We start from the raw sequence: 115,343 nt of genomic DNA on the forward strand, positions 1-115,343 counted from the left end.
GGGACATAAAAAGAAGAACCTTATCTGGACTTGATGAACGTCTATGCATAAGAAAAGGCACCCGTTTAGGGTGCACCCAAAGGAATCTATGTGGGGCATCTTTCTTTAGGAGCCATAATTCAGCCCAATACACAAACGGATCCGAATTTCATTGCTGATGCCTGGTTTGAAATGTATTCAAATAAGAATAAAGCGGGGGAGACATTTCCTATTGGCGTAACCTCGCGGCCATTTGGGGGTATTAATTTTCTAAATGCAGGACTGCTTTTCCGCTATACTTCCGTTCCATTAATTGATCCGCTACCCGTTTGATATCTGTCCATGGTGCTTCCACCTCAATTCTGGGAATCATTGTTCCTTCCGCGATCTGCTCAGTAAGATACCGCAAATCATCCGGTACGGAATAGCCCTTTAATTCTTCTAACAAATACAATCCATATAAAGTCGTCCGGCCCGTATGAATTAAGTTCCTTACGTCGATGGATGTAAATGGTGAGCAGGAATACCCCATCGTTACACCAACACCCTCAGGTGCCAGATGGGATAGCAGACTCGCAAGCGTATTCCCGCCAACTGTGTCTATGATCAGATCATAAGGTCCAAACTGCCCCGCTCTTTCGGAGAGTTCACCAACAATAATCTGATTTGCCCCGTCTTCACGAACCAGATTGGCCTTCTCTTCCGATCTGGCTGTTCCGACCACGAATGCTCCTGTCCGGGCAGCGAGCTGATGGGCATAAACGCCAACCCCGCCCGTAGATCCAGTTATCAACACCTTTTTCCCAAGAAGAAGCCCCCTTTTTTTAAGCGCATAGAGGGCGCTGAGCCCGGCGACTGGAATCGTTGATGCCTGTGCAAAAGAAACCGAATCTGGTATTTCAGACATCAAGGAAGTCCGGGCAGCAATTTGTTCTGCCCAAGCGCTGGAAGGGAGTAGTCCGACGACACGGCTCCCTTTTGCCGGCCCCGATCCGTCTGCAGCCTGATCGATCACGATGCCTGAATAATCCCATCCTAGCCGTTGCTCAATGACTCCGCTCAAGGAATCCCTGATTTCACCACGGTTTAGAGAAATGGCTTTTACTTGAACGATTGCCTCATTATATTGGGGGATCGGCGGTTCCACTTCCTTTATAATAAGCCGCTCTGTAACTAACGGGTCTGCTATGATTGCACGTACCATGATTGCTCCTCCTCGGCGTATATTGGATAACCCCCAAATTGACAGGGGATTTACCTAGGAGTATAATTCTCTAACATCTTTTGACCAAGAGTAAAAATACACCTCCCGGAAAGAGGAGATGAACCATGATTTATTCATCCAATGCTCATATGGAGACAAAAGTTCTTAAAGCGGTAATCGGTGAAATCGAAGCGGTCAGAAGCAAACGCCAACAGCGATACCGCGAACTCCAGTCCCACCCGGAACTGAAACGATTTACTCAGCAAGAGCTAAACGATGTAGCCTTTACTTCGTATAAAAACATATTATCCGGCCGCTCAAGACGCATTCCAAGCCGGACGGCTATCATGGATATTGCCGATTATCTGGAGTGTACATCAGCAGAACGAAATGATCTTCTGCTTGCCGCAGGCTATATCCCGGAACATTACGAATTGGCGGGAACAGCTCTTAAACTAGCCTTAGAACAAGCCAAGCTGATCCTGAGTGGTCTTCCTCTCCCCGCCTTCATTGCGACCCACAAGTTTGATATTACTGACATGAATCCCATGTTTCAGGGTTTGTATGGTGTGAGTTATGATACGCTTCACCATGGTCGTTTTAATATGATCCACAATCATTTCAGTCCCGATTTACCCATTCGTAAACGGTCCTCATTCAACGAGGAATCATTCCAGAAATGGGAATCTCATGCCATATACGGAATTCAGACCTTTAAGCTGAATAATATGTATTTTCGTCACGACGCTTGGTATCGTGACTTACTGCAAGATTTTAACCGATTTGAAGAATTTAGAACCTATTGGGATTATGAAGCGGAGTCACCTATAGACCCTATTTTCGAGCCAAAAATGCTCCTCGTTCGTAAAGGAGAAGATTCGGAATGGTTTCCCATTCGCGTGCGCCAGATCCACATAACCGTCAGCAGCTACATGTTTCCCCGAATTGAGGCTTTTTTGCCCGAAGACCTTCCGGCGAGACACATGTTTGAGTGGCTGGGTTGTCCTGTTGAATCTATGCTTGACCGTTATCAAGTGATAATCTAAACTTTGAACGGGCAATCCATTTGGCAAGAATAGAACGTAAATCGTTAAAACCAAAAAAAGCCGCAGCTATGCGGCTTTTCAGCATGTATGTTCTTGTCGTCTTACAGAAGATCAAATTAATCTTGCCACAGCTCATTCGATTCTCGTATGGCTGCTGCAGAGGTTTTTCCCACGCTATTAAAGGCAATGTCTCCGTGTCCCCTTCTCTTTTATCCCTTCGTTTATTCATATACTGTACGAGGTAGGCATCTTTTCAACAATTTTATTCGTAAACAATTCTTTTACATCGGTTTTGGCATCCGCTCTTGACCGGCTTTTCGGCTGCCAGAAAACAATCCGACAGCCAGCAGCAATGCCAGGGATATGATGAAGAATCCCGCCCAGACTATAACCTCTACAGACGCGCGATTAATCACCACTCCCCCAATGCCTGAAAGCGCTGCAGCTGAAAGCTTTTATTAAACTGTCCCCATCCTTGACCACCATATCCGACGATCTGACGAGTGGGCTTAAGCTGCCAAATGCCAGGTTTCGGTAGCTTCATTGAGGATGGTAAATGTGCATCTGCACCGTTAAAGGACCGAACAATGATGTAGGAATATCAAAAATAAACGGATTTATCTTCTCACCGGATTTTATATTAATGGCATCGACTTTAAATTCCCCGTCCAAATCAGCTTTACTTCCCCATAAGTGCCACAGCTTAATGAGGCCGCCGGATATTGCTGGCAGCCCCATACTTAGATTCACTATAGAATTAACTTCTTACGTTAGCGGAGCCGATAGCTAATGGTTTAATCTCATACGATCTCCGTTCATTATTTCCGACTACGTATTCTTTCCTCAAAATTCCGTACAGATCTGTAATGTGAATCCTTATCAACCACGGTTAACCATATATGTAGAACATTTAGTGTTATAACATAAAAAGCCGCTCCTACGCGGGTATTAAGCGTCTATGTTCCTGTCGCTTACAAAATAAACAGCACCCCCCTACTCTGCGTTATCCTGCCCGTTAGTTGAGGAAAAAGCAGCCAGCTCCAGCTTTCAGGTCGGCTACCCTCAGTTATCTTCATTGAGCTATCATTTCCCGTTAGCTTAAAGGACTTGGTTGCTACACTTCAGGTTGTACACCGTGAGGGTCTAAGCGAGAAATCCGTTGAAACGGCTTTGTCTTCCAGAATTCATACGGTACGAGCCCCTTACTCCGAATTGCATCTAATGATCGTGACTTCATATGAGGACGAGTAATGTACTGTTCTATGTTGCTCACCGTCAACCTTACAAACATAGCTTCCATTATCTCTTCTGGCTGAATTTTTAATTGGCCATCAATGATGTCTGCTCTAAATACCACCGATAATAGATTGCTTGTTTCCTTGTAATAAACACCCGTTACACCAATGGGACGTATCAGAATTCCAGTCTCTTCTAGGACTTCACGAGTAATTGCATCATCAAGTGATTCACCTTCTTCTACATTTCCACCAGGGAATTCCCACGTATCCGAGCGCCAATGAGTCTTTACTAACAGAACTTCACCTTTATTATTCTCAATGAGTGCCGACACTGAAATCTGATGTTTTGGCGGCAAATATGCATCTACCAAAGAAATCCCCCCATTCACGAGCATCCTCGATCACCACATAATATGAAATTAACTTCATTTTCCATAGTACAACCATATATTTGATGTCGTGATACTATACTGCCCGTTATTTTAAAAAAAGCATCCGGCCAAAAAGCCGGCTGCCTTTAAATGTCTTCATTCAGCTATCGTTCACAGTTAGTTTAACTTTTTAAAAAACTATTACTGTTCAAGTCCTACAAAATTGCATCGCCAATCAGAAACCCATGCGGGAAAATACCCTAATCGATGAGCTACTCTCTGTGAGGCAATGTTACTGGCGATTACATCATAACTTGGTAGCGCGCGCTTATTCGGATATCATGCGGTTCGTGAGGCTGCCCAACTTCTCGATGTTGATCGTGACGATGTCGCCGGCCTTTAAGTAGACCTGATTCTCTGGCGGTTTGCCGAGCACGACGCCTTCCGGCGTCCCCGTCAAAATAATGTCGCCGGGCACGAGCGTCATATGATGCGAAATGTAGCTGACGATCTCGTCGCAGCGGAAAATCATGTCCGACGTGTTGGAATGCTGTCGCACTTCGCCGTTTACTATGCACTTGATGTCTAATGCGTTCGGATCGCCGACCTCGTCCGCGGTAACGAGGTACGGCCCGAGCGGCGAAAATTTGTCGCACGACTTCCCGAGCAGCCACTGCTGAGTGCGCATCTGCAGGTCACGCGCGGACAAATCGTTAGCGGCGCAGTAGCCGAATACGTAGTCTAGCGCCTCTTCCTTGGCGACATATTTGGCCGTCTTGCCAATCACGATGACGAGCTCCGCTTCGTAGTCAACTTTCTGCGATGTGCGCGGCAGCAGCACGTCTTCGCCGTCAGCAGCCAACGTGTTGCTGAATTTACTGAACAGAATCGGATATTCCGGGATTGGCGCGTTTGTCTCCACGGCGTGTTTGCGGTAATTAAGGCCGACGCAAATGATTTTGTTCGGGTGTGTAACACACGGTCCGAGCTTGAGACCAGATTTTCCGAGCAGGACGTCGTTGCAAGACGCCAGTGTGCGGTTAACTGCTTGCTGCAGCGTCCGTATCGCTTCCTCCCCGCCTTCGATCACTTCGTGCACAGTGCGCGGTCCCGGACCGTCGCCAAGCGCCGCCGCAACGTCGACGATGCCTACCTCGGTAGCGACACCGAGGCGGTATGTATTGCCTTCAAGATAGGTTAACAGTTTCATAGGTTATGGTCCTCCCTAAGCATTTTTTCCGAAGACGAGGACGCCATCGATGTAGAGTGGCAAGCCCATCATGAACTTCGGTTCGTTGGAGCCGTGGAACAGCGCCTCATACTTTTCCTCCGGATCGGCATACGACTGGCGCAAATATTACTTGACAAACAGAGTCAAGAAGGATGTTGTACGTACGGTGCGTAGTCGACCTGCATCGACTTGGTCAGGGCGAGCCTCGTGAATCGCCCCGTCGCTGCTGATGTCGGCATGCTTGATGAGCGTGGTGCCTCCGACGTACGCCAGGGATCCGGCGAGGAACTTAAGAACTGAAACTAAAATACTGGTGTCTTTACTTTTTAAAGATCAGAATCAAGAAAACTGCCTGTAAGAGAAAAAGTCTTCGATTGAGCTATCGTTCCCGTTAGTTAATTCAGTTCACAAATAAAAGCAGCAACTGGTTTTGAAATGATCAATTCTCCACCACATGATTCAATTTTTTGTCTAGTTAGAGTAAGGAAAGTGTGTGAGATTGCTTCCCGTTGTTCACGGCTTAATGATATGTCATGATAAGGACCTTGATAGAGTTGAGTTGCCATATAGTATTTTAACACAGGCTCTGGATCTGTTACCTTGAATCCTGCCTCATAAGTTAATAATTCTACTCGATTAAAGTGCTCTAACAGTATGGCCTCTCCATTTTCTAAGGAAAAAGGAATCGGATCTTCTTTAATTTCAAATGGTATATGTAACTGATGCATTGTCTCCTGATGCAGTGCGAAGAATTCAGGCATCCCCCGGCTGCTATTAGTCGTAGCTAAAAATTGTCCTGTATTTCTTAAAACTCTGCAAATTTCCTTCAATCCTTTCCTCAAATCAGGTAGATGGTAAAGCATGTGATTAGCCATGACAACATCAAACTCATCAGAAAGAAACGGCAATTTCTCAGCGTCAGCAATCATGTGGAGGATAGGTAGCCCTTCCTGTTCTGCCTGAATACGTGCTGAATTCATAACTCCTTCTGTTAAGTCACAACAAACCATAAACCCACCATTATTCTTCAAAATTTTACTGGTGGGGATCGAGAACCTCCCATTCCCTGTTCCAATATCAAGAACGCGTTCACTGCCCAACAAGTTAAGCTTATCTATTGTCCAAGTTTCAAACATTTCTGTTGATATTCCGTATTTACACATGACCTCATACTTAGCACTAAGATTATTACCTGTGTTATAAATCAATTGTATGCTTTCTTTATTTTGTGAATTCTCGTAGTAGTTCCGGACTTGACTCATTTTCTTGCCCTCCTAACCGTACTTTAATTGTTCACAATTTTTAATATAAATTAAAATCTCGATAAAAGTTAGGGGGTGAATTTGTCGATATTCCTGCAGTCTAATTAGCACTATTTTGCCCTTTAGCTTAATAAAGCTGCCGATCAGCACCGGCAGCCTTCTCCCTGATCGTTTTCTTCAGCTAACGTTTCTCGTTAGGTCAATCGTCAATTCCATAAATAACTATGTCATTTCGCATAACTGAACAAATTTTAAAGAATAAGGGATCCTCTGACTGACGCTACAGCCGGAGAATCCCTATTAAAGTAACGTGCCCTTTAGGCGACTGAGTCAACCGCACAACTATGCTGGAACGTAGGTCAACCTGATCACCTTCTCGCCAATTCGATCGCTTGCCACAAGACGCAGCGGCGGCCGCGGACCGGCGAAGAACGGCTTGCCATGACCCAGCACGACTGGATGCAGGTAGAGTCTATACTCATCAACGAGACCGAGCTCCGTTAGACTGTGGGCCAGCTCCGGCCCGGCAACTTCAATCTCCCCTTCATGCTGAGTCTTCAGCCCACGTATGGCCGCTGCGAGGTCGCCCTCAATCAGAGAAGCGTTCGGACCGACGGTCTTTAACGTCCTCGACACCACCCACTTCGGTATGCTTTGCCACGCCGCTGCGTATTCCCGTTCCGGCGCATCCCATTCCAAATGGTCTTCGTCCCAATACCGCATGGTCTCGTACATGCGGCGCCCGTACAGGCAGCCCGCCAGGCCGCGCACGTCGTCGATGAAATGACGGAATAGCACGGGGTCGGGCTGAAATGCCGGGTGGTCGTGGTCGACGAATCCGTCCAGAGACTGGTTTAATGCGAAAACGATCTTTGCCATGCGACTGACTCTCCTCCCTGGTTTTCTCGCACATTCAACATCAAGATTACACGTTCCATATGCAGCCTCCTTTATGTCTACATTTTATCATCCAACAGAATGTCCGGTTTCTCATGGATTGCTAATGAGCACAGTCCTGGCCTAACTGAATGCAAATTTAATTTAACGAAGGATGTCTAACCAAGATAGGATGAATCATATCGAAGGATTGACCAATGTACTCACGCGCCGTTTGTTAACAAGCGTTCGAGTTTAGTCTCGGTAAAACAATCGGAACAACACTTCCGTAAATCGGATTTCGAACAAGATGCATTACTTTAGCCAAGCTATAAAGCGCGCGAGTATGGTGGACACTTCAGCCCGCGAGACAATACTGGCAGGGTCCAGAAGGTTCCCTGGCTTGCCGTTCAGGATTCCCACCTCCGTAGCCCAGCTCATAGCGTCCTTTGCCCAATCAGAAATCTCGCCGCTGTCCGCAAAGCTCTTGCCGATGCCGCCCACAGCAGGTTGCCCGCCGTACCGGTACAGGAGTGTGATCAGCTGCTCACGGGTAATGGCAGCCTCCGGAACGCTGCCGTCGCTGATCCCCGCAGCCACTGCCCAGTCCTGCGCCTTGCTGTACCAATACAAGCCCCCTTCGGTCTCGGCGCCGTCCAGCCGGGCCATCACGGTGAAGAGCATGGCGCGGCTCATAGATGCATTGGGGGCAAAATTCTCTTTATCTGTCCCTAGAAACAGTTCACGGCTAGCAGTAAAAGCAATCGACTCCGCAGCCCAATGGTGGTCAGGCACATCCTTAAATGTGATCTTGTTGTCTACCAGCTTCACCGTTACATCGCTCCTGACCAGGATACTCAATCCATTCTCCGTCATTACGGAGGTCCCGATGATTGTTCTGGAGCGGTCACCTCTGACTGTATAGGCTACAGTGGAGGCGGAGGCTTTCTTGACGGGAATTGTAATCCGTGCTTGTGCCACTCCTTCGGGCAGATGAACTTCGGCCGTTACTTCCCCTAGCGACTTCGTAATTGTCTCAACCTTCACACCCTGCGAATCGGTGACGACAGAACGGCTGCTTCCGTCCGGCTTGCTCACGGTCTCGCTTTTGCTGCCGTCTTGCTTCGTGACTACTTCGGTCAGAGTGCCACTGCGTTCCTTCGTGATGACTTTACGGTCGCCATTCGGCCAGACGGTGGTCTCCGTAACTGTTCCGGTATTCTGGTCTGTGACGATAGTCGTTGTGCTGCCGTCCCCATTCTTAGTGATCGGGGCAGACGTAGGCGGGGCAGTCGAACTGGCAGGCTCGTTGCCAGAATTGCTGCCGCCGCTGGTCGCATATACACCGACAGTCACAACGCAAGACGCTGTGTAACTGCCGTCTGCAGTGGTCGCCTTTATTACAGTCGTGCCGGAGGCGTGGGCACTCACAAGTCCGTGCTCATCCACAGTAGCTACAGCCGGGTTTGATGTGCTCCAAATCACGGTCTTATTAGATGCTTCAGCGGGTTCTACATGTGCGGTGAGCTGGACAGTGGAGCTCCCATAGTTGGTATACAATTGTGCAATAGTTGGGTCCAGGCTCACACCGGTGACAGGAATCGATTGATTAAAAGCCGTAATAGTGAACTCCACATAAGGACTTGCTTTATGTGTGTCCGTTTCGCGGTATCGAACCCAGTACGTTCCGGGCTGCAGATTGGCAAGTGTATCACCTTCTACATTTAACCAGGTGCCCCCATGATCTGAAGACCATTCCATGGAATCATTCACCCCGGTGATGCGTCCATCATTGGCGCCAGCCGCTGTTTCATCGACTTTCCCAAGACCCTCTGGAGCGGCCTTCGGTCCTCCTATGACCATAGCTTTGAAATCATCAAAGTCGATGGAGGCATTGGCGTACCCGTCGATCCCAAACAGTTGTCCGATCAGCTTGTCACCGCCTGTATGGCGGAAATTGTAATCCGTAGCTACCGGAACATCGTCGAGGTAGACGGTGTAGGTCTTGTTATCCCAGTTGGACACCATTTTGATTTTGTACCATGTATTGTAGGACACGTTTTGGACTGCTTTCTTGGATCCACCGTTCTGTACAATAAACTTACCGGTATCAAAAGCAGTGACCATCGAATAATTGCCGGTACCGCTGTCGTTTCTCATCATGGCGCCATTGGCGTACTGGAAGCTGCTGTTTAATCTGGCGCGATACTCGATGACGATGCGCTGATCCCCCTCCGCTTTTACCTCCCCTGTATATGGCAGGAACAGGTTTGCCTTGCCCGAGGTAGCGGTCGTGGTCAGTCGAAGAAATTTATTACCGTCCTCTTCCTTTACCGTTGCGGTAGCTCCATTGGTCAGATCTTCAATGGTGATACCGTAAGGGTATTTGCCTACCGTATCGCCGGAGAAATCCCGGTAAGCGTTATAGACAACGCCATCCTGCACGCTGTTAAGCGAACCTAACAGAGCCTCTTCCGCCTGAGCGAGATTATCCAGTACCCCGTCAAACTGCTCTTTGCTCAGATCCGGGTTGGAGGCCATCTCTTCTGCTTTATTCACCTCGGCCACAAAAGCGTCATACTTGGATTGGCTATAGTTGCCTAACCCAGTGCCCAACGGATAAGAGAAATTCGCCAGTCTATTGCGGTGCTGATTCACAATGTCATCAAGGCCCCATCCTGCAACAACTTCTACGGGTACAGTGGAAGGAATATCTCGGCCATCCACCTTCAGAATGACTGGCACCTGAACCGTACCAAGAGAGCTGAAGTCCATCCCCTCCGGCTTCCAGCTGACAACTTCCGCCGTCATCGACTCGCTATTGTATACAACATCCACAACGCTGGGCGGATCAGGAGTCACTCCCGAAGGAGTCTTCACTTCAGAAACCACCTGAACCGCATCAGAAGCGTCGATTACTGTCAATTGGATTGCCGTTTTGCTGCCGTTGTATTCGGCTGTAATAAGAGCTGTACCCGGTTTATCTGCGTATACCGAAGGGGTGACCGAGACAGTATCAATCCGGGCCACTCCGGGATCGCTGCTGGTATACTGAGCATCAGCTGTCACATTCTTCATTTCATAGTTGTTATAGCGAGCAGTTAACTGCAATGGGAGGCTTCGCTGTCCGCTGGTCAGGACGCTGTCCAATCCGCTCATGTCAAGAGACTGCACCGATCTGGGCTCTGCGATTACGGTTACCGCGGCCGTTGTTGTTTTCCCCTGATATGTCGCGGTAATTGTCGTACTGCCCGCCCCGACAGCTTTAATCTGATCCCCTTCATCAATAATGGCAACCTTCATGTCGGAAGAACTGAAGGTAGCTCCAGTATCGATAGCCGTATAGGTAGCGCCCGTTACCGTATACAGTGGCAACCTGCGGGTTTCGTTCAACCCCAGGGTAAATCCCGGGGATTCAAATAAAATTTCCGATGTATCCAGCTTAAATAGATCCATACTGTCGATTTCGGCCAGATTGCTCCCTTTCGAGAAGCGGATGATGTTGTCGCCTTCCTTAAGGAAGATTTTCGCCGTGGAGGTTCCCCAACGATTCGGACCAGAATAGACGATGTTCAATTTGGCACCGGAGCTGCCGTTGACCGACAATATATGGGAGGCATCCGCCGCATTGGGGGAGCCATTGGCATTGCGCACGGACAGGTTATAGAATCCCGCCTCCGGCACATTTACTGTAAACTGTGCATAATCATTGGTGTTCTTGATACCTGCGATTTTCATCCCGCCTGATGCGGTGCTTTCCCGCAGGACAGCCGGAGAAGTTTCTCCATTCGGATCCTTCACCAGCAACGCATTTTCCGCTTCATAGCGCTTCCGCATCAGCTCACCGGAAGGTATGGCAATCGGCATGTTCGGATCTACCGGCGCTCCCAGGTTCGGCGTATTGTCGTCATTCCAAGTGAATTTCTGTGCGTAGACTTTGCGGGTCCAGCCTGACCCCGGCCAGCGGGCAGCATGGTAAATGATCCAGTCCTCCGCACCATCAGGAGATGAGACGATACTATGGTGGCCAGGGCCGTAAACACCATTGGCACTAGAAAAGATCGGCTTATCCCGCTTTACCCAGGAGCCAGGGTTCATTAAATCGTCGCTAATCTTGGCCGTAATCAACCCGAGGGAGTAACTGTCTGTCCAGCTTCCGTTGGCCGAATAGATCAGATTGATGGTGTCGCCCTTTATAGTGACCTCGGGCCCTTCATTGATCCTCCCCGGGGAAGTTTCCCAGTCATATTCAGGCGTTGAAATCAGGACCCGTTCCGAACTGATGGTCCGCGGATCGCTCATCTTTGCGATATATAAATTTTGAAAGCTTCCGTCGGTTTCCTCCCAGCCGGACCAAATAAAATAGTGATCCTCATTTACAGTCAGCACAGTGCCGTCAATTGCCCAACGATCGGTGGAATCGGTAATCTTCCCTTTGAACTCCCAGGTTCCCGTCATCGGATTATCACTGGCGTTCTCCAGCACGTACATGCGATGGTTTGCATTGGTTCCGTCGTCGGCTGCGAAGTAGATATACCATTTGAATAGGCCATCGTTATCTCTGAGATAGTGCATTTCAGGCGCCCAAACATCGGAACTGTACATGGACCCTTTAACCGGTGTCCAGGCTAGGCTTCTCTCGCCCGCTTCAATGCCAGTAATCGTCTTCGCTCTGCGGATCATGATGCCGCTGGCATTGACAAACACATTGTAGTAGTAGCCGTCCGTATGCTTGTAAACCCAAGGGTCGGCCCCTGTCTGCATGATAACATTGTAGAAATCAGACACATCCTTTCCCTCCTGCCGGGATGCCAAATCCGCCTTATCCGGCGTTTGCTCTGCCGCCATAGCCGCTCCGTTCCATTGTGGCAGCATCAGCAGCACGGCGAGACAAAACAGCAAATACCTGAATCTTTTCCTATCCCATAAAACCGCTTTCAACTTCATCCATCCCCCTGTCATTGATTTTTTCAGCCATGTCCTCATTCTACTTTCAGAGAAAATTTAAAAAATGTACTATCTTAAATTGTTTTGGTAACCGTTTTAGAAAAAGTGTCTTGACCTTCGGATTATACTTAACCCTCTCAGCGTCTGATGGTTATCGCCGGAAATTCGAAGAAAAAAGGACACAATCCCCGATTAAGGGATGTGTCCTGAAGAAAAACAATTCATTGTAGTGTGTCCGGCTATCGACATAACCTTACTCTTCCGAAGGTTTGCCGTAGCTTAACAGCTTTGGAATCCTCACGGTCACGGTCGTCCCATGGCCGAACTGGCTATCTATGGCGATCCCGTAACCCTCTCCAAACAATAGCCGGAGCCTGTTATGGATATTGGAAAGTCCGATGCTTGCAGCCGGTTGGCCATCTGGTGCAGGTTCTGGGGATGCCATGCCCAGCTTAGCCTGAAGGGAAGCCAATTGCTCCGGGTCCATGCCCTTCCCGGTATCCGTGATTTGGAAGCACACGTCCCCGTGCGCATCTATGCTCCCGGTAACTTGAAGCCGGCCCCCTTGATCCATCCGCTCCAGCCCATGATAGACTGCATTCTCCACAATGGGTTGGAGAATCATCTTGGGGGTTTGCATCTCCAGGAGTCCCTCGTCCACATCGATCTCGATGATAAATTTATTTTCATACCGGATGGCGATAATGTTCATATAAGCCTGAATACAGTCCAGCTCTTCTCTTATCCGCACAAGATCATCTTTTCTTATACTGTACCGGAATATTTTGGACATGCAAGATGCAATTTGCGCGATCTCCCTGCTTCCGTATTCCAATCCGATGCTGCTGATGCAATTGAGCGTATTATAGAGAAAATGGGGGTTGATCTGGCTTTGCAGGGCAGCAAACTCCGCCTGTTTCTGACTCAGCTCAGATTCATATAATCTGGCCTGGGTATTGATCATATCGCTTGCCATCTGTTCCCTTTCATTGATTACCCGGTTAATGTCGTCGGCCAGCATGCCTACTTCATTGGTAGACCGGACTTTAATGCGGAAGCCCATATCCCGGCTCCCAACTCGCTTCATATCCAGAACAAGTCCCATCACCGGACGCATCAGATTGTTCATAAAAAAACTGCCCATGATGAGCATGCTTAGAATCATCCCAATCCCCACGATAATGCTGACTTTCCGTATAGGGTTCATGTCTGCAGTAAGCTCATGCACTGGAATCATACTCACAACCCGCCACCCGTCTGCCTGCTCCAAACCCTTAACCTGGACAAGAATATCTTCCCCATCGATCGTTGTTTTGACCCCGTTAAGCAGGATGCCCTTATCCATAGACAGAACTTCCCTGAATAACGCACCTCGGGCATTGGAATTGGTGGAAGCAATCACCTCATCCCGGCTATTCAGAATGTACAAGGTAGAGTTGGGCGTTAATTCCGTATTTTCTACAAGCCCCTGCATTTTGTCCATATTGACCAAAACGGTACAGTAACCCGTAATTTGGGAGAAATAGATTCCCCCGATGGCCTCCACAATCGGCGCTATATAAAAGAACTGTTCCGTTCCTGTTCTGTCGTCTTTTAGAATCGAGGTGAACATCCCCTTGTCCCGCAGCGAAGGATCTTCCTTATACTTCTGGATAAAGGTATCGTAACGATTGAGAAAAAAAATATCTCCGCTTGCTGATGCCAAACTGTACAGCCGTCTTCCCCGAATATCATTAATTACAATTCCGTCCACATACGAATTAAAGGATCTCATATATTCCATGAGATCCAATGCATTTGGACCGCTATTAAACGCCCTTTTGTAATCATCATCCACTACAGAAAATTCCTGAACCCGTCTGCTATTGACCGCAATGCTGGTGCTGACCCTGATATCACTAAATGCAGAATCAATTTTGCGGCGTGTTTGTTCTATCATTTGGTTACTGTAATGGGCGGCTCTCTTCTGGGTTAAATTAGAGAAACTATAATAATAATAAAATTCCATGACAGTAAAAATGATGATGGAGAAAAAAAAGATAAGCCATATCTGATGCTTCAATTTCAGTTTACTGATCTTCATGGCCCGCCGCTCCGTTCATATCAACTTTTTCTGAATTTGGCGGGGGTCATCCCGCAATGCTTCTTGAACACTTTATTGAAATAATAATAATCGACATACCCGGCCTGAATGGCCACTTCTTCAATGGATAGATCCGTTCGCTTCAGGAGCTCACGGGCTTTCTTGATTCTCAGCTCCGACACATATTCAGAGAAGGTTTTGCCCAGATTTTTTCTGAATAATTGGCAGCAATACACCTGGTTAATGAAGAACTGGGCAGATAGATCCTTCAAATACAATTTCTGCTCAAAATGATGGTTGATATAATGGATCATCCTGTTGAAGCAGGACTGGATGTCCCCTTCTTGCACTGAGCGGCTGTTTCCTATCCTAATGGAGTCGAGAACCTCATGTAAAAAGCTGCATAGCGACTCAAAGTGTTCAAATCGTTCCTTGATCTCGGAATAATTCAGGAATTCCAATTCCATATCCTTCAATTCCTCAGAATATGCTTTGATAAGGATCCCGACGGCTTGATTCCACAGGTAGACAACCTCAGACATGCCCAGATGATGATCCCTGAAATATGCCTGCAGCCCTTTAATGTACGCATCCACATCGTCAAATTGATTTCCCTGTAGGATGTGGTGGATTTCATCGATACATGGCTTCACCAGATGAAGCTTCGGCTCGTAGTGAACGACGCCCCCAGCTTCTTCAAGAAAAACCTGGGAAGCGGACAGGTCTGCTTCTTTAATGAGCTTGCTCATGTGCTTTAGTTGATTAGAGATGCTGCTGACGCCCATAACATGGATGCCCGTCTTATTCAGAACCCACTTATCCGACAGTCCTTCCAGACAAGCCCTATGCTCCGTCATCAGGACAACTAGCATTTTTCGGGCTCCGGCTTCAACTTCCACAACATGAACAGGCTTTCCCTCCAAAGAAAGCAGGTTCCTCATATTTTTATTTTCTCCCTCGAAATAGATGGACAACACCTGATAATAGTACACAGCTGCATCATCGGGAAGCGGTAGGAAGCTCTTTATCTCGCCCTCATTCGCCGAGGTCAGTGCATCCAGAAGGAGTTGGTTGCGTGCGGTGCTTCTTCGGGAGAAGTGCATGGCCAGCTTCGCAATGAAGGGGTCAGCCTTATCGATATCCAAAGGTTTCAGGAAATAATCCAGCGCGCCATAGCGCAGCGCTTCCTGGGCATATTCAAATTCCGCATATCCGCTTACGATGACAAACTCAATGTCCATCCCTTCTACTTTGGCCCTCTTCATCAGATCCAGTCCGGATATTTCAGGCATACGGATATCCGTAAATACCAAATCGGGTTCATTCGCTTTTATGGCATCCCATGCTGTGTAAGCGCTTTTAAATTGTCCGATAATTTCAAATCCATATTTATCCCAATCGAAGGCGTTGCGGATTCCTTTAATTGCCCACGGCTCATCATCTACAATCATGACCTTGTACATGGGTATCCTCCTGAACATATGGATTCTCCCGAATAATAGCAAAATTATTCGGGAACAGCAACGAAAAAAGGATAAACCACAGACTGGTTTATCCTTATGCCATGGATTACTTGCTCTGTGCTTTGACATCTCTATAATTCTTTATATTCTCATCCTGAACAGCCTGACCGCCGGCGTCCATGTATTCTGTCACGAGCTTGTCATACAAGGCGTCGAACTCTGCCGGCTTGGCAACGACCAGCCTGTCACTCATCTGCTTGTTCATGTCACCCAACGTTTTGCCGTACTTGATACTAGCTTCGTTCGAGACACCGTAATAGAAGCCTGTATAACCATCCGTCGTGTTGATCTTGTACGAATCGACAGCCAGTTTTTCATAGCTCTGATCTCCGGCTGCTAAGGCTGCTGCATACGTTCGGACATTCTTTTCGGTATCGCCCAGCTCTGCACCGTTTACAATTAGAGTATAATCCATATTCAGATTGCTCGTTTGCATATTTTCGCCGGTTTGCGCAATCCCTTGCGGGATGCCGTTTACAAGCTTATGGTTGACGCCTTCTTCACCAAACTGAAGGAAGTACATCACCTCCGGATCAGCCATCCAGTTCAGATACTTTATGGCCAGCTCCGCATTTTTGCTGCTTTTCGGGATGAAGGAGAAAATCCCGTTTTCATTGTACATCTCTTTCAGGTATTTCCCCTCATCGTTTTTGAAGGTATCTACAGCAACATAGTTGGCATCAGGTGCATTTTGCTTCAGGGGTTCACGAATTTTTTGTGAAAGTGGATAATCCCAGTTGGCAGCGTAGAAGCCTACTTTGCCATTGGTCACATCGGCATCCGCTTGTTTGGTTGTTTTATCCAGTGCAAAGTCGGGGCTGATCAGCTTTTCATTATACAGTTTGTTCAGCCATTTATAAGCATCCTTGGTGCCGGGCTTCAGCCAATTGGTGGTGGTAACGAATTCCTCCTCCGACATCGGACCCCAGAACGAAGGAATCAGGTTGCCAAAGGTGTAGTTCATGCCGGAAGCCGCTGTTGCCCACGGAATGACACCATCCACATTACCCGGGTTCTTGTCACGGAAAGCAACGAGGGTATTATATAGCTCATCCCGATTCGTTGGAACAGGCATTCCCAGCTTATCCAGCCAATCCTTGCGGATAAACATGCCGTTCCAAGCAATCAGAGTCCGCTTGCCTGGGATCGAGATTTGTTTGCCCTCATATTTCCCGTAGGAAAGAACTTTCTCGCCCAGATAAGACTTTAATTGCTGGCCATGCTTCTCCAACAATTCATCCAGTGTATAGAGGCCACCGCTTTTTGCGAAACGGGTTACGGTATTCCCGTCATAAGTGAAGGAAATATCAGGAGCCTCGTTGGCAGCCATCAACACATTCAGCTTGTCGACTTCTTGGGAACGGGGAACAGGAACAAATTTTACAATGGCGTTATTAGGCTTCCCGAATTTTTCATTGACATATTTGGTCCACGTGTTGTTGTTCAAGTCCGGTTGTCCCTGAATACCTCTGTCAAACACTTCCACTGTCAAGGTTACTGGGGAACCGGAGCCCGCTTCCGATGCGTTGGACCCTTTTGATACCGTCTCCCCATTGTTATTGCCTGCGCCACCACAGCCTGCCACTCCTACGGCTAGAAGCACTGTGCTAAATAGAATTGCTGCTTTCTTCTTTATGCCCTTATACACTTTAACCACCCTTTCGTTCTTATGATTGATTCTCTTAAATCATCCGCGAGGCCGGGATCCCCCCTTCATCATAATCTGTTTCCCTATCAACCCTTGATAGCCCCAGTCATCACACCATCCACGAAATACTTCTGCAGTTTAGGATAGATCAGCAAAATCGGAATCGTTGTAAACATGACACTGGCCGCTTTCAAAGACTCAGGGACAATATAGGAGCCGACACTTCCTTCTCCTCCTTGTTGGCTATCCAACTGCTGATTGGCCGAAATGATCTGGTATAGCTTCATCTGCATAGGGTACAGCTCTTTTTTCGTAATATAGAACAGCGCATCCTGGAATCCATTCCATCTGTCCACCGCATAGAAAAGGCTTAATGTGGCGATCGATGGCAACGAAAGGGGGAGCACAATCTTGATGAGAATGCCCAGATCCGAACACCCGTCAATGGCTGCTGATTCCTCAAGGCTCTCCGGAAGATTGCTGAAGAAGGTTTTCAGGATGATCAGATTAAACACGCTCATGGCACCCGGCAAAACCAGGCTCCAAACCGAATTCATCATTCCCAGGTTTTTAACCAGAATATAGGAGGGAATTAAACCGCCGCTGAAATACATAGTGAAGACCAACGCCGTCAAAATAAAGTTTCTTCCCTTCAGCCGCTTCTTCGTTAACGGATACGCTGCACATATGGTCAGGAACATGCATACCAAAGTGTAAAATATCGTAAGCACAATACTGTATCCAAGCGTATAAAGCATATCCATATCGCTCAATATGGTTTTGTACGTTTCTGCTGTGAAGTCTACTGGCCACAGTCCTACCTTTTGAGAAATAATCGCTTCGTTGGAACTGAAAGAAAGCGCAATCATGTACAGAAACGGTACGATACATGTGAAGGACAATGCCACGATAAATACAATGATGGCAATATCCGCTACAGTCATTTTTTTCATCTTGCCCCTATTGATCGCCACCCTCACCATATCCCATCCTCGCCTAATTTTTTCGCAACAAAGTTTGCAGATAACAGCAGGATCAGGCCGACCACGGATTGGAACAATCCTACCGCCGTTGCCTGGGAGAAATCACCCGAACTAATACCAACTCTATACACGAAAGTACTGATAACATCAGAGTAATCGCTAACCAGTGAATTCCCCATCACAAAGGGACGGTCAAATCCGATAGAAACCATTCTGCCTATTTGGAGAATCAACAAAATATTGATGGTTGACTTAATGCCAGGCAGTGTAATATGCCACATTTTTCGAAGCCTGCTGCAGCCATCAATATCGGAGGCCTCATACAACTCCCTATTGATTCCGGTAATGGCCGCCAAATAAATGATGGTGCCCCATCCGATATTTTGCCATACGCCAACGGCGATATAAGTAATCAACCAAGGTGTTTTCCGAGACAGAAACTCAATCTTCTCCAAACCAAAGCTCGACAGGAAATTGTTGATCATGCCGCCGTTAGAAAACATCAGATAGACCATACCGCCAATAATAACCCAGGACAAAAAGTGGGGCAGATACAACACGGTCTGGGTCATTTTCTTGAGTTTTGCTTGTCTTACTTCATTGAGCAAAATCGCCAGAAGAATGGGCGCTGGAAAACCCGCAATCAAGTCCAGAACATTCAGGACCAGCGTATTCTTCAATGCACGGTAGAAGCTGTCCTGCTCAAAAATAAACCGGAACACATCCAGTCCTACCCATTCGCTCCCTCTAATTCCTTCAAAAATGTTGTAATCTTGGAATGCCATCACAAGGCCATAGATGGGTGCATACTTGAAAATCAGGATATACGCCATCGGCAGCAGCAAAAGAAAATATAACAGACCGTCTCTTTTGATATAGTACAGAAAGTTATTTTTCCTTTTTGCTGCGCCGTACTTTCGGGAGCTGTCTAAAACCGCTTTCATTTTTCCCATCCCTCCGACTGTAATAACGAGCTCTCATGTTTATCATTTTACCTTCAGGATGAAATAAAAAAATGTACTCCCTTAAATCAATTTGGTAATAACTTAAAAAGGTAGTTGTATGTAGACTGAAGAGTGAGGAATTAGTCAGGTAAACAAAATAAAGAACCAGAGACCATTTGGTCCTGGTTCATTTAAATAGGTATCATGCCTTCAAAAATACATAAGATGAATTTTTAGTACATGCAACATTGTCGGCTTCCCCTTGCAACAAGAAACCCCACTTTAACTGTTTCGGAATCTAAAAAACAGTGAAAAGTGGAGTTGCCTCGGCAAACTATTGATTTATGGTTTATCTTTAAATTAAACCTCGAACATTGTAAAAAGAAGAGCCTGAAGGAACGCCTCTAATTGGTCGGTCTACCGTTATTTGTGCGCATAGTGGCAGGCAGCTCGAATCGGCTGTAGCCCTCCATCCGGAACAGCCGGGTCGGCGTCGCCCAAGGAAGCGGATATTCACTGTACAGTTGCCGCTTCGCTGCCGCGTCTCTCATCTTCTCGGACAAGCTGGGCAGCAAGCGCACCGTGGAATCTCCATCCTCCCGCTCGGTCACGAATCGGCCGGGAATGGCACGAACGGCGCGAGCCGACTCATAGGCGCCGTTGGATACCAGCACGAAGCCTCGGCTTGCCTTGAGCGGCGAGAAGAGTGGTTTCCCTGGGGTTTCAATCGCTTCCATCAGGTTCAGATACATGCTGCACATCAAATCGGTCGGACCAAACGCCAAATCCTCTTCGGCGTCCTGTGCGCGAATGGTCAGCTTGTTCTGGTAATTCCAATGCGCTTCACCTCGCGTTCCATACACGGCAATCGAAGGCACTTCGCTGACTTCGTGACAAAGCATGGCGTAAAAATGAACGCTCACACCGTTAGCCATAACGGCGCGAATACAGGAGACATCGTCCCCATCGATGTCATTGACGTGGTAAAGCTCGGCCTGCACCGATTCTGGGTACAAGTCTGCGGCGCCTCCTCCGGCCGCCAGCAAACTATGGTGCAGCAAGTGAGCGAACGGATTGTTGAACGTCCCGTCCAGCACATACTGGCCGTCGCTGACCAGTTTGCCAGCCCAGCGGGTTCGATCGTAGTAAGAGCGAAGCCGTTTCCACATGCCAATGCCGACCACATGCTCCACCTGCCCGAGCACACCGGAGCTGATCCTTTCCAGTAGCGTTCGGAATGCCTGGCCCGACGTATTCTGGAAGTTCACCTGGCACAAGCGCCCGGTCTCCCTCTGCACCGCAATCATCTCGTCCAAGTCCTGAATCGTTACCGCCGGGGGCTTCTCCACCAGCACGTGAAAGCCCATCCGCATCACCTGGATGCACATCGGCTTGTGGGAGGAGATCGGTGTGACGATGACGACGAAATCGATATCCGGATGCAGCGTGAGCATCTGCACGTAATCCATATAATGGACGGCCCCAAGTGCGGTCAGCTTGTCGTAAGACTCCTGATGAGCGTCGACATTCGGCTCCGCAAAAGCAGCAACCTGCAGGCTACCCTCTTCGACCAGCTTCTGCATGACTTTCACATGTTCAGCGCCGAATCCCCCGATCCCGATCAGCGCGGTGCGACAAATCTTCACATTCCTTCCCTCCAAAGCTATGCCTTGACGAGCCGGGAACGATTCTCCCGGCCCGCCAAAGCTGCAAATTTATAATTCATACATGCTGCAAATAACGTTCCTTGATGAGCGTCAGCGCCTCGTCTCCCGGCATATCCCATACCTGCCGGTTGAAGATTTCCACCTCGATCGCCCCCACGTAACCGGCCGCTTCAACGGCATGACGCATCCGGCGCAACTCGATAAAGCCGTCCCCCATCATCCCTCTGCCCATCAGCAGGTCGGGTACCGGCACGATCCAATCGGAGACGTGGAAACCCAGTATACGCCCCCTGGCCCGCTCAATTTGCACGTACAGCTCGGGGTCCCACCAGACGTGGAACGCATCAACGACGACGCCGACGTCTTGCTGGTCGTGCTGCTCCGCGAGCGTGTTGGCTTGCGCCAGCGTATTGATGACGGAGCGTTCAGCGGCGTACATCGGGTGCAAAGGCTCGATGCCGAGCTTGACTCCGTGCGAGCGGGCGAACGGCACAAGTTCCGCGATCGCTTCTTCGACCGTCTTTCGGGCGAAATCGATATCCCGGTCTGGCGCCGGTCCGCAAACGAGCACGAGCACATCGGTACCGAGCTCGGCCGCTTCCTCGACAGCGCGGCGATTGTCGTCCAACCGCTCTTTGCGCGCAGGCGCGGTGGCCGCCGGAAAATAACCCCCACGGCACAGGCTGGAGACGCGCAGGCCCGCGTCCCGCACAAGCCGCTTGCTCTCGGCCAGGCCGGTCTCGGCCACTTTATGCCGCCATAACGCGATCCAAGGCACTTCGGCGCGAACGCATGCTTCCACGGCCTCACGCATATTCAGCCGATCGGTCGTAATCTGGTTCAAGCTGAGTCTGTCTATGGAACGAAGCGGTTCCATACTGATCCCTCCCGGATTTCAAACATCTCTATAAATGATTACGGCCAAATACCCGCCAGCGCCAAGACAGGCTTCATCCGTTCGGTGGCAAGCTCCGGATCGGCCAATAGCCCGGCCCTGTCGGCAAGCACGAACAGCTCGGCCAAATGGACGATCGAGCGCGATCCCTCCGCTCCCCCGATCATGCGGAAATGCGGTTGGCGGCCGTTCAAGTAGGCCATGAACACAATTCCCGCCTTGTAGGCGTATGTCGGCTTCTGGAAAATATGACGCGACAAGGCAACGGTAGGCTCCATAATCGCTTCATAACTGACCAGATCGCCTGCGTCTAGCGCATGAAGCGCCTGGGCGGCGGCCGGCGCGATCGCGTCGAATATGCCGAGCAGCGCATGGCTGTAGCCCAGATCATCACCCTTGATCAGTTCCGGGTAGTTGAAGTCGTCCCCGGTGTACATCTTGACGCCTTCCGGCAGCAGCCGGCGCATCTTGATTTCTTTACCGGCATCGAGCAGCGAGATTTTAATCCCGTCGACCTTGTCCGCGTTTGCCCGAATGACGCGCAAACAAACGTCCATCGCCTCGTCCAGATCGTCCTTGCATCCCCAATAGCCGGCCAGAGCGGGATCGAACATGTCGCCAAGCCAATGCAGAATGACCGGCTGTTTCACCTGTCCCAAAATGCGCCCATACACCCGCTCGTAATCCTCGGGCCCTTTCGCGCAGGCGGCAAGCGCGCGGCTCGCCATCAGAATGACTTGACCGCCCTCGCCTTCGATGAAGCCGACTTGCTCTTCATAGGCGGCTTCCACGTCGGCGATCGTGACCGACGATTCCGGAAACAGATGGTCGGTTCCCGCGCCACAGGCGATTTTGCCACCGACCGAGCGCGCTTCCGCGATCGAAGCGCGGATAAGCTCCTTCGAGCGGTTCCAGTCGAGGCCCATGCCGCGCTGCGCGGTATCCATCGCTTCCGCCACGGCCAGACCAAGCGACCACAAATGGTGCCGGTAGGCGAGCGTCGAGTTCCAATCAATCTGCGAGTGATGCAGCGGATCTGCGTCCGCCAACGGATCGCAGACGACATGGGCTGCCGAGAAGGCGATGCGGCCCGTAAACGGCTTGGCTGGCACGGAGAACGAGCCTGCTTTGCCCGGAGTATATTCATACAACGCTCCCCCTGCGCGGGGGAGGAGCAGCGATTGGGTCATCTGTACTCCCCTCCTTAAGAGGTAATTAAAAAATCGGCTTTTGATCACGAAGTATAGCTATGAAGCTTACTCGTCGTCGAATCTTGAATTCAGCCGGGCCTTCCGTAACTCACGTAGGCTCACCTACGCTGCGTTGCTCAGTCCCTAGCTTCATCCAACCTTCTCGGTGCTGAAAAGCCGATTTTTTTAGTATTTATTTTTACAGACTCAGCTTCGGCACGTCGATCCAGCGGCGTTCCTGCCACGACTGCAAGCTGAGATCGGCAAGCTGGGTGCCTTTCGCGCCTTCGAGCAAATCCCACGGAAAGGGCGTGCCGATGACGACATGCTTCAAGAAGAGTTCCCATTGCACCTTGAACGCGTTGTCGTATGACGAGTTGTCCGGCACCTCCACCCATTGGTCACGGAACTGGAACGGGTTCGGAATGTCCGGATTCCATACCGGCTTCGGCGTATTGACCCGATGCTGCGTCTTGCAGTCCCGCAAACCTGCCACGGCGCTGCCTTCGGTGCCGTCGACCGTAACCGTGAGCAGATCGTCGCGGTCTACGCGCACCGCCCAGGACGAGTTGGCCTGCACGATAATGCCGCCTTCCAGCTCAAATATGGCGTACGCCGCATCGTCCGCCGTGCATTCGTACGGAACGCCCTGCTCATCCAGACGTTTCGGAATATGTGTAGCGGCAAGACAGGAAACAGCCTTCACTTCCCCGAACAAATTCTCGAGAACATAGCGCCAGTGTGCAAACATGTCGACAATAATACCGCCGCCGTCTTCCTTGCGGTAGTTCCACGATGGCCGCTGACCCTGCTGCCAGTCGCCCTCGAACACCCAATAGCCGAACTCCATCCGCACGGACAGGATACGCCCGAAGAAGCCAGAGTCGTTTAAGCGTTTCAGCTTGAGCAATCCTGGCAAAAACAGCTTGTCTTGCACAACGCCGTTTCTTACCCCGGACTCGGCGGCGATGCGGGCAAGTTCGAGCGCCCCTTCAATGTCGACGGCCGTCGGCTTCTCGCAATAAATATGCTTTCCTGCGGCGATCGCCTGCTTGATACTTTCGGCGCGGCGCACCGTCGTCTGGCTGTCGAAATAGATTTCATAGTACGGATCGGCGAGGCATGCTTCAAGATCGGTACTCCAACGTTCGACGCCGTGGGCGGCGGCCAGCGCCTGCAGCTTGCTCTCCTGCCGGCCGACCAGAATCGGGTCGGGCATGATGACGTCTCCGTCCGGCAGAGCGACGCCCCCTTGCTTGCGAATAGCAAGAATCGAACGGATCAAATGCTGGTTGGTTCCCATCCGTCCGGTAACGCCGTTCATAATAATGCCGATGTTGCGAACTGCCACATTCATCGCTCCCTTCGCTTCGTATAACCGTATTGTAGTCGATGCGAATCCGCTTTTCTTACGATTACGGGAACACGATTCTCAATTTTGGAAGCGAATTATTCGAGCGAAAAACAAAAACCCCGCCGGCGCTTATCCGATGGGGGAGGCAGGGGAAAATATGTTTCAAAAAGGCTCTCTGCCTAATCAGCTTGCTCGGGTGCGTTCAGCTCCCGGTACGTTTTTGGCGACAGCTTGGCGACCGCTTTGAACGACCGGTAAAATGTAGACACGGAATCGTAGCCGACCTCGAAGCAGATCGATATAATGTCCTTACCGGTTTCCACCAGCAGCTTCTGGGCGACGCGGATGCGTACCTCGGTCAAATATTGCATCGGTGTCATGTTATACCGTTCCTTGAAGATGTTGTTCACATGCCGCGTGCTGATGTCCAGCTTGGAGGCGATGTCCCCAGCGGTCAGCGGATCAAAATACTTCGAATCGATATAGCTGCGAATTTTCTCGGCACGCAGCTTGTTGGAGCTGGAGCCCGCTCCGGTGGCCTCCGTTCCGGCCGATCGAACCAGCAAGAGCAGCAACTGGGACAGCTGGACTTTGAGCGAAAGCCGGACGAGCGGCGACAGCTCCCTGGACTGCTCGAACAGCATTTTCCTCAGCAGCTGACGCAGTTCGCTCGCTGCAAACAATCCCGGCTTCATCAGACAGGAGTCCGGAAAATAGGCGTGGAGCAGCTGCGCCCTCATATCCGGATCGAGCACTGCCTCGTCAAACGCCAACACTAACAAGGTCAGCCTGAAGTCGGACATGACGGAGTGGACGGAATACGGAACGATCAGCGCCGTATCGTCGACCGCAAGCTTCCGTACTTCACCCCCTAGCCGGATCGTACCTTCCCCTTCCAGCACAAATAGCAGCTGGTACGTCTGGTGATAATGCTCGGACACGAGATGTCCGCCTGTATGCTTCTGCTCGTATAAATCTATCGCATTCCTGGACAAGTCGATCCATTTCATCGTCACGGCGAAGCCCCCGTTTTTTGAGCATTACATTTAAAGCCATTTTAGCGCGATCGGCGGCTTCGATACAACATTTTAGAATAAGTGAAGCTGACATGGACATTTATCGTTTGAATAAAAATAGCCGCAGGTACGCGGCTAATAAGCGTGTATGTTCTTGCGTCTTACATGACCAAATCAATCTGGCAGCATACCCCTTCATTGTTCTAATATTTATCATCTAACTCCAAGTTCTCTCCCCGCTTTATTCCATAGTGTTTGAGGGCTCGGATGCCACAGCTGCCGAGGACGTAAAATAGGCCTGCAGCCTCCGGTTCAACCATATGGAAGCCGCAATAAACAACGCTACTCCGATTAACTTGACGGGCTGGGCAATAAAATCGGACAGATGCATTCCGATATAGGAAACGCAGAATACCATGACACCTTTGCCTAGAGTTACGGCTGCCGCAAAGGAAACTGTCGGCATTCGCGTTAATCCCGCGGCCATGTTTATGACTACGAACGGTCCTATCGGGAGCATGCTTAAGAGAAAAACGAAGCTAAACCCGTTCCTCTGCGCCCATACCATGGCCATCCGTACTTTGGGCCTGACCGCCCAGCGTTGAATAAATGGTGTATCCGACGCTTTGCGAAAAAGCCAAAACGTAAGAAAACTGCCCGTTACAAGGCCGATCCACGAATATAAAAAACCCAGCCACAAACCATAGATGGCGGCATTGGCGCCGACAATCATGATAGTAGGCAGTGGCGGAACGAAAGACTTTAGAAAAGTTAGCAGAATGCCGGGCAGCGGCCCCAGCGAGCGGAAACGCTCCAAAAGGAGTTCGATGTTTTGCTCCGTAAAATACTCCATTATGCTGATCTCAGCGCCTAACATAGAATGTGTTTCCCCCTATAACTCCAAGTGATTTCATGATAACTCTATATGATGCTCTTATTTTCTAAGGTAGCAGAAGTTCTGTCCGCATCATTCTCCTATTCAAATTTTAACTGGAGCGAATCACAAATTGGCATATAGCCTATCTTTTGATAGATGCTATTAGATGTGGGATTTGCTAGGTCTGTATATAAGACGCACTTATTAAACCCTTTATCCAATGCAAGTTGGCTTATTTGCGCCACAATTGAAGTAGCGTAACCTTTCCTGCGCTCATATGGAGGGGTATATACAAATGCCACGCCAATAGCCGTCTGCATTTCCCTTGTATATCCTGCCATAGAAACGGGTATCCCGTTATCCTCTAAAATATAGAGCTTTTTTGATGCTATTCGGTAGAGATAAGGGTCTGCATTTTGCGGGATGGACATTTCTGTTTTGCCATAACTCCCCGCTGCATAAAATGCTTCAGCCCAGTATGGGAAAAAGTGAATATCCTTTTCATCTAGCAATCGAACGATACCAACCTTTTGAATGTCTGGGTTTACTGCCGTAAGTTCATAGATACGTTGGTTCATGGTTGTTTTAAAGGTTATTCCCTTGCGCAAGGTATATTCTTTGGCAAAATATTCTGCCAAGGTTTTTTCTGTTATCACACCTGGAATTTCACGGTCTTTCAGCCCATCTATCAGACAGTTTATCGCATCCGGGTTAATGATGTTGTCTGTTGCATAAAGCGTAATATCGTGTGGCGGTGTCATTATAGCGGTAAGTTGTATGCCCTTAGCATCCGAAATAGTTGCCATAAGCCAATTTACAGGGTCACGCCAGTCTGTTTTGTCTTTTCCTTCATGCCCAATGATGATATTGCCAAGAGGAATCACATTTTGTGCTTCATGACGCATCAGCACATCATAGGTGTCATTGTAAAACTCATGCACATCCGTATACAACCTGAATTGCATTGCAATATCACCCTTTCATCTGCTCAACTCCTGATCTTTAACCCAGCCTGTTAAACCACACCCATCCCTACCCAATGCTTCAGCATCATCAAATTCAAGTTGCCGTAATGTCAAACGTACTGTAACATCAATTTACTCATTCGATAACCCTCCAATTTAATTATTATTTTATGAAGACGCAAAAAAACCCCATCCCATTAGGGACGGAGTTGCTCCGCGTTACCACCCTGATTGACGTTTATAATAAACGCCCTCTTTAGCCATCGTCCAACAACGATGCTTCTTTGTAACGGTAGAATCCCGGGCCCATCTACTATAATTCGGAGGCCAGCTCTGAGGTGATTTTTGATTTGGATATCCGCTGCCTCGCACCAACCGGCAGTTCTCTGAACGGCGTTTCCTGATCTACTTGTCCTCTTCATCGCATTTGGTAATTATTAATTAAGTTCAATATAAGATAGGCGCAATATTCTGTCAATCTTTCAAACAACAACAGCTCGCATAAGTAAACAGTCCTGCCTGCTATCTTAATGCCTGAAGCCAGTTTAGTATTGTACTTAAATTTTTTTAAACATATACCCATGTCCCCATAATGTCCGAATCCATCCATTTCCTTCCGGGTAATAGGAGAATAGCTTATCACGCAGGCGTTTAATGTGAGTATCTACTGTACGACGGTCGTAAATCCCTCTGTGCGATGACTTCCAAACTTCAGTATGCAATACTTCACGAGAATAGACTTTTTCTTGGTGTGTGATCAGGAAATAGAGCAGATCATATTCTTTCGGAGTCAGATGGACCTCATTTTGTTTCACCATAACACGGCGTGCTGAAGGATAAAGCACAATTTCACCAATCTTGAAAGCGTTATTTAGCAAATCACCGGTTTCAGAAATATAGGGACCGGGAGAATAAACACGGGTTATCATGTTTTGGATACGTAGCACAATTTCCCTTGGGCTAAATGGCTTGATGACGTAATCGTCTGCTCCCGCTTCAAAACCTTCAAGGCGGTCCTTTTCTTCCGATCGCCCAGATAACAACAGAATCGGAATATCAGGTTGTGTCTGTTTCATACACTTGCAAATCTCAATCCCATTCATGTCAGGCAGTAACCAATCCAGCACGATCAAATCATAATTTGCGTGGTTCTCACCATATCTTTCGATGGCTTGTGTACCATTCGATGCTTCTTCGACTATGAATCCTTCGAACTCCAAATACATTCGTAGAATGTTGCGAATGCGTGTCTCGTCATCAACTAGTAAAACTCTTCTATGGTTTGTCATCATTTTCAATCGCCCTCCTACGTCCTGAGTGAATCGAACCAACCGATTAGCTTACAGGAGCTCAAGCGTTTTAAACTCCAGATTCACCAATCATCTGTAGTTCAATCTGTTTTAACTTATAAAAGTATCCCTTCTGTTCCATCAATTCCTTAAATGAGCCGATCTCCACAATTTCGCCCTGCTCCATGACGACAATCTGATCCATCTTCTCTAGACCGGTGAGGCGATGACAAATGAGAAGAAGTGTATCTCCGCCCGCTTGCTCGTACAATTGCTTTAGAACGCGTTGCTCGGTTACATAGTCCAGAGAAGACGTTGGTTCGTCCAGCAACCACAGATGTCTTTTGCGCAGCATGGCTCGTGCTAAGGCAAGACGCTGTTTTTCTCCATCGGATAAGTTTTCACCTTTCTCATAGACCACCTGGTTTAGCGAAACATTTGGTAATTGGGCTTTAGCAAGTACCTCCATTAGCTCCTCGTCAGAATGTTCATCTGCATTCTCCAACAGATTTTCACGAAGCGTCCCTTTGAAGAAATGGCTTTGTTGCAACACTACATTTGTCAATTCCCAGATGTTTTCCTCATCCAACTCGTTAATCAAGACTTTGTTTATGCGTATATTCCCCGATGTTGTTGTTCGCAGTTTGAGCAACAACTCGATTAATGTAGATTTTCCTGACCCGCTCGGCCCAACAATCGCTGTTTTAGAACCTGCAGCAAGATGTAGTGAGAAATTCAATAGTGCTGGCCTCCACTCCCCATCATATTGAAAAGTAGCATTGCTTATTTCAATGGATACAGGTAAATCGGTTGGCAAAGACTCAGACTTACTTAATTGCAATGTTGCAGCTTGAGATGGTATTGTTTCCATCAGCCGATTGGCTGCATGTTCGCTATCTTGCTTATATGCAGGTAATACGGCCAAAGCAGCTGCCTCTTCGAAAACAGTTTGCGTGGCCATGACCAGCATGGCAAGAAATACGCCAGCAAGTCTTCCGTCCAGAATCAAATAGGCACTGAGCGTCAGCACACCCCAAGCAACAAAAAATGTAACAAAAACATGCATGGATTGTCCCCGTAACAATTGGACAGCAGCTCGTTGCTGTTCAGCTGCCAATGAAGCTGAATAGCGCTGAAGCTGCTCCTCACGCTGTGCCAGCTGCCCATAAATCTTTAAATCCCGAAATCCATACAGTGTTTCTGTGATTTCCGTGGACAGTTTCGATCGCAGCTCGCGGACGCGCTCATGAATTTTTCGTTGTCCCAACAGAACGATTCCAGGCACGACCAGTGACGTCATCAACATTCCCAATACCAGCAAACCAGCTATCCAGAAGGAATAGGAAGCTGTAAAAAGCACCGTTGCCAAAAACACCATAATTACAATAAGCGGCGGATATGCAACGCGCAGAAAGTAGTGTTGTAAACTTTCTACATCTCCAACGATCCGTGCAAGTAAGTCCCCACTTCGATTTTTATTCAGTATTCCAGGTGTCAAAGGGATGAGCTTAGCAAAAAAGGAAGTTCGCAAACGGCTGAGGATGGAGAACGTCGCCCGGTGGGTATACAATCGTTCTCCATAACGGCTCACCGACCGGAGAAAACCAAGAAATTTCACAAGGGATGTAAGGATAATCAATGTATAGAGCGGTGGCGCAAATACCGTTTGAGAAATCAGATAGCCACTTGCGGAAAAGAGAGCTACACCGGCTATTCCAGCAATAAACCCTCCTATGATCGAAAAGATAATATCCTTCCGCTCTTGAAACATCGCTTTCGATAACATAGCCAGCTCACTCATGCTAATTCTCCTTTTTGTTGAACAGCGACCATTTCAGCATATGGGGGCAAGCGTTTCAGAAGTTCCTCGTGACACCCTGAATCCACGATCGATCCATGGTCTACAAACAAAATGTTGGTGGCGTGTTGAATCGTATATAAACGATGTGCCACAGTAATCATGGTAGACGTTTTCGACAATGTGGAAATGGAACGTTGCAGTATGCTTTCGGTGCGCAAATCGAGCCCTACTGTAGGCTCATCGAACAATATGATGGCAGGCCGCTTCAAAAATGCGCGTGCCAGGGCAAGACGTTGCTTTTCGCCACCCGATAGTCCACGTCCGCCTTCGCCAACGAATGTATCAAACCCCTTATCCAATTGTGCTGCAACCGCTGTAAGTCCGGCTTCCTCTGCCGCCTTCTCGATATCTGCCCTAGAAACGTCCCTACCTGCACCGATCGCAATATTTTCTGCGAATGTACCTGCAAAAATGTAAGGGTGCTGTGTGATGTAGCTGACATGTTTAAACCATACTTCTTCATGATCATGAGAGAGTGGGTTTCCATTAACCAGAATGATCCCCGAATCCGGTTTCAGCAAACCGGCAATAAGATGAAGCAGTGTCGTTTTACCGGCTCCACTCTTACCAACAATGGCAATGTTGTCCCCCGGGTTAATAAACACACTTCCCGAGTGGAATTCAAATGAATCAGGAGCATACTGAAATCGTACATTTTTTAATTCTATCGAAGGGGGTACCGGAAGTGTCTTTGCATGGGACAACTGAAAATTTGGCATCCGATCGTTACCATCGCTTACATGCGCTTCTACCGTATTCTTCTCAAGCATACTCTCAACCTTACGGATCGCTCCCATGCTTGTCCGCCCGCTATGGAAAGCGGTGCCTGTATTTTTTAAGAGATTATAAAATTCTGGAACGAGTAACAGAACGAGTAAAGCCGTGTGAAACGCCATTGATTTGAAAACAACCAACTGAATGGCCAACTCAAGGGCGACAATACCGATACTAAGCATCACAATGGATTCCAACACGAACGTATTCATGAATGCGATTTTCAAAATATCCATGGTTGTGTCACGATAGTTGAGACTACTGCGCTCTATCTCCTGTTGCTGACGCTGAGTTCGCCCGAATATTTTCAAAGTAACCAACCCTTGAAGGGAATCCAAAAACGTACCGGAAAAGTTGGCCAGCTGCGCATATTTTTCTTCCGATTTATTTTTCGTCTTTAGCCCCACCAGGATCATAAATATCGGAATAAACGGAGCCGTAAACATCATGATCCAACCTGAATTGGCATGTTGAGTAAATGTAACGATCAGGACTAAAATGGGAATGATCATGGCTTCCACCATTTTCGGGATGTACTGACTGAAATAACTATCCGCCTCATCTACTGCATCCAATGCGACGCTGACCCTCTCTCCCGTCTGTCCCTGAAGACTTAATCCCATGGAAACACGGGTCAAGTTTTGCAAAACAGATTCACGCATGTTGGTCTTTGCAGTGGCAGCCATATGGAGACCAATTCTCCCATTGACAAATGAAAACAATGTACGTAAAGCCATCATCGCCAAAAGCATGCCAAGGATCAGAGCCACGGATGAGAAAGAGGCTTTTTCCACGAAGATGCGCTGAATGGCTTCTGCAAGCAATGCAGCCTGACCAACAATGGCTGTACCAAGTGCAAAGGATATGATGCCAAGAAGAACAACATATTTTCGTTGTGCAGACATGTGTTGAGCAATGAGGTTTTTATTTCTCTTCACGTAAAAACTCTCCTCCTTCCGGAAAGTGGCCTTGAGGGAATATTCCCGTAAGAAACAATGTACTAGTCTATTTGTTTCCTTTCACATAATCCGCATCAAACAGAAAAAGCCTGAAGACCAAGATCAACGAAGGAACTAAGAGACACATACCACCGATAAACGCCACTACCAGTGCGAATCCCATAGACGAAGAGGTGACACTACTTTGAATGGTGATGTATGGATCAAGAATGTAAGGATATTGCCCAATGCCGTAAGCAAAAAAAGCACTGAAGAATTGCAGCATGATGCATATAAACGCCATCCCGTAACGGCCTCCTCGGTATAATAACCACATGGCAATCATGAAAAAGGCAACGGAGAGCGCGAGTAGCCACCATAAATCCATCATATTTTGGAAATGCCGCTCATTGTGCTGACCCAAAAAAATAAATGCTGTCAGTGCGATAACGATTGTAGGCGTGCTCCAAAAAAGCGCATAGGTTCGCATCAATTTCAATGCAGCATGATCTTCAGCACGCGAAGCGTAAAAAGCAAGAAAAGCAGCGCTAATGAATAAAACAGATACGATAGCCAGTCCAACGATGCTCCAAGACAGCGGACTGCTCAAGAGAGCCCAGTAATCCAACGAGGCCGTCTCTCCTTGTTTCAAGATAAAACCGCCTTCGGATAATGTCAGCGCCACTGACAAGGAAGCAGGAATAAGCACTCCGGTTGCTCCATACAGAAACAGATAAACCATATTATTTTTGGAGCCATAATTTTCAAATGCGTAGAATGAACCGCGTATAGCGAGCAAAATGACCGCAAGACTTCCTGGGACAAGCATGGCTGATCCATAATAATAGGAGGTTTCCGGGAAAAAGCCGATGATGCCAATGTAGAAAAAAACGAAAAATACATTCGTGATTTCCCAAACTGGTGATAAGTAGCGAGAAATCAGTTTGTTGATGACATGATCCTGTTTGGTTAAACGAGCATAAAAGGCAAAGAAACCTGCGCCAAAATCAATGGAAGCGATGATGATATATCCGTACAAAAACAACCAGAGCACTGAAATTCCAATCAATTCGTAATTCATCATGTGTGCTCACCCTTCAATGTTGATTTGTCGCTTGCACGCTGCGTCCACGTCTCCATCTCAACTTCCGCCGGATTATTATTGAAAATGCGACGAAGAACAAGAACACTAACGGTTCCCAATACGATGTATAGTAGAAGGAAAAAGAAAAAAAGGATCCTGACGCTTGGGGATGTCGTAGCCGCTTCCTCTACACGCATATATCCTCGGATAATCCAAGGTTGCCTGCCGAGTTCTGCGTAAAACCACCCCAGTTCAACTCCTAAAAATGCAAGCGGTGCTCCTAATGCAATCATTCGCAGTATCCACTTGTTGAGTTCGTTACGCTTTTTCCAAAATACAAATAGGAAATACAGAAAGGAAATGCCTAAGAATAAAAATCCAATGGTTGCCATTAAATCGAAAAAATAATGAACCACGAGTGATGGTTGTTCGTCGATAGGAAACTCATTAAGACCCGTTACTTCTGCATTGAAATCTCCAAAAGCCAAGAAACTCAGAAATTTGGGAAGGTGGAGTGCTCCTATAATTTCATGCTCAGCATTAAGCCACCCTAAAAATATCAAATCTGCGCCGCCTTCCGTTTCAAAATGCCATTCGGCAGCCGCAAGTTTTTCAGGTTGATGTTCGGCCAAAAACTTAGCGGATACGTCTCCGGCTAATGTGTTTACTAAACTGAACAACAAAACGACAGCCATCATCAGCTTTAAGGCTTTTTTGTGGTATGCTGAAACCCCTTTTCGAAGTATTGCGAATGCTGCAACACCTGCCAACAGAGCAGCCCCTGTTAAATAGGCCGAACTTAATACATGAAACACCTTGGAGAATGTTGCCGTACTCAGCATTGCTTGAACGGGGTCAACGGCTGTGAATTGTCCTCCTTCAAACGTAAATCCCCCTGGTTGATTCATAAATCCGTTAACCGTCGTGATAAATACTGCTGACATCCCTGCACCGATGACAACAGGAATCGTTAGTAACCAATGCATCATCGGATTTTTAAACCGTTCCCACGTGTACAGATAAATCCCTAGGAAAATGGCTTCAAAAAAGAAGGCGAACACTTCCATAAACAATGGAAGGGCAATAACATTTCCCGCAAGTTTCATGAAATTGGGCCATACCAAGGAGAGTTGTAACGAAATTGCTGTTCCTGTGACTACGCCTACTGCAACAGAGATAACGAACCCTCGTGACCACCTCTTTGCCATTAGAATATAATGAAGATCTTTCTTACGAATACCGATAAACTCGGCGAGTGAAATCATTAATGGAATACCCACGCCAAGTGTCGCGAAAATAGCGTGGAATCCTAGTGTCATTCCAGTCACGAGTTTACTCCATAGCACTGTATCGATTCCCATCTTAACTTCCTCCCTTCAACGCTGTTCCTGTACACAAAATGAAAAATAAAAACATCAGGTTTAGACGTTAAACTTTACGACCTTCGGGGATTAACATATGCTCTGCTCCTTCGTGAATAAAAAGAGAACTTTTTCACATAGTAAGTTGGCATTTCCCCAAATTTGTGAGAAATGCAGTTGAAATATTACAAAACCTGATATTTAAAATTTATTATATATTCGACGTTTAGCCTTGCAATGATGGTCACACCTTCTCCTCTAAACGTTCAAGTAAAGATCAATTCTTTCTTACAACTCCGTGAAAAATACAAAAACCACCCGTTTGGGCTATTGCATAAGACAGCTGCCCAGTTCCATTCCGGTGTGCCAGTACACCAGATTAACTGGTCTTTAAGCAGCATTGTTGCAAATAGGATGAGAAGATTTTTGTATTCATTAGCATGTGCTTGTTATCCCCATCCAACTTGCTGAGTAAAATCCCCCCTTCCAACAAGGAAAATGCAAATGATGCAAGCGCATCCACATCCAGATCCTCCCTAAACTCCCCAGCTTGAATTCCGTCACGGATAATACTTTTCATCATATCCAAGAAGGTATGCATCCCTTGCCTTGCTTGACCACAAAGCTCCAAATGAGTATCGTCACTTTCTACAGCTGTATTCTGCATGGGACATCCGCCAATAAATGGGGGATCGTTGACGACATTCTCATAGACACGAAAAAAAGCAACCAACTTTCCTGACGCAGACTGCTCTTGATCGACCGCTTCAGAAAATTTACAGGCGACCATACTGGCAGCATAATTGTAGGCTTCAAGCGCTATCTCGTCTTTACTGGCAAAATGTCGATAGATGCCCCCCTTCTTAATTCCTGTGTCGGCAATAATATCGTTTAGCGATGTACCGGCATATCCTCTCTGGTTAAAAATTTCAGCCGATTTCATAATGATGTGTTCCCTTGTTCTGTCCCCTTTTTTCATGAGCTCCTCCGTATGAACCGTATTTTATTTCATTTGTTTTAAACGAATTACCCAATTCGTCCTTGCAATTCACTAATATCATGCTAATATAAAAAATACCGATCGGTCTCTTTCCGCATTATACAGCAAGCCATTCTAGAATGAAATAGCGCTGGGTCATTTTTAATTCATTGCAGGCATTGGCTTGTTGGAAAAAATAAAACTTATAGGGGGATTTTTCAGTGACTGTAAAAGTTGGTATTAACGGTTTTGGACGAATCGGACGAATCGCTTTTCGCCGAATTCAAGATGTGGAAGGCGTCGAGGTTGTAGCGATTAACGACCTTACGAACGCTAAAATGTTAGCTCACCTGCTCAAATATGATACAACGCAAGGCACTTTTCACGGTGACATTGAAGTCCATGACGGAACCTTCAAAGTAAACGGCAAAGAGGTTAAGGTTTTGGCTAAGCGGAATCCTGAAGAGCTTCCTTGGGGAGAGCTTGGCGTTGATATTGTTCTCGAATGTACAGGCTTCTTCACCACGAAAGAAAAGGCCGAGCTTCACCTGAAAGGCGGAGCGAAGAAAGTCGTCATTTCCGCCCCTGCTACAGGCGACATGAAAACGATCGTATACAACGTGAACCATGACATACTGGACGGAACGGAAACCGTCATTTCTGGCGCTTCCTGCACAACCAACTGCCTGGCCCCTATGGCTAAAGCTCTGCACGACAAGTTTGGTATCCAATCCGGGCTGATGACGACCGTTCACGCTTACACGGGTAACCAAAACACGCTTGACGCTCCGGATCCAAAAGGCAATTTCCGAGCTGCTCGCGCCTCAGCGGAGAACATCGTTCCCTACTCCACCGGTGCCGCAAAAGCCATTGGCCTGGTTCTTCCGGAACTGAAGGGCAAACTGGATGGGGCATCTCAACGTGTACCTGTACCAACAGGTTCCGTGACTGAACTCGTTGCCGTTTTGAATACCAAGGTAACGGTTGAGCAAGTTAACGCTGCTATGAAAGAAGCTTCCGATCCAGAAACTTTCGGCTACACGGAAGACGAAATTGTATCTTCCGATATCAAAGGCATCACATTCGGTTCGCTCTTCGACGCCACTCAGACGAAAGTTCTGACAGTCGGTGACCAGCAATTGGTGAAAACCGTAGCTTGGTACGATAACGAAATGTCTTATACAGCCCAATTGGTTCGTACGCTGGAGCACTTCGCTAAGATCGCTAGATAAATAATCAAAAGATGGAGAGAAGGAAAACTCTATTAAGGATGCGCTCCACAATACGATGATCGATTGTTCGGCATTAGTCTGGTTTTGACGGGAGGCACGTCGGTTGACGCTGTACCATCAATCCGCGGCGGCGCCATGCTGTCTATCCTGAATTCCGAACCGAAAGGAAGATCACAATGAAAATTCTCGTCACGGGAGGCACCGGCTTGCTCGGCGGCCGCCTGATCCCGAAGCTCGTGGAGGATGGTCACCAGATATTCGCCCTCACACGCTCTGTATCATCTCACGCCAAACTCAAGGCCATGGGTGCGACGCCGGTCGATGCCGATCTCGAAAGCAGTACGCCAATCGTGTTACCGATGATCGATGCGGTTGTGCATGCTGCCGCCCTTTTCCGCTTTTCAGGGCCTCGCGCACCCTTCTTCCGTACCAACATCGATGGCACCGCAGCCTTGCTGAAGGCAGCCGAGTCTGCCTGTGCGAAGACATTCGTCTACATCAGCGCGGCGGGGATCCACATGGATAACGGCGGTACGATCATCCGCGACACCGATGAAAGCGCGCCGACTTTCCCGGACCACTTCTCCGCCTACCTGGCGAGCAAGGCACGGGCCGATTCATTGGTTCTGGCAGCCAACAAACCCGGCTTTCGCACGATCGCGCTTCGCCCACCGGCTATCTGGGGGCCTGGTGATCCGTTTAGCCGAGCGCTTCCCGAAGCAGTCGGATCCGGGCAGTTCGCGTTCATCGACCGCGGCGATTACCCTTTTTCAACCTGCCATGTGGACAATGTGATTGAAGCCATACAATGCGCTCTTGAACGCGGAGAAGGCGGCCATGCCTTCTTCATCAAAGACCAGGAAGGGCAGACTTTCCGTGAGTTCGTCGCCTCGCTTGCGAACTTGCAGGGCCTGTCCATTGATAAGCTGCGTTCGATACCCTACTGGCTCGCCTCTGCCATTGGTCGGCTGTTCGACATGATCTGGGCCGTCACGCGGAAAGACGGCGATCCGCCGATCTCACGCTCGATGATACGCATGATTGGGCGTGAGTTCACCGTCAACGATACCGCTGCACGTCGAGAGTTGGGCTATGTCGGAAGAACTTTGCGCGATGCTGGCTTGCAAAGCTATGAGGAACCATCTGCTCGACGATAGGGTTTTGGAGGGCAAACGACGGCAATTGATGGTAAGTTGTTCACTGGAATGGCTCTTTTGGCCAATTTGGTAGGCAGCGTCTGACGAAGATGAGCACTACAGGATCATCAAAAAGCCTTTTAGCGCAATAAAAAATGGAGCAGTCGCCGACGGCGATATGCTCCTCTATTGTTTAACTAAAGTCTCCGTTCCCCGCTCATCATTTTAGCATAACGCCACTATCTGCTTATCCTGATTACACACTCACCCTGAGCGGCGGGTATAATGGCTGTAAGCTTCATCCGATACAAGGTATCTCCCCATATCTCTCTCATGATTTCGTCCTCGAGTAAAATTTTTTCTACTGAGTACGCATACATTTCGCTGTCATATTGTATTTTTATCCTATTGTAATTTTTATCTTGAAGGATAATATTCCCGTTTTCTTGGGTTTGAGGAGGGTGAGGCGTTATTAAAATCTGTGTGATATCATCCGTCACTTGATTTAGAAGAAAATTGTCACTGATTTCAATATTCGGGGACAAACCACGATAGAAATGAACTGATCGTATCCAGCTTCTTATTCCGGCGAATTCGGGGTAGGCTCCCGCGAGATTCATGGATAAAGATGTAACTTTATCATTCAGGTTATACTCGACTTCATCGGCCCTAAATTGTCTTCCGTCCTGTTGCTGAACGCCATTTACCATAGGGAGATTGTGATATCCTGATTGCATCGCCCATAGGGTATAACGCTCCGAGAAAAACGATTTAGATGTATAGGTCAATAATCCGGGATCAATTATCATCGGGGAGCCATTACAATATACAATGAATTGTCCAATGTCATTGTGATTATGGCTTTCACCGTTATTCCCGCCCTTGGCAGCTAGGAATAGCCCTTTGGACGAGCCTTCCTGCTCTCGTGCCACCATGATTTGAATGCTGTCAAACCATGCATCTCGAATATAAGGAGATTTTCCGGAATATTGCTCTACTTCCGTATAATTAAATAAAGCCGGCAAAAGGCGAAACATGGATGAAAACTCTAAGCGGGTCCCTTCTTCCCGCTTCATTCTCTGGACCCTTGCTCCAAGCTCACACAACCTCGAATCTCCAATACGGCGTCCATATCGATATGTAAGTTCCGCGGGGATATGGACTTGTGCCTGGCTGTCAGCGAAGTTGACAAAATACGAGTCATCGATAAAAGCTTTGTAAATATAACATCCTATTTGCCTAATTTGAGGTTCTTGGTATACATCAATTTTACCGCCAGAAACACCGTGAAGCAGTTCCAGACTATCAAAAATCGTTCCTCCGGCATACATCCAATACTTCGGACCTTCCTCACAACCGCCGTCTGAAGGGAGTCTATGTAGATACATATCTAAGCTTCTCATCGCCTTGACCACCGCTGCTTCCCGTCGATTGGGGTCGTCTTCCAACAGCAAAAACGCCGCTAAGCAGTTTGAATTACACCATGAATTCCAATTGTTCAGCATCTTCTCCTGATTGAAACCCATCCACCAAAAATCATTCCGCTGTAAATAAGGATCAAGAATCCTCCTTTTCACCTCGTGCTGTATACGCTCGCTTACCATCATGCTTATTCCATCCAATTTGGTTTTCAGCAGATAATAAGTCCATGCAAGCAGCGCGGCCGTCTCGGCAGAGAATAATTCAATGATCTGATCCGAGATGTCTGGAAGTGGATCCTGCCTCTTCATCATATAACCGTGGCCAGGGATCCCCCAGAATGTTTCTTCACATATACACCATATTCCGTTTATGATATCATCCATAAAGCGTCCCTGATTTTCAAAACATTCGGCGATGACTAAAGAAGCCAGCACCTCTCTTCTTTTCCACGAAGCATTGTCAAAATCGACCCGATTACCCGTTCTGCTATAATCCATATATTGAGTGGCAGTTATAGTAGGCCATGCATAATGAAGCTTACTTGTGGCTTCTTTGATCCAAAAAGACCTAAGATTCAATGGTAGCTGTTTCCATTGATTTCGGTCTTCGATTGTAGGAAACGGTCGGTAATTATTCCGGTTAAGCAAACTCTTTCCAAGATTGTCATTAATAAATCGCTCTGCTAACATGAACGTCAACCTCTCCCCAATATATCAATGATGAAAGCCTTTTCCATTAGCCCAATAAAGATACTTGTTATACAACAACTTATAATATAATTAATCAACTGATCTTTTAACTAGTAGACAAATTAGTTGTGGACTGCATCCGTAAAATATCGGTAGTCGGAGGACACCCAAATAATCGGGCATATTCGCGACTGAATTGAGAAGGACTTTCGTAGCCGACATGAAATGCGACATCTGCGACGTTGTATTTATCAGTTATTAAAAGTCGCCGCCCTTCTTGTAATCGCAACTGTTTCTGATATTGAACGGGTGTCATCGCAGTGACTTGCTTGAAATGTCGATACAGAGATGAAGTACTCATATTGGCGATCTGCGCTAATTCATTAATGCGTAAAGGTTTGTCAAAGTTTGTTTTAATCCGTTCTACGACCTCTGCAATCGTTGCAAAATGACTCCCAGATGTAGCAATTTGCTTGAAAACATCCCCCTCCTTTTCAGTAAGTAACCTGTATATGATTTCCTTAATTATTAATGGTGCTAGCGCTAAAATATCTTTTGGAGTATCCAATAGTCTTACTAGCCGAATCACTGCATCAAGAAGATTCATGTTCATTTTACCAACAAATAAACTTTTCGGATAATGCTCTATGCTTTCTGGAAACAGATGGGTCTCCTTCATGATTTCAAAAATCTCTCCTGCATCAAGATCAAGCCTGATTGACAAAAAGGGAGCTTCCGGCGAAGGTTTGATCACCTGTCCCGATATGGGCACGTCTAAAGACACAGCTAAATAATCGCTAACCCCGTATTTGTAACTTTCATTGCCCAGAATGATTATTTTTTCACCTTGGGCAACAATGCATAAGGAGGGCTTTTGAATTCTACATATTGGGACCAATGCTTTGGAGTCTTGGATGAGATGGAGTGAAGGAATCAGGGTTTTATGGTCCCCATCTTTTCCGGTAAACTTTTTGATGAGTCCCGCTAACTCTTGTTGTTGCAAAGCGATTTCGGTCACACGGAACACCTCTGCTCTAATATGATGTCTCTCATGCTTTTAAATATAAAGTAAAGCATTGTATTTGTTAATAGTATGACAAGAATAGGCATAATGTTGAAAGTTTTCTTATACAGGTCAGAGCAGGTGCTGATACATAATAAACACATCTTAAATGAAAGGATGAGATATCATTGCTGGATCAAAAGGTATGGTATGTTACAGGGGCTTCGAAAGGTCTTGGACTTGCTCTTGTAAAAAAGTTGTTAAGTAACAATTACCGGGTCGCTGCTACATCAAGAAACTTAGAGGAGCTGAAACGAGCTGTTGGCCAGGTCCCAGAGGGTCGTTTTTTGCCACTGCAAGTGGATCTGAAAAGTTCCGAGTCTATTGATCAATCCGTGAAATTGGCATACGAATATTTCGGGCAAATCGATGTAGCGGTCAATAACGCCGGATACGGAATTGGAGGAGCAATAGAGGAGCTTTCCAAACAAGAGATCATGTCAAACTTCGAAGTTAATGTGTTTGGCAGTATTTACGTCATCCAAAGTGTTTTACCCTACATGAGGGCGAAACGCTATGGCCACATCATTAATATTGCATCCATCGCTGGAGTTGCTCCACACACGGGATGGAGTATTTATGCTGCCACAAAGTCGGCTATTATTGGGATGTCTGATGTGTTAGCCCAGGATGTTAGATCTATGGGCATTCATGTAACGGTTGTTGCGCCGGGGGGATTTAGAACTGAGTTTAACTCAGCCGAATCTCTTGTTGTCGCGGATTATAAAATTGCGGATTATCTTCCTCTCCACGAAGGTATTAAACAATTTGCAGCAAATCATGGCAAGCAACTTGGTGATCCAGAAAAGGCTGCTGACGTTTTTATCGAGCTGGTAGAATCCGACAATCCACCGACCTGCTTATTTCTAGGATCCGATGCATACCAGCGGGCAACCGAAAAATATAACAAGCTGCTTGATGATATGCAAACAAATAAGAAGATAAGTGAACGAACGGATAGTAACTAATCTTCGTTATCAATAACCGTTGTAGTCATTGATTGGTTGACGCTCATTTAATGAGCGTTTTTTTCTGCTTGCACATGTAGCTATTTGAAAAATAACCTTACTGTATTGTAGAAAAAACCAAGAATTAATACATATTCCTCTGATAATGTGTTATCAAAGATGACCACCCTATACGTTGGAAGGAGTTATCGCGATGGATGTACTGTTACCGCAAAGCAAAATTGATTTTTATCAGGAGAATGGTTTCGTTGAAATCGAGAATGCCCTAACGGAAGAAGAAATGAATGAATTATCCGAGTTTTTAGAGGAAGCCATGACACAGGAAAGTAATCATTCGGTAGCCACCTCTGTCAAAGGCGGAAGCTACTACAAGGTATTAAACCAGAAGGTAAACCTTTGGCGCGATCATGGCGGCATGAGCCGTTACACGTTTCACCCGAAGCTGGCTAAGATGGCAATGAAGCTAAGCGGAGCGACCGGCATTCGCGTCTTCCATGACCACGGATTGTGGAAAATGCCGCAGGATTCCAAGCCGACGGCCTGGCATCAGGATTTTCCGTATTGGCCGATGACCGCACCCGGCGCCTTGTCAGTCTGGATTCCAATGCATGATGTCGACGAACGAAATGGATGCATGATGTTTGTTCCTGGCTCCCATAAGGTGGGCACGCTGCGGGGGATTAACTTAGCAGACCCTCAGGACTTATATGATCAGATCAAAGGAACAGAGCTGGAGAAGACGAAGCCGGTGAAGGTCCCGTTGAAACGAGGCAGCTGCACGTTCCACCATGGTCTCACCTTCCACTTCGCTCACGCGAATCAAAGCGACGAACCAAGACGTGTATTGGCAATCATTTACATGCCGGACGGGACCATTTACAGCGGCAAAAGCCACCTAGTAACAGACCATGTAGGTCTTGAAGGAGGGCAACCGTTCGGCGGCGGTTTATTTCCTTTGGTCGCCAAACAGCCATAGGTACGAGAGCGGGCGGGTCATTCGATCCAGCCCGCCTTTTCTGTCTTACCCGTTTGCCTGCTAAGCGTTATAATTTAGTTATGATTAGTCCTATGTCAAATTTTGGAGATGATCACATGACACGAATGGACAGCGGAAAGTTCCTAGAAAGCCGTGATTTCCTGTTTCATGCCGCTCCCTACCGATTCAGCTCGGGGGAGATCGTTCCCTCCCATTCGCATGACTTCATCGAGCTTGCTTATGTCGCCCAAGGACAAGGAGAGCATTACTATAAGGGAGAGTACTACAATATTGCGGAAGGCGACGTTTTCATGATCGAGCCGGATGAAGAGCATGCTTATCGAGCGGGCAATGCGCATCTCCCGGTCGTCTATAACGTGCTCTTTCAACCCGAGTTGTTACGGCGCGAATTGGAACCGCTCGCCGATGTCGCCTCCTTCGTAGACTTCTTCTACCTGGAACCCTTTCTTCGAAAGACAGTACGTTTTCAAGGGCATCTCCGATTGAAGCCTTATGAACAGATCGAAATGGAATCCCTTCTCCATCGCTTGATTCTCGATTTCAAAGAGAAAAAGCTTGGATATCGTATTTTGACGAAGACGCGCCTGATTGAACTTTTTATTTTTTTGAGCCGCTGCCATCACGACCGGAAGCATTCCCCCCTGCAGGAATTATCGTCTGACGAGAAGGTCATCCTGCACATCAGCGAGTTTATTCGCAAGCATTACGCACAGCCGTTAACGCTTGCTCAGGTCAGCGAGATGTGCCGGATGAGTCAGACCGGATTCTCAACCAAATTTAAGCAATATATCGGCAAGACATTCACTGAATTCCGCAACGAAACACGCATTCGAGTGGCGAAGCAGCTGCTGGAGCAGTCCGATCGCAAAATTATGGAAGTTGCCCAGGATGTCGGCTACGAGGACTTAAGTTTCTTCAATAAAATGTTTAAGAATATGGTTGGATTCTCACCCAGCCAATACCGCAATGCAGCCACAACAGCTACACATGCTTCTAACTCTCCACCATCCTAAGCAGCGTCATCGATTGGCCGTATGGCATCGGGCAAGTTTTATTCTGCTTATAATATTCAATGGAATCAGCGACCAACGTGCCATTCGAAAACTTCTTGCACAGTGCCGCAGGGGTCGATTCTGGAAAGCACAGCCTGCAGCGCCTCATCCCGGCTCTTAACGGTCACCGTGGAAGCCTTTTGGATTTAAATTACAAACCGGGCTTGAATAGTTTTTTCAAAGCTTTTCTTGCGTAAACTCCTTCTCCCTCAGACCACTTATTCATGTTCCTGAAATCAGTGTTGTCTGTGATCTGGTCAATGTTACCAATCAAACGTTTTTTGGATAACTGCCGAATGTCTGTATCGACAATTTGATTTGCGATGAGGCAAGCAACATCTTCACCCCTCATGACTTTAAAAGGACGATCAAAAAAGTATGAAACTTCATCGGGAATCTTTTCAGTGATCTTTAGTCCGTTGTGCATATGTGATAGATGTTTGTAAGCATTATTCAAAGCACACTCGCGCTCTCTCCATGTAACTGCCGTTTGAGCAGTCCAAAGGTAAGGAAGTAATTGATCAGAACATTTCAAACGTTTAAATGCCGTACCAAACCATTTTGGATAAGGTGCATATTGACGCTCCATGAGAAAACAGAGATTTATAATGTCGCGGACAAGGCGAGAAGCAATAATAGCTGAGCCAAGTTCGTCCCCTATAAAACCCGAACGATGCATCAGATGTTCTTCTTGACCGATTCGCTGCCAACTGGATGCCATCAGGTATAACCAAATATCGTGAGGGTAATATTCGAATTGTTTGCGTAATGTGGAAAGTTGACCGTTATCGTCCCTATAAACTTCCCCCCGTGTTATTTCGAGAAGTGACTGCGAAGGAAAGGTTAGCCAATCTACAGGCTCTAACTCTTCAATATTGCTTACAGCAAGGTAACTTTCAATGAACCCCGGCACCGTGGTAATTACGCTCCTCCCTATATCTACGGGAAAGCCATAGAACCGTTCTGGAGCTCGTTCTTGCAGAGTTGATTGTATGAGTTCGGAATACCCGATATCTAGTTGGTTAAGAAAAAGATATACCCGGGGAACCCAATCGTGATCAGTCGACATTTCCGTATCATATCCGAGCACTTCGCTACCGGGACCAATTAGAGCCGATGAATAAGACAAGAACGAGTATTTGTCCTTCATTACAGGCTCAACGATTTCGATATGAAATCGACGGCATAATTCTATTCCTTTGATAAAAGACATTTCCCATTCCCCCAAGTCCATCAACCACAAATATCATATTTAAGCCCATTCACTCATTATTTCAGCATAATCTGGATGCAATGTATAGTTAAAAAAACATTATAGTAGAACTATCCTCCCCGTTAGCGTAATGAGCCTTTTTAAGAGCTAAACCGGCTGGATCTTGATGTCTTGACGATTATATAGTCAAACCATGCCTATGGAAAAAGCCAACTCATTCATCTGAGTTGGCTTTTTCCATAGTTCGAATCAAATAACTGACAACTAACCTTAAGTGATCCCGAGCATACCTGCCTATTCAATTTGAGTAGCATTAGGATAAACGTTCGTATGACCTCGGCCAATCGTTCCCGAGTATCCACTTGTTTTCCCCTTATCTTCTGTTCTTCTTGCGGCCTCACTTTACTGCCCAAAGTGACGGCGCTAGCTTGGCCAAATGAGGTGCAGTTTCTCTTATTTCCCTTAAACAAGACGTACAGATCAATCAGCCCTTGAAATTGCTTAATGCTTCGATGGATTCGCAAGATAAGCACCTTTCCTTATCGGCTGTACTTAAATATAAGGTAAACGAGCGAAATCGCCGCCATCTTTTGCACCTTTTTGTCGGTTAGGGCAGAAAGATACAGCTTCTACCAAATAGTCAGAACGGCTTCGGCGATAGAGTACCCCTGCTCCCGCCCTGCGGTCGCTGTTACGCTGCGGCGGGCCGGGTCGTACGGATTCGGGCCGATTGCTACAATGCTGCGTTCATCGGGCGTTATTAGATAAACGTCCGAGCTTGTACGCATGCTTGCCGCATCCTCCGCCGCTCCCGGGATGGAGCCATAACCATTTGGCATTGGGGAAAGAATCACGATCCGTTCGTAGCCTTCAGCCAGCCGTGAATTGGTCGTGGACACCATTCCTCCGTCGGTCCATAAGCGGTCACCGATCGATACAAGCGGCCAAATTCCCGGAACGGCTCCGCTGGCTGACACGGCATCGAGCAAAGAAACTCCCGATTGATGATCGAAAGTATGAAGTTGCCCGGTATCGGCATCGATGGCGGTCACCTTAAGATTCGCCGGCCATTTTCTGGTCACAAGGCGACTCTCGACTACGGCGCGCCGCTGTTCAGGCGACACGGGGGAGGGAGTATTTTTGGCGATAAGGCCAAATTCTGCCCCGACTTTTCGCGGATCGCTTCCTCCCGTGGCAAATGCCCTATACCACGCTTGCCTCAATTCATCGGAAGCGGCGACCGGTAACTCGGCCGCGTTCGCCTCCGACTGGGCGGCAAACAGATTATTCATGTCGTATCCACTGGCCAAGGCTGCTCCGACAAAGGCACCGGCGGACGTTCCGATGATCACGTCAGCTCGATGGAGGTCTACTCCAGATTCGAGGAGTCCCGCTAAGACGCCAACCTCCCATGCGATCCCCGTCACGCCACCGCCCCCCAAAACTACAGCTCTGGTCGGTGAATTCTTTTTCTGAGCGTTCATTCACAGCTCCTCCTTCTGATCGACTATTGTGCTAATAGGTTTGACAAGGTTCCATTAGACCTCTAAAGTATAAACTATAAAGTATACTTGAAGGTCAAGCCTTACGCGGGAGGAAGTATGAAAATTCATATGCTGGCGCAGAAGACCGGGTTAAATCCGCCGACCATTCGTTATTACGAGAAGGAAGGATTGCTGGATAGACGCCACGTTGAGCGCAGGGACAATAATTATCGTGAATATACCGAGGAAGCGGTCGAACACCTTTTACTGATTAAAAGGGTTCAGGCTGCGGGTTTTACAATAAGGGAAATCAAAGTTATTTTGAAGGAAGAAGACGAGAACAAACTTGAGCTCTCCCAGGCCATTGAATTTTTGCGGAAGAAGATGAAGGAAATGGACCATAGGAAAAGAGAATTGGAACAATCGCAGTCTCTTCTCGCCCGGATGCTAGACAACAAATTGGCGCTGCTGGAGAAGAAGGGAACATCAGAAAATAAACCGTTGCCGTAATGAAGGATAGACTTCTGTAAAAAATTAATGTGGTTTCTTTTCTTATCATTTAATTTTGAGGAGCACTCTGCCTCTGCCGTGCCGTTGCTCACACTTCGTATGCGCCTGGCGAACGAAATCCAGATCAAATACATTAGGGGCTTCGGTTTTTATCACCCCGTTAGCCATCAGATTGGCTAAGGCAATAAAATCTTCACGATGCGGAGCAATACATTTTCGAAAATCTGCTATATTAGGCGAGTCAGCATTTTTCGGTCATCAGTTGGCTGATTTGCGCCATTTCTGCCGGGGTTAACGGCCCGAATTTCATTGCCTCAGCATTCTCACTTACCTGCCGTATAGTGCGGAATCCTGGGATGGGAAGCGTCATTTCACTTCTTGCCCATAGCCACGCAAGGGCACCTTGGGTCAGCGTCCTGCCGTTTGAAGTCAAAATTTCCCGTATAGCTCGCAGCTGGTTCGTCATCGCCGAAGATGGAATGCCATCTTTAAAGTATTGTAGCCAATCCAAGTTGTTTCTTCGCCGAATATCTTTAGGATCCACCACGGAAACCACCTCCGAATATTTCCCGGTAAGCAGCCCCATGGCAAGAGGCCCCCGATTGATGCTCGACAAATGATGCCTTTCGCATAGCTTGAGCATATCCGTATTATCGTGAAACAGATTGAACTCGTGTTGAATAGCCGTACAATACTGACTTTGTGCAAATATTTCGGCGCGGCTGGGCATGTCGGTAGACCACCCGAAATAGCGGATTTTGCCTTCGCGAACAAGATCCTCAAGCGTTTCCTTTACTTCTTGAGCCAATTCATCCGGGTAATCCCCTATATGGAATTGATAAAGATCAATATAATCGGTCTTCAGTCTTCGCAGCGATGCTTCGCATGCAGATTTAATGTATTCGACGCTTGCATTTTGGCCTAAAGCTTCCCTGGTCTGCCCGTTTGTGACATAACCGAATTTTGTGGCAATAACTATTCGATCGCGCCTTCCCTGAAGAGCTTGTCCGATTACTTCTTCACTGTGTCCTGCCCCATAATTGTCAGACGTGTCGATGAAATTTATGCCATAATCTAACGCACAGTGAATGGCATCAATCGATTCCCGGTCGTCGACCTCGCCCCAACCGTAAGGTTCTCCGGTTAACTCATCATGCCAAGGCCCACCGATCGCCCAGCAACCTATTCCCAGAGCGCTAACATCTAGACCCGATCTCCCTAATTTTCTTTTCAACACCTGTCTCAGCCCCTTTGACCTTGAATTTATGTTCAGTATAGTTAGTTATACTGGTAATCCATAGAGCCAAAAATGAATCATTTTGAGGAGCCAATCAGAATGTGTTCCAGAGTGCGACCAAAGCCGCAGCTACGCGGCTATTAAGCATGTATGTTCTTATCGTCTTAAAGTATCCACCCAATAATTAGCGTTCTTTTATACGTCGTAAATCTCGCTAAAACGGCAGCGACGGGTCAGAGGATATTCAGCGCCTTTTCAAAGGGTTTTTTACATTTTTCATCGTCGAACTTTTACTTTTGATTTAATAATTTTGGTCTCTAAAATAGTTCTAAAAATTCTTTTGCTGCTTTTGATAAATAACTATGCTTCCTCCAAATTACTTTGGGTTCAGATATTAAGGTCTGATCCTTGAGCTGAATGACTCTCAATCCTCCCAATGAATGAAGGGATAATAACGAGAGCGGTAAGATCGTTGCACCAAACCCCGATGAAACGAGACCAAGTAACATAATTAAATCTTGACATTCGCAGAGTATATTTGGTTCTAAATCTAACCGTTGAAATTCATTGACAATTTGTCCATATGCACCTAAACCATAATTTGGTCGCAGAAGAATCAATGGCAAATCGATGATTTCCTCTAGCCTGCATTGTTCTAATCCGCTCCACGTCCATTTTTCAGGCAAAACAAGCACATATGGGTCACTCTCCAATTTCATTTGAGAGATACTTTTTTCTGTTATTGGACTATTTGTTATCGCAATCTCAATCTGACGTTTAGATAACATTTTTATGAGATGAATCGTTTCACCTTCCCATACTTTGAAAGTAAGACCAGGATTTTTCTCACGAATATCTACCACCTTAGAAAGAATTAAAGATGCACAATAAAGATTGGATCCAACTGATAAAATCCCACTGGCGCCTTTCCTCAATTCTTGAACTTCAACCATTGTTTCATCAAGTTTATTTAAAAGTTCTTTTGCACGAAGAAGTAATCTTTCCCCTTCCAAGGTTAAATGAAGACTTTTGTTATTTCGATCAAATAAAACAACGCCTAGCTCATCTTCCATTTGCTTGAGTTGTTTGCTTAAAGGGGGTTGAGCAATATTTAATTTCTTTGCTGCGGTCGTAATCTTACCTTCTTCTGCTATAGCGACAAAGTATTTTAATTGTCGAATATCCAAGATAAAACCTCCATCATACCCAAAAGATATAATAAAAAGATAAAACAGATATTTTAAGTATTGATAAATTGAGTATACACTAAGATGCAGTGTCATTCATAAGTTTGAAGGAGTGTGGACTTTGGTGTTCAAAAAAAATACCATACAATTTCCAAAGCTTTTATCCGTTGGGAATATATCAAATGGATTTGTGGCCTGGCTTTTTGGTTCAGCAGGACCATTACTAATTGTTTTGCAGGCTGCAGCAGAAGGTCATTTGACTGGTAGCACAACCAGCTCATGGATTTTCGCCATTTATGGAGTGGGGGGACTCCTAACGCTCATCGTCTCCTTATATTATGGGCAACCCATAGGCTATGCCTTTTCAATACCTGGAGCCATTCTTGTGGGCTCAAGCTTAACCCATTATTCTTTCAACCAAGTTGTTGGTGCCTATATAATAACCGGGATCCTTATTTTTCTTTTAGGAGTATCCGGCCTTGTTACAATATTAATGAAGGTTTTGCCTATGCCGGTTATGATGGGGATGGTGTCAGGCGTCTTGCTCCCTTTCGGAACGGGAATGATCGGCTCGGTTGTAAAAAATCCGTTACTCAACGGAATCCCGCTGCTTGTCTTTCTTGCGCTTTCTTTTTTCGTACGATTTTCAAAAAAGTTTCCGCCTATATTAGGAGCGATCATTGCAGCAATGATATGTCTTATATTTTTGCCGGATGTTTCTGCACAGCCTCTTCATATAGCAATGGGCATTCCCCATTTTATCATCCCATCATTTAGTTTTGCCGTTGTAGGGGAACTTGTCATCCCGTTACTTTTAACAGTTATTGCCATTCAAAATGCCCAAGGGATTGCTATACTAGAGACCCATGGCTATCGTCCACCGATCAATGCCATGACCAATTGGAGCGGAATCGGTACCATCATAAATGCCTTTTTTGGGGGCCACCCAGCCTGTATTGCTGGTCCCATGACGGGCTTACTTGTTAATAAAGAATCAGGCAAACTTGAGCATAGGTATGTCGCAGCTATTGTATTAGGAGTATTATCCTGTCTATTCGCTCTATTTTCTCCAGTAGCATCGCAAATTCCACATGTCATTCCTGCCTCATTAATTCAATTACTAGGTGGGATCGCCATGATTAGTGTACTGGTTGACTCTTTGAAAATGAGTTTCTCTGGTCCATTCAAATCAGGCGCTCTCTTTTCCTTTATAATCACAATCTCTGGGATCTCTATTCTCCATATCGGTGCGCCATTCTGGGGTCTGGTTGGAGGTATGTTAGCCACCGTTTTCTTGGATAAACAAGATTTTTATAAATCCGAATCAAGTGACCAAAACAATGAGACTAACTTGAGTGAAGCTCTTTGCAAGGATAAAATTTCCTAACACCGTTTCTTTAGACTTCGAATACATCTCATAATCGTAATGTATCTAAGTACAAAGTTCATTTTAACCACAAAAGATGTATCAGCATATAAAAACAAAGCCACTCCTAACAAGGGAGTGGTTTCGTTGGTTTCGTTGGTTTCGTTGGTTTCGTTGGTTTCGTTGTGTAGAACAACTTTTTTATCCAAACGTTTGTGTCATTGCATTAGCCAGACTCTACTGTTTTATTGTTGATCCGGCAGACTTAATGCATTTGCTGAAGTTTGTGCTTGATCTATAAATTCCTCTGCTTGGGTCAATTTCTGCCGGGCATTCTCCAAAGCTTTCGGATTTGTTGCCGCATTAGATTCATTCATCGAGCTTATCGCCTGATTTAAAGCCGTTTGTGCCTCAGAAACCGCGTTAGACGCATGCTTCTGCAGCATATTGCCGTTCGAGTTAAGTGTACGTTCTGCTGGTTTTCTTGCATTTTCAGTGGCTAAATCAATTTTGTTTTCATTAGGCACAGTGAGTCCTCCTCCTCCCTTGGGCAAGATCATTATTTACACAGAAGTAATTATGGGGTTGAGATTTTGTTATTATTCCTGCGAATGAATGGGAATATCCGGATCCCAATTTCCAGAAATCCATTTTAGTATAAGATCCGATGCGTTGGAAAATCTAACGTTGAACTGCATGATGCATTCAACTTACAATGAAGGGACGAGATATGGATCTCGCCCCTGTTGTTTCCTTGTGTCCATTCAATTTCGATTAATAAACTCAAACCACCGTATCGATATTCCAGAGTAGTTAGTCCGTAACAGGCAGTTTGATATCGACCGTGGTTCCTTGATTAACGGCGCTTCGAATGCTCAAGTTCCCTTTATGGTCATGAATAATTTTATAGCACATCATCAAACCAAGCCCTGTCCCCTGTTCCTTTGTCGTATAAAAGGGTTCCCCTAACCGATGAAGGTTGTCAGTAGGTATCCCAATACCTTCATCCTTAATACGGATAATGAGCTCATTCAATTGCTCAAAGGCGACGATATGAATTTTGCCACCATTGGGAGTTGCCTCGATTGCATTTTTTAATACATTGACGAACACTTGTTTAATATCCACTTCCGAACAACAAATTGGAGGAAGAACTCCGTGTATTTCTATGTAAACTTGAACCCCATTCATTGTAGCTTGGGCTTCTAATAAATTGATTACACTATACAAAAGGGTACCTATATCGTTCCTTTTTAAAACCTTCGGCTGCGGCTTGGAGAATATCAATAGCTCATTGATAATACTATTCATCCGGTCGACCTCAGATAGCATAATCTCACAGTGCTCAACTCTTCTCTTATCAGATTCCTTCATAAGCTGAAGAAAGCCCTTTAGTGATGTTAAAGGATTACGGATTTCGTGTGCTAGCCCTGCGGCCAATTGTCCAACAACATTTAATTTATCTGCTTTCCGGAAAAATTCTTCAGATTTTATTCGCTCTGAGATGTCCCGGGTAATGCCTGTCAATGCAATAATTTCGCCGTAGCCATTTTTAATTGGAGAAAGGGTTATAGAAACATGCACTAACTCTCCGGCTTTATTCTGCCGAACGGTCTCAAAAGTCTTTGCCAGCATATCACCTTGGATTTCTTGGGTAATGGATTTGTATTCATCTTCCATCTCCGGCGGGACAATGGGCAACTGCCTACCAACCAACTCATCTTCAGACCAACCATATAACATTTCAAATGAATGGTTTACACGTACTACGTTACCCCCCGTATCTATGATACAAATCCCATCTGCCGAGTCATCAATGATCGATTCCAGCAATTTCTTAGTTCTTTCCAGCTCTTTTTCCGCCTTTTTCCGTTCAGTAATATCCACACATGAGGCAATAACCTCAATGACCTTACCATTTCGTCGAATTGGCCTCAGCGATGCCAAATAATAGATGCCTTTCGATTCCCCTTCATATGTGACCCCTTCATTTCCTTCCCAGGCTTTAACATAGTGCCATTCCTTGGCTGCCGCTTTCCCAGCGGGGAGAAAGTCCTTAAGTTCTTTCCCAACGACGTCTGTTTCATCCAAACCCATTTTGGACATTAATTGTCCAGCGCAATAAGTATGAACAAACCGTCCCTCTTCATGAATAAATTTGAAGGTCATGCCTTGCTGCTCTCGTAATATTTCCTCAATATCTTGGAAGTACTTTTCTAGATCCTTGTCCGATAGTTTCCTAAGCATTGGTCTCCACACCTCTTCAGAAGGGCTCGAATAGGAACACATTCGACAAGCATTTTAGGAAGTCCTTCATATGTCATTCCTGTCTTAATCCAAATAAATTAGCCCTCGCTTGGTAGTCACCTTCGTATCGTAAGCCCGCTCCCTTTTACACATGCAACCTGCCATCTTACCGTAGATATTATTGTTCCAGCATTTTTCTTTCCAATGCTGTTAACATCCCCTTTTATGTGAATGCAAGTGAGGAAAACGACAGCGGGGGTAGAAATCGGCTCGTCTGCCGGCTGATTCGGGTTGGCTAACTCCTTTGCCCTTTTTGCTCAAGAAACTGAACGAAAACTTCATGAATGGAAGTTTTGTTCTTACTGGCAGTATCCATGATTATGCTGGCTCCTCGACTAATTTGCCTCATCGTATCACAGATTGTTTCCAGAGAAATAAAGGTATACTCATATATTGAGATTGGGGTTGACAGGATAAAGAGTGACCGCGTACAATTATTTTGTTTCATATGAAACATAAATTATATATAATTTTTATAACACCCTCTTTTATAAGTACCGAAAAAGGTTCAAACGAAATAATAATTAATGAAGGAGGTTCATACTTGCCTATGGAAATCGTGAATCCCAAGACATTGACGGATCAAGTTACATCTGTCATTTCCCATGTCGTGGTAACTACTGCCTCTAAACTGGCCTTCATCTCAGGTCAGGTTGCTGTAAATGAAACAGGCGCATTGGTCGGTTCAGGTGACTATTACGCGCAAGCGATTCAAGTGTTCACCAATCTTAAGTATGCACTGGAAGCCGCGCGAGCGGATCCATTGTACAATGCAAAAATGAATATTTTTGTGGTAAACCACCACCCGGAATTGATTTGATTATTTTTGACGCAGGATTTCATGTGTTTGGCCCTAACTGGCCGAAGACAGCAAGTACCTATATAGGTGTTCAAGCGCTAGCCGATCCTGAATGGCTTATCGAAATAGACGCTATAGTGATCTTCCCATAATGTTCAAGAAAAGAGGTTATTGATATGAAATATGAAGTCATCCTAATCGGTGGCGGACCTGTCGGCATGATGTTGGCTGGAGAATTGGCATTAGCCGGTGTGAAGGTCTGCGTCATTGAACGATTAAAAGAGACAACCCGATATTCACGTGCGCTTACCGTACATCCACGAACCCTTGAAATATTAGATATGCGTGGAGTGAAATCAAAATTAATCAGTAAAGGCCGCTTACTTTCTAGAGGACATTTTGCCGGATTAGAAACTCCTTTGGATTTCTCTGTGTTGGATTCTTCTTCCAATCACACTCTCTTTTTACCGCAGAGTGAGACGGAGAAGGTGCTGGAGGAATGGGCTCTTAGCCTTGGCGTAGAGGTCTGGAGAGGGTTTGAGGCTCTATCTGTGCATCAGGATGAGGATGGGGTCGACGTTAAGATCGCCGGACCTAATGGAGAAACAACGTTAAGATCGGCTTATGTGGTGGGTACAGACGGAGCCAGAAGTTTGGTTCGCAAACATGCAAATATATCCTTTGAAGGTACAGACGCGACCTTCACGGCTATTCTGGGAGATGCCGTTCTATCTGATTTGGCTCCTATGAGTGTCATATCCCGAATTACAGAAAAAGGTTTGGTCAGCATCATGCCGATCAATGATCGTATCTATCGGGTCTTAATTATCGACGTGAAAAGACGAAACATCTCTAAGGATGAGACCCTAACATTGGAAGAGTTTCGATCATCGCTCATCCGTACGACCGGAAGCGACCTGGGATTGAACGATGTGAAATGGATGTCCCGTTTCGGAAATGCTACGCGGCAGGCGGCACGCTATCGGAATGGTCGATTGTTTTTAGCGGGAGATTCGGCGCACATTCATTTTCCGGCTGGTGGACAGGGAATGAACGTCGGCTTACAAGAAGCGATGAACTTAGGCTGGAAGCTAGCAGGAGCAATCAAAGGCTGGGCTCCGGACTGGCTGTTGGACAGTTATCATACTGAACGTTTCCCATGGAATACAGCCTTGCTCCGGAATACCGAGGTCCAAACTCTGCTTCTGGACGTGACTCCTCCCATCACGGAACTGCGAAGCATGTTGGCTAATCTAATTCAAATACCAGAGGCTAATTATCAAATCGCTGCACAAATTTCCGCAATGGATGTACATTATGCTCCCGACACCGAAGCCCCTTCCCATCCTTTAAACGGGAAACGGTTCAAAGATCTCCGCTTAAAACTGAAAGACGGGCAATGGATTAACTCCTATCCGCTCCTACACAAAGGTACTTTTCTTCTGTTGCATTTCCATTCGAATGAACAGAATAGCGGCCAATGGGAAACGTATAGCAACCTTCAAGTGTTACATGCATCTTTGGCTGAAGCAGACGCGGATTGGAACGACGTCCACACGGCACTCATTCGTCCGGATGGACATATTGCCTGGGCGATTTCTCTATCTGATCCGAATCCAATGCAAAAAATAAATGAAGGTATCACTCGCTGGTGCGGAGACATTACGAATTAGCCATACAAACTTCATAAATCTGCCGATTGAGACGCTGTCCCCCACTTCGTTAGGATAAAGCCACTCAGAACGTTACGCAGGAGAAACCGCAGATATGAACGTTCCGTATCCTTCGTGGCTGTGCTTATAACCATACAGGTTTTTGTCTTTTTCGGCAGAATATATATGTTCTTGTCGTCGGGTTTTGACAAGAACATATATCGTTAAAACAAAAAAAGCCGCTTTTACGCGGCTTTTAATCGTTTATGTTCTTGTCGTCTTTCAACACTTCGCCTGATTTACTTTAATTAAATACCTTTTTAACAAAGTCAATAAGCCTGGACTTTAAGGCATCACCGTGCTCTCCCTTGTGGTACATATCTGTTCCGTGATAGCCACTCTCATCCACAATCAGCTCTTTATCCGTTGCTCCGGATGCTTGATATAATTTGCGCACTTCTTTTTCAATTGAGCCTCCATAATCGCCAGGTGAAAAAACAAACACGGATGGTGCTTTAATCTTCTCGACGCTTGGAATGGCATCAAGGGGCCCACATTGTGCAGGAGAAGAGAGAATAATCAGCCCCTCAATAGGCAGCGCTTGACGAACGCCTGCAATGATTGCTGTACTGCCGCCACATGATGCTCCTGCCAAAAACACTCTTTTTGCCCCCAATCGTTTGAGTTCACTTAAGGTAGCATCTGCATCACGATCTATGTTCTGATTATCCTCCGGAATATTCTGTGAGGCACCATGATTACGATATTCAGGAATAACAACCAGATATCCGCTGTCTGCCAGTTCAGTTCCCATGTCAAGAAAAGAGCAAATGTTATAGCCTTGCTCGTGTGCAAGCAAGACTCCCTTATCTCCGCTGCCAAGCACAAGTGCCGACAGATACACCCCATCACTGGTTGTTAACGTAGTTGCTTTATTGCGTAGCTCATCAGGAACACAACTATTCACAAGATGCCCATTAGAAGATTTCACTGAACGATCCGGCCAGGCAGGATCATAATCAATCGGTTTGTTTGTTGGCATGTTCTTCACTTCGGCATCTGGTGTTTCATTTACAGCATTTTCTATAGGTTTCGTATTTTGAGGTTGATTAGATAGAGATTGATTTTCATCTGGAGATATAGGCTTATTGGTGGTGCATCCTGTAATCGTTACTAACAAAATGAGCAATACAAATACCATTTTTGTTCCTTTAAAAAATACGTTCATAGATTTTCTACACCTCTAACTATTACTTGTTGAAGGAAACCCCTGGATGCTGCGGATCAGTATTAGGACTCAAATAAATTTAAATATACACAAAATGTATGTTCGATTAAAGGGAGCGATGTGCAGCCGACCAAAAAGCCAGCAGCCTCCAGATGTTTTCGTTGAGCTGGCGTTTCCCGTTAACTTAATGCGGATTCAGATATCCATACTCTTGCTCTCCTCAATAATCTTAAATGAATTACGTTAATCGTTTCCTGTTAGCTTAACGAAACATAGAGCAGTTGCAACTTGAAAACTGCTCTATCTGATTTGAATTTAATCAAAGAAAATGTGTTTAAACAACCAACCTAAGTTAATTTCCTAACTGCAAACCATAGCTCAACGAAACTAAGTCCGTCTTTAACTCCTGTAACTTCAAATTCCATCCCATCGACCTGCTCGTATCCAGCAGTAGGAAGCCATTCGGAGAAGAATCGTTTATATAATGTCTCAATGGTTTCATCAAATTTGTCCCAAGTGAACGGATCAGAGGGGAAAATAACCCATGTTTGAGCTGGTATTGTTATAGTTGTGTACCCATCCGTTTTACTTGAATCCCCTTTAAATGCGGACAGCATATAGGGAAAACTACCTTCTTCCGTTTTTTTGTAGCTACAAACAGCATGTACTTTATGATAGTACTGATTTAAAAAAGCTGGTAGATCACCTGCATTGTCCGTAAGTCTTTCAACCTCGCCGTTAGCATGGCTTTGCTTCCATAATTCTGCTGGAGTATCTACTCCGTTTAATTGAAACACTTTTTCGATTCCGAATACTTGAAAGGTTGCTTTTGTCTCGATACGATAGTTCATAGCCTTTTCTCCTTTATTGAAATAAGGAAGGAAAGACGTGGATAGGCTTTGAGGTCAGTCCCTTCTTCTCGAGCCATTGCTGGATTAACACCATGTAACAATTGAAAAGCTCTTGCGAATGAAACTGGAGATTCATAACCATACTTTATCGCAATGTCAACAACTCTCATATCACTATTCTGTAATTCAATTGCAGCAAGAGTGAGCCGTCTTCTCCTTATGTATTCCGCAAGAGACACATCTGTAATAAATGAGAACATTCTCTGGAACTGATATGAAGAACAACAAGCACATTGAGCAACTTCATTCAATTCGATCTTGCCGGTTAGATTCAATTCGATGTAATCCATCGCTCGATTCATCCTCGTGAGCCAATCCATCTGATCCCTCCTCTTATCAAAAGTATAGGTATGCTACGTTTTCATATCGCAACTATTTGTGCACAATTTAGTTTCCTTAGAGAATTCATGTCGTTTCTAATAATTAATTATATAGCGCAAAGATCTACGGATTAAATTAAGTTTTCTCGGAACGTTGAGATCTTGTTTTATAACTATCCTGCTGTTAGTTCAACAAAAACAACAGCCGTTTAGTAGCCGGCTGCTGCAGTGTTGTTTTAGATTGTTGTTTCCCCATTAGTTCAGATGGCTCGACGATTTATATTTGACTTCTTTCCCCATTTTGCTAACACATACTGCGCTAAATCAAACAACAGATTTCTCAAGAATCTCCTTATGAATATCTCCATAAGTTTTGCTTGATGAAGTGGGGGTAGCCTGGATAACTGTTATCATGTTTTGCTTAGGCAGAATATTTATCTCTTGACCGCCGAATCCCCTGCATGCATAGCCATTTTCCAGTATCCACCACAAATATCCGTATGAGCTGTTGTTGTCGTTTGGCCTAAGCATTTCCTTAATATAATGTTCAGAAACAATCCGTTGGCCTTCTACAATGCCGTTGTTTAGAACTAGAAATCCTATCTTCGCAAGATCTCTGGCAGATAAATTAGAATGTTCCTCTCCTTTCATCACGGTATACGATACACCACAAGGGCTTTCAGCCCATCTTCCACTCGATATTCCTAGAGGCTTATATAAAAGCTGCTCACACAGTTCATATGATGTATTTCCGAAAGCATTCCCAATAACAGCAGATAACAATAGCACATCCCATTCTTTATACACGTAGCTGCTTCCAGGATAGTCCTTCATCGCAACATCTGCGACATGTGCGATCCAATCCCTCGTCCGCTTCATTTGCTCGACCATCGGGCAATGATAATGAACGCCGCCGTTCCAGAAAATCCCTGATGACATGGTGAGAAGATGACGAATCGTTAGGGCCTTATGATAAGGATGGACACCGGTTTGAAACGCGGGCAAGTAATCGCCGATTGGCTCGTCCAGGCTTCGAATCATGCCTTTATCGAGACAAATCCCCGTCAGTAAAGAAAGAATGCTTTTCCATATCGATTTAATATTATTTCTGGTATTTTCATTATACTTGTTGTAATATCTTTCAAATACAATTTTCCCGTTTTTCACAACAAGGACGCTGTTGACAAGCCGATATCGCTTTTGTTTAATAAAATAATCAAGGTCGCCTAACATCTCCGCATCCATGCCTTCCGCTTGGGGCGTGGAATATTGCCACTCTAAATTCATCTCAAATACCTGCCGATGATCGATTTTTCGTTTCTTTTCAACTGCTCTGGGGATCCGAGCGCAATAATAAACCCACCATCACTGCCGCCTCCTGGCCCCAACTCTATAATATAATCGCAATTGCTTAACACAGCGGGGTCATGCTCAGTCACAATGACCGAATTCCCGTTCTCTGTTAATTCCAGCATCAGCTTGATTAGTTTTTCACTATCTGAAAAAGATAAGCCTGTTGTAGGCTCATCGAGAATATACAAACGATCCTTACCCGATTGCTTACCAAGCTCTTTAGCGAGTTTAATCCTTTGAGACTCCCCGCCGGAAATGGTCGGTGTTTGCTGCCCCAGCTTAATATACCCCAGTCCCACTCGTTCAAGAGTGAAAAGTAAATGGCAGATATTCTTATCATATGCAGCACGTTCCTCATTTCCGAAAAAATCTATCGCTTCAGATACGCTCATTTCGAGGATTTGCCGTATATTTTTGCCTTCAATCGTTATTTCCATGGCTTCTTCTATAAAGCCTGTTCCTCCGCAAGCGTCACAATTTTGTTCGATATAGTTTCCAAAGCCCACATGATATTTAATCACTTGATCACCTTTGCATTGACGGCATCCACCTTCGGAGTTCAGTGAAAATAATCCTGCTCCATATCCTCTCTCTATCGAATCAGACGTGCTTGCAAACATTTTTCGGATCCGATCGTATATCCCCGTGTAAGTAGCCGGACAAGAGGTTCTGCTTCTTCCTATAGGTTTTTGATCAATGACCAAGCATTTCTTGATATGTTCAATTCCACTTACCCTTACATCGGATAAAAATACCGTTTCTTCGTCTTCATCTGTAATTGTAAGAAACTCTTTTAGTTTAGGAACTAAGGTGCCTGAGATAAAACTCGATTTTCCACTGCCCGATACCCCAGCGATCCCTACCATTACCCCGAGGGGGATTCGTACAGTTAAGTGGCGAAGATTATGTAAGCATGCATTTTCAATCGTCAGCATTTTTTCAGGGTTTATCTTAGAATATGTCTGCTTTACCTGCAGCTTTTTTTGATCGGCTAGATATGGCGAGGTTCTCGATAATTCACAGGTCATAAAATCGTCGAAGCTGCCTTGAAAGATACGATGACCTCCAAAAATTCCAGCATCAGGTCCTAGATCAATGATATAATCTGCAGCACGCATAAAATTTTCATCGTGCTCAACAGCAATTACCGTATTCCCCCGATTAACCAGATTTTGAATAATTTGAATGAGCTTTGCTTTCTCAATTTCATGCAAACCAATGGTCGGCTCATCGAATATAAAGATAATGGAATCCATCTGAGCAATGATAGAGGAAGCGAGGAACAAGCGTTGTATTTCGCCACCCGACAAGGTTGGGACAGGTCGCGACAATGAAAGATGGTGAAGGCCCACATCAATCATACAATCCAACTTAAGATGAATCTCGTTGATAAGCGTCATACCGAATAACTCAGAGTTTTCCTTTGTTAAAAAATCATTCAAATCTCTAATATACATATTCTCCAGATCTGTTATGGTTTTTCCGGCTATTGTTGTATGCATTGCCTGTTCACCCAAGCCGGCTCCTCCACATTTGCTGCACGGTTCCTTCTTTCCGTACGCTTCAGATAAAATGCCATTTTGCCTGCCGCTAATTTCACCATATTTAAATCCATTCAACAGCCAAGGAATGACACCCTGAAAACTTGTCTTTCCATGATCTCCATATTTTAAAGCTAACAGTTGTTCATTGTTCAAAGTATGAAGTGGTTGCGTTACAGTCAGTCCATGATATGAACAAAATTCGTCTAACCTCTTTCTGGCTCCTCCCCGATATAGCAACCGTTCAACTAATAGATCTTTTAACTGTGTTCTTCCATCAGAGAATATCTTATCTTCATTAATGGAATACACGTTTCCATTACCTAAGCACTTTACGCACATTCCTTTCGGTGAGTTCCTCAGGAACATGTCCATGCTTAGGGAAAGCCCATCGTCGTAATTGGGATCTCTCTTGCCATATGTAGCAAATAAAACGGCGAGCATATTTCCAATCTTTGTCCGCGTTCCAACCGTGCTACGTGGATTGGATTGGCGAATAATTCTTTGTTCCACTGCGACGGTAGGAGCTAGACCTGTGATTTGATCAAAAGTCGGTGCGGCGTCCACCATAAACTGCGTACCCGAAAACATGAGGTATCGGCGTTTACCCTCCTCATACAATGTGTCGAATGCAAGACTGGATTTCCCGCTACCGGATACTCCGGTTATCACGGTCAATTTACCTCGTGGAATTCTAATATCGATATTTTTCAAATTATGAACCCGTGCACCCTTAATTTCGATAAATTTGTTCATAGTATGCTGCCTTTCATAATATTTTATCTTAAACCCATCCATGGGAGGCAGGCTTCTTTAATGATTCGTACCGACTCCGCTTCCAGAGATTTCGCGTGATGTAGAAAGGGAATCATCCCTTTTTCTTAGATGTCAAATGACCCCTTATAATTGCTTTCAAGGACGATTTCGATAAGTTGTTTTGTTATCGTGTAAACAGGTGTTGAGTCAAAATTACTTAGCAGAATAATTGTTATATCATCGGGTATGATTCGACTGTACTCAGAACTAAAGCCATTTATTCCGCCGGAATGGTGAACTCTTAACCTACTTAACAGGAGATTCGTATAATCATCTTCTGTTATAAACCAACCATATCCGTAGTTATTCAAATTAGGGTTAAATAATAATCTTGTAAATTCTTCACTGAATATATATTTTTTTTCAGATATAGCTCGATCCCATAAAAAAAGGTCCTCTATTGTAGAATATAAGTTACCGGCTCCATATGCAGTAGACATATCTATAAATTCGGTGTTACTAACTTCCCCCCACATACTATAACCAGATGCTCTATCCTTGAGTATGGTTCTGAAATTATCACATCCGGTAGAATACATTGATAGCGGCTCCAATAGGTAAATTCTTAAATAGTCCTCATAGCTCATTCCTGAAATCTTCTCAAGTATGTATGCCAATAAAATATAACCAGCATTACTGTACGAAAATTGTTCGCCTGGTTCAGATAATAGTGGCAATTCTTTAATGCGCTCCACTAACTTTTCTGCTGAATTATAAAGCCTCATAGAATGAAAATAGTTTAAGTTTGAAATCCCTGAGGTATGTGTTAGAAGGCGGTGAACTGAGATGGACTGTCCATTCGGATAATCGAAAAGATACTTATTTATTCCTTCATGAATATTTAGATTATTCACTTCAAAAAGATGCAATATCGCAACAGCGGTAAACTGCTTCGTCATTGATCCAATTCTAAATTTCGTTTTTGCATAGTTAGGTACGTTATGTTCCAGGTTAGAGTACCCATACCCTTTAGATAATAATACTTCTCCTTTTTGGGCCACAAGAACAGTCCCATTAAAATATCCAGAGAAATATGATTCCCAAGTTAAGTGTGATTTCATATATTGATCTATTTTTTGAGCGATTGAAGCGATCTTTATCATCTCTTTCATTTGATTTCTGTTAACGTGATATTAAAGAAGTTCGTGAATACTCCACCTCAAAATGTATTCAAGAAACGATTGAATTATCCTGCCCGTTAGATTAATCCCTTCATACTTCATTCCGATATTCTCCATAACTTTAAAGGTGCAGGATTTCCCGTCATTACTAAAGCAAATCCGCGATTTGACTCATTTTTTTGTAAAATTGAGAACCTAAAACTTAGGCATCTCGTTTACGGAAAAGTACAATAGCTACTGTAATAAAGATCAGTGTCCATAACATTGAAATGCCTGCCCCTTGCATGGGAGTAAGGAAATTTAATTTAACAGAGGAAGGCGGCAAATACATATAATATCCTGCCGTATCTGGAAAGAATTTCCTTATCCTAGGTGGAAAATCTCTCGTCAATGGACTGACAACGAAATAATAACCAAGCAGCACTACTAAAGCAGGAGTGGTTCTTCTAAATAAAGCACCTATAGCTGCACTAAGAAGTGTGGTACATGTTAGATAACCTGTTGTACCTAATAGTGTTTTTATCATCGTGTCTATTTCAATCACTACTGCTGTGTCTCTCATCATCGTAAAAGTATATAGAACACCTGAAGCAGCCATAATAAATGCCGCAGGAATGGTTATAATGGCCAATGCAAAATGCTTCGTGGATAATTGAACCCCCCGCCAAGGTATCGTAGTTAAAGTACTTCGAATCTGTCCACCAGTGTACTCCGAACAAGTAGCTAGTATACCAAGAATAATGAACCCTGCTTGAAGATATCTCATAGAAGCAAGTCCTATATTCAGTATACTTTGCGTTCCTGCTGCCCCTTGTAGACCAACAGAAGTAAAAGCTGCAGCTAACAGTAAATTAAGAATGAATGTACCTGTAAGAGTGAGCCATATTGAAGGTAGTGTAACTAATTTATCCAGTTCAGCGCCAAGGATTCGTGTTATCTTTTTACTCGAAGGGAAACTCATGATGCAACGTCCCTTCTATGGAATACGATAGCTGCAGCAATGAAAAGAACGACGACCCAGGCAAACATGACTAAACCGCCTGTGAACGGGGTGAGAAATCTATTGCTCAGAAACATAAACATTTCAAAGCCGGCCCGATCCGGTAAGTATAACGCCAACTTTGTAACCTTAGAAAGCAGGAAACTGAATGATACAAAGGATGTATTTATGATGAGCACAGCAAGCGGGATCATGCCATGTTTTGTTAGAACAGTAATCCCAAATGCTAAAAGAGCAGTGAATGCCCAGAAACATACTGCACCGAGCAGTTTAGGCCATTCAAATGCAGGGGTGTACTCGCCAAGAACAAGATGCGTAGCAGACACCGTTGTCATAATAGCCACCACACTAAGCAGTATGCTGATCACTGTCACAGCGCCTGCTTTTGCCAGCAAAAAATGAAGCCTTGATGAAACAACCGTTAAACTTGTTGTAATCTGTTGTCCTCCACCGGATTCACTGCTCTCTGTTAAATACTCACTGCTGACAGCAAGCACACCAAGAATAATGACACCTTGCACACCGAGAGCTAATCCAATATAGCCAACTTCCGATAGCCGTGTGCTAACTCCAGCTATAATCTCCTCTTTTTGTGCCATACTGTCCAAGGCGGCAATGACCGCTGGGGCAAATGCTCCGATCAGAAAGGCAAGCCAAATTCCCGGCAGGGAGAACAATTTAGATAGTTCCGCATTGAACGCTCTCATACAACATCACCTGCAAGTCCAGATGTCAGGGCAAAAAAGGCTTCCTCTAGTGTGGAATGGTTACCTATTACTTCTTCCAATGTTCCATCTGCAACGATTTTTCCATGATGAATAATCACCACATCATCAACAGTCTCTGCAAGCTCTCCCATGAGATGACTGGATAGCAACACCGTATTACCAGACGCAGCACGTTCACGTAAAAATGTCCGAATCCAGCGAATTCCTTCCGGGTCGAGGCCGTTTACAGGCTCATCTAAAACCAATATTTTGGGATCGCCAAGCAGTGCAGCTGCCATCCCAAGTCTTCTCCCCATACCAAGGGAATACTTCCCAACTCTCTTACCAGCTGCATTCGTAAGACCTACTATATCCAGCACTTCCTCGACACGTGAGCGAGACAATCCTGCGGCGTGTGCCATCCAAAGCAAGTGCGCCCGTCCTGTTCGCATACGATGAGCTCCAGATCCATCAAGTGCGGCACCTACTGTGGTTAGAGGATTATGTAATTCTGCGAATGGCTTCCCATCAATTAGTGCATTTCCTGAGGTGGCTCGATCTAACCCAAGCAATATTCGAAGAGTAGAACTTTTACCTGCCCCATTTGGACCTAAAAAACCAGTTACTCTACCTGGTCTAGCTTTAAAGCTGATACCTGATAAGATTTCTTGAGTCCCGCGATGTTTGACGAGGTTATTAAATGTAAGCAACCATAACACTTCCTTTCTGTTATGGTTCTAATTATAAAGAAGCAAGGTTACATCTCGGTTATCATGCTGTTTACTTCTGGGTTAACTCTAGGTTAAGCTCTACCAATAGCTACTCTTGTACCATTTTCATTGGATGTAAAGTCAGCTTTCAGCTTCATTCTTTTCAACATATAATTTGAAGCTGATAAACCAATCCCTTCTCCGCCCTCATAGGATGAGTTATCCATACCTGGACCTCTGTCTGCAACAATAATCAGTTCTTTTTCTACGTCAACCACAATGTTTGTATATTTCCCCTCTGCTGCATGGCGAATAATATTCTGAAATAAATTATCCAGAACTCGTGTCATCCATTTAGGATCTGCTTCCCAATAAAAAGTCTCCTCTGTCGGTAAATCAACCTCGAGCTGAATTTCTTTTTCTTCAAATAGAGGATACCACGCAGCAACTGATGCTCTTACTAAACGTCCGATATCTGTTGAAGTGGTTTGATAAGGATGTTTCCCTGATGTAAGCAATGTGTAGGAAAATAAATCATCCATTAGATCTCCGACTCTAGTAATCGTATGGTTTATCTCTGTTAATGAGTTCAGTCCTTCTAAACTTATAGATTCTTTATTTAATCGGGTGATGTGTCCTCTCAAAATAGTAAGTGGCGTTCGTAAATCGTGAGATAAATTCGCAATGAGTCGTTGTCGTAATAACTCCTCTTCATACTCTCGCTTGCGACTGTCTTCAAGCTGCTGAATCATCCAATTAAAAGAACTTCCTAACTGGTCAATCTCATCCATACGATCCGCTTGAACTGATATGGGTTTAGGAAATGAGTTATTTTTAGCTGAAGATGACATGACTTCCTGTAAGCGGGCGAGACGTTTTTGAAGTTTCAAGAAAAACAGCCAAGATAATATAACAAATGCGACCATAATAAAACCAAACAATAGCACGGAAACGTAAAACAGATTTAACGTATTTACATTTTTTTCATGCGTATTTGAAACCCCAAAAAACGAACTGATGAAAATAAGCATTATCGGAGGAAGAAAGATAAATAGAAAATGTACTTTTAGAAACCGACGAAATAATGATCTATTCTGTTTCATAGTTTCACCCGGTAGCCTATTCCCTTCAACGTTTCGATAATCTCTGGGGAATCTGGATTACGTTCCAACTTTTGACGTAGTCGACGGATATGCACCATTACTGTTTTATCACCCGTTATATAAGCTTCTTTCCAAACTGCTTCATAAATTTGTTCTTTAGGTAAAACTTGATTAGGATGGCGTAAGAAATACATTAAAATTTGATGTTGTTTCCCTGTCAATATAATTTCTTCACCTGTGCGTTTGTCAAATACCATTTGGCCTTCTGGATCTACTTCAATATGATTTCCTAATAAAATGCGTTCGGAATGTGTGACACCACTTCGACGGATTAATACTTCCAATCTTGCAACTAATTCATCCGTATGGAATGGTTTCGTTAAATAGTCATCAGCAAATTGTAAGCCATCTACCTTATCATCGATCGATGTTCGAGCGGATAACAGCAAAATAGGAACCGCAGGAGCTGCCTTTTTTAATCGTTTTCCCACAGTAAAACCATCTAAACCAGGTAACATGATATCCAATATAACGATCTCATGCTGATTTACTTCTTTCTCGGCTTCTTCACCAGAAATCAGCCACTGAACTGAAAATCCTCGCTTTTCCAATTCTTCTTTTAGCAGGCTGCCTATCTTCTCATTATCTTCAATATATAATATGGTTCTTTTCAAGTAACATCCCCCTCTCTAAATTGAGTTCATCACTAGCCAGATTAACACAATATAAATAATCGTTTCCAGTTAAGACAATTTTATTGTTCGCTTACTCTTGTGGTCTTACTTTAATGCTGCTTGTTCATTTTTCGGATTATCCCAGCCCTCAAAAATGTTTTTTTACTTCTGCATGGCAAATACATCAGGATCATGTGATACCTCAAAAATGAAGCTGCCGGTCAGCAACCGGCAGCTTCATACTTGTAAGCTATTCAACTATGGTATCCCGTTAGCTTAGTCGTTCATTCATTTGTTTAAGGTGATGAAAATCGTGGTCAATGAATATCTTCAAGTATTTATCCACTGTAAACTGACGTTTTCCAGAACCAATTGTGAACTTAGCATTACTGTCGATTCCAGATATGGCTTTAATTAATATTCTTCGATTCAGGACAAACTCATCTATTAAAGAACCAGTTGTAGTAAAAACACTTATGTATTCGATGGCTTCTCTATTATGTAAGTCATGATTAGGGAATGCGTTCAAGTTTGCACCCTCATTCATATAGGGGACATGATTCTGTAAAATGAACTTATCCCAATAATATAGATGTCCTATGATTTCCTTGACTGACCACTTACCTTCACTTATTGGCTCAAGAAGACGTTGTTCATCGAATTCCTTATACTTTAGTATTTCTTCTGCTGTCTGATCATAACTTAAAGCTGCTTTATTACTCATTTATTAACCTCCATTTCAGATATGGATAAGTTAATTTAACCCAATAACAACGCATATGTAAAGAACGTTAGTTATGACTTTTGTGCCTCGGATTACATGGGGTTTTGACAACAACATATATCAAAACACAAAAAAACCGCGGCTAAGCGGCACTAAAGGCAAATATGTTCTTGTCGACGGACGTCCAGCTCTTCGCAGAGTTCATTCGTAGGCAGCAGCCAAGCTTGAGGAGAAAAGGAAAAACCAGCTTCCGCGCGGAAGCTGGTTGGCTGCTAATTATACTCCATCGTCACGGTCCCGGCATATTGGGGCACGTTCTCCTTGGACAAGTTCAGCGTTTGAACGTGAGTCGTCTTCGCCTCTACAGCCTGAAGAAACTTATCCACCTTAGCGAAGAACAATCGTCCGAGTAGGCCGAGCGCCTTCGTGCTGTAGTGCATCGGAATCGCCACGGTCGCCTGCAATTGCCGCATCACCTGTGCCGCCTCCGCCCCGTCCAGCGTCATCCTTCCGCCCACGGGAACGAGGAGGACATCCACCGGGCCGATGGCGTTCACTTGCTCCTCTGTTAACAGATGGCCCAGATCCCCGCAGTGACAGATCGTCAACCCGTCCATCCGGAAGCGGAACACGATGTTCGGGCCTCTTTTCTGACCGTTCACCTTGTCGTGGAACGTGCGAAAGCCGCTAATATCCACGTCTCCTACGCTGTACTCCTTCGGCTCGTTCACGACCAAGTAATCGCCTGAGGCGGCTTGAATCTTATTGTGATCGCCGTGATCGTGGGTCACGACGACGATGTCCGATTCGATCGGGACCGGCATGCGGTAGCCGAGGAACTTGTAGTAAGGATCGATAAGAATCCTGGTTCCGGCGTCCGAGGTGAACTGGAATGACGAATGGCCATACCACTTGATCTGCATGATTTGATGCGCTCCTTTCGTTTATCGGGTCGCGACTCCGGCCCCTTGTTCCCCTGAAACTATTCTTATACACGTTATAGTAAGCCCACGCCGCATTGAGCAGCAGCAACGCCGCCGTCGCAAGAAAGACGAATCTCGGCACCAAACCATGCCGCTACTAAAATCCTAAACACAGTTCAAAGGTGTTTTGCCATAAAAAGTATAGAATAGTACGCCAAAACAGATAGTATATACATTTCTCTCTGGGTCGCTTTTAGCTTTGGCACTGCATGCAATTTGTACCTTTAGCTTTGTTTCTGAGCTTTGTTTCTGGGCGTTATTCTAGCAATTTCTCGCTCTGCAGCTTGCAGTACACTTTGAAGTAAACCCAAATGGCATTCATTAAGAGCAACGCGCCAGTAACAAGGAAAACATATCGGACGCCGAAATGCCCTGCGATTTGACCGCCAAGCACCGAACCGCCAAAGACGCCGAGATAGGCAGCCGACATATTCAATCCGAACACGCGGCCGGTCAGATTGGACGGGGTGATTTTCTTCAGTAAGACGTTGACCGAAGGATTTAGCCCGCCTGCCGCCAATCCTAGCAGGAAGCGAAGCGCCATCAGTTCCCAAGGATTGTGGACGAACGCCTGCGGGATGAACAATATACCGGCCACGATCAGCGTGAAGAGCATGATCTGATGTGCCCCGATCTTATCTGACAGCTTCCCCAACCGAGGAGCAGCAATGATAGTAGCCAATCCCGAAGCCGAGAAAATCGCTCCTGAGATCAATGCGACGTGGCCCAGATGATGAGCGATTTGATCGACAAAGACCGTAAGCACTGGTTGGACCGAATACGTGGCGATCGACATTACGAAGTACGTAATGAACAAGGTGATCGTTAAGCTTGGCTGCGGAACTTGAGCCCAGAATTCCTTGAAGCTCGGCACCTTTTTTTCCGTACGGACGAACGTCTCTTTCACGAAGAATAAGGTCGTCAGGAAGGCGATGAACATGAAGCCACCCGTGATGTAGAAAATGTTCTGCATCCCAAAATGCTCTTCGATTAAGCCCCCGATCAACGGTCCGAGCAGGGAGCCCGCGATGTTGGCCGTTGATAACGTGCCCAGAGCCCAACCCGAATGTTCCTTGCTCGTCTGGGTCGCGATCAGCGTTGTGCAGGCTGTGCCATAGCCTGTAATGACGCCTTGCAGCAACCTTAAGCTGATCAGCCAGTAGACATTCGGCGCGAAGCCCATGCAGCCGATGACGATCGCCATGCCAAGGCTGGCTCTGAGCAGCATAGGCTTGCGACCGTATTTGTCTGCCGCGCGTCCCCAGATTGGCGAGAATATGGCGGAGATAATATAAGTCACACCAAATGCGACGCCGGACAATTGGGAGATCCAGGATGCGTTCTCAACACCGAGCTGCTTAATAAAGAGAGGCAAAACAGGCGCAATCTGGCTCATGCCTACACCCGTCATGAACATGCCGAACCAGCAGACCCATAAATTTCTTTTCCATATCTGCATTACAAATGCGCCTTCTTTACACCAAAGTATCGACCCACGCGTCTACCGTCACAACATCCGCCCGTTTGGTGAATACTTTCTCGATCAGAACGCGGTGCACTTCTGGATCAGGATCGAAGCAAGCATCGGATAGAACGGTAAGCTGATAATCTTTGTCCGCTGCTTCCGTCAATGTCGACAGTACAACGCCGCTCGTGGAGATGCCGCTCAGAATAAGCTGGTTGATGCCCTTAGCGCGAAGAATCATCTCCAGATCGCTGCCGGCGAAGGCACTGACGCGCTTCTTGGTAACGATCGGCTCTCCTGGCTGAGGCGCCAGCTCCGGATGAATTTGCGTCGGCTCGTCGTTCACCGTCATGCCGCCGTATTGAGCCGCTCTCGCGAGCATTCGGTTCATCGGGCTGATCTCCGGATAGCCTTCACGGAAGGCGATTCGCACGAAGATGACCGGAATGTTGTGATTGCGTGCGGCTTCCAGCGCCATCTTGTACGGGAACAGCGCTTGCTTGTCGCCGAGGTGCCCGGCAATAGCGTTCTGCAAGTCCATAACTAACAAAGCAGGATTGATCTGTGTCATTCGTTGAACACTCCTAGTCCATATGATATGATTAAGCGGAGAACCCTCCACTTCATATTAAGCGGAGACATCTCCACTTGTCAACCGTGATCGAAATCGAAATTCAAGGACGTGATGTGCATATGAAAGAAACGGATACATCCCCACCCCGTTCCGAACGCCGCGACGCGGCGGCGAATCGTCAGCGCATCTTGGATGCGGCGCTTCGGCTGTTTGAACAGCATGGTGTAGAAGCCGTCAGCATGAACCAGATCGCATCGGAAGCGCAGGTCGGGCCTGGAACGCTCTATCGCCGATACAAGAACAAAAGTGAATTGTGTCTGGATTTGATCCGCGACAGCGCCGACCTTCTATTCGAAGAATACGAGTCCTACTTGGAGCAACACAGCATGGAGCCGGCGCAAGAGCAATTGAAATATTTTATCCGTTTGTTCATCCGGTTCCGGGAGAAGAAATCGCAGCTCTTGATCGGCGTCGAGGACTCCTCGCAGACAAACCGGCCCAAGTCGCGGACTAGCAGCCCCATCTACAATGAGCTGAACAAAATTTTTGTGTCGTTATTCGATAAGATGGCGGCTTCCGAGACATTAAATGCAGACAGTGACAGTGTTTTTAAAGCCGATATGCTCCAGATGGTGCTGAGCCGTGACTTCTATTCTATCCAAAGAGATGTCCGCGGCCTTTCGCCCGAGTCGATATTTGAACAGATCTGCTTCATGTTCCACTTGTGATGAAGACTCTTGAGAACCCTCCGAATAGATCTCCCTAATAAACAACCCCTAGCGCTCGAACAGTTACGTTCAAGTCTAGGGGCAGTTTATCTAAAAGCTCGTATCCATTCCTTATTTATTTTCCTCAAAATATCAACCTGATTCGAGCGAAGACAATTAACATCGATACGTCAATCAGCTCGCTGTTATGGAGTGCATCGCCCGGGCAGCAGCAGAAGCTCTTTCGGTGCCTAATCGATAACATCGCTACAAGTGTGTATGCTGTCTAGTAATTTTCCCCGCGATAATACCGTTCAAGCTTTTGTTCCAAATGGACGAGCTGGTTTTTCTTCGCTTCAATGTCATCCAGCAGCTTTTGCTTCTGGTCTTGAATCAGTTGAATTCGTTCCGGAAGGGTCGAGGTACCCTCTTTGACCTTGTCATAATACATTTTGATATCTTCCACACTCATTCCGGTTTCACGCAGACATTTGATAAACACCAGCCAATTCAACTCGTTCTCCGTATATAAACGGTTATTCTGCTCGCTGCGCGCAGCCGGTTCCAGCAGTCCTTTTCTCTCATAAAAACGGATCGCACCGATGTTGATTCCGACTGATTTTGCTACTTCTCCGATTGTAAGCATATAACCCCTCATTTATAAAAAAGTTTATGTTGACCTACACTAAGTGTAGCATAGTAACTTATAAATCAGGTAGCATAACCATTATACAGAAAGAGGGATTTGAATGAAAAAAACCGCCTTCGTAACCGGAGCCAATAAAGGAATCGGATTTGAAATTGTTAAGCAGCTGAGTGAAGCCGGCTGGAAAGTCATTCTAGGTGCCCGCAGCACCGAACGCGGCGAAGCAGCCGTATCTGAGTTGACTTCCAAAGGGCTCGACGTAGAATTTGTACAAGTAGACATAGAATCCTTAGAGTCTATTGAACAAGCTGCCAATACGATCCAACAAAACTATCCTGACCTGAAGCTGCTGATTAACAACGCTGGCATGCCTGGTGCATTCTCCCGCTCGTTTATGGATACTAAAGAGGAGAATTTGCGGAACGCCTTTGAAGTTAACTTTTTCGGTACCTTCCGTTTGAACCAGCGTCTGTTCCCGTTGATTAAGAACAACGAAGGAACCATCATCAACGTCTCAACCGACATGGCCTCCCTGGATCATATGCAAAATGCGGAATCCACTCTAAACGCTTTTGATTATAATTCCTCCAAAACGGCAAACAATGCCATGACCTTATCGATGGCTTATGAAGTTAGAAACAGCGGTGCTCAAGTATTTGCGGTAACGCCAGGGTTTACAACCACCGATCTCAACGGCAATGCCGCAGGCGGTAAATCCAAGGAAGCCGCTGCTGCCATTATCGTGGGTTATGCTATAGATGGCAAACGTCATAACGGCGAGTTTCTGGATGAGAAAGGCATTTACGCTTGGTAATTAACTTCTAAGCCTTGCGTTTAGCAGGCTCCTGGTCTAAAACATGCAGTTCAGAGAAGGGAGATCCCAGAGGGATTTCCCTTCTTCGTATTATTTAGGATGCTTTTGAATGATACCGGAATAAACTCTGACTTTTGTATTTCACTCCACCCTTTTGCCGTTCTCATCGTTGTAAATTTTACTGGTTTCATTATCACATCCGGTTCACCTCTGAAAAGCGGCTATCCGCTCCTTTCATTAAGCTTCCGCCTTGATTTTTCAGATACATATCGAAGAAATCCAGCATATAGGCATTGATAACGGTGTTCGCTCTTTCCGGCGCTATCTTTCCTGTAATGCCCAGCATCTTAAAAATCGGAGAAATGAACTGTACGTCAGTAAAATTCAAATGCTCCGTATTCTCGATATAGAGGACTTGTCCCCCTTCCTCGACTGTTTCGCGCATCCGTTCAAGCTCCACCTTTTTATCCGCCGCCACTTGATCCTCCCACTCTCTTGTTGACCCCATACGGTTAAGCTCTGCATCCGTGTAGACCTGGTTATCCATCACCCTTGTTAATTGTTCGAAATAGCTTTCCGAGTTGATGAATAAAAATGGCTTTCGCAGCCCCTCTTTGTCACGCAGACGATATAGCCCTCCATCAAGGTCTATTCCCACGGCAATGCGCGGATCGTAAGCAGCATCATAGGCCGTCGCTCCGCCAATGGAATGACCGAACACCCCGACATGACCGAGATCAATCCTTCCATGTAGTTGACTTGGTATCTGCCCCGATTGGATGAGCTCGAATTGGTCCAGCACAAAAGCCACATCGTCGGTTAACACTTTTCCCAACTTGTCGCGATTCTCTCTTTCCGTCGCGTAATCATGGTCGGGCGAGAATAAATTGTCGGTTGTGCTGGTCGTGATTCGACCGTCCGGAAACTTGGTTGCAAATGTATTGTAGGTGTGGTCGATCACGGCTACGATATATCCGTGACTCGCTAGATTTTCGGCTTGCGACGTGTGGAGGAACCTGGAAGAACCGTTACCGGGATTCGCAAGAATCAGCGGGTATGATGTCTGTGCCGAAGATATTTCAGCATCCGAATAAGCATGACTGGATACATACTTCAGGTGTTGAAATGTAAACCCGGGAAGGCCATAGTTCGCAGCCATATAACGTAAAATCGGGGTATTGGGAATAAAGGGAGCGTATTTGCCAGTGCCTGCTTGAACTGGATACCATACCTGAACCATCAACTCTCTCTTACGATCTCTAGCTTCGTCGAAAATCTCTTCCCTTTTTGCATCCACGAGATGAAAAGTTTGAGTACCCACCTTAAAATTGCCTGTCGGCTCAGGTAGTTTAAACACCGGGAAAGCATACATGAGACCCGCTGTGACGACCAGCATGATCGCTATAGCGGTATAAACTGAACCCAACATAAATCGTGGGATTTTCATTGGACCTTTTTTATTAAAATAACGATAACCTGATATGGCTAAAAACATGATCGTTAAACCATACGAGAATAAGAGCTGAACTCTGTATCCTTCCACCGTCCAATGAATGACCAGTACAAGTGTGGCGATCCCGCTTACAACGAATACTGGAACTCTACGCCGTCCTTTTTTCAATAGGACTGTTATGATAAACAAGCCGATGTTTGACAATAAAAGCAACAGTTCAAACAGCCTCATCTCGATTCCTCCATTAAGAAAATCTTTTCGTTTGCTCCAATGTTATCCTGCGAGGCTGGCCTAAGCTATCGACTTTCCTTACATCTCCCTTTCAAATTAGTAAGACGCTTACTGTCTACGCAATCATCCATACAAAACAAAAAAAGCCCCGATCATGAGTCGGGGTCATTGTAAAAGCCCTGAATGTAAAGAGGTACTTGTTTTTTCCTGCTTTTTGCTAGGACTGCTCGCCCGGCACGTTCATATTTACTTTCTGTTCATCTAATGTTCCTCGTTCGCTTAATCTACTAACATCTAAACTATAGTAGCACGGTATCCGGTTTTCTTACCTTTTTCAACTGCTTCAATATAGCCATCAAAATAATATGGAATCTCATCTTCTTTACCGTTCTGGATTCGGCCTTTAACTTTATCAAATGCAAATATAGAAATTGAATAATCAGGCTCACCGGTAACTAAAACAGGTTGGTCTCTATCCTGTACCCAATAGTATTGGCCTCCATAATTCCTTCTTGCCACTTCAAAGATGTAACTTCCAGCCATAGACGAAACAGAATTCAATGCATCGTTATCCAGTTTATAATCACATAACTCTTCGAGAATATCGTCTAGCTTTCGTAGACTTTGGATACTAAAATCAAAATGACCCCGATCCGAAAAATTTTCCGCAAAGCTCTCCGCTGTTGAAATAATGTCTTGTTCTAATCGATTTTTCATAAACTCTATTATCATTTCCTCCTTGTTCACTCTGCTTCAACAGTATGGGCAGAAAATGTGGATTTAAGTGAAGACCAAACAAGTTGGAACCTTATTGGAGAGAAGTCTCTAGAACATTATTTGGTCATTTGTCATATGTATGCATTACTGCCATGCGGCTTTTAAGCGTAAATTTACTTGTGTTCTTACAAAAAACCGTCATGGATTCATGAGACTGACTTATCGATTATCCAAATTATAACAATATCCCTTTAATAGTACTCCTGAGGCTGGACTAAAATCAAGATCTTGAAAGCGAGTAAAGCCAAGACGCTCATAGAGACGAACAGCAGAATGCATTTCGTCCTTTGTGTGCAATCCTATTGCCCTCTCGCCATTAGCTTGAGCGCGTCGTATACATTCCTGTACAAGCAAAGCTCCTACTCCATGGCCACGCATCGACGGATGCACGGCAAGCAATCGTAACTCAGCCCAACCAGGATTACGAACTACCCTTTCACTTGCACTAGATGTTGAATGATACAATAGAACACTACCCACGATATTTCCGCCAGACTCAGCGACAATTCGCTCTACAGATTCTTTTATTCCAAGCGTCGTCACTAATCTCCGATTATACTCTTCGCGCATTGAACCACTCATTGTTCGGGCATATTCCTCATATGCCTCTTCTACTATTGCTCTTATGATGTCTTGCTCAGATTCCACGGCATTTCGAATAAATATTTTATTGATATCAGTCATCTTTTCCTTATCTCCTTTACTAATAAAGGCATTAACCTAGTGCAAACTATATTTTAGTACTGTACACGTGCATATTAACCTTAGTATATACTTTGGTTTAAAAAATAGGTGGGTCAAGAATGGTTATAATTAAAAGTTGTATGCACGGCAATCGCTCTAATGTATTCTTTCGCTTTGGAATTTCGAATCCATCAGAGTCCCCTAATGCTTGTTCTGAAGAATAAAAGTTATATAATGCCTCTCATTAAAACTATCCTATGAAGTAATTTAAAGCAGGTGGTCATTCTAGCCGGCTACTATCTTATCATGATAGAACTACTTGCGAAACCCGGGAACGGAGGGTCCAAATGGACGTCGAATTGGCTTCGGTAAACCATATATGTTATTGTCGTCGGGTTTGACAAGAACATATATCGTTAAAACAAAAAAAGCCGCAGTTACGCGGCTATTAAGCGTATATGTTCTTGTCGTCTTACACCTATAAGCAGGTTTTAACGCATTCAACCTTGCAGTTGAGAAATCGACTCTTTCAGGACCTCTCTAAAACTTTTCGGAGGCCGGCCGATCAAATCAGCCAGAGCAGGATCGACTTGTGCGAAGTCGCCATGACGGCTTGCCAGAAACATTCCCATCCGCATATTTATACTCGCTTCCGGCACGCCTTGAGCCATCATGCGGTCTCGAAACTCTTCGTCCGACACAACGATTCGGCGGATGGTCCGCCCCAAGACCTCGGAAGCGATTGTCGCAATCCCTTCCATGTCAATGGCCTCGGATCCCGTAAGATTGGGGGTTATGCCATCCAGTTTCTGCTCGCTGATGATCGCCGCCGCAGCCTCGGCCAAATCGGAGTGGGCTGTCCAGGCAACCGGACCATCCTCAGGTGCGATCAGTTCCCCTGTTTTTATGGCTCCACCGATCAACAGGAGTGCCGATGCGGCGTAGTAGCCATTACGGAGCGATGTGAAGGCCATACCTGAAGCATTGAGCAATTTTTCGGTAGCCGCATGGTGAATCATTGGAGCGAAGTGTGAGGTTGGGGAAGAACCTATATGACTTGTGTATAGCACCCGAGTAACCCCTGCCCTCTTTGCCGTGTCAATCGCGGTTTGATGCTGCTGAATGCCATGCGGGATGTCAGCCTCGCCCATGATGCCGGACGAAACGATGAGTACCTGTGAGGCCCCCTCAAAGGCGTGGTGCAGACTCTCGGCATCGTCGTAGTCTCCCCGACGGACACGAACCCCACGTTCTCGAAGCTCTTGTGATTGATTCGGATCACGGACGCTGACACCGATCTCCTCGGCAGGTACGCGCTTGAGTAGTTGTTCTACCACGACCCGCCCCAATTTCCCATTGGCTCCGGTAACGATAATCATAACAAACAACATCCTTTCATTTGTATGATCGTGTTTATACGCGAACAGTCTTCCCGTTTCTAAATTGCATATTGGGAAAAGAAGCGCCGGCGATCTCCTGTTCTGGTAATGCATCTTCAATTTCCCTGATATCTTCTTCGGTCAATTGAATATCGAGTGATTGCAAAGCTTCTTGAAGATGAACCGGCGATACGGTACCGATAAGCGGTATGATGTCTTCACCTTTGGATAATATCCATGCAAACGCCAGTTGGGATAACGTCATTTGTTTTTTTACGGCGATCCCTTCGAGTTTTTTGGCCAGGGCAACGTTCTTTTCTATATTCTCTTCAAAAAACAACGGAACATAGCCGCCCTTGCTCTTTTCGATCCGCTCATCTGTCCATTGGCCGGCAAGAAGACCATGAGCCAATGCCCCAAAAGCAACAACGCCGATGCCCAATTCCCTCGCAGTCGGCAAAAGTTCTTTCTCGATGCTTCGGTTAAAAAGCGAGTATTCGACTTCCACCCAGCTGATCGGATGCGTGGCATGCGCTCTTCTCAACGTCTCTGCGTCAACTTGGCTGACTCCAATCTGTCTGACATAGCCGGCCTTAACCAAATCGGAAATGGCGCCGATCGTTTCTTCTACAGGAATACCCAGATCAATTCTTGCCGGCTGATACAGATCAATATAGTCAAGATTGAGTCGTGTGAGCGAATAGGCAAGATAGTTTTTAACATGTTGTGGGGAAACATCCAGTCCGTACAAGGAGCCGCTTGGCGTATTCAATGCACCGAACTTCAGTGATATAAAATAGTCATCCCTTTTGAACCCCTTGAGCGCTTCGGCGATGACCATCTCGCTTCGGCCGGCACCGTAAAAGTCCCCTGTGTTGAGATGGTTGATTCCACTCTCAAAAGCGGTATGAATAGCAGCAATGCCTGCACTTTTGACAGCTTCATTGACATTGGACATATGGCCGCAGCCGAGTCCGATTCTGGATAGCTCCAGTCCGCTTGGTTGATCATTCATTATGGAAACCTCCTGAACTTTAAAATAAAATTATGTAGTCATCTACATATTTGTTCAAAAAATAATCAAATGTGGTAAACTCATCCATTCGGCGGCTATTTTTGGACGTTTTCAAAAGCACGGGTCAGCAAAGAAACAAACATGGCTTTTTCGGCATCAGACATCCCTTGTGTGATCAATTCTTCAGATTTCGAGAAGGCATCACTCCTCTCGCTAAGAAACTGTTTGGCTTTATCTGTTATGTCAATACGAAGGTTGCGTCCATCTTTAGGGTTGCTAGTACGCGTGATAAATCCGGACTTTTCCAAACCGTTCAATAAATTTGTCACAGATGGACCGCTTAAAGCCATTGTTTTTTCAAGATACTTTCGATTGATCTCTATATGCTCCTCAATGGATTGATGAATATGCGAGAGAAGAATCGCTTGCGAGCTATTCAAGCCATGGTCCTTCAGAAGCTGGTCGATGATTTCCCGGACCCGTTGTGCAATGACTTTGATGTATAGGCTATAGGGGTACATTTCGAAAACACTTGGCATAGGTTTCTCCTTGAATTCATGTAGATGACTACACTATATATGGGGTAGTTATTTTTGTCAATAACTCGTATGTATTGTACGCCACTGCCCTCAATCCAGCTCTCCTGCAGGGCCTCTATACCCCTTTTATTCACTGAATTTTTCGCAGTTACTTAGGATAACGTTCACCGCACATGAATCGTAAACTACCCTGCCCGTTAGTTTAACCCCGAACAGAAAACAGCCATCTCCCCCTCAGCGGACGGAAATGGCTGATATAACGGTACCGGGTAGACGTTTTGCCGCCGTCAGCGAGCCTTCGCAAGTTTCGTACTGCGAACCGATGCCGCAGCGTATACGACAAGCGCTGTCCAGATGAGCGCAAAGCCAATGAGAAGAACCGGTGAGACCGACTCCTTGAACACGAATACGCTCAGTAACAACATGATCGTCGGCCCGATGTATTGTACGAAGCCGAGTGTAGACAGGGCCATCCGGGCGGCCGCTCGCGCAAAGAAAAGCAGCGGTAGCGCTGTTACCACGCCAGAAAGAAGCAGTTCGACGAATGTGGACACAGGCAGCGTCCATGCCGTCGTTTTTCCCACAGCCGCCAAATAGATCCAGTAGCCAAGCGCAACAGGCAGGACTACAGCCGTCTCCGACAGCAAGCCTACAGAAGCGTCTTGTCCGATCTTCTTCTTCGCGAGTCCGTACAAGCCAAACGTCGCGGCCAGTGAGATTGAAATCCATGGGAACCGTCCGTAGTCGATGGCGATGAGGAGAACCGCGGCGCCAGCAATGGCGATCGCGATCCATTGGCCTCGGTTTGGCTTCTCTCGAAGGAAGACCACCGCAAGCAGCACGTTCACCAACGGGTTCAAATAATAGCCGAGACTTGTCTCGACGACATGGTCGTTGTTAACCGCCCAGATGAAGATGAGCCAATTTGCAGCGATCAGCAGTCCGCTAGCGGTGAGCGACAGCAGGAGCGAGCGGCTAGCCGCAATCCGTTTCATGTCACCCCAGCGACGCTGGACTGCGACGAAAATTCCCATAAAGACGAACGACCAGACAACCCGATGTGACAGTATCTCCCCTGCCGGCACGTCGTTAAACAACTTCCAATAAAGCGGGAGAATCCCCCACATGATATACGCGATAATAGCATTGACCAACCCGTTGTTCATCATCAATTTCCCTCTCCTTACTCCGATGTCTTAACGGATTATACGCCTCGATCATCGTTTAAGTAAAGGGATTAATGTTTTAGCCCAAATAAATCGCCATATGCTCCACTTCAGACCGTTAAATCATTTTCTGATTTTATATGAATCGCTTCTTGTAAAAGTCTTTGGAGAACAGCAGCAAACACGGCGATCACCATAGAGGCGAAAATAATGGTCCATCCCATCGGTATGAAACTGGGAGGGTCAACTTTCCTTCCCATGAGATAGTAGAGTGGCATGCCTAACAGGTACAGGGTACTGATTGTGATGGCACAGTATCTTATATTTTTTAATGCTTTTACCGATAATTCCGAGAACGCTTGGTTCTTATCAATATAGCTTAAAAGTGTAAAGGCCTTATACAGGGCAAAGTAAAAAGGAATCGCTGCTGCGTACATATCCATTAAAACGAGAGATTTCATATAAGCTATTTTGGGATACAATTCTCCAGCAAAATTCCCGATCTTAGGCACTAAAAATATGCAAATTGCGAGAATGGGTATCCCAATCATAATAACAGCCATCTTCAAAAAGAGTGTTGTTCCTCGTTTCATAAGTGCACCTCACTTATTTGATGTCAGTTTTTACTTTGCCACATAATTTATTGTTTTACAATAAATTAATATCGTTTTATATAAAAATAAAAAGCATTTCTCATTACAAAGAAATGCTCTTCCTTTTAAATGTTAAATTTACAACTCATTCAACAAAACTGTCCTTTAGCTTAGCGCCTGCAGCCCAGATATAGCAGCGGTTTAACTCCGGGCCTGCTCATTCACGACCTCATCGATACATTTTGATCCGTTAACCGCTTCCATAACGATAGTTCGTTTGTCCACTTCTCAAACCACTCTTTATCTTTCCAATCCAAGGAGAGATCTATAAGTTCCGGTAAATCGTCCATACATATTACAGCGTTGTTATTCCAAGAAACCCGATCCGTAGAAACTTCGATAATTCCCAAATCATTTGGAATTGTGGCTTGAACCAAAACCGTGGATTCCCGCATCAGCAACAAAAAGCCGGTTACCTTCTGCCCTCTGTAGCTGGCAAATACCCAATCTCCTTCGGTCATCATCCCATCAGCCTCCAATGAGCCTGTTACTTAGAATTAAAGGATCGCCTTTGTTTATGTTTATGCTTAATGTCATCAAATTAGAAAAAAGCGCCCGATTATTCCTAGTTACCTATGGTTAGCGTCTGGTCAGTTTATATTATTGGATCGCGGATCTCTAACTCAAATCAACGTTATCACCATTGGCTTTCTTGGCACGCATGGTGATTTTACCTAAACACTGTTTTGGATTCGAATACCCATGTTCAACTTCACCAAATAACTTGGTTAATAATGACTCAAGCTCACCAAACGCCCTCACTTCAATTTCAACTTTCATGAAGCACACCTCCATAATCATTTCCCTCATCATCCAGGTATGCAATTTCAGCTGATATCTACCTTGTCCTCTGAAGACAGCAAATCCCCCTTCAGAATAAATACTCAAAGGGGGATTTGACTATTTCGCTATTCTAATGCAAGTCGTTGACTACGATTGAAGCTTGCAAATCTCCTTATCCATAAGAAGCTTGATAAATAACCCGCCTTGTACCGATCTGTTCTGGAAACCAACCATCTTCGCGTCGGTCGTCTGGTACCAATCGGTCATCGGAACGCGGCTCTCCGATTGATCGTAAGCGAGCCATAACCGATCGACGATCGTATTGAAATCATCCTTGTCTTCGCAGAGCGAGGCACTCCACACGATCCAATCGGATTTGGTGTAGGTGTTGCGATTGTCCAGCATAAGGCCGTAGGCACCCGAATGCTTCTCGATATAGGCTTGCGTCTCTGCCTTGAACGTATCCTCAGGGAATAAGTTCAGGCCGAAGATTTTATCCCAGATGGCATTATACTTCATGCTAAAAGAGCCGGGGCGATCGAACGCAAGACGGAACGTACCGTCATCGTTTGCAGCCATAGACTTCCATTGCTCCGCCATCGATCGGGCAAGTTCCATGAGTTCCTCTGCCTTATCCTCGTTTCCTGCCATGCGGTTCAAGATAGAAAAGCTGGCGATACCCATAATCGCTTTAAGCGACAAGTTGCAGTTATGGGCCAGGTGCCCCGCAAAATCGTCCGTACACAGCTGGTTATCCGGATCGATGCCGTTTTGGATCAAGTACTGACACCAAGTTTCAAGATGTCCCCAGTTTTCTTGCGCAAATGAAACATCCTGCTCCGCTATCGCGACAGCCGCAGCGCATATTAACATGTTGCCGCATTCTTCAACCGGCATTTGCCAGTCGGGCGTAGTTCCGTTGCTGTATACTTGCCCATTCAGAAGCGGGTAGGTGCCCACATCGTGGGGAGCAAAGTCAAAATGCCAAACATCGGTTGAAGCGTATTTAAATATCGGCCGAAGCATCCCTTTCACCAATTCGGGATTGTATAGCAAAAATTGTGGAATGGATGGGTAAGTCACGTCAAGCGTAGCCGCACAGCCATTGCTGAAGTTCTCCTTGGAAATGAACAGAACTTCTCCATCCGGACCCGCTACGATTTTATGGGCGGCAATCGCTTGCCGGTAAGCGAGGGATACCAGGTCTGCATACTTTTCGCTTCCCGATGCGATGGCGTCTTGATACAATTTTTCAGCAAACCGTTCGCATTTTTCATACAACGAATCATATTCTTTTAGCGCCTGCTTTATCGCCTCTTCAATCGTCTCTCCGTCTTTTCTCCAATAGGCATCCAGCTTTTCGTGAAAATATTCGATCGATTTAATATCGTCATAGCCGACTGCAAAAAGCCCTTCTGCATTCTGCTCCGTATCCAGAACGATCGATAGCCCCATGGCATGATTTACTGTTCCGTAGAGGTTTATATCTTCGGAAGCGCTTACTGAAGCGCCGCTATGATTGGATGCGAGATAGACGTAGCCCCAGTTAATTCGAAGATCATCCCCGCTTCTGGTTAACGGATGCTGAATGCTGCTGCCCACTTTGCCGCAAGTAAAACCAGGTTCGCTCAGATCCGTATACACGGTCGGAAACTCGTATTTCAAGTTTTGGCATAACTCTGCATCTACAGTGACGGCAACTGTGACGTCATGTTTTTTCCCGTCGTTCGACTCGGTTGTCACATGTATATAAGACACCGGTCTGGACATGAGCTTCAAATCATCCAACAGCAATGGAGTCGTGAACGTAACGGTTAACCGAATCTCATCGCATGCAAACTCGTATTGGCTTGACAAAGCATGAATATCCAATCTTGTCTGCTCCATGAGCAGGCTATCCGGCTTAATGCCCATGAAAACATATTCTTTCCCATCAACCAGCACAGTGCCGGTCATCCGGTGAGGTTTGCCCGTCCAATGCTTGGTTTCCGATTCATTGAGCTTGTCTGCCATGGACCAGATGGAAAAATAAGGGTCAACCGTAATCAGCGGAACAGCTGGTGCACGAAGATTCATTTGGATTCCTCCCATTAATGCGTTTCTTAGTGTATAATTTATCATGTTCCAAAACGTAATTTAATAGGATTTATCATTGTAAATGTGAGGATTATCATGATGAACGAAACCATTTTCAATTTTTGGCATCTTAATGATTCCAAGCTTCCACTCAATGTGCTCATGTCGGGCATCTCTTACTGTGATAAGAATTATCGGATCGAACGCCATGGAGAAAACCTGTACTCGTTTGAATACATCATCGACGGCAGCGGCGTTCTAGAGATTAATTCCCAAACGCTGTACCCTCAGAAAAACGACGTTTACATATTGACTAAAAACAGCGACCATATCTATTATTCCAGCGAAGATCAGCCCTGGATAAAAATTTGGATTATTTTTAATGGTGATTTTGCCGAATCTTTATTCAAACAATATCTACCTGAAAATACGTATCTCATCAAGGAGTGCAACATTCTCTCCTATATGAATGAGATCATTAACCTATCGTCGGCCACACATATGAACTATCCCAGCTTTATAGACGAAGTAACCGTCCTTCTTCTTAAAATCGTAATGCGCTTAAAAAACCATTTAAAACATAAAGCGCCAACCGTATCCGAGCAGATCAAGTCGTATCTGGACGGCAATATCGAGAATAAAGTGGATTTGGACGATCTGTGTGAACAACTCGGATATTCGAAAAATCATATGATCAAGATGTTCCGGGAAACGTACGGGATCACGCCTTACGCCTATTTTCGCAAACATAAAATTGAATTGGCCGAGCAATATTTGCTGAATACCCATCTCAGCATTAACGAAATTTCAAACAAGCTGAATTTCGCCGATCAACATTATTTCTCCTCTGTCTTCAAATCCATCGCCGGTGTTTCCCCTTCAGAGTATCGGCAGATTAAATAATAAAGAATGATGACCAAGGTTCTCTACCCATCGCTGGATTCGCCGGATTTAACCCGGACATCATCAGAAGCCGCTGCGGTGATACCATAGGCTTTAGGCTTTACTGGTTATGGGTTAACTCGAAAAATTTAATTAGATGACCGAGCAAAATCTGAGGTTGAGTAGAAATATACGAAACGTGATCTCCAGGCACTACGATGAGGTTGGTGTGAAGCAGCTTTGCCATTTCATTGGCGTACTCTGGGCGAATAATATCTCTGTCTCCATTGACGAGGAGGACGGGCACGGTAATTTGCTGCAGCTGTGTCGGTTCAAGATAATCCTCTGTATTCGGGTTATTCGCCATTTCTGCACCTTTGGCAATGAGTTTGGACCAGTTATCAGGATGGGGGGCTACACGTTCGTATTCTTGCTTCATCTGTAATGGAAAAGATTCGGCAGAAGCATGTTTTATGCCTTCGACGATATAGGGAAAATAGCCATCCATACTATAAATAGTCGAGGCTAGTGCCAGCTTACGAACAAGGTGAGGATTAGACTTCGCCAGATGCAGTGCGACTGTTCCACCAGCACTGTATCCAAACACATCCGCTTCCGTGATTCCTAATTGACTTATTAGTTCAGCGGTGTCACGACCCATTTGGGCAAAACTTAAGGGGCGGTTAATGTCTGCAGTATGACCATGGCCTTGCTGTTCAATTAAAACTACCTGGCGGTGAAGCACCAACTCCGGTAATAGGGGATCGAACATGCTGGCAGTCGCAAACTGGCCATGGAGCAAAATTAGTGGTTTACCACTCCCATGGATTTCATAATACATATGTAGTCCATTTACTTTCTCGTAACCACATTTTTTTCCACTCATGCTTAAGCCTCCTTGCGTTGTATTTGTAAGATGGTCCATTCAAGTTTCGACCTTCGGACGACTGATATTTTTAATAGTATCACAGCCAATGTTTCTAAGTTCTTTTGGATTGCTATCTTCAACCATGTTCTTGTCGTCTTCCATCTATTCAGATAAATGCGTAGCCGATTTGATATCATGTTGACTTAAAAATTTCATTAAATCATGACTCAGCTGCACAATCTCATTGTTTGCACTATTCGCATAATCCGGTAACATCATATCGCGAACCATTTTAGTTCGTAGCCATGTCATAAAGAACAGATCCAATAATAAGTTTGGAAATTTAAGCAACACTTTAAGCATGGGTGGATCAATTGAAACGCCTGCTTTTTGTATGGCCTTTAGATATGCTTTTAAAGTGACTGTTATTTGGCGTGCCGTCTTTCTGGTTCTGACTGTTTTTTTGTCAATTATTTTATTCTCAGAATGTAAAACGCTCAACATGGCAATGTCGGATACCGAATGTGTGATGAGATAAGCTTGCATATCCTTTTTAATAACGTAGGGAAGCTTTGCTGTTTTAAATAATTTTGCGAGTTTTTCGATGCGTTCTGTCACTTCACCATTCACTTCTCCAAATGCAGTTGCCGCTATAATCTTTGGTAGAAATCGAGCATGCAATACTCCATCTTTAATCTGTCCGCCGAAGCCGGGGAAAGCGGGTAAAAGTCGATTCCCTACAATATCCAGCCACGAAGAAAACCCAATTGAATTACTAGTCATCGTAACGATATGTTTGCTTTGATTATCTTTTAGCGCTAACAACGCTGATTCGGACCGGTCATAACGAACGGTGACGAAAATAAAATCGTAAATATCATCATTTTCGAGCGTATCAATGACCTTCACTTGTATCGATTTAACTGCACCTTTTTCTTTATACTGCAGGCCATTTTCGCTTAACGATTTAAATCTTTTAGAATGGGCAAACAGGGTAACATCAAACCCTGCTTCAATAAACTTCATTGCGTACATGCTGCCGATGACACCTGCACCAAAAATTAAAATTCTTTCTTGTTTTGCTGACATGAAAACCACCCCTACTTATTAACATTTCCTTTGGATTATCAGACAACGTGTTGTATGATGTGATCATAAATCTTTATTATTCCTTGATCAACCATCAGTATTTTAGAATTTGTCGGATAATATTTTTATTGGCTAATAGGAGGGTAACATGAAAAAGCAACCGCAAATAACGGAGAAAACAAGACAAACGTTTATAGAAGTTTTTTGTGAGTTATATAGCCAAAAGCCGATTGAGAAAATTTCGGTTCAGGAAATTGCGAATAAGTCAGGATATAACCGCAGCACCTTTTATCAATACTTTACTGACATATACGATTTGTTAGACTCTGTTGAAAATGACTTAATGAATGACATGAAAAAAGAATTGGCGAATCAAGAGCTATCGATACATACGTTTCAAGATACGCTCTATTGTCTGGACAAAAGAGAACATCTCCTGGTTCTTAATGCCCTTTTAGGAGATTATGGAAGCGCCCGTTTTTTAAAACGCTTAAAAAAAGAAATCACTTTGGGGCAATTAGAATTAAACGTTCCGCAAAACGATGCCTTAACGCCATACTTCATTGAGTTTTACCTGACAACTTCCCTTTCTTTATTTCGGCTTTGGATCCAGCGGCAAAAGGATTTATCGTCAGAACAATTTTTCAAGCTAGTGGAGAACTTATATTCAAGCGGGATTACGCCCTATTTTAAAGAATGAGTCTGTCTTCAGACCGATGAATTCCCGGATCGGCTGTCGTCTATATAAACGAAGGCGTAAATGAACACAAACTAATTTGACGAAGAGGTGTTTTGAAAATGGCATTAATGTCCGTATTCACGAGCTTCAACCTGCCTGTAAAAAACGTAGAACAATCGAAAGCGTTCTTCACCGGACTCGGATTCGAGCTCAATCCGCAATTCCCCGATAATGAGAATTCGGTAGCCATTGTGATCGGCGACAACCTGCAGGTCATGCTGATCAATCAAGCATTCTTTAATACGCTCACGGAGAAGGAAGCCGTCGATACGAGCAAGTATGCGCAAATGACGATCGCATTGGCCTTCGAGAGCCGGGAAAAGGTCGATGAAATCGTGAATACTGCGGTCTCCTTGGGCGGGAAATTGCACGCTGAACCTGAAGATCATGGGAACATGTATCATTGGGGCTTCGTGGACTTGGACGGCCATCTATGGGCCATTAACTACATGAACATGGACGCGGCTCAAGGTTAAGGCTAACGCAGGATCATGCTCGTACCAGGGTTTAAAAAGAAATACGCCGGGCATCTTCCCCGGCGTCTTCTTCGCGATGATTAGTTTTGTTCGGTATAGGCTTTGAAATTGTCCATGATCGCTTGCCAGCCTGCTTGCTGGAACTCGACGGGATTGGAGCTTTCCGCGTCGAACGTTTCAATGACCTTCGTCTCATTCCCTTGATCGACGAAAGCAATATCTACTCTTCTTCCGTCTTCCATGGTGTAGCCGATCGCCTCATGCCGATTCACAACATCGTAGACGCCGCCAAAATCAAAGCCCATGCTGCCATCCTTCGCTTCCATCCGCGTCGAAAACTTGCCGCCAACCCGCAGATCGTTTTCCGCTCTCGGCGCATGCCAGTCCTCGGACGCTTGATTCCACTTCGTGATGTGCTCCGGCTCGGACCAATAGCGCCATACTTTCTCGACGGGAGCTTGAATGACGGTTTGTACAGTTACTTTCGTTGGTTGATTCGTTTCCATTGGATTGGACACCTCTCTCATGATATTCGTCGTTTGGTTAGTCTCAATAATATAGACGAATGCCAAATACGAAATTCATCGGTCGAGTCGCTCAGGCAGCCCAAATCGCGAAAATAATTTTGTATTGATGAAGTTTTGAACGTGCAGGATTTGATTTTCTTTGGTTTCGATGACGTGGATGCCCCAGGGAACCAGGCCGGAGCTGTCTTTGTCCGGCATATACTGGGCTAACGCCGGATAACCGCCATTCACCGTAATGGGCACAAAACGCGAGCCTTCGCAATGCCAGCGAGTAAGCGAATAGAAGGCGGACAAATCTTTCTTGCCGTGGATCCACATCTCGAAGGGCGGCATCGACATGCAGCCTTCCTCGTGGAACAGCGCTACGAGCGCAGCAATATCGAACTGCTCGAAGGCCTCCACATACCGGGACAGCAGCTCCTGCTCCGGTTGAACGTTCATGCTGCTGAGCTCATCCGAGCGAAGCTGCGCCCGGTCCATCGTCTCTCGGGCTCTCTGCAAGGCGCTGTTCACCGCTGCCGGCGACATTGCCAACGTTTCCGCGATCTGCTTGGAGGACCATTCAAATACATCCTTCAAAATGAGTACCGCTCGCTGCCGCGGAGGCAAGGTCTGCAGGAGGGCAATGAAGCACAGTTGAAGGGTATCTCTGCGGACGAGCCGATCCTCCGGATTGCCCCCAAAGTCGGGAGACGGCCAGATCCAGGCAGAGTCCGGCAGCGTGTCGCGCGGCTCGACGATGGCGAAGGCCGGGTCGAACAGGTCAACGGGAAGCGCGCGGCGTTTGGATTGCCTCAGCTTGTCCAAGCACAGGTTGGAGGCAATCCGATAGACCCAAGTTTTGAACGAGGAATCCTGTCTGAACGTGCTCCAGCTCTGCCAAACCCGAATACTCGTCTCCTGAACAGCATCATCCGCATCGTCCATGGAGCCTAGCATTCGGTAACAGAACGAGGTTAAGCCCGGCTTCAAGCTTGCAAATAATGATTCGTCAAATACCTTCTCGTTCATCGTGTCCTCCCTTAACGATCTCCCCGAAGGGCAATACCTTCATTATATGCAATGGAGCGGTCTAATTCATCAACGTTTCTTGGCATTCTTTGTTAATCTAACCTGCCCGCTAGTTCAACAAAAGCAGACGATCATGATGGTGAACTGCTTCTCTGGGTTTTAGGAAGGATAATTAATTTGTCTGTTTGGATATCGTCCCGAAATATTCCACAACTACCTCACGGAATTCGAGAGCAGCCCGCGAAATGTACCGACTCCTGTGCCATAACAAAGCTATCTCCCGTACCAATTCATGATTCTCTACTTTGAGATATTTGATATGTTCCCCAGAATACCTTGCCGTACTTGGTATAAAGGCTATGCCAATTCCCGCTTCTACTAGAGAACTTAGCCTTGCAGGTTCGTCACCCTCATACACATATGTAGGTACAAATCCAACCGATTTGCATATAGAATCCACCAGATCACGAGTACCGTAGCCTCTTTTTACACCAACAAAACATTCATCCCTTAGCTCAGTCAAAGATATGCTGTTTCGGTTAGCAAGCCTATGCCCTTTGGGAACAGCTACAAGAATCGGGTCGATGAACATGATTTGACATTCAATGTCTTCCCCTTTTATAGGAGGTGAGGACAAGCAAAAATCAACCTCTCCTCTATGAAGAAGCGTAACCATTTCCTGCGTGGTGAGCATTTGCACATGAAATTGGATATCGGGACGCTTGTTCCGAAACTCTCGAAGGATCTGAGGCAATGTGCTTGCGGTGGTCACCGCCAATTCGAGTGTGCCATGTTCTTGGCTGGACACATCGCTAATCTCCTGCTTCCCCTGTTCCAATTCAAACAACGCCCTTTCAGCACGGCGATAGAATCTGCTTCCAAACTCATTCAATCGCAGTTTCCTCCCTATTCGATCGAATAGCAGGACCCCCAAATCCTCCTCCAAGCGCCCAATCGTTTTGCTTAGTGACGATTGAGTGACATGCAGACTTCGTGCTGCTTCAGTCATATGTTCCAAACGAGCTACCTCGAGAAAATATTTCAGTTGAAGAAGTTCCATTTCACACTCTCCTTTCATTCCCTTGCGTCAATGAAATCATAGCATAAAATGCGTTGGAATAAATAAATGATTTCAAGTACGATGATGACACTAACATACAGATCGGAGGGATAAAAATGAGTATTCGCAATAGGTGGTTGATGATCTCCGTTGGACTAGGGATTCTATTGAACCCATTAAATTCTTCAATGATTTCAGTTGCTATTCCAAGGCTACAAAATGTATTCCAACTCGACTTTACAGTGGTATCCTGGATCATTTTTTCTTTCTACATTGCGAGTGCTATCGCTCAACCTATCATGGGAAAAGCCAGCGATTTATTCGGTAGGAGGAGGATATTTCTTAGCGGGCTTGTTGTATCCTTCGTTGCATCATTATTAGCTCCACTATCCCCAAACTTTGGTTGGCTCATCGTGTTCCGCATTGTGCAATCCATCGGAACAAGCATGATGGTTGCGGTTGGAATGGCCATTGTGAGAATTCATATTAGGGAGAAACAAGCGACTGCACTATCAGTCTTGTCCATATTCCTATCCGGGGCGGCAGCGATTGGCCCCTTTATTGGCGGGGTCATCATTCACTGGTGGGGCTGGCCTGCTATCTTTTTGGTTAATATCCCCTTCGTAGTGACAAGCTTTTTATTAGCTTGGAGGCATATTCCGAATGATGTTCCGTCTATGACATCCGTTGCTCGCAACATGTCCTTTCGCAGATGGTCTGATTTGATTGATGCGCCAGGAGTTCTGCTGTTCACCGTGGGTCTGGTTGCTCTGCTCGTTGGATTATTGTCCGCAAAATCATCTGGTCAAATTTCATTTAGTAACGTTATTGTCGTGCTGTTTGGCTTCGTTGGACTGGGAGCTTTCGTGCGACATGAGTTAAAAGCGAAGGCACCCTTTATTCCTTTACGCACATTCGCTAAATATCCTGCAATGACTTGGGTCAATGTCGAATTCATGGTCGTTAACTTGCTTTTTTACTCTCTCTTTTTCGGGCTTCCGTCCTACTTGCAAATCGTACGTCATGTCAGCGAGTTCCATACCGGGATGCTCATGCTAAGCTTAGGCTTATGCTCGCTCGTTGCTTCTCCGATGGCAGGACGATGGATCGATAAATCAGGACCTCGACCAGCATTGCTTATGTCCGGAGTGCTGATGACATTTGGGTCCGTATGGATCGTGATCATGACACTGGATCAGACTTCACCGGTTATCAGTGTGTGTGTGGCTTTAGCTGCATTCGGTATTAGCAACGGGTTAAACAGTGTCGCTATGCAAGCGGCCTTATTCAAAAGTTCACCAAAAGAAATTATAGGTGTAGCATCTGGAATATTTAATACCTCAAGATACCTGGGAACCATTCTCTCTTCATTACTTATTAGCAGCGTAATGGGAGATAACTTCAACTTCGAGGGATTTCGAGTACTTGGGATTATCCTCACGTTAATTGCATTGTCCTTGGTATTCGTAAATTGGCGTCACAAGGAGTCCGGGCAGCTGCATGAGTCCTAGTTATCTGACAGATGTAGCTTACCCTTCGTTACCTCAACAGAAAGCGGTAGCTGATCGTGAGAATCGGCTAAGCAGAATACTAATTAGATATATACCTAATCGTAAATGAGAACATGTTCTTGTCCATTTCGGCAATCGGTACAAGTTCTTGTCCTTGGCTTGGGACAAGAACTTGTACCGATAAAATAAAAAAGTCGCTAAAATAGCGACTTCAATGGGACCATGTTCTTGTCCCTCGACATTTGCTGATTCTCCGTATCTATTTTCCATAAACAGGACGTTACTACTGTGATAGGCCTCAAAAAGGGGATTGGTATCAAAAATAAAATGAGGTGGAATGTCCCCGGATGTTTTGGATCGATCAGAATCCGCAAATTGACCAATAGCTTTTGCTACCCCATCCTTAATTTCAACAAGAGTCGTATTGCGACCGTCCAGTAACATGTATACATCTGCTCTTCCTACAGGGAAAGAATACTATTCGTTTTCATATTTGTGCTTTCTATTTTAACATGTCGAACCGGGAGAAAGACGAATCATCGCGGCTTCTCGGGATCTCGAGTATACAATGAACCCTTAAAAACGGATTTGTTCCAGAAGCGCAGCCGACTATGTTATCTACAACGCCGAGCCGCATAAAAAAAGCCGCATCAATGCGGCTGTTAAGTGTGTATGTTCTTGTTATGTGCAGATATCCTCTACAAGGAAAATTCACGCAAATCATGAATATCCCTTATCGGGGGACGTCCAAATAACCGGGCGTACTCTCGATTAAATTGTGAAGGACTTTCATATCCAACACGGAATCCTGCGTTAGCTGCATCCAGGTTTTCCGTAAGCAGCAGTCGTCTTGCTGTTTGCAAGCGAATGATCTTTTGATATTGAAGCGGGCTCATGGCCGTTACTTTCTTGAAATGTCTATGCAAGCTCCGCGGACTCATCTTGACCGTCTTAGCCAGCTCTTCAATGATTAGAGGCTCGGAATAATGATTTCTGATCCATTGTATGGCTTCGGATATACATTGAGCATAGCTTCCGATCACTACAAATTGCTTCAGCAGGTCTCCCTTCTCGCCTTGAAGGACCCTATAAAATATTTCCTTAACGATCAAGGGAGCCAGCATCTCAATATCAGAGGGGGTATCCAGAAGTTCTACAAGGCGTAAAACCGCTTTGAGCAAGTCCGAGGTTGACGAATTGAGCAGGATTCCACGTTCAGTCGTCATCTTCTTCGAAGGACTGGATGTTTTCGATATATCGAGAAGAAGATCCGGATTGAAGGTCAGTTGTAAACTTAGGTACGGATAGCTTTGCGATGCTTGAGTAATTTGTCCGATCACAGGCAGATGTACCGGAGAGACCAAATAGCTCCCTGGGTCCACTTCATATCTTTCCTCGGCTAATTCCACCGTTTTAGAACCTTGGACAACGATGTAAAGGGAAGGATGGCTGTTGCTGTACACTGGCCGTGACTGCTGAGATTGACGTCTGAAATAAAGCTCAGGAATTGCCATACTGTGTACGCCATCCATCGGTGTAAGACGATCCATGTACTGGACTAACTCGGAAATGAGCTCTTTCAAGTTTATGCACCAACCTCTTTTGTTCAAAAATCAGTTAAACCCCATTATACTTCTCTGGCGGGATTAGGCAAGGAACGGGCATGAATGGTCTACCGGTTGAACCCCCACTTTTCTTAAAATGAAATGTGTAAGAGACATATATTATACAAGAAAGAAGTGGTGAGTGTGTCCGGAATACAAGATAAAGTCATTGTAATAACAGGCGCAAGTGGTGGGATCGGTGAAGCAACTGCAATGCTGCTTGCCGAGAGAGGAGCCCAAGTTGTACTTGGCGCGCGGCGATCGGATCAGCTTGAAGCTATAGCTAACCGGATTGAGAAGTCTGGCGGTAAGGCAGCTTATCTCGTTACTGACGTGAAGCGGTCCGAAGACCTTTCAAACCTTGTTCAATTGGCAAGCGAGAAATTCGGCAAGCTTGATGTTCTTATTAATAATGCGGGTTTCATGCCCATGTCTCCCTTTGACGATCTGCGGGTCGAGGAATGGGAAGACATGATCGACATTAACATTAAAGGAGTTCTATATGGGATAGCAGCGGCACTACCCACTTTTCGGAATCAGGGCTCAGGACATTTTATTAACATTGCTTCCACGGCAGCCTATCGGATTTTGCCTAATATGTCGGTTTATGCAGGGACAAAGCTTGCCGTTCGTGCGATCTCAGAAGGTCTGCGTCAAGAGGCCGGCGATAAGCTTCGCGTTACGATTGTTTCACCCGGATTCACAAACACACCTGGCTCCATGCAATCGGATGCTCTGGACGCTATAAGGGACCCAGAAATGAAAGCCAAACTCGAAGCTTATCAGAATATTGGGTTATCCCCCTACTCGATCGCTAAAGCTATTGCGTTCGCAATTGAGCAGCCCCATGACGTGGATGTCAGTGAAATCGTGGTCCGCCCCACAGCGCAAGGATAGGAGACGGATCATGCTGACTAAAAACATCAGAAGCCACCATTTTTCGTTACCTTGAAATTGTTTAAAAGTAAGGAATAGTTTTAGAGCACATACTTGAGTCAGGTTTTCAGCTACCAGTAAAAGGACGTACCACCGCGTTGCGGTTTGGGTACGCCCTTCTTTATAACAGCTTATTTAACAATTCTTCTTTCCCAAAACAGCAGCCTGTTCAAAATGCGATGTGCCAGAACACCAGATTAACGTGTCTTTAAGCAGCACTGCTGCAAATAGGACGAGAAGATTGTTATATTTATGAACATGTGTTTGTTATCTCCATCCAGCTTGCTGAGCAAAATCCCTCCCTCCAACAAGGAAAATGCAAATGATGCTAGCGCATCAACATCCAGATCATCTCTAAACTCCCCAGCTTGAATGCCGTCACGAATGATACTTTTCATCATATCCAAGAAAGTATGCAAACCTTGTCTTGCCCGACCACAAAGCTCTGAATGCGTATCGTCACTTTCTACAGCTGTATTCTGCATAGGACATCCGCCGATAAATGGTGGATTGTTTACAACATCCTCATAGACACGAAAAAAAGCCATTAACTTTCCTGAAGCAGACTGCTCTTGATCGACCGCCTCAGAAAATTTCCTGTTGACCATGCCGGCAGCGTAATTGTAAGCTTCCAGCGCGATCTCGTCTTTACTGGCAAAATGTCGATAGATGCCCCCCTTCTTAATTCCTGTGTCGGCAATGATATCGTTTAGCGATGTGCCGGCATATCCTCTCTGATTAAAAATTTCAGCCGATTTCATAATGATAAATTCCCGTGTTCGATCCCCTTTTTTCATGAGCTCCTCCGTATGAACCTCTTTTATTTCAATAGATTTAAATAAATTATACAATTCTGGCCTTGTCATTTACTAGAATCCTGATAATATAAAAGATACCTTTCGGTCTCTTTAATTGTACAGCAAGCCATTCCAAAATGAAATAGCGCTGGGTTTGGAATAAATAAACGTTTTAGGAGGATTTTTCAATGAATGTAGAAGTAGGCATTAGATTGCTAGATAAGTAACCTCTCACAATATAAGAAGGAAAGAAGGAAATCTCATGGAGGATGCTCTCCACAATACGAAGACCGAGAAAAATGAAGTTCTCTTGCTTCCCCGTGAAGGCCTCATTATTACGTTGCTTTGCATGACTGTTGTGTTGGTCACGATGAATACGGCCATGTTTAATTTGGCATTAAGCGATTTAAGCCACGAATATAACCTGCCTTCATCTATCGTTTCGTTGACCGTCACCGGCTATTCGATCATGTTCGCCATCTCCTCGATCACCTACAGCCGGTTGTCTGATTTGGTTCCGCTTAACCGATTGTTCGGCATTAGTCTGGTTTTGACGGGAGGCGCCTCGGTTGGAGCGATGCTGAGTAACCATTTCTGGGTGCTGCTAACTGCCCGCATCGTGCAGGCTGCCGGGGCTGGGGCGGCACTCTCATTGTCCATAGTGCTCCTAGCCCGTTACATACCTCAGGTGCGCCGGGGGAAATCAATGACGTTCATCATGTCCTCCGTGTCACTGGGTTTTGGACTTGGCCCGGTGATTGGAGGCCTTGTGGTGCAATATCTCGGTTGGAAATATCTTTTTGCCATTACATCCTCGCTGCTGTGCATTGCCCCGCTGCTTATGTATTTTATTCCAAAAGAGTCGATGTCCAAACGGTCTTTCGATGTAATGGGAGCAGTGACACTGAGTGCAGGTACAGCAGGTCTGCTGCTATTTTTCACCAACTATCATCCCGTTGCCTTGGTGATCGGAATTTCAGGGATAATCGTCTTTACTCTGCATATCCGCCGAGCGAAACATCCATTTGTGCTGCCGTCATTATTAGCTAACAGAACCTATCTTACGCTTGCTTTAATCGGGGTCTTAGCCTATTTATGCAACTTTGCAACGCTTTTTTTGCTGCCGCAAATGCTATTGAAACATTTTGGTTTGAGTGCAAGTCATGCCGGATTTGTTATTTTTCCAGGTGCTATTTTGTCTACATTGCTATCAAGAAGGGTCGGGGCGATGATCGACGAGGGGGGAAGCAGCAGAATGCTGCGTACGACTCCTATGCTCGTATTATTAGCGGCCGTATTATTCGCAGGACTGGGCACCCACCTTTGGGTGGCCAATGTTTTTGTGTACATGCTGATGAATTTAGGCTTTGCTATCATTAGCAGCAGCGTTTCTAACGAAATTTCGTGCATACTCCCCTCTTCTCAGTTGGGTTCAGGAACGGGATTGTACCAACTGATGCAGTTTATCGGCGGCGCATTCAGCATTGCGGTGATGTCGAGTGCAATGGAATGGCAAAAGCATCTTCCGCCTAGCCAGACGTATGCCAACCTATTCTGGGGGCTTGCCGTGGTGGCGGCTATATCCAATTTGTGTGCCTTTCTGTACCTAAGACGAATAGCCCCAAAAGCCACATCGTCATCTTCATCTTAGCAAAGTTAATATGGTATACATTAATTGATCGCACATATCAAATATGGTTAACCATATAAAGCCGCAGCAACGCAGCTTTTAAGCGGTTAAACTTCGATCTTCAGCATGAGAATGTTCAAAGTTTATTTCATTAGGCAGTTGATTCAAGTCGAGTTGCTGTTCTAACATAGGGAGGATGCCACTTTGGTGTTAATGCCTGTAACTTCAATACCCTCAAAACGCACTACTTTTACAAGCCTATATCAGGAGGTAAATGCCCATGATCCCAACAAGTGAATGGCTGTCCCAGTGGGAGCAGCAGCGTGACAAATTGAAATGCCCTGTAGATTTGAATGATTATTTTATTTTACCTGAAATGGCAGGCAAGCAGCTGGCAGTTATAGATTTCGGTCCCACCTCCATTCCTACCGGCCAAATTCTTGTCCGCGACCCGCTATGTTATTTGGGAAGTATAGGGGAGCAGCCTTATTTCCAAACGGCGTCCGTTGGAACCTACTCAGCCGAAGCCTGTGTGGTGAAGCCGGACGAGGATGGTGACTGTGCCCGCTATGCCGCCGTTCGTCTGCGATTTTCCGATGTTCCTGCCGTCCGGTTCGAGGAAGCTCTGATTGGGCATGAAGATATTTTAGGGATGGGGGACGGAGAGTTTTTTGGCTTCAATGTAGATGCCGGTCTGGCATGTATTTGCGATAAGCAGGCACATCAAGCTTTTTGCAACTTTGCTAGTCGGTGGCATCAAGAACATCCTGATGGCAATCTTTACGATGATTATTTTGCAGCCCTGTTTGCCAAGAGTTATCGCGAAAATCCACAGTATCAACGCAATGGTGGCGATTGGCTAAACTGGAAAATTCCCGACACCGATTACCATATCCCCATGTTCCAATCCGGATTTGGCGATGGCGCTTATCCGGTTTATTGGGGATACGATCAAGCAGGTGAAATCTGCCAAATCGTCGTTCAGTTTATTGACATTCAATTGGCATATACGTAAGTCAGATCAAAGGAGAACGACCGTCATAGGCGTTCTCCTCCTCGTCACACTGAAACTTTTATTGCCTCTCTTGCTAACTGCTGGGCGTAGCCTTCATCGAGGCCACACCACCAAAAATCCTGGATGACGAGCTTCGATATATTCATCACTACAGTGAATACAGATGATTACCCCTGCTTGTTACATATGTACCACCCCTCCTTACTCCTCACATACACCGGTATGATTTTACAATGTGAGTAAAGCCAGTCTTTTGCTCGTTTACGATGACTATGAAAAGGTAGGAGCAGGGAGTTCATCAATTCTCAACCGAAGTAAACTATATGGTTTTTCCCGCAGGTCTCTCCCATAATGAAATCTCGCCTGCCGATGTAATTGATTCACAATGACATATAAGTATTGATCGGGGCCAATCGAAAAAGTATCCGGCCATAAAATTCTCGGATCATGTGCGATGGTTTCCATTGCGCCATTCGGCAATATTTTCCGGATGCTATTATTTTCATAGTCTCCTGCATAAACGGTTCCTTTTGAGCCGGTGATCATTCCGTCAGACGCACCTTTTTCCCCCCAATACTGCACATATTGAGATAAATTCATGTCCTGTATGCTTCTGTCTCTTAGGGCTTCTGTTGAGATCGAGAACAGTTGACGGCTGGTTAGCGGAGCATAAAATAAAACCTTACCATCCAGAGAAATCGCTAAACTATCGGAAGCCATTCTAAAAGGGGAAGTTGAGCCGTCCGGGTTTCGATTCATCAAAATTCTACCTTCTACTTTTGGTAAAAAATTAGAATCAGGTGAAGTTGATACTGCCCCATTTAACCGTCTAAACGCTTTCCCATTTTCTAAATCCACGACGATAATAGCCCCTGGCCCTCTGGAAGAAGAATCCGTTATATATGCATAGCCTGCTCTTCCTACCCGAAAATCCAAACGGACGTCATTCAGATAAGTTGTTGGCAAAACAACATCTTCAGTAAAGGTATATACTCTCCTTATTGTGTTCGTGCTTAAATCAACAGCAACTAATTTTGCTCCCCCTTGAATAGGTTCAGAAAAATTTGGTGCCCCTGTATCCAGTACCCAAAGTGTTCCTCTTCCGTCAGCAACGATACTTTGGACACTGACGAAAGACATCGTAATATTCGCAGTATTAACCACATTGGTTTCTAAATTGGGATAAGCCTGCAACTGCCCCTTTACAATTTCCGCCACAGTAAATTGGACATCGTCTCCCCATTTCGGAAAGCATACAAAAATACGACCGGTTTCCGAAACGCTGACACCAGTAGGCATAGCCCCGTAAAAAGCATGCACTAGCTCAAACTGCCCAAAATACTTTTCCATAGGTAACATAGGTTGCATGATATCCTCCTCATCAAATCTAAACGGATATCATCTATATATGATGAAAATTTGATGTAGTGCCTGGTTCTTGTTAAATTCATTTCATTTGCTTCTATTTTTTAACCAGCTGTCAAATTCATTTGCAACAAGGCGTTCACCTGTTAATCCTTCAGATTGCTCGGAAGCAAGATAAACGATAGGTTTTGCCATAATTTCCGGCTTCAGAATCTGAGAGTTTCCTTCAAGTTCCCTTTTCACTTCCTCGGGTATCATTCCGGTTACGGTGGCCCCGTCAGGAAGAAGCATATTTACCGTCACTCCAAATTCACGCAGGTCTTCAGCCATGATCAATGACAGGGACTCTGTCGCGGCACGAGAAGGGCCATATGGGACAAATCCTTTTCGTATCATCGTTTCATAATTCATCGATATATTGATGATTTTTCCTCTTCCCTGCTCGACCATCAGGGGAGCGAATCCCCGGGAGGTTAGGAAATAACCGGTCACATTTGTATCGATTAAATTTCGAAATCCTTCAGGAGTGACCTGATAGAAAGGCTGCGGTTCTGTAAGGAATTTTGGGTTTACAGTCCTCATGCCTATCCCTGCATTGTTCACGAGGACATCGATTTTCCCCCATTCCGCTTTTACCCAGTTCACTGCATCTTGCACCGATTCCTCTGTCCTGACATCCAATGGAAGTTCAAATACATTCGAATATCCCTCATCTTGAAGTTTTTTTACAGCTTCCGTCATTTTTGCTCCCGGACGGGAGGCCACTGCAACAGTTGCTCCTTCAACAAGAAGTGCTTCTACCATGGCATATCCTAAGCCGCTTGATCCACCTGTAACAACAGCATGTACGCCAGTTAATACTTTTGCCATTTTTTTCCACCTCATGTTGGGTTTAAATTTCTCCAAATGCAATCTTACTTTCATTATTTAAAAAACCTGGACTGGTTAATAATCAGGAAAATCCCTACCACTATAGCATTATTATATCCCTAATTCCTGTGAAAAATATAAAAGTTGACCCTGTTAGTGTTCATAATCACCTCAGGGTCAGCCTGACTTCATGACGATTTGGCTTGATGATTTGGGACTATAATGTGTTTCCATTAGGTTGGATCTGAAATATCAATTATACGAGTTCGACCCAATTAGATGATTGGATAATTCAACTTGTAACTCGGGTAGCAATAGTACGGTGGTCTAAGTCCAATTTTAGACATCGGCCAGGAATCCTCTATATAGACCATCTTTACTTTTTCATTTGAATGGTTTACTAGCAATAGCTTTACTTCTGGATTAAATTCATATCTCAAAGTGGTAACTCCCTTCCATTAAGAATGTGTGGATTCTCCCCCATCAACATGAAGAACTTGACCAGTAACAAAACGAGAATCATCAGAAGCAAGATAGACATAGGTTGGCGCAAGTTCAAATGGATGGGCAACTCGTTCCATTGGATTAAATGCCCCATATACAGCAACTTGGTCTGACGAGAAACTTGCTGAAATAAGTGGGGTCCAAATTCGGCCGGGGGCGACGGCATTGACTCGGATGCCTTGTTTCACGACATTTTTTGCCAAGGCACGTGTCCAGCCAACGATTGCGCCTTTTGTGGACGTATAATCAATCATTTGCTGCTCACCTACATACGTCACTACTGAAGAAGTGCCTATGATTGAGCTGCCTGGTTTTAAATGGGGAAGCGCTGCTCTAGTTGTGTAAAAATGAGAGTATATATTTACTTTGAAGGTGTCATCAAATTGCTCATCCGTAATGTCAAGCAGACTTAATTGTTGAAATTGAATGCCCACGTGGTTACAAAGAATATCTAGACGTCCAAACGTATTTACTGTTTGTTCTACAATGGAGATACACTGTTGTTTGTCTCGCAAGTCACCAGGCATTAGAATACAACGTTGTCCGAGTTGTTCAATCCTCGTTTTTGTTCTATTTGCATCCTCATGTTCATCTAAGTATGAAATAGCAACATCTGCTCCTTCTTTAGCAAACGCAATTGCAACTGCTGCACCAATACCACTGTCACCTCCTGTAATAAGTGCAACTTTTCCTGTTAACTTTCCGCTCCCTTTATAATTCGGATTTTCGATAATTGGAAGGGGTACCATTAATTTTTCCACGCCTGGATGGCGGAGCTGGCGCTGTTCAGGCAAACTTATCGGAATTTCTTCGTAACGTGTGATTTTCCCATAGTTAGGGTACATAGGATAAGGTTGAGTTATCATGTTCGCTTTAAACATTTGTTGCATTTGTTTTATTTGGTCTAATTGATGACTTTGGTCCTTTTGATCCATGGAAACCTCCTATAGAAATAATTTTCTTCTATAGGATGTATATGTTGTTTACTGCAAATAAAGCAAAAAAATTGTTTGCTTATCGACACAGAAGCCTATTTTTCCTCATAAGAGACAGCATTTTACGTTATTGAACTGACCTTTAGACAAGGATCTTTACTCATAATTTTAGCCCCTTCCAGCATTTAAAACGAAAAAAAGCCGCAACTATGCGGCTGCCTTCAATATTTATTGAGATCGCTACTCTGCCTTAGAAGGCAGCTTAAAAACATATTCTTCGACTTCCTCCGCACGTGCATTGGAAAACCCCTTGTCTTCACCACTAATCTTAAATCCGCATTTTTCCAATATCCGAATAGAAGCTGTATTATCTTTTGCTGCACGAGCAAATAAGGGACGAATGTTTACATAGTCAAGAAGTTGAGAAAGTGATCTAGTTGCAATACCTCTTCCCCAATACTCTCGTCCGATCCAGTAGCTGACTTCTGGTTCACCAAACTGTTCAAAACTCGAAACATGCCCCGCCACTTGATCGTTAAAAAGCACGGTCTTTTTTATAATCCGATCATCGTCTAATATCTTGTGCCAGTGAGACATAAAGGCGATCTTATCCGTTGGATCTTTGGCAGTAAAGGCAGCCATATGGTTGGCAGTCTTGTCCAATTGCTGCTCAAAAAATATCGGCAAGTCATCTTTATTCACGTCTCGCAATATCACTTCGTTATTCATATTTCCACCTCACTAAGTGATGTTTTCCGAACCGAACGAAAACGCCTTTTGAAAACGGCCTTTCATTGGGGAAATGAAAATATCAGTCCATAGACTCTGTCGAAATCGTCCCGCATCCGTTGAATAATGCGAAATGTTGAAAACAATGGTTCATTGCTGTTCGCAACTGCTTTGTTGGCTGTATGCCGTTTTCGTACCATACATTTTTAACAACGAGTGTTCCGGTTTTTCGCTCCGCGATGACTTCGGCTCGTCCGATTAGGCTTTCTCCATATAATAGAGGCAGCACATAATAACCGAATTTCCGTTTGATTGCAGGCGTGTAAATCTCCCAGGTGTAATCGAAGCCAAACAATTCGCTGATCAGCTTTCTGTCCCAAATCAAATTGTCCAGCGGGGCAATCAGCTCGCAGCGAAATTTCGGTTCAGGATTTTGCAGGACAGCTTCAATTAACGGCAAGTCCTCTGCGCGGCAGTACAGCGTATCCTTCAATTGCTCTACGGCAATAGCCACAATGCGAGCTTCGTCCAACAACTGGCGGAAAACCTCGTTACGCTGCTCCGCTTTCAATCCCCATATGTTCAGCCAAGCATCGGATGCCCGATTCCATAACAGGCCAACAGCACCGATCCGGCGCAGTACCCGCCACTTGTGATGATCAAGCTCTGCCTTCAGCGGCTCCGACGCATTCAGCAGATTTGGCGGTATGTATTTCTCGGCGATATCGTAATATTTACGTGTTCCTTTTTTATGATGGATAATCAACTCGCCTGTCGAGTACATCTGTTCCAGCACCGACCGGGAGGTATTGTTTCCGCCGCTCCAGTGGATGGCCGATTGCCACGAGAAATTCCCATCCAATTGTAGATCATCCGAGCTTAGCGCACCGTGATTGTGGATGTGAACCCGCACTTGCTCAGTCAACTCTTCCATTCCGGGGTAGCGCTTGGCATGTTGTCGGGCGGCCTGCCTGTACCGCTCAAAATACGGCCAGTCCTCGAGAGGTATAATAGCGAGATTCTTGTCAGGATAATCGATCAGGAATCTATCTTTATACAGCAGCTCGTCGAGCATGTTCTTGGTAAATCCTTTGATTCGCGACTGCAGCACCAATTCGGCATTTTTTCCGCAAACATCGATGGGATCGTATTGAATACAGCCGACCTGCCGCACAAAATCCAATACTCCCTCCTTTCCAGCAAATTGATATTCACCTAAGAGCCCGTGCTTCAATAACAGAAATTGTCTTGCCTGGCGGTTTGTCAATTCGATCATGAACGCATCGACTCCTTAACGAAACATTCGGGAGCCGCTTGCACAAGATGACGGATGGCGGAGTTACTTATCTCAATATAGTCATTATTTACTTCTTGCCATAATGGCGGAATCCATTCGGGAACTTCGTCTGCAATCCTCTTTCCTAATACCGAAAATGGCTCTTTTTCAACGATTCCAACCACGCCTATTCCCCCTATCTGTGGAAAACGCACAAACAAACACATGTTCCCATACATTTTACCATTATCTAGAGAATAAAAACAAGAAGGATTGAAAAATAACACTCGCCCGATCGGATCTTCCAAGGAAAAGGGGCACCCGATTTCGAGTGCCCCTTCAACCTCTATCACCAATCCTTCATCGTCTGTTGACGGCTGATGAATAGACGACCGGGAAATGATCGCCCATCAGAATGTCCCCTTTGTTAACCGTGACATATGACAGCATCGGATGGCTGCCGTCCGGGTCGTAACGGGTATGTCCCGGCATGTAGTGAACGGCGATTGCCCGCCGTTTGCGCTCCGAACGGTTGTGGGGGCTTCCGTGCCAAGTGAGGCAATGGTGGTAGCCAACCTGCCCTTTCTTGATTTCAAACGGTACCGCTTCCACTTTTGCTTCCTTCGGCAGCAGCTCCGGCTGACGATGGTAAGGCATGAAATCGGGCGTATTCGCCAAATAGGTTTGATGATTCCCCCACTTATGGCTGCCGGGCACCATCCACATGCAGCCGTTCTCGATGACCGCATCGTCGAGCGCGACCCAAGCGCTGACTAAATCCGCGGGCTGTATGATCGGCCAAAGCGGGTGGTCCTGGTGCCAGTGTGTCGGACCGCCGGAGACGGGCGGTTTATATTGGATTTGATCATGCCATATCCGCAGCGTATCGGTGACGCACAGTTGGGCGATCTCCTCACAAATGACCGGGTGAGCGGCGTGCTGAAAGAAAGCGTCGCTGGCCATCCAAATGTTGACGATTTGCACCACTTTCTCACTGACCGTCATTTTCATCCCCTCATGAAGGGAATCGCTGCTTTCAGCAAGCATGTTTCGGTTCAGTACCGGTTTATTCACCGACTTCCCTTCCATGACTAAATCAAGCTCTTCGCGCAGTCGCTCCACTTCCTCATCGTTTAAGACAATGCCGCCCTTCACAAAACCGTTTTTCTCGAATTCAGCCAATTGTTTTGCATTCAGCAACTTACCTCACGCTCCCGCCCGTTTTATAATGATGGATGTAAACGCCTTCTATAGATTTATCATAGATGGTATGCTCATTATTGTATTTTCCGAAATCCATCATCTTTTTGGGTATTTGCAAGTTTAAGCTTCAGACGGAGGAGATTGGTCATGTATACCGGAACATTAGACATGATTACGCCAACGGTCAATTTTTCTGCACGGGCAACGGCGGAGGCGGGAACGGATTGGGGGTATCGGAGGATCCCCGACAATCAGCTTTTCTATGTCGTGTCCGGCTGCGCAGAGCTCGAGATTGGAGGACAAAAAGTAGCCATTCGGCCGGGAGAATGCGTTTGTTACGGTCCTGAATGCCAAACGAAGCTGACGGCTATTCGAACGACTGATTATATCAGCGTACATTTCCATTGGCACGCCTCTTCTCCTATGCCCGTTCATCCCGGACTCCAAATCAAATATGGCGATCCAGGTTCGTTCAGCGCCCCGCAACTGTCCGTTTTTCATATACCGTCTTACGGAGAAGTCAAGGTTCCAACCCTGCTAACCATTGCCGGACTTGAACCGATTCTGACTAAAATGGTTAATGAATACGAATCCGAGCTCCCGGGATATACGCTGACACTGCGTTCTCTTATGATGCAGGCGATTACCCTGATCTGTCGACAGCTGCTCGGGAACGACCACGTACAGGGTTCGAGGAACAAGATCGAACCGGCCATTCAAGCGATGCAGGATGAGCCCGGCATAAACTGGTCGGTTGCCGCACTTGCGAGATTGTGCGGCTATCATCCGGTACATTTCACCAAGCTGTTCAAACATGAAATGGGGGTGACACCGAAGCATTTTATTATCAGAGAAAGGATCAAACGGGCGAAGCTCGCGCTTCTGCAGGGCGAGAAGCTGGAGTTGATCGCGGAAAGATTCGGTTTTAAGAGCCTTCACTATTTCAGTTATCAATTCAAGCAGGAGACAGGTCTCACGCCGACGGAATTCCGAATGAACGGCCGGACCGGCGGAGATGGATAGCGCCAATCATTGATTGGGTAGATTGCATAAAAGATAAATAACACGCCCTTGCAAAGCAAGCGCTGGCTTAACGAATCGATTGTCGGGTTGTTTGGTCGTAAAGGTCCGCAAGCGATTTGGCAATCCGCTCGATGACCGTCTTAGAACGGTAATACCCGCCGTGCGAATTAAGTGGGGTGCTGGCCAGAAAACCCGGGTTTCTGACCTCCACATCTTCTGTCACGGCCGCATCATACTCCGCGCTTAAACGTTTGAGCGGATAGGCGATCACATCATCTTTATCGTAGAAATTAACCCATTCGCCGTATGGGAGCCCTTCGGCCAAAAGAGCAGGCGAAGGAAACGATATCGGCTTGCCAAAGTCGTTATACCGCATCGTCCAGATCGCGATCGGGCTGCCCATTGTGTAAAAATGTGTTAGCGTATCACCACGAACGAGTGCCGAAGGATTTTCACTTATTGATGCAAGCTTGCCGCTTGGCAGCCTGCCGTTTTGCAGGTCGTAAATGAAGTTACTCGCGATGATCGTGCCAAGACTGTGGCTTATGATGCACAGCGGGGCGCTGGGTCCTGTGCACTGCGCGAGCTCCTGAAGCTTTTCATAAAATCGTTCGTGAATTGCGGTGTAGATGTAGTTTCTATCATCGTCACCTGCTTTATGGGGCAGCGGTTGATAGGCAATCGCGTCACCTAGAAAGCTGATCGCGTACCCCCGAGCATCGATCCACTTGTTCCAGTGCAGATGGTCAGGCGCAAGCTTTTCCTTGAGCTCATCTTCAAGCCGGTCCGTGATGTCCGCCCAATAAATCCCCTTGCTGACCAGCTCCACCGCTGGACATATTTCACTTAACCGCTTGCTAATGAGCCCTGCCATCGCCTCATGAAAATGTTCTTTTTGCTTTCCAATGCCGTGTACAAACCCTACCGCGATTTTCATCGAGTTCCCCACCACCTTCATCGCAGATCAACTTCCATATCATTCTAATTATAAGGGAAAGCATAGGCGCCGTTCCAACAAACAACAGGTGCTGCCTCTGAATTATGGCGTGTGCTCGAGGAGCATGGCCAGAAATGATGTAGTAGGTTTCTTCGTTCATTCAAGCTCCTTTTTAGTACTGTGCTTGGGACTTTGCCAATATACTCTAAAGATATGATATGACAATGGCTTCTTCTATTTTCAGGAAGGAAGATCAGCACATGCCGATAAGTCCGCCAATGCTGCAGAGGGGCGATACCGTTGGAGTCGTTACTTTGGGGAGTCCGCTCGCTGCAGACGTAATTAATGCACGGATCGAAATTTTGAGAGCAATGGGATTCAATGTTGTATTGGGTCAATATGTATATGCACAAAACGGGTTTCTTGCCGGCACAGACGAGCAGCGGGCTTCTGATTTGATGATGATGTTTCAAGACGAGCGGGTTAAAATGATTCTACCCACCAGAGGCGGTACAGGAGTGGCGGGAATTCTTCCTTACCTTGATTATACGGTGATCCGCAATAACCCCAAAATTGTGACAGGTTACAGCGATATAACAGTACTATTAAACGTAATGCATCAATATGTAGATTTAATAACATTCCATAGTCTGCTGCTCATTGACTTCAAACCCGATACGCCCGCTTATAATTTCGATCAGTTTTTCTCTGCGACATCCGTGTATTCATCAACCCGGACCATCTTCAATCCGCCTGGGATGCCGCTGATCAGCCGTGTTCCGGGCAACGTTACTGGGCAGCTTGTAGGCGGTAATCTGACATCCTTTGTCGATACATTGGGCACGCCTTTCGAAATCGATACAAGGGGTAAAATTCTTGTTCTTGAAGAAACTCATGAGCCTACCAATACCGTATACAGGTACTTGAATCATTTGAAGCTTGCCGGGAAATTCCGTGACTGCCTCGGCATTATTATGGGAGAGTGCTCAGGCTGCCAGGCAGCTTATGGCAAATCCTATGAGGATATAATCAACGAATTTGTTGTACCTCTCGGTAAGCCGCTGATAACGAACCTTGCCACAGGTCATGGCTTTTATAAAGCTGCTTTGCCGATTGGCGCAACCATCAATCTCGATTCAGTCAATAATAGAATAACTATAGTTGAACCTACCATCAGCGGCATCTGATCATTATGACCAACGATCAGCCTGTCTTTATTGTGCTTACGTTATCCGTTAGCGTAACAGTGAAAACTACTGATCTGCATGAAGTTATTAGTACATACATTACTGTATTATATGCTGTTTCCGGAAATAATTTGATTTACAGTTCGTAACGCAGAAGAGATCGCACCTTCAATCCAACCGGGAAAAAGACTTGTATTATCGCCAGCCAAATAAATTCTACCTTCTTCGGCCGTCAGTGTTGGGAGCATTCGAATCATCTGTTTCGGCTTATACCAAGCATACGCACCTCGAGAGTAAGGATGATGATCCCAAGAAAAAACCGTCCCACCTTCATAATTATAAGACAATTCAGGGAGCACCTGTTTGATTTCTGATACAGCTGAGTTAAAATTACCAGCTTTAGACAATTCTCGCGCTGATTCACCGGAGGAGTACGAACAAATTAACCCCCTCCTTGATGTCGTTTGCGAGAATGTAGCATCAAGCAACCATCCAATTTTCAGATCCGTATTTACTGTAGTAAAGGAACTTAGGTTGTTCCAGAATCTAGTTCTGCTTTGTATGACGGTACGCGTAACGGAAGTTGAAAGTTGATTTTGAATGGCATCATTTTTTTCTTTGCTAAGGGAAGGAGAAAAATGAATTGTACGCAAGACTGTAGAGGGAATGGCTACAATGACCCGATCACAGCTGATCGTGAAAACTTCGCCGGAATGATTAAATCGGATAGTTACTTCTTTATTACTATGTTCAATATGCGTCACAGCACATCCATAACTGATATTTGAGCCAATGGTAAGGGCAAGCTTTTTCGGTAGTTGATCCATTCCACCTACTATCGTTTTTGAGCTTCTTTCGGAACCGGCCATTTTTAAATCAAGCAGCCGCTGTAATGCAGATACTTTGCGAATACCATCTCCTAACATCTGCATATATCCGATTTCAAACAGCTTAATCGCACCCGAAGATGCTCCTTGACCTCTAAGATATTCTTCCATTGTCATTGAATCGAGCTGTATCGCTTGTTTTGTGGGCCAGCCCGGCAAAAAAGGATTACCCGTCGCATTAAGCCCCGGCGTGAGATACTTTCCCAACATTCCCGCATATCCTAAAATTCTTTCCTCGGCTGTAAGTGAAACAGGCCATAATGCAGGTTCAGCCGGAGAATCTATGATTAATCTCCCGCCGATATATGACAAACTCCTATTGGGGACTGGTAAATTTATCAATTGAACCCCGGCTTGCTGGGCATAACTCAATGTGAGAAAATGATGCTCTCCAATGAATGCAGCCCCGAGCTCACAAAACAATCCGTCGGCAAAATGATCCCGCATCGTGTATATGCGGCCACCCGGTTGGCTATTGGCCTCTAATAAACGCACGTTATATCCTTGTTTCATAAGCTCCAAAGTACATACCAAACCCGCCATCCCTGCCCCAATAACTACAATCCGCTCTGGAAAACGACCTGTTACCATACAATCCGATTCCTCCAAATATTACTTTATAGACATTATGTGTGTTTGTAATCCAATTGGTTCCTAGGCACTTCTTTTTATTCTATGCTGCCCGGTATTTTCAATAAAAAAGGAACAGTGCCGGCTCATGGCATTCTGCTCCCTTATTTTGAACTATGATTTCCCGAGCGCAGTCGATGGGACAATTCATTTCCAGGTGCGCCGGAGTAGGCTGTCCGTAAGTGTCTGTACGTTACTGTCGTCAACGTTTATTGGTCACCATGAATGGCATGGTAGCCGCGCCGCTGCAATTCTTTGCAGACCGAAGTTTTGCCGGTGCCGGAAACCCCTTCAATCAGATAATTCCTAATGCCCATGGCTAGACCCTCCGAATCTCCTTTTACTTCTTATTCGTTCGGAATTAATTCATACAAGTCACGAACATCACAGCCAATGGAATCTGCGATCGATATGGCCATTTTGAGTGGCATCACTCTTTTGTTTTCAATAAAGTCATAAACCCGTTCCGGTTTAAAAAGCAAGTCTTTTGCCAGCCATTCTGCTGACTTACCGGATTCCACCAATCGTTCATTCAGCAAGCAACGTCCAAGTTCAAATTTCAATTAGCGATGACCTCCCGCGTAAGAAAATAGTTATTTAACCTTAAGCGTTGTCCATTGCCAGCAGGAGTATACTTTATAATGGAGGTCATAACGATAAGATTCCACATGCGTCTGCCCAGTTGGTTGGGCGAGTTCCATCGCCGGGCTATCGTCCGTTAGTTTAATCTGCAAAGCAGTGCTATTTTATTCAAAAAACCATTTTATTTCTGTTGAGCCGATACCTTTTTCAGCTATCACGGGTGCTTTTTGAGCATCACCTAACTTTTCAATGCGCAATTGATATGGTTTTAGCATCTCTACCCAATTGTTGGGAGGCGACAAATTTGAAGCAGCATGGCTGAGATAATCAGTAACAATCTGTTTTAATTGTTCATTGCTTATTTGACCCGGATCATATTCAATTCCAACTTTGTATAGTTTCACTTTGGAGTCGGCAGCGAACCCCGTTAAAAGTATGCCAGGTTGTTTATCAATTTGTTTCATACTTTCGGACAAACTTTGTCTCACTTCAGGAAAAGTATCCTTATTTCTTTCCCATTGGCAGCCCGCAATAATGGTAACGGACGCAATCAGAACCAATATTATTAAAAGATGTAAAGTACGCAGCAAATTTAACCTCACCTCTGTGCTTATGGATGATATTTTTACCACACCTGTTTTCAAATTTCTCTCCATCTGGCTGACTATAAATAATCTGTACCCAACTTACGTAACCTTCCGGAATTAATATCACAGTTGGTGTTCTTATACTGTAAGCATTTGCGGTCATGGCAATTGTCAGCAATGCTCCAAGCAGGGACACCGTTTTCTAGATAACTCGTGCCTCCATTTCTCAAACCCCTCTTTATTTTTCCAACCCAAGGACAGCTCTATAAGCCCTATCAACGTTATAAGCGCCAACCTTGTGTTTGTAATTCATATCAATTAAGGCTAACCAATTCTTCCTTTTCACTCCGAGACGAGTTCCCGGATTCCCCGGATGATCTGCTCCCGTGCCTTAAGCTTGTCCTTGAGCCGGCCAATTTCGGCCTCTGCATCTTCTGACCTGCCTGTTCCTTTGAACTCAAATCCGGTAATAATCCAATCGGTGGACACCTTGTACAGATCGGCCAGCCTGGACAGCGATACCAGATCCGGTTCGGTCTTTGCGGTTTCATACGCGCTCAAGGTTTTATTGTTGATCTGCGTCAAACGAAATACTTCCATTTGCGTTAGTTTACGGTTAATACGGGCGTTGCGCAAACGTACGGCGATATCCTCCAATTGTGTCTTTGCCATGCATCAGCCACTCCTCCATAGAAATTCTATAGACTGTATCGTCTAAAGATAGAACGCACGAAAATCCAAAAAGTCCCATGGCAGGCTGCCCTTTAATGAAATTAGTAAGAATCTTTGGCTCTAAAAATAACGAAATGGATGCTTAGCCCAAAAGCTAGCGTGTACCACAAGCCGGTAATTCAGAATGAGATCTTCTTATGTCTGATTTTCTCCTGCTATGAAGTGAAGCAGCGTCTCGACCCTGATTTTTTTGCTCGACTTACCCTACTTTAACCAATAATCGGCAGCCGTTTATTCGATAATAAATCCTCAATAAGCATCTTATGTTCGGTGAATATATGCTCTGGTAACTCTTTAAGAGAATAAAATTTATTTTGAATCGACTCCTCGTTACTTTCAACTAACTCACCACTATACTGATCACAAACAAATGATATTAGGACTAGTGATACTTGGTCGCCATTAGAAAACGTCTTGTCATACTGAGGGCCAGAGTAGATCCCGAATAACTTAAGTTCTTTTAATATAAGCCCCGTCTCTTCATAAATTTCTCTTCTTGCTGTATCTTGAATGCTCTCTCCTAAATCCATAAACCCGCCTGGAAAACCCCATTGACCATTATCAGAACGTTTCTGCATCAGGACTCGGTTTTCTTTGTCAAAAACAAATGCACCCGCAACAACCATAATGACCTTCTCGTTCCCTACCATTGACCTTAAATGTTGTATGTAATCCATCTACACCCTCCACTTTACTAGTCAAATCATAGCAATAGTTTATGTTTAATGGATTAGGCGTGGAATGGATTTTTGTAACTTGTGCATGGATATTTATAGTTCTTGTCGTCTTACATTACTTTATTCTAATAACTACTTTTCCCTTAGCCCTTCCGCTTTCCAGGTAATGAAATGCTTGCTCGGCATCTTTCAAAAGATACATCTTATCAATAATCGGCTTAATGAGTCCGCCTTCAATATACCCCTTTATAACGTTTAATTGTTCTCCACTCGGTTTCATAAAAAGGAAGTGATACGTCGTTTGGCTCTTTTTCTCTTGGGCTTTGATCTTACGGCTCGCGATAGACAAAATGGTTGTTTTCACCCAACCCAGTTTCGCCTCTCTTCCAAATCTGGTGTTCGGCATGCCGGAAATGGATACAATTTGTCCGCCTGGTTTCAGTATGCGGAATGATTTGTCCAGAGCTTCTCCACCTAATGTATCAAAAACAGCGCCATATCCGTTAAGGATTTCTTCAAAATTCTCTTTTTTATAATTAATAATTAGATCAGCCCCCAACGATTTGACCAAATCATAGCCTTTTTCACTTGCAGTTGTAGCAACAAATGCGCCCATCAGCTTGGCCAGTTGGATGGCGAAGGTTCCTACGCCTCCCGAACCAGCGTGAATCAAGATTTTTTGGCCTTTTTGAAGATTTAAAATATCAACAAATGCTTGGTAAGTCGTAAGTCCAATCAGTGGTATCGATGCCGCCTCTTCAAAGGTGAGATTCTCCGGCTTCAGACAAATATCTTCCTCATGAACAGCAATAAACTCAGCTAATGTTCCGATCCGGTTCTTACGTGGTCTTCCGTAAACTTCATCTCCAGGTTTAAATGTATTGACCCGGCTGCCAACCTTGACTACAACTCCTGAGAAATCATTCCCCAAAATTAGAGGAAACTTGTAATTCAATAATAATTTCATTTTCCCTTCCTTAATTTTATAGTCAATAGGATTTAAGCTGGCTGCATGAATTTCCACCAGTACATCATGTTCTCCGATTTTCGGCATAGGTTGTTCAGTCATGACTAATGGAACATTTTTTCCGTACTTGTTAATGGTCATAGCTTTCATTTCAAATCACTCCTAATAATATGATTATCAGTTTAAACAATTAAACCAAATGTTGAGAAAAAGCTCACTAGAGCTTAACCTTTTTGGTTAATCATTGAGACCATCGCATTCGTCTTCAACGGCAGTAATTAATGACTTGAGTTGTTCAAGTGGTTTACGGACAGTCAACACATAGTAGTTTTCTACGCCTTTTTTTTCGGATTTAATAAAACCAGACTGTTTCAATACCTTTAAATGATGGGATACAGCTGGTCTGGACAAATTGATATGTCCTGCTATTGTATTCACATTAAGTCCCAATTTGTTCTGTGCTAACAGCATAATAATAGCTTGACGGTTTACATCGGTCAGCACCTCCAATAGAGGGATACAATCTTTAAATTGTTGTAAAATATCCTCCGTTTGCTGGCTCATGCCATTCACCTCTTAAGTTCATTGGTTTAATCTATTAAACATAATTATAGAGCTTTTAATAACAAAATCAAGCCTACGTAAAAACATACCTATAATTTGTGCCTTTGTGATAAGGTTCATTTGAATGAATTACCCATCCGATTTCAATTTAATTTGAAGGCCTCTCCTCTTCATATGTCTTTAAGAGGGAGGCCTTTTATGTCATGATCTTTCGGTGGATGTGGGACTGCATCCGCAAAATCCTCATGCCTCGTCCATGCCATGGTTACAATAAGAGCCCACCGCCCGGCCCAAAATCCCATCGGATGCATAGACTGATTTATCCAATGTGAGTAAGGAGGAAAAGGCTTTTGGTGAACAAGAAAAATAAGGGCCGATCAAAAACGGTCTCCCCCCGGCCCAAATTCCGCAAAAAACCAGTGCATATCAATGCATCTGAAAACGAGCTTGAGTGGTTGGTCAAAATCAACCCCGCCCGAGATCCCAAACAGGTCCAGTTAGTCGTAGATCTCCCGAATGAGGTATATGAATACTTACAGGAGAATGAAGTGGAATGGGATCGTGCCATTCAAAATGGTTTGCGTAGTGCAATGGAACCCGCGATAAACCCAGATTCGTTCAAGGAAATAAAGTACCGAATTCAAGTAGTTACATCCGTCGACAGCAGCGAAAGTTAAACGGCTTTAGGATCTGTTTCAGACGCAGGATCTGCCATGGTTTATGCGGTTGTAGCACCAGTTCTTATATTCAGCGAAGGACACCTTCGTTCAACCGAAAGTTGTACGATCCTGCCTATTAACATTGCGACGGCAGCCGATGATTTTGGCCGGATGCCGTCGTATTGCTCCCCGTTAACTTGAGGTCGTTACCTATTGACCAGCACCTTGCTGGTTCAATGATCCGAAAATCAATGAAAAACCGAATTTCAAGCGGGTACCTCTAGGGATCGCCGACGGTCTCTGGATCACCAAGCTCCGATCTCCGTGGCTATTTTACTTTATTTAATAAGTTTGTTACCATTCTGCTCAATGTTCCTTGATCGATAAAAGGAGCAAGACTTGCCAGCAGATCCGGGCTAAGATGTTCTACTTCGACTCCAGCAATCAACTTTTCGAGATTTTCCCTGCCCAGAAAAGGAGCGAGGCTAATGATCCGGTTCGCATCGATGGTGCCGTCTACAACCCGATCTGCCAAACGACCTAATGTCTCTCTGCTGATGAAGGGTGCGAGTTGATTCACGACATTCCAGCTCACGCTGCCTTCTTCAGCTTCTAGTATCAACCGATCCACCTGCTCCCTACCCAGAAAAGGGGCGAGGCTTACGATCCGGTTCGCATCGATGGTGCCGTCTACAACCCGGTCTACCAAACGATTTAAAGTCTCTTTGCTGATGAAAGGTGCCAGCTCTTGGACCAAATGCCAGCTCAAGCCACCCTCTTCGACATGTTGTACCAACCGATCTACTTGTTCTCTTCCAAGAAACGGAGCAAT

The 115,343-nt window shown here is 45.4% G+C and carries 107 protein-coding genes, 1 pseudogene and 1 other annotated feature (1 of these 109 running past the window's edge); of the genes and pseudogenes, 22 read left to right on the top strand and 86 right to left on the bottom strand.

The genetic code is table 11. The features are described 5' to 3' along the window. Window positions 1–241: 241 nt before the first annotated feature. Window positions 242–1,183 (bottom strand): zinc-binding dehydrogenase, encoded by a 942-nt coding sequence (locus GCU45_RS00905; RefSeq protein WP_152397695.1) that lies wholly within the window; start codon window positions 1,181–1,183, stop codon window positions 242–244. A 125-nt stretch (window positions 1,184–1,308) separates the two neighbouring features. On the opposite strand from GCU45_RS00905, the gene GCU45_RS00910 reads away from it, so the two are divergent. Next, the gene (locus GCU45_RS00910; RefSeq protein ID WP_152397696.1) at window positions 1,309–2,229 is read left to right on the top strand and encodes an MmyB family transcriptional regulator; all 921 of its coding nucleotides are present in this window, start codon (window positions 1,309–1,311) and stop codon (window positions 2,227–2,229) included. A 540-nt stretch (window positions 2,230–2,769) separates the two neighbouring features. Here GCU45_RS00910 and GCU45_RS00920 read toward each other — a convergent pair. From GCU45_RS00920 to GCU45_RS01040, 25 genes and pseudogenes are all read right to left on the bottom strand, one after another. Then, on the bottom strand, window positions 2,770–2,979 hold the full coding sequence (locus GCU45_RS00920; RefSeq protein WP_152397697.1) for a hypothetical protein: 210 nt from the start codon (window positions 2,977–2,979) through the stop codon (window positions 2,770–2,772). A 364-nt stretch (window positions 2,980–3,343) separates the two neighbouring features. Further along, window positions 3,344–3,862 carry an NUDIX hydrolase gene (locus tag GCU45_RS00925; RefSeq protein ID WP_152397698.1) on the bottom strand — a complete coding sequence of 173 codons (519 nt, stop codon included), beginning with the start codon at window positions 3,860–3,862 and terminating at the stop codon, window positions 3,344–3,346. A 304-nt stretch (window positions 3,863–4,166) separates the two neighbouring features. After that, window positions 4,167–5,048: a fumarylacetoacetate hydrolase family protein gene (locus GCU45_RS00930; protein WP_152397699.1), complete on the bottom strand. Its 882-nt coding sequence runs from the start codon at window positions 5,046–5,048 to the stop codon at window positions 4,167–4,169. A gap of 15 nt (window positions 5,049–5,063) precedes the next feature. Further along, window positions 5,064–5,326 (bottom strand): annotated as a pseudogene (locus GCU45_RS34100) (short-chain dehydrogenase); the annotation flags it as partial. A gap of 138 nt (window positions 5,327–5,464) precedes the next feature. Beyond that, entirely contained in the window at window positions 5,465–6,331 is an 867-nt protein-coding gene (locus GCU45_RS00940) for a class I SAM-dependent methyltransferase (protein WP_152397700.1), read from the bottom strand. A 342-nt stretch (window positions 6,332–6,673) separates the two neighbouring features. Further along, window positions 6,674–7,210 carry a dihydrofolate reductase family protein gene (locus GCU45_RS00945; protein ID WP_152397701.1) on the bottom strand — a complete coding sequence of 179 codons (537 nt, stop codon included), beginning with the start codon at window positions 7,208–7,210 and terminating at the stop codon, window positions 6,674–6,676. A 312-nt stretch (window positions 7,211–7,522) separates the two neighbouring features. Next, window positions 7,523–12,082, bottom strand: a complete 4,560-nt coding sequence (locus tag GCU45_RS00950) for a family 43 glycosylhydrolase (RefSeq protein ID WP_425281279.1) — start codon at window positions 12,080–12,082, stop codon at window positions 7,523–7,525. Between the two features lie 325 nt (window positions 12,083–12,407). Next, window positions 12,408–13,859: a sensor histidine kinase gene (locus GCU45_RS00955; RefSeq protein WP_244364370.1), complete on the bottom strand. Its 1,452-nt coding sequence runs from the start codon at window positions 13,857–13,859 to the stop codon at window positions 12,408–12,410. A 398-nt stretch (window positions 13,860–14,257) separates the two neighbouring features. Then, window positions 14,258–15,700: a response regulator gene (locus tag GCU45_RS00960; protein WP_152397704.1), complete on the bottom strand. Its 1,443-nt coding sequence runs from the start codon at window positions 15,698–15,700 to the stop codon at window positions 14,258–14,260. A 106-nt stretch (window positions 15,701–15,806) separates the two neighbouring features. Continuing rightward, window positions 15,807–17,408 (bottom strand): extracellular solute-binding protein, encoded by a 1,602-nt coding sequence (locus GCU45_RS00965; RefSeq protein WP_152397705.1) that lies wholly within the window; start codon window positions 17,406–17,408, stop codon window positions 15,807–15,809. Window positions 17,409–17,494: 86 nt separating this feature from the next. Next, the gene (locus GCU45_RS00970; RefSeq protein ID WP_425281248.1) at window positions 17,495–18,361 is read right to left on the bottom strand and encodes a carbohydrate ABC transporter permease; all 867 of its coding nucleotides are present in this window, start codon (window positions 18,359–18,361) and stop codon (window positions 17,495–17,497) included. Between the two features lie 23 nt (window positions 18,362–18,384). Continuing rightward, window positions 18,385–19,335 carry an ABC transporter permease gene (locus tag GCU45_RS00975; protein ID WP_152397707.1) on the bottom strand — a complete coding sequence of 317 codons (951 nt, stop codon included), beginning with the start codon at window positions 19,333–19,335 and terminating at the stop codon, window positions 18,385–18,387. A 404-nt stretch (window positions 19,336–19,739) separates the two neighbouring features. After that, window positions 19,740–20,981, bottom strand: a complete 1,242-nt coding sequence (locus GCU45_RS00980) for a Gfo/Idh/MocA family protein (protein WP_152397708.1) — start codon at window positions 20,979–20,981, stop codon at window positions 19,740–19,742. A gap of 76 nt (window positions 20,982–21,057) precedes the next feature. Further along, window positions 21,058–21,879: a sugar phosphate isomerase/epimerase family protein gene (locus GCU45_RS00985; protein ID WP_152397709.1), complete on the bottom strand. Its 822-nt coding sequence runs from the start codon at window positions 21,877–21,879 to the stop codon at window positions 21,058–21,060. Window positions 21,880–21,917: 38 nt separating this feature from the next. After that, a complete protein-coding gene (locus GCU45_RS00990; RefSeq protein WP_152397710.1) occupies window positions 21,918–23,087 on the bottom strand; it encodes a dihydrodipicolinate synthase family protein in 1,170 nt (389 codons plus the stop codon). 199 nt (window positions 23,088–23,286) lie between these two features. Next, a complete protein-coding gene (locus tag GCU45_RS00995) occupies window positions 23,287–24,438 on the bottom strand; it encodes a Gfo/Idh/MocA family protein (RefSeq protein ID WP_152397711.1) in 1,152 nt (383 codons plus the stop codon). A gap of 182 nt (window positions 24,439–24,620) precedes the next feature. Further along, window positions 24,621–25,451: an AraC family transcriptional regulator gene (locus GCU45_RS01000; protein ID WP_244364575.1), complete on the bottom strand. Its 831-nt coding sequence runs from the start codon at window positions 25,449–25,451 to the stop codon at window positions 24,621–24,623. Between the two features lie 247 nt (window positions 25,452–25,698). After that, window positions 25,699–26,334 (bottom strand): TVP38/TMEM64 family protein, encoded by a 636-nt coding sequence (locus GCU45_RS01005; protein WP_089547452.1) that lies wholly within the window; start codon window positions 26,332–26,334, stop codon window positions 25,699–25,701. A gap of 98 nt (window positions 26,335–26,432) precedes the next feature. After that, the gene (locus tag GCU45_RS01010; RefSeq protein ID WP_152397713.1) at window positions 26,433–27,299 is read right to left on the bottom strand and encodes a GNAT family N-acetyltransferase; all 867 of its coding nucleotides are present in this window, start codon (window positions 27,297–27,299) and stop codon (window positions 26,433–26,435) included. 196 nt (window positions 27,300–27,495) lie between these two features. Further along, window positions 27,496–27,730 (bottom strand) — a binding site (T-box leader). A 126-nt stretch (window positions 27,731–27,856) separates the two neighbouring features. Beyond that, window positions 27,857–28,591 carry a response regulator transcription factor gene (locus tag GCU45_RS01015; RefSeq protein WP_152397714.1) on the bottom strand — a complete coding sequence of 245 codons (735 nt, stop codon included), beginning with the start codon at window positions 28,589–28,591 and terminating at the stop codon, window positions 27,857–27,859. A 67-nt stretch (window positions 28,592–28,658) separates the two neighbouring features. After that, window positions 28,659–30,389, bottom strand: coding sequence for a thiol reductant ABC exporter subunit CydC (cydC, locus tag GCU45_RS01020; RefSeq protein ID WP_152397715.1), 1,731 nt, complete (start codon window positions 30,387–30,389; stop codon window positions 28,659–28,661). Then, on the bottom strand, window positions 30,386–32,161 hold the full coding sequence (gene cydD / locus GCU45_RS01025; RefSeq protein WP_152397716.1) for a thiol reductant ABC exporter subunit CydD: 1,776 nt from the start codon (window positions 32,159–32,161) through the stop codon (window positions 30,386–30,388). The genes cydC and cydD overlap by 4 nt, the downstream gene beginning before the upstream one ends. A 67-nt stretch (window positions 32,162–32,228) precedes the next feature. Then, a complete protein-coding gene (locus GCU45_RS01030; RefSeq protein WP_145133202.1) occupies window positions 32,229–33,245 on the bottom strand; it encodes a cytochrome d ubiquinol oxidase subunit II in 1,017 nt (338 codons plus the stop codon). Continuing rightward, window positions 33,242–34,606 carry a cytochrome ubiquinol oxidase subunit I gene (locus tag GCU45_RS01035; RefSeq protein ID WP_152397717.1) on the bottom strand — a complete coding sequence of 455 codons (1,365 nt, stop codon included), beginning with the start codon at window positions 34,604–34,606 and terminating at the stop codon, window positions 33,242–33,244. Before GCU45_RS01035 ends, GCU45_RS01030 begins: the two co-directional genes overlap by 4 nt. A gap of 379 nt (window positions 34,607–34,985) precedes the next feature. Continuing rightward, window positions 34,986–35,585, bottom strand: coding sequence for a TetR/AcrR family transcriptional regulator (locus GCU45_RS01040; protein WP_152397718.1), 600 nt, complete (start codon window positions 35,583–35,585; stop codon window positions 34,986–34,988). A gap of 221 nt (window positions 35,586–35,806) precedes the next feature. Between GCU45_RS01040 and gap the strand changes: the two genes are divergently transcribed. Next, window positions 35,807–36,817: a type I glyceraldehyde-3-phosphate dehydrogenase gene (gene gap, locus GCU45_RS01045; protein WP_152397719.1), complete on the top strand. Its 1,011-nt coding sequence runs from the start codon at window positions 35,807–35,809 to the stop codon at window positions 36,815–36,817. A 176-nt stretch (window positions 36,818–36,993) separates the two neighbouring features. Next, window positions 36,994–37,974 (top strand): NAD-dependent epimerase/dehydratase family protein, encoded by a 981-nt coding sequence (locus GCU45_RS01050; protein ID WP_152397720.1) that lies wholly within the window; start codon window positions 36,994–36,996, stop codon window positions 37,972–37,974. A 218-nt stretch (window positions 37,975–38,192) separates the two neighbouring features. Here the strand turns inward: GCU45_RS01050 and GCU45_RS01055 are convergent, their stop codons facing one another. Both GCU45_RS01055 and GCU45_RS01060 read right to left on the bottom strand, forming a co-directional pair. Continuing rightward, window positions 38,193–40,064, bottom strand: coding sequence for a heparinase II/III domain-containing protein (locus tag GCU45_RS01055; RefSeq protein WP_152397721.1), 1,872 nt, complete (start codon window positions 40,062–40,064; stop codon window positions 38,193–38,195). A 106-nt stretch (window positions 40,065–40,170) separates the two neighbouring features. Continuing rightward, the gene (locus GCU45_RS01060) at window positions 40,171–41,082 is read right to left on the bottom strand and encodes an AraC family transcriptional regulator (RefSeq protein WP_152397722.1); all 912 of its coding nucleotides are present in this window, start codon (window positions 41,080–41,082) and stop codon (window positions 40,171–40,173) included. Between the two features lie 173 nt (window positions 41,083–41,255). Here GCU45_RS01060 and GCU45_RS01065 point away from each other — a divergent pair, with 173 nt between their 5' ends. The 3 genes from GCU45_RS01065 to GCU45_RS01075 all read left to right on the top strand — a co-directional run bounded on the left by GCU45_RS01065 (window position 41,256) and on the right by GCU45_RS01075 (window position 44,105). Beyond that, window positions 41,256–42,095 carry an SDR family NAD(P)-dependent oxidoreductase gene (locus GCU45_RS01065; RefSeq protein ID WP_152397723.1) on the top strand — a complete coding sequence of 280 codons (840 nt, stop codon included), beginning with the start codon at window positions 41,256–41,258 and terminating at the stop codon, window positions 42,093–42,095. Window positions 42,096–42,288: 193 nt separating this feature from the next. Next, window positions 42,289–43,071 carry a phytanoyl-CoA dioxygenase family protein gene (locus GCU45_RS01070; RefSeq protein WP_152397724.1) on the top strand — a complete coding sequence of 261 codons (783 nt, stop codon included), beginning with the start codon at window positions 42,289–42,291 and terminating at the stop codon, window positions 43,069–43,071. Window positions 43,072–43,196: 125 nt separating this feature from the next. Then, window positions 43,197–44,105, top strand: a complete 909-nt coding sequence (locus GCU45_RS01075) for an AraC family transcriptional regulator (RefSeq protein WP_167527053.1) — start codon at window positions 43,197–43,199, stop codon at window positions 44,103–44,105. A 190-nt stretch (window positions 44,106–44,295) separates the two neighbouring features. Here GCU45_RS01075 and GCU45_RS01080 read toward each other — a convergent pair whose 3' ends face one another. Both GCU45_RS01080 and GCU45_RS01085 read right to left on the bottom strand, forming a co-directional pair. Then, entirely contained in the window at window positions 44,296–45,357 is a 1,062-nt protein-coding gene (locus tag GCU45_RS01080) for a DUF4037 domain-containing protein (RefSeq protein WP_152397726.1), read from the bottom strand. 629 nt (window positions 45,358–45,986) lie between these two features. Then, window positions 45,987–46,841 carry a patatin-like phospholipase family protein gene (locus GCU45_RS01085; protein WP_152397727.1) on the bottom strand — a complete coding sequence of 285 codons (855 nt, stop codon included), beginning with the start codon at window positions 46,839–46,841 and terminating at the stop codon, window positions 45,987–45,989. 117 nt (window positions 46,842–46,958) lie between these two features. On the opposite strand from GCU45_RS01085, the gene GCU45_RS01090 reads away from it, so the two are divergent. Continuing rightward, window positions 46,959–47,351 (top strand): MerR family transcriptional regulator, encoded by a 393-nt coding sequence (locus GCU45_RS01090; RefSeq protein WP_152397728.1) that lies wholly within the window; start codon window positions 46,959–46,961, stop codon window positions 47,349–47,351. Window positions 47,352–47,396: 45 nt separating this feature from the next. Here GCU45_RS01090 and GCU45_RS34520 read toward each other — a convergent pair whose 3' ends face one another. The 3 genes from GCU45_RS34520 to GCU45_RS01105 form a co-directional block, all read right to left on the bottom strand. After that, window positions 47,397–47,582, bottom strand: a complete 186-nt coding sequence (locus GCU45_RS34520; RefSeq protein WP_425281280.1) for a zinc-binding dehydrogenase — start codon at window positions 47,580–47,582, stop codon at window positions 47,397–47,399. Between the two features lie 10 nt (window positions 47,583–47,592). Next, window positions 47,593–48,588, bottom strand: coding sequence for an aldo/keto reductase (locus GCU45_RS01100; protein WP_152397730.1), 996 nt, complete (start codon window positions 48,586–48,588; stop codon window positions 47,593–47,595). Between the two features lie 317 nt (window positions 48,589–48,905). Then, entirely contained in the window at window positions 48,906–49,775 is an 870-nt protein-coding gene (locus GCU45_RS01105; RefSeq protein WP_152397731.1) for a LysR family transcriptional regulator, read from the bottom strand. 124 nt (window positions 49,776–49,899) lie between these two features. Here GCU45_RS01105 and GCU45_RS01110 point away from each other — a divergent pair, with 124 nt between their 5' ends. Then, on the top strand, window positions 49,900–51,162 hold the full coding sequence (locus GCU45_RS01110) for a benzoate/H(+) symporter BenE family transporter (protein WP_167527054.1): 1,263 nt from the start codon (window positions 49,900–49,902) through the stop codon (window positions 51,160–51,162). A gap of 224 nt (window positions 51,163–51,386) precedes the next feature. Here GCU45_RS01110 and GCU45_RS01115 read toward each other — a convergent pair whose 3' ends face one another. Together GCU45_RS01115 and GCU45_RS01120 are read right to left on the bottom strand one after the other, a co-directional pair. Beyond that, a complete protein-coding gene (locus GCU45_RS01115; protein WP_152397733.1) occupies window positions 51,387–51,668 on the bottom strand; it encodes a hypothetical protein in 282 nt (93 codons plus the stop codon). A 286-nt stretch (window positions 51,669–51,954) separates the two neighbouring features. Then, window positions 51,955–53,388: a PAS domain S-box protein gene (locus GCU45_RS01120; protein ID WP_167527055.1), complete on the bottom strand. Its 1,434-nt coding sequence runs from the start codon at window positions 53,386–53,388 to the stop codon at window positions 51,955–51,957. Between the two features lie 610 nt (window positions 53,389–53,998). Between GCU45_RS01120 and GCU45_RS01130 the strand changes: the two genes are divergently transcribed. Further along, on the top strand, window positions 53,999–54,268 hold the full coding sequence (locus tag GCU45_RS01130; RefSeq protein WP_244364372.1) for a RidA family protein: 270 nt from the start codon (window positions 53,999–54,001) through the stop codon (window positions 54,266–54,268). A gap of 155 nt (window positions 54,269–54,423) precedes the next feature. After that, window positions 54,424–55,920, top strand: coding sequence for a monooxygenase (locus tag GCU45_RS01135; protein ID WP_152397735.1), 1,497 nt, complete (start codon window positions 54,424–54,426; stop codon window positions 55,918–55,920). Window positions 55,921–56,203: 283 nt separating this feature from the next. Here the strand turns inward: GCU45_RS01135 and GCU45_RS01140 are convergent, their stop codons facing one another. From GCU45_RS01140 to GCU45_RS01205, 15 genes are all read right to left on the bottom strand, one after another. Beyond that, on the bottom strand, window positions 56,204–57,127 hold the full coding sequence (locus GCU45_RS01140; RefSeq protein WP_152397736.1) for an alpha/beta hydrolase: 924 nt from the start codon (window positions 57,125–57,127) through the stop codon (window positions 56,204–56,206). A gap of 347 nt (window positions 57,128–57,474) precedes the next feature. After that, window positions 57,475–57,978 carry a GyrI-like domain-containing protein gene (locus tag GCU45_RS34105; RefSeq protein ID WP_244364374.1) on the bottom strand — a complete coding sequence of 168 codons (504 nt, stop codon included), beginning with the start codon at window positions 57,976–57,978 and terminating at the stop codon, window positions 57,475–57,477. Further along, window positions 57,975–58,358 (bottom strand): helix-turn-helix transcriptional regulator, encoded by a 384-nt coding sequence (locus tag GCU45_RS34110; RefSeq protein WP_244364376.1) that lies wholly within the window; start codon window positions 58,356–58,358, stop codon window positions 57,975–57,977. Before GCU45_RS34110 ends, GCU45_RS34105 begins: the two co-directional genes overlap by 4 nt. A gap of 324 nt (window positions 58,359–58,682) precedes the next feature. Next, window positions 58,683–59,645, bottom strand: a complete 963-nt coding sequence (locus tag GCU45_RS01150) for a serine hydrolase domain-containing protein (protein ID WP_152397737.1) — start codon at window positions 59,643–59,645, stop codon at window positions 58,683–58,685. After that, complete coding sequence (locus GCU45_RS01155; RefSeq protein ID WP_208837094.1) at window positions 59,642–62,050, bottom strand: excinuclease ABC subunit UvrA; 2,409 nt, start codon at window positions 62,048–62,050, stop codon at window positions 59,642–59,644. Before GCU45_RS01155 ends, GCU45_RS01150 begins: the two co-directional genes overlap by 4 nt. An 83-nt stretch (window positions 62,051–62,133) precedes the next feature. Then, on the bottom strand, window positions 62,134–63,180 hold the full coding sequence (locus tag GCU45_RS01160; RefSeq protein ID WP_152397738.1) for a serine hydrolase domain-containing protein: 1,047 nt from the start codon (window positions 63,178–63,180) through the stop codon (window positions 62,134–62,136). A 211-nt stretch (window positions 63,181–63,391) separates the two neighbouring features. After that, window positions 63,392–64,150 (bottom strand): ABC transporter permease, encoded by a 759-nt coding sequence (locus GCU45_RS01165; protein WP_152397739.1) that lies wholly within the window; start codon window positions 64,148–64,150, stop codon window positions 63,392–63,394. Next, on the bottom strand, window positions 64,147–64,896 hold the full coding sequence (locus GCU45_RS01170; protein WP_152397740.1) for an ABC transporter permease: 750 nt from the start codon (window positions 64,894–64,896) through the stop codon (window positions 64,147–64,149). Before GCU45_RS01170 ends, GCU45_RS01165 begins: the two co-directional genes overlap by 4 nt. Next, window positions 64,893–65,606 (bottom strand): ABC transporter ATP-binding protein, encoded by a 714-nt coding sequence (locus tag GCU45_RS01175; protein WP_152397741.1) that lies wholly within the window; start codon window positions 65,604–65,606, stop codon window positions 64,893–64,895. Before GCU45_RS01175 ends, GCU45_RS01170 begins: the two co-directional genes overlap by 4 nt. A gap of 92 nt (window positions 65,607–65,698) precedes the next feature. After that, complete coding sequence (locus tag GCU45_RS01180; RefSeq protein ID WP_152397742.1) at window positions 65,699–66,709, bottom strand: HAMP domain-containing sensor histidine kinase; 1,011 nt, start codon at window positions 66,707–66,709, stop codon at window positions 65,699–65,701. Beyond that, the gene (locus tag GCU45_RS01185; RefSeq protein WP_152397743.1) at window positions 66,706–67,383 is read right to left on the bottom strand and encodes a response regulator transcription factor; all 678 of its coding nucleotides are present in this window, start codon (window positions 67,381–67,383) and stop codon (window positions 66,706–66,708) included. The genes GCU45_RS01180 and GCU45_RS01185 overlap by 4 nt, the downstream gene beginning before the upstream one ends. A 271-nt stretch (window positions 67,384–67,654) precedes the next feature. Next, a complete protein-coding gene (locus GCU45_RS01190; protein ID WP_152397744.1) occupies window positions 67,655–68,107 on the bottom strand; it encodes a DinB family protein in 453 nt (150 codons plus the stop codon). Window positions 68,108–68,379: 272 nt separating this feature from the next. Next, complete coding sequence (locus GCU45_RS01195) at window positions 68,380–69,030, bottom strand: MBL fold metallo-hydrolase (RefSeq protein ID WP_152397745.1); 651 nt, start codon at window positions 69,028–69,030, stop codon at window positions 68,380–68,382. 316 nt (window positions 69,031–69,346) lie between these two features. Then, the gene (locus GCU45_RS01200) at window positions 69,347–70,549 is read right to left on the bottom strand and encodes a multidrug efflux MFS transporter (protein ID WP_152397746.1); all 1,203 of its coding nucleotides are present in this window, start codon (window positions 70,547–70,549) and stop codon (window positions 69,347–69,349) included. Window positions 70,550–70,565: 16 nt separating this feature from the next. Continuing rightward, window positions 70,566–71,126, bottom strand: coding sequence for a cysteine hydrolase family protein (locus GCU45_RS01205; protein ID WP_152397747.1), 561 nt, complete (start codon window positions 71,124–71,126; stop codon window positions 70,566–70,568). Between the two features lie 86 nt (window positions 71,127–71,212). On the opposite strand from GCU45_RS01205, the gene GCU45_RS01210 reads away from it, so the two are divergent. Then, entirely contained in the window at window positions 71,213–71,857 is a 645-nt protein-coding gene (locus tag GCU45_RS01210; protein WP_244364576.1) for a TetR/AcrR family transcriptional regulator, read from the top strand. 265 nt (window positions 71,858–72,122) lie between these two features. On the opposite strand, the gene GCU45_RS01215 is transcribed toward GCU45_RS01210, so the two are convergent. Further along, window positions 72,123–72,482 carry a MerR family transcriptional regulator gene (locus GCU45_RS01215; RefSeq protein ID WP_076165102.1) on the bottom strand — a complete coding sequence of 120 codons (360 nt, stop codon included), beginning with the start codon at window positions 72,480–72,482 and terminating at the stop codon, window positions 72,123–72,125. Between the two features lie 103 nt (window positions 72,483–72,585). On the opposite strand from GCU45_RS01215, the gene GCU45_RS01220 reads away from it, so the two are divergent. Continuing rightward, window positions 72,586–73,296: an SDR family NAD(P)-dependent oxidoreductase gene (locus tag GCU45_RS01220; RefSeq protein ID WP_152397748.1), complete on the top strand. Its 711-nt coding sequence runs from the start codon at window positions 72,586–72,588 to the stop codon at window positions 73,294–73,296. Between the two features lie 193 nt (window positions 73,297–73,489). Here the strand turns inward: GCU45_RS01220 and GCU45_RS01225 are convergent, their stop codons facing one another. From GCU45_RS01225 to GCU45_RS01275, 11 genes are all read right to left on the bottom strand, one after another. Then, a complete protein-coding gene (locus tag GCU45_RS01225) occupies window positions 73,490–74,980 on the bottom strand; it encodes an alpha/beta hydrolase family protein (protein ID WP_152397749.1) in 1,491 nt (496 codons plus the stop codon). 294 nt (window positions 74,981–75,274) lie between these two features. Continuing rightward, the gene (locus GCU45_RS01230; protein WP_244364377.1) at window positions 75,275–75,712 is read right to left on the bottom strand and encodes a hypothetical protein; all 438 of its coding nucleotides are present in this window, start codon (window positions 75,710–75,712) and stop codon (window positions 75,275–75,277) included. A 204-nt stretch (window positions 75,713–75,916) separates the two neighbouring features. Further along, window positions 75,917–76,441, bottom strand: coding sequence for a GNAT family N-acetyltransferase (locus tag GCU45_RS01235; RefSeq protein WP_152397750.1), 525 nt, complete (start codon window positions 76,439–76,441; stop codon window positions 75,917–75,919). 500 nt (window positions 76,442–76,941) lie between these two features. Beyond that, window positions 76,942–77,820, bottom strand: coding sequence for an SDR family oxidoreductase (locus GCU45_RS01240; RefSeq protein WP_152397751.1), 879 nt, complete (start codon window positions 77,818–77,820; stop codon window positions 76,942–76,944). A 34-nt stretch (window positions 77,821–77,854) separates the two neighbouring features. Continuing rightward, window positions 77,855–78,835, bottom strand: coding sequence for an aldo/keto reductase (locus GCU45_RS01245; RefSeq protein ID WP_152397752.1), 981 nt, complete (start codon window positions 78,833–78,835; stop codon window positions 77,855–77,857). Between the two features lie 95 nt (window positions 78,836–78,930). Next, complete coding sequence (locus tag GCU45_RS01250; protein ID WP_152397753.1) at window positions 78,931–79,374, bottom strand: MarR family winged helix-turn-helix transcriptional regulator; 444 nt, start codon at window positions 79,372–79,374, stop codon at window positions 78,931–78,933. 287 nt (window positions 79,375–79,661) lie between these two features. Continuing rightward, window positions 79,662–80,540, bottom strand: coding sequence for an EamA family transporter RarD (gene rarD, locus GCU45_RS01255; RefSeq protein ID WP_152402687.1), 879 nt, complete (start codon window positions 80,538–80,540; stop codon window positions 79,662–79,664). 110 nt (window positions 80,541–80,650) lie between these two features. Further along, window positions 80,651–81,133 carry a DUF2975 domain-containing protein gene (locus GCU45_RS01260; RefSeq protein WP_152397754.1) on the bottom strand — a complete coding sequence of 161 codons (483 nt, stop codon included), beginning with the start codon at window positions 81,131–81,133 and terminating at the stop codon, window positions 80,651–80,653. 221 nt (window positions 81,134–81,354) lie between these two features. After that, window positions 81,355–81,657, bottom strand: a complete 303-nt coding sequence (locus GCU45_RS01265) for an IDEAL domain-containing protein (protein ID WP_152397755.1) — start codon at window positions 81,655–81,657, stop codon at window positions 81,355–81,357. A 154-nt stretch (window positions 81,658–81,811) separates the two neighbouring features. After that, window positions 81,812–81,973, bottom strand: coding sequence for a hypothetical protein (locus GCU45_RS01270; RefSeq protein ID WP_167527031.1), 162 nt, complete (start codon window positions 81,971–81,973; stop codon window positions 81,812–81,814). A 150-nt stretch (window positions 81,974–82,123) separates the two neighbouring features. Further along, the gene (locus GCU45_RS01275) at window positions 82,124–84,052 is read right to left on the bottom strand and encodes a glutaminase domain-containing protein (RefSeq protein WP_167527056.1); all 1,929 of its coding nucleotides are present in this window, start codon (window positions 84,050–84,052) and stop codon (window positions 82,124–82,126) included. A 96-nt stretch (window positions 84,053–84,148) separates the two neighbouring features. On the opposite strand from GCU45_RS01275, the gene GCU45_RS01280 reads away from it, so the two are divergent. Next, window positions 84,149–84,955, top strand: a complete 807-nt coding sequence (locus GCU45_RS01280) for an AraC family transcriptional regulator (protein ID WP_152397758.1) — start codon at window positions 84,149–84,151, stop codon at window positions 84,953–84,955. 100 nt (window positions 84,956–85,055) lie between these two features. Here the strand turns inward: GCU45_RS01280 and GCU45_RS01285 are convergent, their stop codons facing one another. Continuing rightward, window positions 85,056–85,820, bottom strand: a complete 765-nt coding sequence (locus tag GCU45_RS01285; protein WP_167527057.1) for an alpha/beta fold hydrolase — start codon at window positions 85,818–85,820, stop codon at window positions 85,056–85,058. Between the two features lie 144 nt (window positions 85,821–85,964). Next, window positions 85,965–86,891 (bottom strand): ketopantoate reductase family protein, encoded by a 927-nt coding sequence (locus GCU45_RS01290; RefSeq protein ID WP_152397760.1) that lies wholly within the window; start codon window positions 86,889–86,891, stop codon window positions 85,965–85,967. A gap of 148 nt (window positions 86,892–87,039) precedes the next feature. Between GCU45_RS01290 and GCU45_RS01295 the strand changes: the two genes are divergently transcribed. Further along, entirely contained in the window at window positions 87,040–87,591 is a 552-nt protein-coding gene (locus GCU45_RS01295; RefSeq protein WP_152397761.1) for a TetR/AcrR family transcriptional regulator, read from the top strand. A gap of 98 nt (window positions 87,592–87,689) precedes the next feature. Further along, on the top strand, window positions 87,690–88,106 hold the full coding sequence (locus GCU45_RS01300) for a VOC family protein (RefSeq protein ID WP_152397762.1): 417 nt from the start codon (window positions 87,690–87,692) through the stop codon (window positions 88,104–88,106). Window positions 88,107–88,186: 80 nt separating this feature from the next. On the opposite strand, the gene GCU45_RS01305 is transcribed toward GCU45_RS01300, so the two are convergent. From GCU45_RS01305 to GCU45_RS01315, 3 genes are all read right to left on the bottom strand, one after another. Then, a complete protein-coding gene (locus tag GCU45_RS01305; RefSeq protein WP_076165061.1) occupies window positions 88,187–88,612 on the bottom strand; it encodes an SRPBCC family protein in 426 nt (141 codons plus the stop codon). 75 nt (window positions 88,613–88,687) lie between these two features. Beyond that, window positions 88,688–89,644, bottom strand: coding sequence for a sigma-70 family RNA polymerase sigma factor (locus GCU45_RS01310; protein WP_152397763.1), 957 nt, complete (start codon window positions 89,642–89,644; stop codon window positions 88,688–88,690). Window positions 89,645–89,816: 172 nt separating this feature from the next. Continuing rightward, a complete protein-coding gene (locus GCU45_RS01315) occupies window positions 89,817–90,704 on the bottom strand; it encodes a LysR family transcriptional regulator (protein WP_152397764.1) in 888 nt (295 codons plus the stop codon). 116 nt (window positions 90,705–90,820) lie between these two features. On the opposite strand from GCU45_RS01315, the gene GCU45_RS01320 reads away from it, so the two are divergent. Then, window positions 90,821–92,215 (top strand): MFS transporter, encoded by a 1,395-nt coding sequence (locus GCU45_RS01320; RefSeq protein WP_152397765.1) that lies wholly within the window; start codon window positions 90,821–90,823, stop codon window positions 92,213–92,215. 698 nt (window positions 92,216–92,913) lie between these two features. Here the strand turns inward: GCU45_RS01320 and GCU45_RS01325 are convergent. After that, a complete protein-coding gene (locus tag GCU45_RS01325; protein ID WP_152397766.1) occupies window positions 92,914–93,798 on the bottom strand; it encodes an AraC family transcriptional regulator in 885 nt (294 codons plus the stop codon). A gap of 123 nt (window positions 93,799–93,921) precedes the next feature. Here GCU45_RS01325 and GCU45_RS01330 point away from each other — a divergent pair, with 123 nt between their 5' ends. Then, window positions 93,922–94,716: an SDR family oxidoreductase gene (locus GCU45_RS01330; protein WP_167527058.1), complete on the top strand. Its 795-nt coding sequence runs from the start codon at window positions 93,922–93,924 to the stop codon at window positions 94,714–94,716. A gap of 236 nt (window positions 94,717–94,952) precedes the next feature. On the opposite strand, the gene GCU45_RS01335 is transcribed toward GCU45_RS01330, so the two are convergent. Next, on the bottom strand, window positions 94,953–95,552 hold the full coding sequence (locus tag GCU45_RS01335; protein WP_152402689.1) for a TetR/AcrR family transcriptional regulator: 600 nt from the start codon (window positions 95,550–95,552) through the stop codon (window positions 94,953–94,955). A 262-nt stretch (window positions 95,553–95,814) separates the two neighbouring features. On the opposite strand from GCU45_RS01335, the gene GCU45_RS01340 reads away from it, so the two are divergent. Continuing rightward, window positions 95,815–97,203, top strand: a complete 1,389-nt coding sequence (locus tag GCU45_RS01340) for an MFS transporter (protein ID WP_152397767.1) — start codon at window positions 95,815–95,817, stop codon at window positions 97,201–97,203. 259 nt (window positions 97,204–97,462) lie between these two features. Beyond that, a complete protein-coding gene (locus GCU45_RS01345) occupies window positions 97,463–98,197 on the top strand; it encodes a DUF4241 domain-containing protein (RefSeq protein WP_244364378.1) in 735 nt (244 codons plus the stop codon). Window positions 98,198–98,467: 270 nt separating this feature from the next. On the opposite strand, the gene GCU45_RS01350 is transcribed toward GCU45_RS01345, so the two are convergent. The 7 genes from GCU45_RS01350 to GCU45_RS01380 all read right to left on the bottom strand — a co-directional run bounded on the left by GCU45_RS01350 (window position 98,468) and on the right by GCU45_RS01380 (window position 105,076). Continuing rightward, window positions 98,468–99,565, bottom strand: a complete 1,098-nt coding sequence (locus tag GCU45_RS01350; protein WP_152397769.1) for an L-dopachrome tautomerase-related protein — start codon at window positions 99,563–99,565, stop codon at window positions 98,468–98,470. Between the two features lie 84 nt (window positions 99,566–99,649). Continuing rightward, entirely contained in the window at window positions 99,650–100,432 is a 783-nt protein-coding gene (locus GCU45_RS01355) for an SDR family NAD(P)-dependent oxidoreductase (RefSeq protein ID WP_152397770.1), read from the bottom strand. 458 nt (window positions 100,433–100,890) lie between these two features. Further along, a complete protein-coding gene (locus tag GCU45_RS01360) occupies window positions 100,891–101,871 on the bottom strand; it encodes an SDR family oxidoreductase (RefSeq protein ID WP_152397771.1) in 981 nt (326 codons plus the stop codon). Window positions 101,872–102,111: 240 nt separating this feature from the next. Next, window positions 102,112–102,600, bottom strand: coding sequence for a GNAT family N-acetyltransferase (locus tag GCU45_RS01365; RefSeq protein WP_152397772.1), 489 nt, complete (start codon window positions 102,598–102,600; stop codon window positions 102,112–102,114). 82 nt (window positions 102,601–102,682) lie between these two features. Further along, window positions 102,683–103,876, bottom strand: a complete 1,194-nt coding sequence (locus GCU45_RS01370; RefSeq protein WP_152397773.1) for a winged helix-turn-helix domain-containing protein — start codon at window positions 103,874–103,876, stop codon at window positions 102,683–102,685. Then, window positions 103,873–104,184, bottom strand: a complete 312-nt coding sequence (locus GCU45_RS01375; RefSeq protein ID WP_152397774.1) for a hypothetical protein — start codon at window positions 104,182–104,184, stop codon at window positions 103,873–103,875. Before GCU45_RS01375 ends, GCU45_RS01370 begins: the two co-directional genes overlap by 4 nt. Before the next feature lie 52 nt (window positions 104,185–104,236). Further along, window positions 104,237–105,076 (bottom strand): phytanoyl-CoA dioxygenase family protein, encoded by an 840-nt coding sequence (locus tag GCU45_RS01380; protein WP_152397775.1) that lies wholly within the window; start codon window positions 105,074–105,076, stop codon window positions 104,237–104,239. Window positions 105,077–105,226: 150 nt separating this feature from the next. Here GCU45_RS01380 and GCU45_RS01385 point away from each other — a divergent pair, with 150 nt between their 5' ends. Further along, complete coding sequence (locus GCU45_RS01385; protein ID WP_152397776.1) at window positions 105,227–106,102, top strand: AraC family transcriptional regulator; 876 nt, start codon at window positions 105,227–105,229, stop codon at window positions 106,100–106,102. A gap of 67 nt (window positions 106,103–106,169) precedes the next feature. On the opposite strand, the gene GCU45_RS01390 is transcribed toward GCU45_RS01385, so the two are convergent. Beyond that, complete coding sequence (locus GCU45_RS01390) at window positions 106,170–107,039, bottom strand: chemotaxis protein (RefSeq protein WP_152397777.1); 870 nt, start codon at window positions 107,037–107,039, stop codon at window positions 106,170–106,172. 260 nt (window positions 107,040–107,299) lie between these two features. Between GCU45_RS01390 and GCU45_RS01395 the strand changes: the two genes are divergently transcribed. Further along, complete coding sequence (locus GCU45_RS01395) at window positions 107,300–108,226, top strand: S66 peptidase family protein (RefSeq protein WP_152397778.1); 927 nt, start codon at window positions 107,300–107,302, stop codon at window positions 108,224–108,226. A gap of 107 nt (window positions 108,227–108,333) precedes the next feature. Here GCU45_RS01395 and GCU45_RS01400 read toward each other — a convergent pair whose 3' ends face one another. The 8 genes from GCU45_RS01400 to GCU45_RS01435 all read right to left on the bottom strand — a co-directional run bounded on the left by GCU45_RS01400 (window position 108,334) and on the right by GCU45_RS01435 (window position 113,852). Further along, on the bottom strand, window positions 108,334–109,704 hold the full coding sequence (locus tag GCU45_RS01400) for a flavin monoamine oxidase family protein (protein ID WP_152397779.1): 1,371 nt from the start codon (window positions 109,702–109,704) through the stop codon (window positions 108,334–108,336). A 248-nt stretch (window positions 109,705–109,952) separates the two neighbouring features. After that, window positions 109,953–110,060 carry an AAA family ATPase gene (locus tag GCU45_RS34115; RefSeq protein WP_244364379.1) on the bottom strand — a complete coding sequence of 36 codons (108 nt, stop codon included), beginning with the start codon at window positions 110,058–110,060 and terminating at the stop codon, window positions 109,953–109,955. 30 nt (window positions 110,061–110,090) lie between these two features. Next, the gene (locus GCU45_RS01410) at window positions 110,091–110,306 is read right to left on the bottom strand and encodes a transcriptional regulator (RefSeq protein WP_105442751.1); all 216 of its coding nucleotides are present in this window, start codon (window positions 110,304–110,306) and stop codon (window positions 110,091–110,093) included. 183 nt (window positions 110,307–110,489) lie between these two features. Then, window positions 110,490–110,969 carry a hypothetical protein gene (locus GCU45_RS01415; RefSeq protein WP_152397780.1) on the bottom strand — a complete coding sequence of 160 codons (480 nt, stop codon included), beginning with the start codon at window positions 110,967–110,969 and terminating at the stop codon, window positions 110,490–110,492. 285 nt (window positions 110,970–111,254) lie between these two features. Continuing rightward, window positions 111,255–111,584 carry a helix-turn-helix domain-containing protein gene (locus tag GCU45_RS01420; RefSeq protein ID WP_105442747.1) on the bottom strand — a complete coding sequence of 110 codons (330 nt, stop codon included), beginning with the start codon at window positions 111,582–111,584 and terminating at the stop codon, window positions 111,255–111,257. 269 nt (window positions 111,585–111,853) lie between these two features. Beyond that, a complete protein-coding gene (locus tag GCU45_RS01425; RefSeq protein ID WP_152397781.1) occupies window positions 111,854–112,321 on the bottom strand; it encodes an NUDIX hydrolase in 468 nt (155 codons plus the stop codon). A gap of 115 nt (window positions 112,322–112,436) precedes the next feature. After that, entirely contained in the window at window positions 112,437–113,438 is a 1,002-nt protein-coding gene (locus GCU45_RS01430; protein ID WP_152397782.1) for an NADP-dependent oxidoreductase, read from the bottom strand. Between the two features lie 87 nt (window positions 113,439–113,525). Then, a complete protein-coding gene (locus tag GCU45_RS01435) occupies window positions 113,526–113,852 on the bottom strand; it encodes an ArsR/SmtB family transcription factor (RefSeq protein ID WP_152397783.1) in 327 nt (108 codons plus the stop codon). A gap of 350 nt (window positions 113,853–114,202) precedes the next feature. On the opposite strand from GCU45_RS01435, the gene GCU45_RS01440 reads away from it, so the two are divergent. Further along, complete coding sequence (locus GCU45_RS01440; protein ID WP_152397784.1) at window positions 114,203–114,529, top strand: hypothetical protein; 327 nt, start codon at window positions 114,203–114,205, stop codon at window positions 114,527–114,529. A 310-nt stretch (window positions 114,530–114,839) separates the two neighbouring features. Here the strand turns inward: GCU45_RS01440 and GCU45_RS01445 are convergent, their stop codons facing one another. Next, window positions 114,840–115,343: the end of a helix-turn-helix transcriptional regulator gene (locus GCU45_RS01445; protein ID WP_152397785.1), read on the bottom strand. 594 nt of this gene lie beyond the right edge of the window; the window shows 504 of its 1,098 coding nt (coding positions 595–1,098); its start codon lies beyond the right edge, outside the window; it ends in the stop codon at window positions 114,840–114,842.

Source organism: Paenibacillus cellulositrophicus, assembly GCF_009363095.1.
Taxonomy (GTDB): domain Bacteria; phylum Bacillota; class Bacilli; order Paenibacillales; family Paenibacillaceae; genus Paenibacillus_AQ; species Paenibacillus_AQ favisporus.

Coding starts and splice junctions, on each gene's coding strand:
- GCU45_RS00905 (WP_152397695.1), bottom strand. CDS start 1,183: ATGGTACGTGCAATCATAGCAGACCCGTTAGTTACAGAGCGGCTTATT.
- GCU45_RS00910 (WP_152397696.1), top strand. CDS start 1,309: ATGATTTATTCATCCAATGCTCATATGGAGACAAAAGTTCTTAAAGCG.
- GCU45_RS00925 (WP_152397698.1), bottom strand. CDS start 3,862: ATGCTCGTGAATGGGGGGATTTCTTTGGTAGATGCATATTTGCCGCCA.
- GCU45_RS00930 (WP_152397699.1), bottom strand. CDS start 5,048: ATGAAACTGTTAACCTATCTTGAAGGCAATACATACCGCCTCGGTGTC.
- GCU45_RS00940 (WP_152397700.1), bottom strand. CDS start 6,331: ATGAGTCAAGTCCGGAACTACTACGAGAATTCACAAAATAAAGAAAGC.
- GCU45_RS00945 (WP_152397701.1), bottom strand. CDS start 7,210: ATGGCAAAGATCGTTTTCGCATTAAACCAGTCTCTGGACGGATTCGTC.
- GCU45_RS00950 (WP_425281279.1), bottom strand. CDS start 12,082: ATGCTGCCACAATGGAACGGAGCGGCTATGGCGGCAGAGCAAACGCCG.
- GCU45_RS00960 (WP_152397704.1), bottom strand. CDS start 15,700: ATGTACAAGGTCATGATTGTAGATGATGAGCCGTGGGCAATTAAAGGA.
- GCU45_RS00970 (WP_425281248.1), bottom strand. CDS start 18,361: ATGAAAAAAATGACTGTAGCGGATATTGCCATCATTGTATTTATCGTG.
- GCU45_RS00975 (WP_152397707.1), bottom strand. CDS start 19,335: ATGAAAGCGGTTTTAGACAGCTCCCGAAAGTACGGCGCAGCAAAAAGG.
- GCU45_RS00985 (WP_152397709.1), bottom strand. CDS start 21,879: ATGGAACCGCTTCGTTCCATAGACAGACTCAGCTTGAACCAGATTACG.
- GCU45_RS00990 (WP_152397710.1), bottom strand. CDS start 23,087: ATGACCCAATCGCTGCTCCTCCCCCGCGCAGGGGGAGCGTTGTATGAA.
- GCU45_RS01000 (WP_244364575.1), bottom strand. CDS start 25,451: ATGAAATGGATCGACTTGTCCAGGAATGCGATAGATTTATACGAGCAG.
- GCU45_RS01005 (WP_089547452.1), bottom strand. CDS start 26,334: ATGTTAGGCGCTGAGATCAGCATAATGGAGTATTTTACGGAGCAAAAC.
- GCU45_RS01010 (WP_152397713.1), bottom strand. CDS start 27,299: ATGCAATTCAGGTTGTATACGGATGTGCATGAGTTTTACAATGACACC.
- GCU45_RS01015 (WP_152397714.1), bottom strand. CDS start 28,591: ATGATGACAAACCATAGAAGAGTTTTACTAGTTGATGACGAGACACGC.
- cydC (WP_152397715.1), bottom strand. CDS start 30,389: ATGAGTGAGCTGGCTATGTTATCGAAAGCGATGTTTCAAGAGCGGAAG.
- GCU45_RS01030 (WP_145133202.1), bottom strand. CDS start 33,245: ATGATGAATTACGAATTGATTGGAATTTCAGTGCTCTGGTTGTTTTTG.
- GCU45_RS01035 (WP_152397717.1), bottom strand. CDS start 34,606: ATGGGAATCGATACAGTGCTATGGAGTAAACTCGTGACTGGAATGACA.
- GCU45_RS01040 (WP_152397718.1), bottom strand. CDS start 35,585: ATGAAAAAAGGGGACAGAACAAGGGAACACATCATTATGAAATCGGCT.
- GCU45_RS01050 (WP_152397720.1), top strand. CDS start 36,994: ATGAAAATTCTCGTCACGGGAGGCACCGGCTTGCTCGGCGGCCGCCTG.
- GCU45_RS01055 (WP_152397721.1), bottom strand. CDS start 40,064: ATGTTAGCAGAGCGATTTATTAATGACAATCTTGGAAAGAGTTTGCTT.
- GCU45_RS01070 (WP_152397724.1), top strand. CDS start 42,289: ATGGATGTACTGTTACCGCAAAGCAAAATTGATTTTTATCAGGAGAAT.
- GCU45_RS01075 (WP_167527053.1), top strand. CDS start 43,197: ATGGACAGCGGAAAGTTCCTAGAAAGCCGTGATTTCCTGTTTCATGCC.
- GCU45_RS01080 (WP_152397726.1), bottom strand. CDS start 45,357: ATGTCTTTTATCAAAGGAATAGAATTATGCCGTCGATTTCATATCGAA.
- GCU45_RS01085 (WP_152397727.1), bottom strand. CDS start 46,841: ATGAACGCTCAGAAAAAGAATTCACCGACCAGAGCTGTAGTTTTGGGG.
- GCU45_RS01090 (WP_152397728.1), top strand. CDS start 46,959: ATGAAAATTCATATGCTGGCGCAGAAGACCGGGTTAAATCCGCCGACC.
- GCU45_RS01120 (WP_167527055.1), bottom strand. CDS start 53,388: ATGCTTAGGAAACTATCGGACAAGGATCTAGAAAAGTACTTCCAAGAT.
- GCU45_RS01130 (WP_244364372.1), top strand. CDS start 53,999: ATGGAAATCGTGAATCCCAAGACATTGACGGATCAAGTTACATCTGTC.
- GCU45_RS01135 (WP_152397735.1), top strand. CDS start 54,424: ATGAAATATGAAGTCATCCTAATCGGTGGCGGACCTGTCGGCATGATG.
- GCU45_RS01140 (WP_152397736.1), bottom strand. CDS start 57,127: ATGAACGTATTTTTTAAAGGAACAAAAATGGTATTTGTATTGCTCATT.
- GCU45_RS34105 (WP_244364374.1), bottom strand. CDS start 57,978: ATGAACTATCGTATCGAGACAAAAGCAACCTTTCAAGTATTCGGAATC.
- GCU45_RS34110 (WP_244364376.1), bottom strand. CDS start 58,358: ATGGATTGGCTCACGAGGATGAATCGAGCGATGGATTACATCGAATTG.
- GCU45_RS01150 (WP_152397737.1), bottom strand. CDS start 59,645: ATGAATTTAGAGTGGCAATATTCCACGCCCCAAGCGGAAGGCATGGAT.
- GCU45_RS01155 (WP_208837094.1), bottom strand. CDS start 62,050: ATGGATGGGTTTAAGATAAAATATTATGAAAGGCAGCATACTATGAAC.
- GCU45_RS01160 (WP_152397738.1), bottom strand. CDS start 63,180: ATGAAAGAGATGATAAAGATCGCTTCAATCGCTCAAAAAATAGATCAA.
- GCU45_RS01165 (WP_152397739.1), bottom strand. CDS start 64,150: ATGAGTTTCCCTTCGAGTAAAAAGATAACACGAATCCTTGGCGCTGAA.
- GCU45_RS01170 (WP_152397740.1), bottom strand. CDS start 64,896: ATGAGAGCGTTCAATGCGGAACTATCTAAATTGTTCTCCCTGCCGGGA.
- GCU45_RS01180 (WP_152397742.1), bottom strand. CDS start 66,709: ATGAAACAGAATAGATCATTATTTCGTCGGTTTCTAAAAGTACATTTT.
- GCU45_RS01190 (WP_152397744.1), bottom strand. CDS start 68,107: ATGAGTAATAAAGCAGCTTTAAGTTATGATCAGACAGCAGAAGAAATA.
- GCU45_RS01195 (WP_152397745.1), bottom strand. CDS start 69,030: ATGCAGATCAAGTGGTATGGCCATTCGTCATTCCAGTTCACCTCGGAC.
- GCU45_RS01200 (WP_152397746.1), bottom strand. CDS start 70,549: ATGCAGATATGGAAAAGAAATTTATGGGTCTGCTGGTTCGGCATGTTC.
- GCU45_RS01205 (WP_152397747.1), bottom strand. CDS start 71,126: ATGACACAGATCAATCCTGCTTTGTTAGTTATGGACTTGCAGAACGCT.
- GCU45_RS01215 (WP_076165102.1), bottom strand. CDS start 72,482: ATGCTTACAATCGGAGAAGTAGCAAAATCAGTCGGAATCAACATCGGT.
- GCU45_RS01220 (WP_152397748.1), top strand. CDS start 72,586: ATGAAAAAAACCGCCTTCGTAACCGGAGCCAATAAAGGAATCGGATTT.
- GCU45_RS01225 (WP_152397749.1), bottom strand. CDS start 74,980: ATGAGGCTGTTTGAACTGTTGCTTTTATTGTCAAACATCGGCTTGTTT.
- GCU45_RS01230 (WP_244364377.1), bottom strand. CDS start 75,712: ATGATAATAGAGTTTATGAAAAATCGATTAGAACAAGACATTATTTCA.
- GCU45_RS01235 (WP_152397750.1), bottom strand. CDS start 76,441: ATGACTGATATCAATAAAATATTTATTCGAAATGCCGTGGAATCTGAG.
- GCU45_RS01240 (WP_152397751.1), bottom strand. CDS start 77,820: ATGATTATCGTTACCGGAGCCAATGGGAAATTGGGGCGGGTCGTGGTA.
- GCU45_RS01245 (WP_152397752.1), bottom strand. CDS start 78,835: ATGAATGATCAACCAAGCGGACTGGAGCTATCCAGAATCGGACTCGGC.
- GCU45_RS01250 (WP_152397753.1), bottom strand. CDS start 79,374: ATGCCAAGTGTTTTCGAAATGTACCCCTATAGCCTATACATCAAAGTC.
- rarD (WP_152402687.1), bottom strand. CDS start 80,540: ATGAACAACGGGTTGGTCAATGCTATTATCGCGTATATCATGTGGGGG.
- GCU45_RS01260 (WP_152397754.1), bottom strand. CDS start 81,133: ATGAAACGAGGAACAACACTCTTTTTGAAGATGGCTGTTATTATGATT.
- GCU45_RS01265 (WP_152397755.1), bottom strand. CDS start 81,657: ATGATGACCGAAGGAGATTGGGTATTTGCCAGCTACAGAGGGCAGAAG.
- GCU45_RS01270 (WP_167527031.1), bottom strand. CDS start 81,973: ATGAAAGTTGAAATTGAAGTGAGGGCGTTTGGTGAGCTTGAGTCATTA.
- GCU45_RS01275 (WP_167527056.1), bottom strand. CDS start 84,052: ATGAATCTTCGTGCACCAGCTGTTCCGCTGATTACGGTTGACCCTTAT.
- GCU45_RS01280 (WP_152397758.1), top strand. CDS start 84,149: ATGATGAACGAAACCATTTTCAATTTTTGGCATCTTAATGATTCCAAG.
- GCU45_RS01285 (WP_167527057.1), bottom strand. CDS start 85,820: ATGAGTGGAAAAAAATGTGGTTACGAGAAAGTAAATGGACTACATATG.
- GCU45_RS01290 (WP_152397760.1), bottom strand. CDS start 86,891: ATGTCAGCAAAACAAGAAAGAATTTTAATTTTTGGTGCAGGTGTCATC.
- GCU45_RS01295 (WP_152397761.1), top strand. CDS start 87,040: ATGAAAAAGCAACCGCAAATAACGGAGAAAACAAGACAAACGTTTATA.
- GCU45_RS01300 (WP_152397762.1), top strand. CDS start 87,690: ATGGCATTAATGTCCGTATTCACGAGCTTCAACCTGCCTGTAAAAAAC.
- GCU45_RS01305 (WP_076165061.1), bottom strand. CDS start 88,612: ATGGAAACGAATCAACCAACGAAAGTAACTGTACAAACCGTCATTCAA.
- GCU45_RS01310 (WP_152397763.1), bottom strand. CDS start 89,644: ATGAACGAGAAGGTATTTGACGAATCATTATTTGCAAGCTTGAAGCCG.
- GCU45_RS01315 (WP_152397764.1), bottom strand. CDS start 90,704: ATGGAACTTCTTCAACTGAAATATTTTCTCGAGGTAGCTCGTTTGGAA.
- GCU45_RS01320 (WP_152397765.1), top strand. CDS start 90,821: ATGAGTATTCGCAATAGGTGGTTGATGATCTCCGTTGGACTAGGGATT.
- GCU45_RS01330 (WP_167527058.1), top strand. CDS start 93,922: ATGTGTAAGAGACATATATTATACAAGAAAGAAGTGGTGAGTGTGTCC.
- GCU45_RS01335 (WP_152402689.1), bottom strand. CDS start 95,552: ATGAAAAAAGGGGATCGAACACGGGAATTTATCATTATGAAATCGGCT.
- GCU45_RS01340 (WP_152397767.1), top strand. CDS start 95,815: ATGGAGGATGCTCTCCACAATACGAAGACCGAGAAAAATGAAGTTCTC.
- GCU45_RS01345 (WP_244364378.1), top strand. CDS start 97,463: ATGATCCCAACAAGTGAATGGCTGTCCCAGTGGGAGCAGCAGCGTGAC.
- GCU45_RS01350 (WP_152397769.1), bottom strand. CDS start 99,565: ATGCAACCTATGTTACCTATGGAAAAGTATTTTGGGCAGTTTGAGCTA.
- GCU45_RS01355 (WP_152397770.1), bottom strand. CDS start 100,432: ATGGCAAAAGTATTAACTGGCGTACATGCTGTTGTTACAGGTGGATCA.
- GCU45_RS01360 (WP_152397771.1), bottom strand. CDS start 101,871: ATGGATCAAAAGGACCAAAGTCATCAATTAGACCAAATAAAACAAATG.
- GCU45_RS01365 (WP_152397772.1), bottom strand. CDS start 102,600: ATGAATAACGAAGTGATATTGCGAGACGTGAATAAAGATGACTTGCCG.
- GCU45_RS01370 (WP_152397773.1), bottom strand. CDS start 103,876: ATGATCGAATTGACAAACCGCCAGGCAAGACAATTTCTGTTATTGAAG.
- GCU45_RS01385 (WP_152397776.1), top strand. CDS start 105,227: ATGTATACCGGAACATTAGACATGATTACGCCAACGGTCAATTTTTCT.
- GCU45_RS01390 (WP_152397777.1), bottom strand. CDS start 107,039: ATGAAAATCGCGGTAGGGTTTGTACACGGCATTGGAAAGCAAAAAGAA.
- GCU45_RS01395 (WP_152397778.1), top strand. CDS start 107,300: ATGCCGATAAGTCCGCCAATGCTGCAGAGGGGCGATACCGTTGGAGTC.
- GCU45_RS01400 (WP_152397779.1), bottom strand. CDS start 109,704: ATGGTAACAGGTCGTTTTCCAGAGCGGATTGTAGTTATTGGGGCAGGG.
- GCU45_RS34115 (WP_244364379.1), bottom strand. CDS start 110,060: ATGGGCATTAGGAATTATCTGATTGAAGGGGTTTCCGGCACCGGCAAA.
- GCU45_RS01420 (WP_105442747.1), bottom strand. CDS start 111,584: ATGGCAAAGACACAATTGGAGGATATCGCCGTACGTTTGCGCAACGCC.
- GCU45_RS01425 (WP_152397781.1), bottom strand. CDS start 112,321: ATGGATTACATACAACATTTAAGGTCAATGGTAGGGAACGAGAAGGTC.
- GCU45_RS01430 (WP_152397782.1), bottom strand. CDS start 113,438: ATGAAAGCTATGACCATTAACAAGTACGGAAAAAATGTTCCATTAGTC.
- GCU45_RS01435 (WP_152397783.1), bottom strand. CDS start 113,852: ATGAGCCAGCAAACGGAGGATATTTTACAACAATTTAAAGATTGTATC.